Origin of the sequence: Sporocytophaga sp., from assembly GCF_017745095.1 — a bacterium.
Taxonomy (GTDB): Bacteria; Bacteroidota; Bacteroidia; order Cytophagales; family Cytophagaceae; genus Sporocytophaga.
The window spans coordinates 116245-231587 of the sequence record NZ_JAGHZZ010000005.1 but is presented as its reverse complement, the minus strand read 5'-3'; the positions used below and the strand labels follow the sequence as shown (position 1 = coordinate 231587).

Below are 115343 nucleotides of genomic sequence, written 5' to 3'. Positions count from 1 at the left end.
GGAGTCACAACAGGAAGGTATCCTGAACGGATCTGAGCTTTTTTAAGAAAGTTTTCTAATCTATCTCTTAACGTCGCTCCTTTAGGTAACCAAAGCGGAAGTCCTTGCCCTACCTTTTCACTAAATGCGAAAAGCTCCAGTTCTTTTCCTAGTTTTCTATGGTCTCTTCTTTTAGCTTCTTCAAGGAATTCAAGATATTCAGTAAGTTCTTTCTGTTTCGGGAAAGTTATTGCGTAAATCCTGGTTAGCTGCTTATTCTTCTCATCCCCTCTCCAGTATGCACCTGCAACGTTTAACAATTTCACCGCTTTGATAAAACCAGTATTGGGAATATGTGGTCCCCTACAAAGATCAACGAAATTCCCCTGAGAATAAAACGTAATAGACCCATCAGAAAGACCTTCCAGCAAATCCAACTTATATTCATCTCCTTTTTTAGTAAAATACTCTATCGCATCCTTTTTGGAAATATCTTTACGAACATATTCGCTTTTGCCCTTTGAGAGCTCAAGCATTTTATCTTCAATCTTTTTGAAATCATCCTGAGAAAATTCTTTTCCTCCAAAATCCACATCATAATAAAATCCATTTTCAATAGATGGACCTATTCCGAATTTTGTTCCAGGATATAAAGCTTCCAGAGCTTCAGCCATTAAGTGAGCTGAAGAATGCCAGAACGTTGATTTACCTTCCGTATCATTCCAGGTCAACAATTGTAATGTAGCATCGTTCTTTATGGGACGATTTGCATCCCATACTTCGCCGTTTACTTTGGCAGCAAGAACATTTCTTGCAAGGCCTTCACTGATGCTAAGGGCCACATCCATTGAAGTTGCCCCTTCCGGAAACTCTCTAACCGATCCGTCGGGTAATGTAATTTTGATCATTTTTAACTATCTTTTCGCTCTGGGGCGATATTATGAATTGAATCAGTTTTTTTAATTGTTGGCACGTTCTTTTTTATACGGGTTGTATCTTTGGGAACAATCGGTTTCGGTTTCTTAACCTTTGCCGTATCCTTTTTGGTTTCGACTTTGGGTGTTTTAACTCCTGACTTTAGAGTATCATCTGTCAACGGACCTTTCACATTAGGTTTAAGAGCCGAAGAATCCACTTTTGGCGCAACTACAACTGGCGGATACAACTTGTACAATCTCGTTAATGCCTCTTTAGCTTTAATATTTGTAGTATCTTCAGATTTTACATTTTCATAATACGAAACTGCTTTAGCGGCTTGACCTGTTTTCTCCAAAATTTCGGCAATGTACAAATTTGAATTTAAGCTAAACTCAGGTTTATCAGTTAGTGGGGTAAAATAAGTTTGTGCTTCAGTATAACTTCCTGCATTGAATGCGTCTACGCCCAGACGATAAAATGCAGGAAAAAATGCAGAATCCATTTGTATCGCTTTTCTAAATGCCCTGAGAGAGCTCGTTTTAAATCCTTTTGAATCCAAAATTACTCCTTCAAAATAGGTAAAAAAGGGATTATTAGGATTGATCGCTCTGCCCTCCAAAACATAATACATAGCAGAATCTTCCTTATTTCTTGCAAAGTAAATCTTTGCCAGTTCCTGATAAGGTTTTGCATTTTCCGGATCCTGACTCAGAGCTGATCTATAAGCTCTTACTGCTGCGGTAGTATCTCCTTTAGCTGAATCAAAAATCCCCTGAAGTAAAAACACCTCCGAGTGCACCGGAGCCAATTGTTTAGCTTTGGCAAGGTATTGTTGAGCCTTTCCCAGGTCCTTTATTTCCCAATAAAGTCTTGATAATAATAAAAACAATTCCGGATCATCGTTTTTATAGCTTTCTGCACGATGCGCAGTATTCAAAGCCAGGCTTGTCTTTCCCATCTTCTGATAAATACGAGCCAGCAACTCATAATAAAGCTCTTCATTGCTTTCTAAGTAGATGGCTTGATTTATATCTTTCAGTGCATCATTGTATTTATGGACATCAAAAAAAACCTTGGCTCTCTGAAAATAATATTCAGGATTCTCAGGATCATCTTCAATTAAGCCATTAAGATAGGTTAGTTGTGGTTCAAATGAACTGTTATATACAACAGGAGGAATTGTATCCTGCTTTGCATTCATTGAACAACCGGCAAATATTAAACCCGAAAGTATTAAAAATATAAAATTCCTCATATCTGTTTCCGCTCAAAATTAAAAAGGGATTTGGTATTTACAATACAAATTGAACAGATACTTTGACTCCGAATTTCCGCACATCTGGTTGGTTCAGGTAAGTGAGTCTGTGGACGAAGTCAACCCGGAATATCTTGAAAATGTTTTCTATTCCGTATCCAACTTCAACATAAGGAGTTGAAGTCATATAGCTAAACTCCGGAGGTTTCTCTCCATTAGGAGTTTCTTTTGCAATGATTTCCTTGTTTGCCTGACTTATTCCTCCGAAAAGTACATTAGCAGTACCAACAAATCTCCATTTAAGCCTTTTCACTAAGGGAATTCTATTGAAAAGCAACCCTTCAAAGTATTGACGATATTTTATCCCTGCATAGGTATCGTTTATGAACTCAAAATAGTTCATTTGGTTGTAGGCAAAGTTGGTAAAAAATATTGTCTGGTTACCCAAAGGGATGTTTAAAAGCGGATAAGGCACTTTGGAAAATATCCTTCCCGCAAAAATATCATAATACCCTCTACCCAATATTCCGAGCTGAATCATATCATCCACATGCAGGTTTAGCCTGGTATAATTGAACTCTCCTCCTAAAAAGCCTTTAATTCCTTGTGTCACACCAATGGTCAAGACAGGCCATTTTTTAGTTCCCAGGCTTATCCGTTCGTTATCGTTTTGAACGAATACTTCATCTTTGGTAATTCTTGTTTCTAGCGTCAGTTCGGTTGTCTGAATGGTACTCCTGAGAGTTGAATCTCCGTTTTTTAAATTGCTATAATAAGCAAATGGAAAAATCGGATTAATATACCTGGTGCGAAGTTGAATTTTAGGGGTAAAATCTTTTTTAACCTCACTTTGGAATGAAAAAGTATTTTGCTCACTCCAGTAAGGCCCCCTGAGAGTTCCCCATCTGGTAAAGGCAAGGAATAATGCATTCGAAGTAACGTTCTCTGTGGCAACTCCCAGCTGCTCTATGTCTGCCTTTCGTTCTATTGTAGCAACTGTCCAGGGCTTTCTTGAGAATATATAACTGGCGCCCGCGGAATATTTAAATCCATTTAGCCCATAACTATCTTTTGTTCCATAGGCCAAATACCCTTTAAATACCCATTTTTTGCTAAAATCAATATTGGTTCTGAATCCAAGTCTGAATCGATTTCCTTCAATATTGTTATTGGCATAAGCCATTAAATAAGGTCCAACGTCTATTTTACCTACCTTTTTATATCCGTTTATAAAAATATTTACAATTTCAACATAAGTTTTTACTACTGGCACATTGTTTACCGAGTCAATCATATTATAAACATTTTGCTCAGTAGCAGTTAAAGAATCATGTCTGTTTTGCTGCCAGTATTCCTGGCCTTTCTGCTGGGCATCTTCCTCCACTTCCAATAAAGATTCGTAAAACTTAAGCGGTTTTGGCTTGTTTACTTCTATTTTTTTATTTGAAGTATAAAACTTTGCAAGCATTCCTGGTGAAGTTTCGCCTACTTCATCAATATCTATTAAAATACGGGATTTTACTGGCAACCACGGACCGGCTTCTGTCGGAGCCAGCTCCTGCTGAATCTTTATTTTATCAATGTAATTAAGATTGGCATCCCGATTTACTGTTACATCAATTTGTTTTAATGCAAAAGAAGTATCAGCAATCCACATAAACCCATTAAACGCAAGGTCCTGGGCCCTTTTTGGTTTAAACTCAAGCTTATAGCACCATTTACCATCCATAAAAGCACTATCCACCAACCAGTAGTTATAGGAGCTGTACCATCCGTCACTTATTGGTGAAATGAAATCTTTATTCAGAATACTAAGTCGGTTTTTATAAAAATTATATTGTTGAAATGTGGATCCGATCAGCTGAGAGACGAGAGTTCCATCATCAACACCAACACCTTTTACATTAGTGGCAACAATATGTTCTGTAGTTTTATCAGGGTTAGTCCTGTGATAGTACTTAGAGACTGATTCAGACATGAATACCGGAAGTATTGGTTTTCCTTCATCACCTGCTATTATTTTCAAGCTATCAAAAACCTGAACTAGCTTGGACATAATTTTACGCTTTCTGAATTTCTCAGTGATATTATCTATACTTAGTTCTATTTTAGAATAGCTTTCATACTCATAAGCATCAAGCTTTCTATAATCATTTTTATCTTTATTATCAATAACGTTTCGAAGTATTCTAAATGCAGGATTTTCCCCGGCAACGACTGTTACCTCTTCTAGATTTTTTACTTCAGGAGTAATCTGAAAATCTATGACCTGATTTGACAAACTTTTATTTATTGATTTAGATTTTGGGAGATATCCAATAAATAATACAGTAACAGAATCCGCTGCCTGATTGACTTTTAATGAATAAAAACCTTCAAAATCAGTAAGCGTTGCCTGGTTGGATTTACGTTCCACCACATTGGCAAATGGAATTCCTTCTCCGGTTTCAGAGTCAGTCACTTTACCCTTTATGGTGATTTCCTGTGCGTTTGCAATCAGCACACAGAAGATCTGCATTAAAAGAGAAAAAATAATGCTATTAAATAAAAACTTTCTTTTACTATTCACCCTCTAAATATATAAAATATGTTTTTTAATTAAATTTTAATCGGAATTTTTTGTCCCAGATACTTCGGTTCTTTTTTCAGGATATAAAGATCTATAACAGCTTTACATCTCGCAAGATACTCTCTTGTTTTTGTATAAAAAGAGTGCTTCATTTCAACTTTCTCAGCTACGAAACCTACTGAGCTCATTCCATAGTAATTGCTTATAAATAAAGCTCTAAAAATATGAAATTCCTGAGTGATGATGATCACTGAAGTTTGATCAAAAACTTTTTTGGATCTTACAACTGAATCAAAGGTTCTAAACCCTGCATAGTCGAGCTGAATAACGGAGTCAGGTATACCAGCCTTAACCAGTGCTTTTTTCATATCCTGGGGTTCATTGTAATAGGCCAGCGAATTGTCTCCGCTTAGAATAAAAAACTTCACCTTGCCCTCTTGATATAGCTTTCTCGCTGCTTCTATACGATTATGAAAAAAAAGGTTGGGCTTCCCAGTTCTGAAATATTTGCTGGTGCCCAAGACCAATGCGATATTTTTAGCAGGAACCTGGCTTACTTCATAATAAACCTGATGCTCTGTGGAATTCACAACCCAAAGATTACATAAAAAAATAATCAGGACTGACACTAGAAATGAAATCGACCCTATTTTAAAAATCTTTTTTGCCACCTTTCAACCTCTAATTTGAATAATGTTTATTTGCATCTTTTATAAAATTCTTTTTCCAACAAATCAGACTTCCTAACAACTCCTTTAATCCACTTTAAGTAAAGTATCTCCTTTTCTTCCTGAGAAAGCTGCCAAACTTCCGGTGGCAATTCTCGCATTCTTAATGTCAACTGATGTATACAAATTGCAGCACAAACAGAAATGTTCAGACTTTCAGTAAATCCAACCATAGGTATTTTAATAAATCCATCTGCATGCTCTTTAGCAATTTCGCTAATACCATTTTGTTCACTACCAAAAACTAAAGCAGTTTTGGTATCTAATTGGAAGTCCTCCAAAGCAATATCATTGGTATGTGGTGTAGTTGCAATTATTTTATAGCCTTTTTCTTTAAGCTTCCTATAGCATCCCAATGTATTATCAACACCCTTAGTATTGTGCTTAATGATATCAACCCATTGAGCAGAACCTAATGTTACATCTTCACTGACTTTATATTTATTTTTATTTTCAATTACATGTATATCTTGAATGCCAAAACAATCACATGTGCGCACAACTGCACTTGCATTATGCGGTTGAAAAATATCTTCGACAACAACTGTTAAAAACCTTGTCCTTGTTTCAAGGACTTCCTCCATTTTTTCCCTTTTATTGTCGGTAACAAACTGAAGGAGATAATTTATTAAATCCTGTTTCAAAAATCTCGTCTAATTATAATTCTCCGATGCTTATCTAACTAATTAACACTGGTTTAATTCCCAAAACTAACCTTTGCTCTCATGGAAGTGTTCTAATACAAAGGTATCTATTTAATTTTAAATAAATAGGGATATGATGGAATTGAATAAAATTGGAATTGAGGTGGATGTTGCGACAGAAATCGCTGAAAAATTAAATGACCTTTCTGCAAACTACCATATATTTTATCAGAATGTAAGAGGGTTTCACTGGAATATAAAGGGTAAAAATTTCTTTGCTCTGCATCCAAAATTTGAAGAACTATATACTCAATCTTTCGAGGATATTGATAAAATAGCGGAAAGAATCCGAGCTTTAGGATTTATTCCAAAACACGCCTATTCTGATTTTATCAGAACAAGTGATATTAAGGAAATGAAAGATGTTACAGATGAGATTACTTGTGTAAAAGATACTCTTCAAAACCTGAGCATACTGATATTCAAGGAAAAAGAAATCATGAAACTCACTTCTGATGGTCATGATGACGGCACCAATAATATGGTCAATGACTTTATTGAAGACCATGAGAAGCAAGTTTGGATGCTATCTGCATTCCTTAGTCAGTAAAGGTTGCTTAGCTTCCTAACCGGAAACCTATTCGTCCAGCTGGCTGATAGGTTTCCGGAATAAAACATTTCACGTCGTCCATTGTCAGCATTTGAAGAACTTCAACAGTTCTTTGATTCCCGGAAAGAGATGCCATCCTAAGATGCTGATTTCTGATAGCTTCTTTGATAATTTTTCTTACCGATCTGGCATTTCCAAAAAACTTGTCTCGTTTCAAAAATATTGAATTCAAATATTCCTTAAGCCTTGCTGAAGCATCTTCATCTGGAGTCAGATTTTCTTCTGCCAACATATTCAATGCTATTGAGAATAATTCTGAAGGCTCGTAGTCATTAAACTCTAAAACTTTATCAAACCTTGATTTTAGGCCTGGATTGGCTTCCATAAATATTCTCATATTATCTACATAGCCGGCAACAACAACAATAAACTGCCCCCTTTTATCCTCCATCTGTTTAAGAAGAGTTTCAATAGCTTCTTTCCCAAAGTCACTGTTTCCGCCTTCTGAAAGGGCATAAGCTTCATCAATAAATAAAACGCCTCCATGGGCTTTTTCAATTTGCTCCATGGTTTTGATTGCAGTTTGTCCGATATAACCTGCTACAAGCCCCTGCCTATCCGTTTCTACCAAGTGACCTCGTTCGAGTATTCCAAGAGCTTTATATATTTTGGCTATGATCCTTGCTACTGAAGTTTTTCCCGTTCCAGGATTTCCGGTAAAAACCGTATGAAGGGAAAATTTATTTAATACATCCCTTCCTGTTTCTATGTAGAACCTCACCAGCTTTACCATTTCCAGAAGCTCATTTTTAACTTCTTCAAGGCCAGTAAGCTTATTCAATTCGCTTAATGCCTCCTGTAGAAGCACTTCATCTACAGGAATATCGGGAGAAACCAAAGCCGAGTTTTTAAACAATTGTTTTACATCTTCCAATTCTATAGTTTGTAATTGTTCTGCAGTCAACTTTTCTGGGTTTTGAGATTTCATAACCCTTAAGCCCATATTCATTTTAGCTTCTTCTACAAGACCAGTAACCATTCGAGCATTTCCAAAGGCCTTATTTCTGTTTCTATATGCCTCAGTTAATTTTTCCGAAAGGAACTTCTTACCATTTTCCGAAAATTTAACATATCTTTTTTCAGCTGATAGTTCAGCTATTTGAATTAACTCCTGAGGAAGATAATCAGGAAATTCAAAAAGAAGATTAAAACGAGATTTTAATCCTGGATTAGATACCAGAAAATGGTTCATTTCCTTAGGATAACCAGCAACAATAATTGCCAGATCACCAGGGCCATCAGACATTTCTTTTAGTAAAACTTCAATTACCTCTCTTCCAAAATCCTGGCCTGTATCGCCCTCTCTTACTAGGGAATATGCTTCATCTATAAATAAGACACCCCCTCTGGCCTTCTCTATTACTTCTTTTGTTTGAGGAGCTGTTTGTCCTATGTATTTGCCACAAAGTTCAGCTCGTCCGGCCTCAGTAACTTTTCCTTTGGAAAGAAGTCCGAGCTTGAAATAAATCTGTCCCAATAATTTGGCTATAGTCGTTTTCCCAGTACCTGGATTACCAAGAAATACAGAATGAAGACTTATTTTTTGATTTTCCTCAAAACCCTGATCTTTTCTCAGCTGCAAAAATTTGAGGTAAGAAGTATAATCCGTGATCTTCGACTTTATACCTGAAAGACCTATCATTTCATGCAGACTCTTCATCAGTTCTTCAAGCGAAGGTCCTTTTTCTTCCTGAAGTATCAATGGAAGCGGGATGTTACTAAAATTCAAATCAACTAAAGGAATTCCCTCAACAAAATCATCTTTAACTTCAAAAGGAATTACTGCAATAAGCTGATCCATGAAAATTACCTCGAGCGTATATTTATCATGATACCAGGTCCCCTTACTATCTGCGCCCCAACCGGTTGTAAAGGTTATAAAACTATCCTCCGGGTTTATATATTTCAGTTCAGAAGTATTTCCTTTTAATTGGCCGGCATCATTGTAAAAATTAAAAAACAGCTCACAGTACCAGGGAAGAGCCTGTTTGTTAATAATATTAAATTCTACCCAAATAAATCTACATTCATTTGCATCAAACTCAATATAGGATTTTCTCTGCTCAGGGACTATGCCTTCATTTGGCCCCTCGTATAATCGAACAATATCAACTTCAAAATATGGATTGAGATTTTGATCTACCACCCCACCGTTTTCTACATAAAAGCTTTTTATCCCAACAAATTCATCTTCGATGTAAGCTTCCCATTCGTAGTCACCTCTTAACCAAAAAGTTCCTTCTTCTTTATTTCCCCAACCTTCCCTAATGATTACAATATTCTGATCAGAGGTTATTTCCACTTTCCTTTCGATACAACAAAGCTCTCTCCTACCTGTCTCATTCAGGGCAAAGGCTTTTAAAAGGATCTTTGCTTCCCAGTCAGCTTCGTCAAATAGTTTATTGTAAAAAGATAATTCACAATACAAATAGGTAATTTCTTTAGTATCATATACCCTTCTGTACTTTTTTGTATTGCCATCCATTGTTTCAGTGGACGAAAAGATCTTAAGATCCTTAAACTTGTATTTTTTCTCCAGATTACTAATCACTGCTAAAAATATATAAATCTAATTTTCAATCAACTCCCCTTTAATATAACAGATTAAATTCATTCGAAAAAAATTAAACGGATTAGTTCTTTATATGTTCCTATCAAATGGACCAAATTTAACTTATTTATCCACTTTCCAGTAAAATTCGAATTTATTCAAAAAATATGGCAAGGTTATTGCAAAATACTTTAATGCAAATAATTCTCATAGTTTATATAAAAAGAGAGACCGCTTTCGCAAATGGCGGTCTCTCTTGCTTTATATGTGATTGAACTTTGGCTTAGTCCCTCTTTCTGATTAGTACAAGTTCTATTTAAGATCTGAATTATCAGACTTTTTAAAATTTTCTCTTGGGCGCCTTTGTGTTTTTCTCACTGGCTCCTGGGTACTTCTCACAGGCTCTCTGTCCCTTATTCTGTTTTCATAAATAGGCTTTTCTCTAATAGGTTTTTCTCTTTCTATTTCTACAGGTTCGGACCATTCAATATCGTCGTCCTCCTCCCTTCTGTACAAATTTGTTTCAGAAACAGTAACTCTCTTATCTCTTTTGCTTCTCCTCTGATTAAAGTTTATTATATAAGCAGGAATAAGCATAATTACTAATACTATTAAAGACGGCAACACGATCATCATAAAGCTTTCCTCCATTATTTGTCCTACTTCATAACATCTTTTAAAAAACATTAGTTTTTCCGGTCAATTCGCTTTTGGATTATTATCTTATTATTTTTGTTCTTCAGGGTAAAGTCAAAAAGTTAAGTACCTGAAGTACATTTAATAAAAATGAATTACGACATTATAATTATTGGTGGCGGCATCGTTGGACTTGCTACCGCACTGAAAATAAAAGAGTTAAACCAAAATTTAAAAGTAGCCTTGCTGGAAAAGGAAGATGAGCTGGCTAAACATCAGACTGGAAACAATAGTGGAGTTATTCATTCGGGAATTTATTATAAACCGGGAAGCCTAAAGGCAACAAATTGTATCAGAGGGTATAATATGCTTTTAGATTTTTGCAGAACCAATGAAGTTCCATTTGAATTGTGTGGGAAAATCATTGTGGCTACCAGTGAAAATGAGCTACCTGCAATGGATAATGTATTTAAAAGAGGGCTAGAAAATGGACTTCAGGGGCTGAAACTAATAGGCAGTGAAGAAATTAAAGAGTATGAACCGCATTGTACAGGAATAAAAGGAATAGTAGTACCTCAGACTGGAATCATCGACTATACTGCAGTTTGCCTTAAGTATGCAGAACTTTTTAAAAAAGCGGGAGGAGAAATTTTTCTCAATCAAAAAGTTGATGATATCCTTGGTAAAAACTCTGGTGTAGAAGTGGTAACATCTGATAAAACCTTTTCCGGAAAATTAATCATTAACTGTGCTGGTCTTTTCTGTGACCGAATTGCAGCACTTAGTATCAAACCGATAGATGTTAGAATAATACCATTCAGAGGTGAATATTATGAGATCAAAAAGGATAAACAACATCTTGTTAAGAACCTTATTTATCCGGTTCCAGATCCTAATTTTCCTTTCCTTGGTGTACATTTTACAAGGATGATCAATGGAGGTATTGAGGCTGGCCCCAACGCTGTGTTTGCATTTAAAAGAGAAGGGTATAAAAGAACAGATTTCAATTTAACTGATTTTTATGAATCCGTTACCTGGCCGGGCTTCCAGAAAGTGGCTAAAAAATATTGGAAAACAGGACTAGGAGAATATCAAAGGTCTTTTTCCAAAGCAGCATTTACAAAAGCATTGCAAAGGTTATTACCAGAAATACAGGAAAACGATCTTATCCATGGAGGTGCTGGTGTGAGAGCACAAGCTTGCGAAAGAAATGGCGGGCTGATTGATGACTTTATGATTCTGGAAAACAGCAATACAATCAATGTATTGAATGCCCCTTCTCCTGCGGCCACATCATCTCTATCCATAGGTTTGACTGTAGCTGAAATGGCAATTAAAAGATTATAATCAGTGGGGATTAATAACAATCCCTGCCCCAAATCTTCCAGCTTTATTTTGAGACTTTCTTGCTGAGAAAAACTTATCAGCATTTTGATAGGTGCAAATGCCTGCTATTTCTATATTCTCAGGGTTCAAATGTCTTGAGATTAACTGAAATTTATTTGCTTCCCATAAATTAAAAAAAGTCTTTCCCTCAATTTTAGTGACCATAGAAGAAATAGTACCAAAAGCATTTTCTGCCGCATCTATCACTTCCTGACCTACTTCATAAATTTCGGGAGAAATACTTGGTCCAATTCCAACTACGAGATCAGAAGCCTTCGTTCCAAATTCCTTTTCCATATTTCCAATTGTCTTATCCAAAATTTTTGAAACGGTTCCTCTCCAGCCTGCATGAACAGCACCAACAGCTTTATTAAGCTTATCATAAAGCAATATAGGTACACAATCTGCAGACATTACAGCAATACAGACTCCTTGCAGGTTTGTAATAAGTGCATCAGTATTACTTAAGGAATCTCCATTATCCAAGTTTCTAAGCACGGCCACCCTATCCGAATGTGTTTGGTCCGGGAAAACGATGTGATTTTCAGTAACATTCATTGCTAGAGACAGTAACTTTCTATTTTTTATTACGTTTAACTCAGTGTCGTTGACTTTAAAACTGAGGTTTAAACCACCCAATTCGCCGGCGCTACAACCGCCTTTTCTTCCTGAAACAAAATGATTTATTTCGGTGCATTTACTCAGGTTTGAAAATTGCCAAAGTTGTAGTTGATCAAATTGTATGGAAATCATATAGAATTACATTATCTAAATAAAATTATAAAATAAACGGCCAATTGAATAATAGTTTCAATAAGTTTTAAAAATAAATTATAATTTTGAATCATTCAAAACCATTATCATAAACTTACAAAACACTGATAATGAAACAAAACAAGTAAAATCATGAATACTCTCAATTTTAAACATATAGGAAAAACACTAATTTCAGTTTCTTTGGGAATAGCTCTGATTTCAGCTTGTACAGCCGAAAAAAAGACTTCAGCAAAAACACTAAACAGTGAAAATCAGACCTGGCAAAAAGAAAGTAGCAGAGAAACTAAAAAACATCTCAAAAGTGTAAAGGTAAAGAGAAAAGAACTTGAACAATATCAGCCATCTGCCTCTCTTTATAAGAAACCTAAAAGCGGTAAGAGAAAGAAACATTTTTAATTTTTAAATTACTTTTTCCTACTCCTTCTCTTTCGTATCTTTAATTATAAAGATATTCCTCAACCAACATTTACTGACCTAATTATTTCATGAGACGTTCAGGTTCTGCTGATCTCCCATTGCATGGCGGGCACGTCCCATATTGGCTTTCTGAAAGAATGGCAAAACTAGGAGGCGCAATTGTCGAATCCTTAATTTATCATTATGGTACCTCAGAAGTTCTGAAAAGATTAAGTGATCCCTTGTGGTTTCAGGCATTTGGAGCAGTTTTAGGCATGGATTGGCATTCTTCAGGGATCACAACATCAGTGATGGGAGCCTTAAAAAAAGCAGTTAATCCTAAATCCTCAGAGCTCGGGATTTATATTTGCGGAGGTAAAGGAAAACATTCCAGAAACACCCCTGATGAGTTATTAAAAATCTCAGAAAAACAAGGCTTGAATGCCAACGATCTCATAAGATCCAGCAAACTTACAGCAAAAATTGACAACAATGCTATACAGGACGGTTTTCAGCTATATCTACATTCTTTCATTGTAACCAAAACAGGTGAATGGGCTGTAGTTCAGCAAGGGATGAATGAACAAAACAAAATGGCCAGACGATATCATTGGCACAGTTCAAGCATAAAATCATTTGAAGAAGAACCTCACACCAGCATCTTTGGAAAGAATCAAGGATTAATATTAAACCTGACACATAAAGAAGCTGCACCTGCAAGAAATGGTCTGTTGGAACTAACCAAGGAACAACCCGGAATAATGATGAATGAGATCAAGAAGCTTATAATGCCTCTACGTCATGAACTCAATGTGACAGATGTTAATCTCAAAAGACTTGGAAGTGTGCTGGCGCTTGCACATGAAACTGAAGTAAGAAATTTCGAAGAGCTTATTCTTCTTAAAGACCTTGGACCAAGAACAATACAGTCTATGACACTGGTAAGTGAGATTATTCATGGAACTCCTTCTAGATTTAAAGATCCTGCAAGATTTTCTTTTGCCCATGGAGGAAAAGATGGACACCCTTTTCCTGTTTTAACCAAGGTATATGACGAAACTATAGATACATTGAAGTACGCTGTAGAAAAAGCCAAACTAGGAAGTAATGAAAAAGATCAAGCTATAAAAAAACTATCACAACTTTCATTTGAAATAGAAAAAGAATTTATCCCTAATGATAATTTCGATAAAATTATTGAAGAAGAACGAAATAATGCATACAAATATGGCGGTATGACTGTCTTTGGTAAATCTAAAAAATCTGAAGATAAAGGTTCAAATCAGCTAAGCCTTTTTTGATATATCATAATTCAATTAAACTTTATGTGCCTATGAGAGTTACTTATTGAAGTAATTAAAAGAAATACCGATAGGGATTGTAGGAAATAATGGATCACATCATTCACCTTCTCTTTAAAGCTAACCAATCTGAAATCACATGGTGGGCAATGATTTTTCGAGGTATAGTTATTTATTTCCTCGCGATATTCATTATAAGATTCGGGGGCAAAAGAATACTAAGCAGATTTGGAACCTTTGATGTTGTAATCAGCATCATAATTGGAGCTATACTCGCTAAAGCAATTGTCGGAAGCGCAAAGTTTATTCCCACAATCATTACATCTTGCGTCCTCGTCTCCATCCATTTTTTTCTTTCAAAACTAACGCTGTATTATCATCCTTTAGGTCACCAGGTTAAAGGAAATCCTCATTTGCTTTACGAAAATGGTAACTTTATTGATGCAGCACTGAAAAAAAATAATATCACCCATGATGATATAATTGAAGCTGTAAGATTACAAACACAATCAGAAAGTCTTGAAAATGTTGATAGAATTTATCTTGAGAGGAATGGACAGATAAGTTTTGTTTTACATTCATGAAACTATAAAATCAAAAAAGATAAGAGGACGAACTTGTTCTACTTCTACTTATCTTTTTTGATTTTATAGAAATCGGTCAAGCTCCTCTTATTACTCTAAATAAGAAAAAGACAACAGCCAAAACCAATAATATATGTATAAATCCTCCTACTGCATCACCAAAACCTAAGAATCCAACAAGCCAGCCTATTAACAGGATCACAGCTAATATATACAATAAATTTCCCATAATCGCCTCCTTTTCATTAAAAACGAATCTTAAAGTCCCTAAAGTTTCCTTATTTACCATATCATATAACTTTTTTGCAAACTATACAGAATGTAGTTTATCCTTATTGAATATGGGATGATCATCACCCCTTCAGAGGTGAAACTTTTCATAAGTCTCTATTCGTTCTGAAGGTGTACAAATAAACGTTATATCAATGATCGATCCAGATAAAAAAGTAGAGAAAGATAAAGCTGAATATTCTTATGTTTATCAAAGCTCTCAACAACCATTGCACTTTGAAAATGAAGGTGGAGAATATATAGAAGCTGAACCGAACAGAATAGATGCTTCGACTGGTATTATTGAATATAAAGATATCAGATAGTTTAATTCCATATTTCTACATTTAACATTATTGAAGTGTAAACTTCATTAACTAAAATTATATCTTAGTTAATGAAAAATTTAATTCGTAGTTTTTATTATAAATACATTACGAACCTGGGGGAACGAAACAGGTTTATAATATTGTAATAGTTTTTAGCCTTGATTTACTGATAAAATATCTTTATTAAAAAAAATTGTATTGTATTTTTTAAATTTTTAAAACTTCCTGGAATTAAACATGTTTTCATATATTCACTTTTTTAAATGACTAATATGGAAACAATTACACCTGTATTTAAACTGCCATCAAAGAAAACTGAACAGCGAGAAAGTCATATTTCTTTATATACAATCTTTCTAATATTTGGGGTAACAAGTATCATGACTGGCGTTATATGGGACATTTCCTGGCATATGAGTATAGGCAGAGACAGTTTATTTTCTCCACCACACCTTGCGATCTACTTAGGTGGACTTGCTACTGGCATTGGATCTATCATCAAATTATTAAAAATAACATTCAGCAAGAAAGTAGAAATCAGAAACAGCAGTGTATCATTCTGGGGAATGAAAGCCCCTTTAGGAACTTTACTTTGTATTTGGGGAGCCGCTGCTATGCTTACGTCTGCTCCATTTGATGATTGGTGGCATAATACATACGGTCTTGATGTAAAAATTTTAAGTCCGCCACATGCACTTCTATTTGCAGGCATTATCAGTATCCTCACAGGAACAATGCTTACGGTCCTTTCCTTTCAAAATCAAAGAGAGCAAATTCATCCCATGAATAATAATCTACTCAGATGGGGCTTTGCCTACACAGCATCTTTGTTTCTTATTGCAATGTATATATTCATTATAGAGCATTTAGGAAGGACTAAAATGCATAATCCATTGTTTTACCAATTGATTTGTTCTGTTTTGATAATGCCCGTTACAGCGACAATGCGTGGATCAAGATTAAGCTATCCTGCTACAACAATCACTGGATTCTATACTGTAATATTGCTCATCCAGCTATGGATGTTACCCCTGATTCCTGCAGAGCCTAAGCTTGCCCCCATTCTTAATCCAATAAAGCATTATGTCCCGCTTTTATTTCCTTTATTATTAATTATACCAGGTTTTATACTTGATAAACTTTATAAAAGAATCAACAACAAAAATATTTTTGCTCAGGCGGTCTTATGTGGTTCCTCGTTCTTTGCATCTATATTTATAGCGCAATGGTTCTTTTCTTACTTTCTTAATTCGCCAATATCTCACAATTGGATTTTCCAAACACATGCTTTACCCTACTATAAAGATCCAAGTGTACCAAACAGATTTGAATTTACAAGATATGCAGGAACTACAACTCAATACTATTTAGGATTTATGATCGCGCTAACATATGCTATAGTCTTCTCTTACCTGGGTTTAAAATGGGGTAACTGGATGAGGAGGGTTCAAAGATGAAACTTTATATAACTTTATTACTGGTTCTTATAAGTTTACAATCCCGCGCCCATGTTGGAAGTCCGGATATCGTATATCAGGGCAATGCAGGTCCTTATCCTTTGCTTATAACCATACAACCACCGGATGTAGTACCGGGAATAGCTAAAATCTTGATAGATGCAGGAAATGAAAAAATAAATCGAATTAAAATACAACCTGTCTATTATCAATACGGATCATCAGGTGCACCCAAAGGTGATGACATCAAAAAGGTGGCTGGAATGAATCACTTATATGAAGGTAGTCTTTGGCTTATGACCTTCGGTTCTTCAAGCGTGAAAGTATCTGTAGAAGGAAAAAAAGGTATTGGCTCAACAATTGTCCCGGTTCCTGCTATAGCGACTGCAACAAGAACTATGGATCAAACCACCAGTTTGGGACTTCAGATTATGGGCGCTTTTTTAATTTTGTCACTTATTACTATAATAGGAGCTGCGATCAAAGAATCAACAATCCCTCATGGGGCGATACCTACCCCTAAAGGGAAAAGATCAGCTATTATTGTCATGAGCATTACATTTATTTCAATTGTATCATTACTCATATTTGCCAATAACTGGTGGGGTAAAGTAGAAAGTGATTATAGAAATAACATGTTCAAACCCCTTAAGTTAAATGCGCACATTAAAAAAGAAAATGATAAAAGCAACCTTTACCTTGATATTGTGAATCCTGAATGGCAAGAAAGGAAAGTAAATGACCTGATTGCCGATCATGGTAAGTTAATGCATCTTTTTCTGATAGATACAAAAGGTCAACAGTTTGCCCACCTTCATCCTATACCAAAAGATTCATTACATTTTACGAGTTTTCTGCCTTCTTTGAATGAAGGGAATTATCTGGTATTTGCTGAAGTTGTTCATTCTAACGGGATGGCTGAAACCCTTACAGATACGCTACAAGTATTGGAAAAGATAAATTCGGAAATTATAGATACTAATGATTTTGCAGGAGATGTTCCATTAAACTCAGAGGCTTCCATTATTGACAATCTAAAAATAAAGGCCAATATCCAGAACGATATTATTGCAGGCAAACCAGTAAAAATTTCTTTTAAATGTACTGAAGATGGCAATATGCCAGCAAACCTGCAACCATACCTTGGAATGGCGGGACACGCAGTAGTAATGAAAGATGATGCATCTGTCTTTATCCATCTACATCCTATGGGAACTATTTCAATGGCTTCTCAATACGCACTTGCACAAAAGATCGATAAAAATGTGACAATATGTGGAAATTTATCCGATGCTAATATCGCAAGTTTGGATACGACTGGTGTCGTTGATAAACAAACTATAAGTCTTATGAGATCAAAGAATGAATATAATAGTGAAATTATATTCCCATATGTGTTTCCAAAACCAGGAGTCTATTATATTTGGGTTCAGGTGAAACATAAAGGCACCATTAAAAATGGTAAATTCAAAATAAAGGCTGTCTAAAGCAGTAAGAATATTTCTTAACTATTTATCGAAACAAACACAAGCGTCCTATTTAAATCAGAGGCTTGTGTTTTTTTTTGTAAGAAACATAATAAAGGAATAAGAATAAAAAGGTCTATGCAATTTACTACCAAAATATAGTATTGATTTCTAATCCATCCCAATTATTCATTCAAGATTTATTTCTTTAAAAGAGGAATAATTAAAAGAAACTATACCACTTTTATAAATGAGGTGTATAGCTATGATTTTGTGATATTTTAATTCCAAACAATAAAACCACGACCTTCAATTGCATTTTGCCATGTTCACTTAGGATTTTTAATATTTTTATTATCTTTATGCTTCACATACTCAAATCAAACACAGAAAAATGAAAAAAACTCTACTCGTAATGCACATGCTTCTTTTAATAGCAGTGCTTTCCAGAGCTCAGACACCGCTTTCTATGAATGGGAGGTTAAATGTTACTGATGGCAAACTGGTCAATGAATGCGGAACAGCCATACAGCTACGTGGCCTAAGTACTCATGGGGTGATGTTTCACCAGGAATGCTATACTGAATCTTCAGTTAAAGCAATTGCTCAAGATTGGAAGGCTGACCTGCTGAGACTTGCTATTTATACTGAAAATAGTGATGGTGCCACAAAGGGCTTTGCGCAAGCTACTGATAAAGATTTTTATTATCAGTGGATAGACAAAATGGTAAGCCTTACAGAAAAGTATGGAATATATGTAATTATTGACTGGCATATTTTAAAGGATGGAAATCCCGGAACCTATCAATCACAGGCAAAGGCATTTTTCACTTTGATGTCCAGCAAATATAAGGACAAAAAACATGTCATTTATGAAATCTGTAATGAGCCGAATAGTGGGACTTCATGGGATCAGATTAAAAATTATGCTCAGGATATTATTCCTGCAATTAGAAACAATGACCCAAATGCCGTTATTCTTGTAGGAACGCCAGAATGGAGCAGCAGAATAGATCAGGCAAGAAATAGTCCTTTATCAGCAAATTATTCAAAGAATGTAATGTACACTTTGCATTTTTATGCAGGAAGTGGAGCTCATGATCAGTATAAAAACTATTTGAAAGATGCAGTTTCTGCTAAGTTTCCTGTCTTCGTTTCAGAGTGGGGGACTACAGAAGCAAGTGGCGCTGGGAATATAAATTCTGGAAATTCCAGAGACTGGTTATCCTTATTAGAACAAAATAAGATCAGCTGGGCTAACTGGCAGTTTTCAGATAAAACTGAATCATCTTCATTGTTAAAAGAGGGTTCTTGTCTTACAGAATCATGGATTAATTTCAGAACAGATAACTCAGGTAATTCAGGAAAACTTATCTACGATGAACTTAGAAAAACCAAAAATTATACAGCTTGCGGATCTGTAACTATCCCAGTTACTCCTAAACCTGCTGTATGTCCTAATTCAACAGGATCTAATCTTAACATTTATGGATGCCCTATTACCAATACGTTCAACACAAACTATTGCCAGGGATATAATAACAAACAAGCCTATGTAAAAACAGATTTCTCAAGAGATTCTGTTCCATATTTTACTTATTGGAAAAAGCCTTCAGAAGGAAGTAAAGTTTATTCAGCTGTAATTCAGAATGAAAAACTTGTAATCACATCTATAAATGCTGACCCAGACTATTCTACTTTCGGATTTGACTTCGGGAAATTAGATGCTACAAAGCATATACCTATTGATCTTCGCGCCAATGCTGTGCTAAAATTTGATGTTAGCTTCACAAAAACAAATTACTCAGCTAATGACATAGCATTGTATATCGAACTTGTAGATGCTAACGAAAAGAGTATCAATGCCAGTGCTTTAGGATCTTACAATCGTTTTATAGTTCCGGTAGATGGTACAACCAAAACTATCATTGCTGATTTCACAAACGGAGTTAAAAGAACTCCTCCGACAACACCTGGAACGAATAGCAACCCTCAGGAAGATACATATGACAAAACAACTTTTGATTTCTCTAAAGTAACCAAAATCACTATTTGGGTAAATCCAAAAGTAAGCGGAGTATATGCAAGAAATCCGTTTACAGGAACCTGGACCATTGATAACTTCAGCCTTGGATATGATGAAACTAAAGCTGTGACCTGTGAAGAATATGTAGATGTTGATCTTTGTCCGAATGACCCGAACAAAACAAAACCAGGAAAATGCGGTTGTGGCGTACCTGAAACTGGCTGCGATTGTAATGGTGTTGCTGGAGGTACTGCATTTATTGACCTATGTGGTAAATGCGTTGGAGGCAATACCGGTCAAGCAGAATGTGATGGGAATTCTTATTCTGGAACACCATATCCTATTCCAGGAACTATCGAAGCTGAAAACTTTGATAAAGGAGGACAAGGAGTTGCATATAATGATCTAACTACCACGAATGAAGCAGGTGGAAATTACAGACCTAATGAGGCTGTGGACATTGAACTAGCTGGAGGAACTACTAACAACTGGAATATAGGCTATACAGCTACGGGAGAATGGTTAAACTATACTGTAGATGTGAAATATCCTGGAACATATCATGTAAGCTTCAAAGCCGCATCTGAACGTGCTACCGGAAAATGGCATCTGGAACAAAACGGTATAAAAATTCCAAACTCTGATTTCTCTCTAGCTTCAACAGGTGGGTGGCAAACTTACACAACTCTGAAAACTACTCAGCCGATTTCCCTGAAACAAGGAAAACAAGTAATAAGACTTGTTATCGACGGACCTGATGCAAACATTGATAATATGACTTTTGAAGCTTTCGAGGTTATTACTTCAATACCTGTAAAAGCTGAACGCAAAGTAACTGTTTATCCAATGCCTGCAAACGGCTTGATCAATATCAGACAGGAAGCAATGTCCTACAACAAAGTTGTAATGATGGACATGGCAGGAAATGTTGTTAAAACAAAATCTCTTTCTGCCTTAAATGAAGAGCTACCATTGCAAAATGTTTCCCGTGGCATCTACATGCTCGAGCTTACAGGCGCAAATGGTATTGAACATGTTAGAGTTGTAGTCGAATAAACTATATTTTCTTTCCATATTAAAAAGGCTCTCCGAAAATCGGGGGGCTTTTTTAATTTAAGATCCTCCAAACCTTTTTTTTCAACAATTCAGTTTACCAATTTCTTCCCAATTTGTAATGTAGAAGGACCTAAACAGATCTAACAAAATATGAACAGGAAAAACTGCTCCATATGGATTTTAATTAATATTTTATACTTCCAATTTTCAAATGCTCAACCACCTGGCGCTTCAGCCAACTGGAAGCTTGTATTTGAAGATAATTTTGACGGCACAAAGTTGGATCAATCTAAATGGGGGTATAATTATCCTTGGGGGAATACCCATAACCACAGGGCTTATATGACAGACTCAATGGTCACTCTCAAAGATGGAATTCTCAGCTTAAAAGCAATAAATAAAAGACACCCCAACGCACCTGCAGGAACTGATAAATATCCTGATTTTGGTTACCTCAGCTTTGATTATACCAGCGGGGCTATCCATTCAAAAGGAAAATTCGAGACAACTTATGGATATATTGAAGGAAGATTCAAAGCTCCATCTACATCAGGAACATGGCCAGCATTCTGGACATTGAATGCCGATGGAGCTTGGCCTCCGGAAATTGATATTCTGGAAATTCCAGACGATCGCAAAGTCCACCACTACTATTACCACTATGGCCCGGATTGGCAGAATGAGAAATCATTTGGAACTACTCATACCGGACCAGACAAATCACAAGCTTTTCATACTTACGGAGTAGAATGGGGACCAACATATATGAAGTTTTATTTCGATGGACAGCTGCTTAATTCTTATACAAACAGATCAGAGGCTGCACAAGGTAAAAACATGTATATGATTATTAACCTTGCAATAGATGGCTGGGCTCCCACTCCCCTTGCAAATGCTCAATGGCCTGCCTTATTCCAGTGCGATTGGGTAAGAGTATGGAAGGCAAATGAATCTGCAAATTTTGATTTTGAAACAGGCAGCCTTTCTCCATGGGGACCTTGGAATAATGCGACGGTAACCACTGATTGCAAAAGGGCTGGTAATTATGGTGTAAAGCTCTCAGGAAATCCTGTCAGCATTGAAAGGTCAGTTACGCTAGAACCTAATACCAGATATGTATTCGGAGGATATGGAAAAGTAAATACCTCTGGAGAATCAGCAATGTTTGGTGTCAAGAATTATGGCGGAAATCAGATTACCAAAACTATAAGTAGTACTTCGCTTACTAAAGATTCTGTGGTCTTTACTACAGGAAGTTCCAATACCAGTGCAATTGTATTTTGGTATAAACAATCCGGTACAGGAAGCGCTTGTGGAGATGATTTTTTTCTTTACAAATTAAATAATCTTCCTCCGGTTATAACTATCATAGATCCTGAAAACAGCCAGATAATTAATGCTCCCGGATCATTTGTCATTAATGCTAATGCAACAGACCCTGATGGCACTATAACCAAAGTAGAGTTCTATGATGGGTCTTCCCTTTTGGGAACTGATAATGATGTGCCATATAGTTTTTCATTAACCAATGTATCAGCTGGAAACCACACCATTACTGCAAAGGCTTTTGATAATACAGACGCAAGCACAGTTTCCTCTCCCCTTCAAATTAGTGTTAATTCCTTACCAACAATTTCGATTATAGAACCAACAAATAACAGTGTATTCAATGCTCCTGCTTCAATCAATATTAAAACAACAGCAAATGACTCTGATGGCAGTATTGCAAGTATAGAGTTTTATAGTAGAAACAATTTAATAGGCACAATTTCCCAGCCGCCGTATTCAATGCTTTGGACTGAATCTAATGATGGAAAATATGATATTTTTGCCATTGCAAAAGACAACAAAGGCCAAACATCGAAATCTAATACAATATCCGTTTCAATAAGTACTGTGAGCGCCATCCAAGTCTCTGATAATAATAACCAACTGTTCATCTTTCCAAATCCGTTTTCATCTGATTTGAAAATATCAATGGAAAGACCTGAGAAAATTTTAAGTGTAAGATTATTTAATTCAGAAGGAAAAGAAATTTTCTACACCAAAGACATACACGCCAATGAATTGAGCATAGGAAGCGAACTGCTTCCAGGAGTTTATTATTTAAATTTAGTAACAGAAAGCCACTGTTACACAAGAAATATATTCAAAAAGTAAATCTGTTTTAAATGAAAAATTCCCACTTAGTTTTCATTAACTATGAGTGGGAATTTTTTATTTTATATGTATTTAGATTTTATTCAGCTAACGGTTTTGTTCATTTTCAAAATAACCTAGAGCATCATTCCAGTCTTTCAGTCTTACATGATGAGTGACGTGGACATTATGACTTGCTGTAAAAAGTAATGGTTTACCTTTAAAATAATCCAGGTTCTTTATGTGATCATCAATCATATAATCGGTTTTGATAACAGACTTATCTCCACACAACACGATGTTCTTCCAGTTTATAGTGGGAAAATGTTCTGCTAGCCATTCGTATTTTTCACTTAAAGACTGGGGGAATTGCATTGCTGCAGATACTATGAATATTTCATAATTTCCAGAAAGAATTTGTAAGGCTTCTTTTGCTCCCTTCATTACAGGTATAGTGCGAAAAAAGCCTGGAGTAAATAAGTATCTCATGACTGCTGTTTTATCCGGCAAGGCTTCCGTTTCAGGTATTCCGCTCAATGAGTTTCTGTCAACTCTTACTCCATTTTCTTTTTCATACCAATCTATATAATGCGACTCAACGTCAGCAATAACATTGTCCATGTCAATTGCAATGGTTTTCCTGACCTTCATATTGATACTTTCAAAATTAATTTATTATCAAATAGTATTATTTCTTTTCCAGATTAGGCAAAAATGCCGTAATCAATCCAATTAAAGGAAGGAACGAACACAATTGGAAGACATATTCGATACCTGAAATATCTATAAGTTTTCCTAGAATAGCCGAGCCTATTCCTCCCATTGCAAATGCCAGTCCGAAGAACAGGCCAGAGATCATCCCTACCTTACCAGGCATTAATTCTTGTGCATACACAAGAATAGCTGAGAATGCGGAAGACAATATCAATCCGATACAGCTGATCAGTACTGCAGTCCATTGTAGGTTTGCATAAGGTAATAATAACGTAAACGGAGCGACACCAAGTATTGAAATCCAGATTACATATTTACGGCCAATTTTATCTCCAACAGGCCCACCAATCAAAGTGCCAGCAGCAACAGATACAAGGAAGATGAACAAATATACCTGAGCAGTCTGAATCGACACATGAAATTTATTTATCAGATAAAAGGTAAAATAACTGCTCATACTTGCCATGTAGAAGTACTTTGAAAAGATGAGCATAATCAGTATTCCCAAGGAAAATATGACAGTCCATTTTGGCAAAGACCTTACTTCAGCCTCTTTTTTCTGTTTCTTAATTCTGTTAAGGCCATTATTCTTATACCATATTCCTAGGTTAAACAAAACGATAATTGCAACCAAAGCAATAAGAGAAAACCAAATAATCTTGGATTGCCCATAAGGTACTATAATAGAAGCTGCAAGCAAAGGTCCAATCGCACTGCCAGCATTTCCACCCACCTGAAACAGAGACTGAGCGAAGCCCCTCTTACCTCCTGATGCCATATAAGCTAGCCTTGAAGCTTCCGGGTGAAATATGGCAGAACCAACTCCCACAAGACCTACAGAAACCAAGATCATAGGATAAGTGGAAGAAAGAGATAATAAAATAAGACCTATAAGAGTAAATCCCATTCCAATAGCGAGTGAATTGGGTTTAGGATTAAGATCCGTGTAATAGCCTACAAATGGCTGCAATACGGATGATGTAAGCTGAAATGTAAGCGTAATAAGACCCAGTTGAGCAAAACTAAGATGAAGGGAGTTTTTCACAAGAGGATAAATAGAGGGAATCAGAGATTGAATGGTATCATTTAACATGTGGGAAAAACTTATTCCTAACAAAATCACCATAACAGTGCTTTGCATAGCTTCTTTGGAAGCAACTAAATCCTCGGAATTTTTCATAATTCAATTTTGATTAATCAGATCATCTGATGTTTAAGGTTAAAAATTTTTATTTGCACTGATTGGTAATATAAGCTGCCCAGTACCAGGCCTTTTGAGAATCTTTATCAATAATTGACTGAAGAAGAGCTTCATGCATTGACTGAGTTTCGAGGAACGATTCTGTATTTACATAAGATTCCTGAAAAGACTTTTTCATCTCAGTGGTAAATGTCTTGTATAAATCAGCCAGAATATCGTTTTGACTAGCTTCTGCAATACTGATATGAAAGTTAATATCAGTTTCAATACACTTTTCTGTATTGTTAGCAAAAGCCGCTCCCTTTCTTAGATCCAGGAAGTATTTCATTTTTTCAATATCCTTATCAGAACGAAACATTGCTGCTTTTTCAGCAATTTTCAACTCAAGCAACTGACGAACCTCATTCAGGTCGTTTCCATTTTCTCTTTGAAGCCTCTTTGATAAAGGCTCTGCAATAACAGGATGACTTTCTACAAATGTACCTGCCCCCTGTTGCACTCTCACCATTCCTGTATTCGCTAATATCCGTATTGCCTCTCTGATTGTAGACCTGCCTACACCAAAAAGCTGCATCAACTCAGGTTCTGAAGGCAATTTTTGCCCTTCCGTATATTCACCGGAACTGATTTTTTGCTTCAGAAGATTTACAACTTCCTCTGCAAGGTTTTGGCGTTTTATTGGTGTAGGAATACTCATCATATCATCAGATGACTACAAATTTAAAATAATATCTTAAAAAGGAAAATTAATTTAAATTTATTTCGGCTAACAAAGTTTAGCAAACCAAATTATAAAACTGACTATTATTAAAACAGCCAATAATCCCACCCAACCCATTCCAATCCTGACTTAGAATTTCTCTAAATTTATATCTCCTTAAAAACAAAAATCTGAAACATGCTCCGATAATACGAAACAGTCCATAAACAAATTCACTAAAAATTGTCTCACTGATAAGCTCAAAAAACTCCATCTTTCAATCTTGTCATTTATTTTGATACTTCTTCAATTCTGAAGATGGAACCAGAATAGTCCTGCTCTTCCACATTTCAGAATTATAGGCATATTCCTTTTTAAACTTCATGGTAGCAGGTTGTAATATTCGATTGTATGCTGACTCATCAATATCCTCCGCATCCATTACAAGTAGTTCCCATTTGCTTTCGGAGTTAAAAGACAATTCCACATCCAGTTTCATTTCACTTAATTCTTTGTCTATGAAAAATCTTTTTTCCTTTTTAGTAATCGAAAAGCTCCTGTCAATAGATGCAAATTCGTTTTGTTTTACACTGATAAATTTGGGGAAATAAGCAGTTTTACCTTTTTGAAAAATAATATGAGCCTCTTTAAAATTCATAGAGTGCCCTACTCCAAGTAATTTAAAATTTTCACTTTTCTTACCTTTTGCAAAAGCAAAATCCAACTTTAATACCGCAAATGAAGAAGTTGAAATATACATTGTTCCTTCAAATAGCCCTTGTTTTTGGGGGAGAAAATGAATTTTGTACACAGGCTCATCATCGACAATGGTTATGTCATCCATTGTATAATTATACTTTCTAGTATTATTTATAAATTCCCAGTTTTTACTTTCGGCTAGGGTATATTCCTTCAGCAGGTATATAATTTCACTTTTTACAAGGTTGGTATTTACAGTATAGTTGAGAGTGTCGTTTTTATTGGTAGTCCAGGTGGGTTCATCAGTCTCTTCGTTATTAAATTTTTTACTTAAGATCCCTGTTCTGATTTTATAATAGATATCTTCATTTTCTCTGCTTTTCTCAATATCGCTGAAAAAGGTATCCAGTTTGTCTTCAAACTCCTTAAGAAGAGATTTCTGAGACCCGTCTTCAAGAGAAATCGCCTTTTCAGGGATCAATTTATAAGTTGTTCCATTTCCATAAAGGTTTACTATTACATCTTCATATTCTACAATCTCCGAAGGAATCTTTTTAAATAGCTCATTAAAGGTAGCTTTGTCCAAACCAACAAAGTCGGACTTTTTCAAAACCAGTTGATTATCTTTGTTAAAAGGTGTTCTTTCATAACTATGAAAAAATAAATGCTTTTTATCAAAAGATGCGCGATGATTCTTATTAAAATTTTCTTTTACTTTTTTTAATATTTCTTCGACTGATAATTTTTGGGCAATTATCTGAATTTCATTAAGAAGGCCTGAGGCTTGAGGCATCAATACTTCACCGGATTTCATTAATCCCTCCAGCCTGATTTTGATGGTTTCATAGCCTATATATGAAAAAACTATAGTATCACCCAGTGTTAGATCTTCAGTATCAAGTATAAACCGCCCTTCGCTGTTGGTGACAGTACCTCGTGATTTACCCTGTACCTCAATATTTGCATAAAGCAGAGGTTCTTTGGTAACAGCATCCAGAACAATACCGGAAACCGATGCCGGGGATGCTCCAAGGTCCATATTAACCAGAAGAATCAATACAAATAAATAAATGATACTTTTATGCATGGAATTTGTCAACCAAGAATTTTTTCTATTAAGTTCGTTTAAGTTAAAATGTTGTTACTATAAAAATCAATTAGCAATATTTAAATAAAGTAGTTCAATTTAGCCTTGTTTATTTATAACGTTTCAAAGTGCTCAGGAAGCTTTTTTGATACATTTTTACTTTTATTTTTTTAATGATCAAACAATTAGAATTGTTGCAAGTATTAAATTTTGAAAATTATTAACTGAATTACTTCATCATAAATTTATTTAATTTAATCTAAAACATAGTACTGATCCAAGAAGATCTAAAATTTTTTTTAGATTCTTGCGGATTTAGATTCTTTTTTTCAACTTTTTTTTTCTAAATTTCGTAAATAAACAGTTTGACCCATGAATAATAGACTTGTTAAGCTTTCGGCAGCTTGTACAATTTATTTGTCCACTTTCCTGCACACTCAAGGCTTTTCGCAAGCCACGCAAAATGTGAGTGCAAAGCAAAAAAGCGATTCAACACTTTGCTTTGTAAAACCTAATATTAGAATAACAAAATTTTATTCTAAGGATGAATTAAATAAGCTTCAGAAACTTGACCTGATAGAAATATACAAATCCAGACTTGCTTATCTGATTGAAATTTTACCGTTTCTTTCACTTAACCCGGAACCAGGTTCTTCTTTTCGCGAGATGTCAATACCAGAAACAGAAACAAACATTTCTCACCTCGAAAAAGAAATGAAAAACAAGCAGGATTTTACTAAATCTCTGTTTGAAACACTGGACGACGTGGTACCATACTCAGAGAAAACCAACATCATCTGGTCTATTTTATATTTTGATGAAATGATAAAAAAATCAATGAGTCAAAGTAAGTAATAAATAAAAAGCCTGCATCCTAATAAGTGCAGGCTTTTTATTTACTTTTCAAAATCTTTCACTATCAATCTTTAATAAGCCTGTAGACTTCACTTATACCGCCTGCCTGAACCTTCAGCAAATACATACCTGTTTCTATTTGAGGGATGTATAGTCCCATATCTGACTCATTTATTTTTAATTCAGATAAAAAAACAGTTTCACCCAACAAGTTCTCAAGCTCAAATAATACAGGCTCTCCGGAGATTTTATAATTTAATGTAACAGACAATTTATTTACAAACGGATTAGGGTAAATATTCGAAACCAATCTTTGCTTTTGAAGACTTCTGTCTGCAACCACCAAACCTAGCTGATGCAGACCTCCTTCTTCTGTTTCTTCCATTAGCCTATAATATGCTACTCCTTCAATTGGATTTAAATCCCTATAGTTATAATGTTTCAAGGCTTCTCTGTTCATACCAGCCTTAACTTTTGTCAAAGGAATAAATGTATTTAAATTCTCCGAACGCTCAATTACATAATTGCTTACAGACTTTTCACCTGTAACCTGCCATACCAGTTCGTTATAGTTATCAGCTTTTGCAACATAAAAGTTCAATAAATGAACTGGCAATGCAGTGCAAACAGGATCACACATATCAATATAATTATTCAACCCCTTATCTGCAGCAGCATTGAGTTGAAGAGCATTCCACTGAATAGCACATGCACTTCCGGACAGTTCAGGTTTATCTACAATAGAAATATAAGAAGTAGCAAGAAAACTCGTGCCAGTAACATAAATTTTTCCATCAGGCCCACGCTTCATTGAATTCAAATTTACATTAAAAGGTTTTTCAGTATAATAAGTATCCATCATTTTCTCTTGTGATCCTTGTGTAATATCTATTTGTCCAAGAATAGAAGGCACATTGGATATGAAGTAAAGCTTTGAATTGTCAATTGAAAACTCAATACCTGTAATATGCGGAAAGTCGCCAAGAGATATTGCATTTAAACCTGCGCTACTTGTTAATGGAATATGGATAGCATTTGAAAGAACACCAGTGGAAATATCAAAATCCATTAGATCAATATTACCTTTTCCAGCCATACCTGAGGCGATTTTTTTACCACTTGGTGCAATACGAAGACCTGACCATGCAGCTGTGTTAACTTCTCCGAGAGTGGAAATTACTGGCGATTGAAGACCTGTTGCTGTAAGCAGGTAGGAATAATAACTATTGGTATATCTTTTATTTGTAATAATCCAGATTTCCTTTTTGTTTGAATGATACGCAGCTGTAATAGCATATCCATTGTCATTATTAATGTACTGGTTCTTCAATACAACATTTCCTTTACCTCCATCTTTGGTTATATCTACCAATGAGTAACTAAAGTTATCTGTATTATAAGCATCAACGCTAAAAATATAGTACTGATCACAATTACCTGGATCTTGTGTGATTAATACTGAATGTTGCACATAGTCTCCTCCGCTAAGGTTTGTGCCATCCGGCATAAGCTGATGATCTTTATTCCATACACTTTTTCCGTCTGTATAAAATAAGATTTTCCCATTCAGGTCCGAATAAGATGCCATTCCTCTTTCCCGTGAAAATGTTGCCCCATCAGCCAGTAGTAAAGGTGGGGAAGAATTAAATGTAAGTCCTGTGTGCTCTCCAAAATACCAGTTATTACCATTCTTAGAATTAGAGCAAGGAGGATTGTTCAAAAATTTAATTTCAGAAGAATCGGTGCAGATTCCATTAGAGACAATAAGTTGAAAAGAATAACTTTCATCAGCTAAAGGAAACAAAGGAGGTGTGGAATTAATACTAAACTCCTTTCCATCTGCCATCCATCTGTAGGTAGTTGCACTAACAGATGTACTTGTAAAAGAAACCATGTCACCTCCAGCTGAATATATTTTATCCATTGTAAATGCTGCTTTTGCCGGACAAGTTACCGTTATACTTTTAACTACTTCTTTAACACAGCCTGGATAGCTATTGCCAGAGATCAGTTTGATTTTATAAATCCCCTGTTTATTAAAGATCTTATTAAAATGAGTATTTGCAGATTCTGATTTTCCGTTAATGAGCCACTCATAAGTGGTAGCACCTGTTGTTGTATTGGTAAAATGTATTTCTGTTCCCGCAACCACATCCGCATCTGAAATATCAAATGATGCACTGACAACCTGTGGACAAGGCATACATCCGAGTGAATTAATAAGGCTAGCTCTCGGACCTTCCAATGTTTCTCTCATTCTTTTCTTCTGGCCTTCTGTAAATGCATTCTGACAAGTGATATAAGAATAGTCCATATAGTTACTAATCATATCCGGCTGATCTCCAAGTCCTCCTTGAGCAATAGGTCTGAAGGGATTTAGTACCGAAAGATCTACATCATCTGTCAGACAGGTATTGGGAGGCGCAGTGCATGAAGCGACAGAATTGTCTTGAGAATTATCAGGAGGTGTATCGCAGACAAGATCACCACTAGTTTCGCAGTTACCATTATTACAACCATCCTGAAAGGTATGGTAAAGATTAAAATAATGACCGACTTCATGAATGTGTACTTTGGAGTAGTCTTGTGAAGCTCCAAACCATCTGGCTTCCACAGCGACACCATCTTCTTTGTCACCATGTAATGCCGCAAACGTAGCATATCCTGCCACATCAAAAGAGAGTGAGGACGAGATTTCTTTAACAAGCCAAAAGTTCAGGTATTGAGTACCATCCCAATAAGACAAAGCTTTCAGAGCATCGTCATTATCCATGTTTAAATCTGTAAAAGGTGACTGAATGCGGTTAATACCTGTGGTAAAATTTCCATCAGGATCACGTACTGCAAGGCAAAATTCAATTTTTATATCTGCACCATTGGCAGGATCATAATAACCAATATTTCTGAACGCATCATTTAAATCTTTGATACCCTGAATAACCTGACTATCATTAATGTTCTCAGATCCATTGTTATGAATTATATGAACAACGACAGGAACAGTGTAGACAAGCTCTAAGGCACCTCTCTTATGCTTTACAGATCTCATATGTTCCTCTGCAAGCTTTTGTTTATAAATGTATGAAGAATCCTTCTTTTTAAGTTCATTCAAATAGTCAGAAGCGCAGTAATGAGTGCTTTTCAGAGATTGACCATACGAGTATACTTGAATACAGAAAGGCAATAGAAAAAGAGCAATGAATCTGAAAAAATAATTCATGAATAAATAAGCTGTTTAAAATCATTTAGAATATCTGCTGCAAATTACAGATACCCTGAAACGATTTCAACCTTATTTATATAAATATATACTGAAAATTTATTACTATTTCTAAATATTAGTTTTACAATTGCAACATAAAATCCTGTAATCTTTTCGGATTGCCTACAATCCAGACTATATCTTCTTCCTCAAATTGCATAGAAGAATCAGGATTCAAAATTCTCTCTCCATCTCTTTCTAAGCCGACCACAAGTGCTTTAGCCTTTTCTCTCATACCTGAGGATCGTATTGTAATCCCTTTAAGAGGAGAATTTGAGTTGATTGTGACCTTTTGCAGCGTCATAGTTTCCTTTTGAACAGGAGGTCTGTTTTCTTCAGAAAGCTCTATGAATGGCTTTAATTTAGCCAGCTGATCATCTGTACCGATTACCATCACCTCATCTCCCGGATATAACTTTTCATCTCTGCCAGGATTAGCAATTGTATTTCTTCCTCTTTCGATCATGGCAACGTTTACTCCAAACTTTTCTCTAATTCCAAGATCAAAGAGATTCTGCCCTACAAAAGGCGATTCCGGAGAAACTTTTAACTCTACTAAGTGAGCATCCCAAGGAACTATATCTGGTCTGATTTTATCTTTATGTGAAGCTTCTACCTCCTTTTCGTTAAGATTTGTCAAAAAACGTCTCTCTATTTTACTATACATCTTTTGAATCTTTTTAGAAAACAAGCTATTCAAAACCGCAATCATTACAATTACAAGTATTAAAAAAACAGGGTCTGAGATAAACTGAATCACTAATAAAACTGTAAAAAACAAGCCCAGCATAACTCTGAAAAGGTTCAATGCAATTAGAGGACCACGGCTTACATTTTCGTTATGCCATAAGTTTGAAAATGCATTTTCCTGAATTCGTCTTGCAGATAAAGCCCATAAAAATGGGGCGGCAAGCAGCAATCCAAACCCCGCAGCTACAAAATCTACTATGATTATATTGCTAACATGGTTTCTAACAAAAGGCAATATGTATCTGGTAGAGACAAAGAATATAGAGATGATACAAACTGACTGTATAACAATATTATAAATATATGAATGCAAATAAATCTTCCAGTCGCTGGTTGTGGTGATTACCTGGGCAGTGGAACTGTATTTGTTGAGTTTTTTGATCCAGTTTGAAGGAAGCTTTTTTTCGAGGAACGAATACAATCCCGGTGATAAGCGAATAAGATAAGGAGTTGTGAATGTTGTTATTGCAGATACAGCAACAGCTATAGGATAGAGAAAATCACTCGTCACTTTCAGTGTAAGTCCTAGTGTTGCGATGATAAATGAAAATTCACCGATCTGGGCCAGACTCATTCCGGACTGAACAGAATTTTTAAGTGATTGTCCTGAGAGCATTGCTCCTGTGGAAGAACTAATCAATTTTCCAACTATAGTTACGAAAGTTATGAGTAAAACCGGACCGATGTTTTTAATGAGCATTTCAGGATTAATGAGCATTCCCACAGAAACAAAGAAGATTGCTCCAAACAGATCCTTTACTGATTTTACGAGATGTTCAATTTTTTCTCCCTGAGTAGTTTCGGCAAGAATAGATCCCATTATAAACGCTCCAAGAGCCGGAGAAAAGCCTACTTTAGTCGCAAGCAAAACCATGATCAGACAAAGGGCAATAGATACAATGAGCAATGTCTCATCATTCATTAATTTTCTTGTTTTTTTGAGGAATGTAGGGATAAGAAAAATACCCCCTATAAACCATAATATTAGAAAGAATGCCAGCTTTAAAACTGAAACAAGCATTGCTGCTCCTGAAAATATCTTACTCACTGCAAGGGTTGATAATAACACCAGGAGAAGGATCGCTACCAAATCTTCTACAATAAGCACTCCGAATACCAGTATTGCAAACTGCTGTGTTTTTACATCTAGCTCCTCAAATGCCCTGATGATAATTGTTGTAGAGGATACGGACAAAATACCTCCCAGGAATATGCTATCCATGTTTGACCAGCCTAGAAGCTTACCTGTTCCAAAACCAATTCCAACCATGAAAATAACTTCCACAATAGCTGTGATGGAAGCGGCCCCTCCTACTGAAGCAAGTTTTTTAAAGCTGAATTCCAGCCCAAGTGTAAAAAGAAGAAATATAACCCCTATTTCTGCCCAGACCTTGATATTCTCTTCATCCGTAATGTTAGGGAAAAGAGAAATGTGCGGCCCCACAAGCAGACCAGCAATTATATATCCCAGCACCAGCGGCTGTTTAATTCTTTTGAAAATTAAAGTTATGAGGCCGGCAGCTCCCAGTATAAGCCCTAAATCTGATATAAGCGGAGGTAAATGTACCATAACAACAAACTGAAATAAAAATGTAATTTTTAGAAACCCGAAAACAAGGTTCAGGTTTCTAAAAACACATTATAAATAAATTAAACATGTATAATTCCCTGATGTATGGGAATTGGAAGGATATGTAAAGAGAAACTGAATTATCTGAGGTAGTATAACAGTCAGATTATTTTCTTTTTTTACATCTAAACAAGGTATGGCTTACCCCAATGTTGTCAATATCTTCTTCTACATACAAGCCTGCAGCATGAACACATTGAATCAGATTTTTAGAGTGGTACATCTGGCTGTTTCCATTTGCCATGGCAGTAAAATATAAGGAAGTCATCTGAAGGCTGAATGCTGATGCCTCAAATTTTTGTCTATCCCAATATGTCTCCAGAATGTAAATTGCACCATTTTCGTCAATTGCATCTACACATCTTTTCAGAATAGAAACAATCTCTTCTTCCGAAAAACAATCCAGGAATTGACTCATCCAAACTGCATCTGTCCCTTTAGGTAAGCTTTGAGATGCATCCAACAAATTCACATGATGGCCTTTTATTCTTTCTGAATATCCTTCCTTCGCAATATTCTCCTGGGCCATTGCCAGCTGTCCTGGCAAGTCAATAATGGTCATTTGAACGTCTTTGTCATACTTCACGCATTTTAGTGAAAACTTGCCTGTATTTCCTCCGATATCATATATGCGAGCTGGCTTATGCTTAAAAATATATGGCAAAACAGAATCGAATGCTTGATCTGAATAATAGTGATCAAACTCAAACCAACTTGTTTTTGCTTTAGAAGGTAACTTTGAAAGTCCCTCATAGATAGTTGGCCAGTTCCCGAAAACTTTTAACCCTTCAGGTTTTCCGTTTTTAATAGAATCCTTAAGGTCATTTAAGCCCTGATAGCATACATCCTGTATAAAATTGAAATTTACATTTGTAATCTCATCATACAGAATAAAATGCCCTACTTTGGTAATTATATAGGACTCATCTTCTTTCAGATACAAAACGCCAATTCCCAATCCACCTTCCAATAACACTCTTGCTCCATAAACCGATAAATCCAAATCGGCTGCAATATCTTCGAGCTTGGCTCCAGCCTGGCCTTTTTTCGAAACATATTCCAGTATCCCTAGCTCTCTTAAACATCTGACCGCCTGAAATATAACTGGTGCAAATGCTATTTTCTGCGCTTCTGAAATAGCTTCGATAGCTCGTTTTGAATCGGTTTTAAAAAAATTCATTATTCTCCTTTTAATTAAATTAGTACTCTGTTAGGTTCGGCAAATTCCTCTGGTTGAAAAAGTTACCGTTTTATTTAGGGTTAAAGTTAAAGACTATTAATCCAATTTGACTAAAACACTCTTTGCAATATCAATTTAAATAATTAAAAATGAATGAAAATACAATTAGAATCTCATTAGAACATTAATTTAATTCTAGGTTTCGTGTAAAAAGTATCATTAAAAATAACTATAATTTTCATTTTGAATAATTTTTTTGGAGTAAAAAAACTAATTTAGAATACTTTATAAATTCTTAAGGAAATGAAAAAATCGGCATTACTAAGTCTTATACTGTTTATTTTAAGCTCTACTCTTAAAGCTCAGCCTGAAAAGGAATTTAATAAAGTGGAAGCCAGGGATATGATAGCTCTATGCAATAGTTTTTGCTTTCTGGAATTATACGGTACCGACACAACTATAATTCCGAAAGGCTATGTAAAAACATACACTTCCGAAGTATTAGGAATGGATAACATATATCAGATCTATCAAAAAGATAATATCGCCATCATTAATCTCCGCGGATCTACTTCAAAAAAAATAAGCTGGATGGAAAATATTTATTCAGCAATGATTCCTGCCAAAGGAGTAATAAAAATTCAGAATGAAAAATTCAAATATACTTTTGCTAAAAATAATCATACAGCTGTTCATGCCGGCTATGCACTGGGCATAGCCTTTCTGCACGAAGATGTATTGTTGCATATCAAAAAATTAAACAAAGAAGGCGTGTTCAATTTTCTGATCACAGGTCATAGTCAGGGAGGTGCACTTGCCAATATGCTTCTTGCTTATCTTGAAAACCTTCCTCAAAATAAACTTTCTTCCAGAAACACCTTCAAATGCTACTCCTATGCGGCACCAATGATAGGAAACAAGGCCTTTACAGAAGAATACAATGAAAGATTCTGTCAAACCAACATGAGCTTCAACATTATTAATCCTTCTGATTTAGTACCAACGCTTCCTGTGAATTACAAAGAATGCAATTCATTTTCACAAGGATTGAAGTCCTTATTGCTTGAAGAGGCAAGCTTAGGTGAAAAGTTTAAAGATGGTATATTCTTATTATTTGATAAAAACCTAGCAAGTGCTGTAAGAAAACTCAGTACCTCAGTGGTGAAGCAGATATCAAAAGAAGTGGGTGTCGTGACTATGCCTCCATATGTTGATGATATAAATTATCATAAGCTGGGCAACAGAATTGAAATTTTCAAATCAGTATATCCGAAGATACTTAAAGATTCATCCAATCTTCAAAAAAATACACTGCTTTCCATTTTCCCCAAGACTTCTAACGGTAATTCTGAAAATTCGGAACTTTATAAAAAGGAGCCTATGGTTTATCAACACAAGACATACAACTATTACACGTCATTCCTCTTGAAATTCTTGCCAGACGAATACGAGTTACTTGAAAAAAAGTACCTGAAAGAAAATCTATAAAAGACATGCTGAGCACTCTTAAGCGAGTTTTTCAGCATATTCCTTTTCTTTAAACCCAACAGCTACAATCCTTCCATTAACTTCTATTACGGGTCTTTTAATAAGACTTGTATGTTCCCTCATTAATTCTATAGCACTAACTTCGTCTACAATATTGCTTTTAACAGATTCATCAAGTTTCTTCCAGGTGGTACCTTTTTTATTTACCAGAACTTCCCATGAAACCTGACTTGTCCATTCCCGAAGTTTTTCTTTACTTATCCCCTTGGACTTATAATCATGAAATTCAAACTCAAAATTATGCCCTTTAAGCCATTCCGTGCTTTTCTTAACTGTGTCGCAGCTTTTGATACCGTATACAATCATTTTTTTAAATCTCAAGATCAAATTTAAGCCAATAATTTTAATCTATCCAATCTAGATTAAATATACTATTAATACGTTCCCCAATTTCCCTTAACCTTTCGAAAATCCCACCGTAAAAATGTAGCAAAATGTAAATTGGAATTGCGTAAAACGCTCATTATCACTCATCATTAAAGTTCAAAATCATTTTAAGTGGAACAAGAACTGCGGAAGATTGTTAAATCGCTAGAAGGGAAGTATTAGTCATTGTGTATGAATTCAATAGAAAAAAATAATGTCACTATAACAGGAAATCAGGATTCCAAAGAAACTCTTGTTTTCGGTCATGGATTTGGAACTGACCAAACCTATTGGAGATTTGTAATAAAGGCATTTTCAGAAAGATATAAAATAATAACATTTGACAACGTCGGTGCCGGCAAATCTGCCCCTGCGGCTTACAGCAATAATAAGTATTCTCACCTTCAAAGTTATGCTGATGACATTATAGATTTGACAGAAGAGTTAGATATAAAAGATGCCGTCTTTATTGGCCATTCGGTAAGTGGAATTACAGGCATGCTTGCCTCAATAAAAGCAGCTGAAATATTCAGCAAACATATATTCATCAACGCTTCTCCAAGGTACCTGAATGACGATGGATATATAGGAGGATTCGAGCAGTCGGATCTCGACAAATTATACAATACGATGCAGAGCAACTATCATGCATGGGTGAGTGGATTTGCCCCAACATTTATGGGTAACCCAGAAAAGCCAGAGCTTGCGATTGAGTTTGCCAATTCTCTATCTGCTCTAAGGCCAGATATTGCATATACGGTCTGCAAAGTAATCTTTCAATCTGATCATCGGAAAGATTTGGGCAAATTCAATAAAAAGTCACTTATCATTCAATCAATCAAAGATATTGCTGTGCCTATAGAAGTTGCTATGTACTTAAATAAAAATATTAAAGACAGTACCTTATTTAAGATCAATGCAGATGGACACTTTCCTCATATCAGCGCTCCTGATGAGGTAATTAAAGCTTTAAAGACATTTATATAGTTAAAATTTATTATATCATTGGAAGATTTAATTTATTGGAAAGAGCAGGCACTTGATTTCCTTATTCAAATTAAAACAGTTTATGACTTTCAGAATGTAGATGCATTCAGGCGCAATCTATTACTAAGAATGAAGGAACTTACCAAGTGTGATGATATCTATTTTATAATTAAAGAAGACGAAATTTCTGAAAAAATAACCTATTCAAATCAAATAGAACTAGAGGGCACTTTCACAGAAACCTCATTTCTGAAAGACCCTTCAACTGAAAAACAATACTCCTACCATGAGAAAGTAAAAGTAGGAAGATCACATTTTCTCAAGGAAGATACAACAGTTATTTATATCCCCTTATTTGAACTGCATATTAAAGGTTCCATAGTACTTGGTTGGAATTCGCCTCTTCAGCTTTCTGACGGAGTGGATTATTTTTTTAATGTATGTATAACAAGATTAAAAGAAGTCTTGAAACTGAATTACATGATATTTTCTCTTGAAGAATTGCGGATTAAATTTAATGCAGTTTTTCATTCAGTTTCTCAGGCTTTGATATTTGTGGATGAAACAGACAATAATGCATGGATAAACTCAAAGGCTAAAGAAATTTTAGGCATTTATTCTGAATATGAAGTTCTGTCACCTATTGTTATATCTGAATACATGCGAATGTTCAGAGAAAATGCGATCAATGAAAATGAAATAACCGCCATTGCCACAGAACTATTTAAAGATCCTGAAAAAGAGATCAATAATTGGCTTTGGAAATTTAAGAACAGTGTATATAAAGTTTCAAGTAAACCTGTCATAACAGAGCGAAAGAAAGGAAGACTATGGATGTTTGAAGACATCAGTGAAATTTATTTCGCCAATCAAAGACTGGCTGAAAACAATGAAGAGTTTAAAGCGGCTAATGATCACTTATCTGAGCAAAATGCATTGATACTATCTCAAAACGAAGAGATTCAATTCAAGAACAACAGACTGGAAGAAATAAACCAGGAAAAAAATGCACTTATTAATATTGTATCACATGACTTGAAATCTCCATTTCAACAGATTCAAGGAATGGCTCAGGTAATTGAAATGATTTCTCCACTTCAAGGTGATCAAAAGGTATTTATTGATAACATCAAAGTAGTTTCAAAGAAGGGACTTAACCTTGTAAAAGACATACTCGACATCAGTGCGATAGAACAACAGAAAATTAACAAACAGGAAGAAATAATTGACCTTCAGAAATTCCTTGCCATTGAAATAAAAATCTGCCAAACGGTGGCAGATAAAAAAAATATTAAGATTCATCTGAACTATGAATCTCAATACTCCGAGCTATACACAGATCCTGATTTTTTAAGACGTATACTTGATAACCTTATTTCAAATGCAGTTAAGTTTTCTTATAATGAGAAGAATATTTATGTCCATGTGACCAGTAGAACAGACAAGATTATAATATCAATAAAGGATGAAGGCCAGGGAATGACAGAACTTGATAAACAACATCTGTTTGAAAAATTCAAAAAGCTTTCTGCAAGACCCACAGCTGGCGAGAGCTCTTCCGGACTGGGATTATCAATAGTAAAACTTTTGGTAGAACAGCTCAATGGAACTATTACATGCGAAAGCGAGTGGGGACATGGAACTACATTTATTCTTGAATTCAATACTACTGAAGTTGAATAAAGCACAAAATTTCTATTCAAACAAAAAAATTCAATCCTGGATTTACCCTTTCCTTATGATTCAACCTATCTCATTGTAAAACCAATTAAATAAGTTATTGTGTTTAACCTTTCAATTTTGATTTAGATACCTTGCAAAACATCTGATAAATTACATGAGTAGAGATTGCAATAATGCCTCCCCAAAAAGAACATCACTACAACTATAAAATTAAGCATTCCACATCCTCTATGTGTCTATGCAAAAAAGAATAGAGGGAATATCAGTAGATTGCTTAAAATTATACTACCTAATAATATTCCCTTGATTCTCTTAACTTTCCATTTCCAAAAGGGAATAAGATAAAAGTTGAATAAAGTAACGGATAGAATAATTAGAAACGTATTAATTCATAAACGATGAATCTTCTATCCGGTATGTCTAAACATTATGCCAATTTTAACTGCCCCACTCCTATCCTTGCTATATCTTCATCTTCTTCCTGTGAGAGGCCGCTTACAGCAGCAGCACCAATTACTTTACCATTTGATATAACCGGCACACCTCCACCCCATCCGCAGATTTTAGGATCTCCATAAAAAGCAATATCATATCCCTTTACAGGATCTTTAAGAGCTTTACCTATCTCCGATGTACTTTTCTGAGTACGTGCAGCTGTATAGGCTTTATTTATGGCATTTGCGATAGACGGTAACTTGGTATTATCCATTTTTTCAAAAGCCAGTAATTCCCCATGAGCATCGGCAATTGCTACTACTGCATACTTTCCTCTTTTCTCAAGTTCAAATATGATAGCATTTAAAATTTCTTTGGCCTGTTTATTATTGAGTTCCATTTATTATTTTTAAATTTTCCAAGCAATATAATGATTTGCTAAAGACTTATAAAGTATTATGAACATCTATATTTCTAAAATTACCTTAATACTAATGAACAATAATAGCTTTATTTAACTTATGAGATATTTTTACCACATCAAATGTGAATCAAATTTTAATTATAAAAATACTATGGATGAATTTATGAAATTGGCAATCAGCGAAGCCAGAAAAGGACTGAATGAAGGTGGAATCCCTATTGGTTCTGTATTAGTAAAAGACGGAAAGTTGGTAGCACAAGGCCATAACAAACGTGTACAGGAGAACAATCCTATTTTGCATGGCGAGATGGATTGCCTTAACAATGCAGGACGAATAGGCAGTTATAAAAATACAGTAATCTATTCCACTCTTATGCCATGCTATATGTGTGCTGGCACTATTGTACAATTTAAAATACCCAAAGTGATTGTTGGCGAATCCAAGACATTCAGTGGAGCAAGAGAATTTATGGAACAGCATGGAGTAGAAGTTATAGATCTTGACCTCGATGAATGTAAAAAGATGATGGAAAATTTCATTAATGAGAAACCAAAGCTATGGGATGAAGATATCATGGAGCTTTGAATTGTTGATGGATCATATCAGATGGTAACAGAATCATCTGATATGATCCATCACTAATCATTAATAATACATTCTTTAGTATCTCCACAATACTTTTTCTTCTTAAAAATATTTTTTAAAAAATGCTTGACTAAGTTGAACAGAAATCTAACTTTACGCCAGTTAAACAATACATGGTTATGCTTCCACCTCAAGTAGGCCAATCCCTATAAACTATACAATATAAGTATAGTATAAATTGCAAGAGCAATTCAAATCCAAACAAATTCATTTATTGCATTTTTATTAGAACATAAAACCATGGTTCCACCTCCGGTTCTGCTTATGATGCGCTAAATACATGTAGCATAATCATTTAAATAAAGACTTCCTATTAATCATTATCTAATTAACATTATTCATCACCTAAAGTGAATGAACATGAAAACCTATGGTTAATTAAATTAATTCATCACATGTCATATTGATGCGCATTTAAGCGAAAACCTTTAACTATCAAACAACAACAATAGTAAAATAAAATATGTCATCTCCTTAAGAAGTGGCCATGGATGAACTATGTCTCCTGAATGGATGAGGTTCACCCACCATTATCATTATTTAAGTAAAACATTGTTATTCTTTTATTTTAAACTACCAAAACTATGCTGACTACCATACTTATCGTCGCAACAGTAATTACTATCATACTACTAATAGCTTTCTATAAATCTGTGTTACGTCTGGCTGGTATAATATTTATACCTGAAGATAAGATTGGTCTTGTTACTAAAAAATTTGTATTGTTTGGCAGATATAAAGAGTTACCCGAAGGGAGAATTATCGCTATCAATGGAGAAGCAGGCTTTCAGGCAAAAACGCTTGCTCCCGGTATGTATTTTGGAAAATGGTTATGGCAATATGAAATAAAACTTCAAAACCTTACTGTTATTCCTACAGGTATGATAGGCCTGCTATTAGCTAAGGACGGAGCAGAACTGGAAATAGGTCATATCCTTGCCAGAAAGGTCGAATGTGATTCATTTCAGGATGCCGAAGCTTTTATAAGAAATAAAGGCAGAAAAGGTAGACAATCTGCAGTGATTACATCAGGCTCTTACAGAATCAATACCTTCCTTTTTAATATTGAAATAACACCAATGATAACCATTCCAGAAAATACGTTGGGAATAGTTACAACCTTAGATGGTATGGCTATTGAAGATGGCCAGATTGCAGGCAAAATGGTTACGGATCATAATAATTTTCAGGATGCAGATGCGTTTCTTCAACATCAAGGGAATAAAGGCTTGCAGCAACAAGTCATATTAGCCGGATCTTACAATTTTAATCCTTGGTTTGTAAAGGTTGAACAAAGATATATGACAGAGATACCGATCGGAAGTGTAGGTGTAGTAATTTCTTATGTAGGTACTGAAGGAGAAGACCTAAGCGGTGAGGAATTCAAGCATGGTAATATAGTTGCCAAAGGTCATAAAGGCGTATGGGCTGAGCCTCTGGGGCCTGGTAAATACCCTATTAATTCACATGTTATGAGAGTCGAACTTGTACCAACAACAAACCTTGTACTAAACTGGGCTAGTGCTCGTACAGAATCACATCAATTAGATAAACATCTTTCTACTATCACAGTTCGTTCCAAGGATGGCTTTCCTTTTAATCTCGATGTATCGCAGATAATTCATATTCCGACAAATGAAGCTCCAAAAGTAATAGCCAGATTTGGCAATATGAATAATCTCGTAAGCCAGGTACTTGAACCTACGATAGGTAATTACTTCAGAAACTCAGCTCAGGACGCAGATGTCATATCCTTTCTGACTTTAAGAAAAGAAAGACAGGAATCTGCTAAAGAGCATATCGGAAAGGTTTTAGAAGAGTATAATGTTTTCGGTGTAGATACACTTATAGGTGACATTGTACCTCCTGAATCCCTTATGAGAACCTTAACAGATCGTAAGTTAGCTGAAGAACAAAAGATCACCTATGAAACACAGAAACTCGCTCAGGAGACAAGACAGGCTTTGGAAAAAGAGACCGCTATTGCAGAGATTCAGGCTGAAGTAGTAAAAGCTGACCAGGGAGTATTAATAGCAGAAAGAATTGCTGACGCATCTGTTAAAAAAGCAAACGGTGAAGCAGATAGCGTAAGACTTCAGTCCACAGCTGAAGCAGATAGACTAAAGATGATAGCTGCTGCGGAAGCTGAGAAGGTGAAACTGCTTGCCGATGCTGAAGCCGAAAAGATAAAATTGATGGCTATTGCTGAAGCTGAAAAGATAAGTAAAACAGGAAAGGCCGAAGCAGAAAAAGTACTTGCACTAGGAAAATCTTCAGCTGAATCTTATGAACTGGCGGTAGCCGCAATGGGTGGAGATAATTTCACTCAACTAAAAATAACTGAAGCAATAGGGAAACAAAAGATTAAAATCATGCCTGATATATTGATTTCCGGAACTGGCGGAGAAGGTCCCAATGGCCCAATAAGTGGCCTGCTTGGGCTTAAACTAATGAATGAACTTTCAAGAAAAAATGAGGAGGAAAAAGGTAATTGATAAAATTTCAGAGTTTTTTATTGTAACAACATAAAAAATAAAAGTCCCTTCGCAGGGCTTTTATTTTTTTGAATTATTGAATTTGTATCTATCATTAACTTCGTAAGACTTATAAATACAGGTTATGAATTAATCCAAAATCAAACTTTTAGATAAGAGTTCACTTGCTACTTTGTCGGCGGATAATCCTACCATGAACTGACAACCATATTGAGGAAAATCAGAAATTATTTTTTGTTCAAATTTCTTCTTGGTTTCTTCATCGAATGTGCCTGTACCTTTAGTTATATCTAATAAAGTACCGCAGTAATTTAAAAAATATTCTTTTTGTTTTGAGATAAATGAAAAATCTGCTGTACTTCCATGCCCTACAAAGTACTTATTAAATTTTTTAAGGACTGGTGACAACCTTTCAAGATTCGCAAGCCATCGAAGTATACTTCCATCATTCATATAAGTATGGTTATTGGAATAAATAAAGTCACCTAAAAATGCTGCTTTATTCTCATCCTCCAACAACCAAATGGAATTGGCATCACTATCTCCTCCTGAACCAATATCTATGACAAAAAAGTTTACTCCTGCAATACTTACGGTTTCTCCATCATGTACCATTTGATTAGGATAAACCCATTTAGGTATCCATTCGCTTCCAAACATTCCGGACCATTGTTTATGTTTTTCTTCTTCTGTATCTTCCATTAGCTCTTTCACTGATGGTAATGCATAAATTGGAATATTTCCCTTTGGATCGAGGTTGTATGTACCTGCAACATGGTCTGGGTGTCCATGGGTGAGTACAATTCCTGCTATTGGTTTATTTAAGCTTTCAGCCTTTTGTTTTAGAGCGATACTATCGCTCATAGTTAGTGTAGTATCGATTATAATCAATTCTCTAGATGTTTCAACTATAAAAGCATTGACCTTTAACATTGGTTCCAGGGAAGTGTGGGTGTGGATTTTGTTTTTCATATCTGTTTGATTTAAATTAAGTGTAAACGGTACAGCAGCAAACATAAATATTGTATATTAACCTCACAATAACTGTCAAAGTTGACAGCTCTAACTTTTTTCAGGTATGATCATAAATGGACAAAATCTCGCATACGAACTTAATGGTAAAACTTATCATTGTGCTATGGATATAACAATGGATTATATAGGAGGTAAATGGAAAAGTGTAGTACTTTGGTATTTAAAAAATGAAACACTTCGCTTTACAGAGCTAAAGAAACATATTCCGGACATTACTGAAAAGATGCTTAGCATTCAACTTAAAGCTTTGGAAGCAGACAAACTGATTGAGCGAAAGGTATATGGCACTAAGTCTCCATTTAGAGTGGAATATTCTTTAACAGAATTTGGCAAAACCCTTATACCAGCGCTGGAAGCTATCGCTAAATGGGGAAGAATATTAGGAGAAAAAGACGGAACAGTAATTAATATTGACAAACTTTAATTTCTATCTCTATACAAGTTTCATTAGTTATTCTTTACTGTGGGAATTATTTTTCCTTTGATAACAAAATCAAACATTCATATGAGTAACCTATATATGATGAACATGTTCAATTGATAACGTTTGAAAAAACTTCAACATTTTCATTTGACCAGGTAAAATCACCAAGGCTTGTTGTTAATAAATCTAATTTATTATGAAACACAACGAAAACACCTGCATCTACAAAACCAATGTTTCCCACACTATCAACAATCTTGTAAATCTCCTTTCTTTCATAATGATTGGACATAAGATCTAAATCATTGTTTCGGGCAACTTTGTATATATTAATACCACTTAGTTTAGTTGCGATATTCATATTATCTACTGATTTAAAAAATAGGTCTATATTAAAAATATTATTTGAATCAGATTTATTAATTCTACGAATAACAATTTCACTATGACTTGGGGAATAATCAAGCAAAAAATACTTCCCATTTAAATCTGAATATAATAACTCTTCCATTTTTAAAAATTTGATTATACATCAATTACTGAAGGATCTGATCTCTGTCTACTCTACATTGCACAGAACAAAGAATAAAAATAATGATATCCAAATAGACTTTAAAAAATCTAAGCTCAAGAATTCTCAAGCAGTGCACATCCATCTATGAGAAAAAAGTAACCCTAAATTTAGTTTTTAAGAATCAACAAAACAAGCTTTAACAACTAACAATCAACACATTAAATCAACCCAACAAACACTTCTCAAAATCCACCGGTTATTTTTTCGAGGCTTTTTGGTAAGCTTAGAAAAACAAAAAGAACGAACATGAAAAAGGTGCTTTTAATGATTGGATTAGTGGTGGCAGGGTATACAATGAAGGCCCAGGATGTTGTTGATTCTAAAAGTGTACCGAGTAAAGTGTCTTCGGCTTTGACGCAGAAATATCCCGACCTTAAGTCTGGTGATATCAAATGGGAAAAGAAGGACAACAACTACAAAGCTGAGTTCACCAAGGATGGTCAGGACTATGAAGTAAAACTTGACAATACTGGTAATTGGGTTTCAACTGAAGTAGAGCTAACTGAAAAAGATCTGCCTGAAAAAGTAAGAAACGGTCTTAACAAGTCAGAGTATAAATCATGGACTGTTAAAGAAGTAGAAAAGAAAGAAAAACCTCAAGGAAAGACTTTATACAAGATTGAGGTAAAGCAAGGCGAGCAGGAATATGATGTGTACTTTGATCCAGAAGGAACTCTTGTTAAGAAAAATAAAAGTTAATTATAAAATTTCAGGAATCAGACATGATGACCAGTTATCATGTACTGATTCCTTACTTTAACCTAACAGCTTATTATAAATACTACTACTAAACCTTAGTTAATTGTCTGACTTTTTCAGCTTCTTTTGATTCTCCTATGGTTACAGGAATAGCTGCAGATTCTTCATTAGGAAACTTCAAGAAAAGAGACAATACAGAGATGCCACAAACAACTGCTCCGATTATAAATAAACCAAAGCGATATGAGTGTACAGTAAAAAGAGAGTTAGCTAAAACGGCGCCAATATTTCCTCCTGCCCCAACAATACCAGCCACACTACCCAAAGCCTTTTTATTCACAAAGGGCACGATTGAATAAGTGACGCCATTAGACATTTTAACGAACAAAGCAAACAAAATCATAGTAAGGATAGCCAAAGGAAGGAGTGTCATTTCTGAAAATAACATGATACCAATCCCTTCCAGTAAAAGAAAAGCGCCTAACAAAACGACCCTTCCTCTCAGTCCGAATTTTTGACTGACCTTATCAGAATAAATTCCTCCTAGTGCTCTTGCAAAAAGGTTCATCATTCCAAATGATGCAGCTATAATACCTGCTATCATTAATGGAGTGTTAAACTCTTCAGTAAAGTATATTGCAGCAATTCCATCAATGGTTAATTCTATTCCGAAACAAGCTCCGTATACCAAGCCTAATATCCACACTCTATAATCTTTACAGGCCATCCAGAAACTTCCTTTGATATCAGGATTTTTAGCTCTGAATTCCGGGTTCTTTTTTCTTAACTCAAGAACATTTCCTTCAGGAGTATCCTGGGTGTATTTGAAATAGACATAAGCCATTAGCAATAATGCTAGTCCAGGAAAAATCATGGCAATTCTCCATGCTTCAGATGCTGTAAAACCCAGTGAAACAATACCTGCGAAAATTGCAGGCATTGCCATTTGAGTTACACCACCACCGAGGTTTCCCCAGCCTGCAGTAGTTGCGTTAGCAGTGCCGACTATATTCGGCGCAAACATCACAGAAGTATGATACTGAGTAATTACAAAGGAAGCACCGATCAACCCGATAAATAATCTGCCAATCAGAAAGGATTCATAGCTATTAACCAAACCTATCATGATTACGGGCAGCGCCCCTGCGCTAAGTAATATTACGTAGCACAACCTAGGCCCTATTTTATCACACAACCAGCCTATCAGCAAACGAGCAAAAACAGTCATAGACACAGCTGCCATTGAAATGTTGGCAATTTGTGTTTTAGTCAGATTAAGTTCTTTCTTAATCTCAGGCATCAATGGAGCTAAGCCAAACCATGCAAAAAAACATATAAAAAATGTAAGCCAGGAAGCATGAAAAGCCTTCATTGGAACACTTTTAAAGTTCAAAAGCTCAATTTTAGTTGCCTTGGAGATTTGCATATGGTTTTGTCTTTTGTTTCTCAAATATAAGAAACAAAAAATATAAATACGTATTTTTACTTAATTTATTTTTACGTATTTACCGCTTAAAAAATGAAATAATTCTCAGATCAGAATCAAAAAGGTTAAACAATAAAAACAAACAGCTGATTAACAATACATTAAATTACAACAGCCCAAAAACTCAAGAATTTTAGACGTATGTATAAAAAAAGAAAGGCATTTAGCCTTTCCATATGGTCATTGTTAGTTTTTCTTCTCCGGGAATTTCAACTTTGATTTGCCGTTCAAAATCTTCTTTTACCAGGTGAATTACCTGGATGAGGTTTCTCACATTATCTTCCTGACAAAAAGTTTCTTTCATCTTTTTTAGCAGAAATGCCTCTGCCTGATCAATAGAAGCAGCTGTGACTTCCTTTATGCCAATTCGCTTGCTGGACTTAAAAATTTTGACATGATAATTTTCCATAAGTGGCTCAGTTTAAATTATTCAATCAAATAACCAACGAATAAAATTCTAAACTATTGACGGAACAACTTAATTTCACTCAAATTGTTTTTGATCTCACATTTTTTATTCTATCTATCTTATCTATCCAGATAGATAGAATACATTTTCAGCCAAAAAACTAAAAAAAACTACTTTGAGCAAAAATTCTATATTAAAATTCAATCAAGTTTTTCAACAAACTTAAACCTCGGCACCAATTCTCCATCAATTCTAACGGTTTCTTCAAACATTTTTAACGGTCTCACCCAGAAACCATAATCACCATACAGACACTGGTAGTAGACCATATCTTCCATAGTTTCGCTATGTTTGGCCACCCCTATAACCTTATAATAATTGCCTTTATAATGTTTGTATTTTCCAGGTTCTATCATTTCATTATTATTTTATAATTTGCCTTTCAATATCAAAATTTGGTCATTTTCAGGAAAATAATTTCATTATAAAAAAACTTTCTTCAACGAAATCAAATTAACATCAATTGTCAGAAATCCCCCTCAGGATTGTCGTTTTCCCAATCTAAATATTTAAAAGGAAGCTCTGATATTTGTAACATCAATAACCAAAAAACATTTTAAAAATATGAAAATTTTAGGATTCATTTTACTAGGGATTTTAGGTCTAATAGCGCTTTTTCTGATTGTTGCGATCTTCGTACCAAAGGAATATGCAATTGAAAGGGAGATTACAATCAATAAGCCTAAATCGCAGGTATTTGACTATATCAAGCATGTTAAAAACCAGCTTTATTTCAGTGAATATGTACTGATGGACACTGCGATGAATAAAGACTATAGAGGTACTGATGGTAACGTTGGATTTGTATTTGCATGGGATGGTGAAAAATCTGGTAAAGGTGAACAGGAAATCAAAAATATAAAAGAAGGAGAAAAGGTTGATCTGGAACTAAGATTTGTTAAACCAATGGAAAGTACAGCCAATGCATACTTCGCTACGGAATCTGAAGGTCCTAACGCCACAAAGGTAAAATGGGGAATGAATGGGACCAGCAAATATCCAATTAATCTCATGACACTGATAATGTCTGGTAACCTTGAAAAATCAATGGATAAAAGCCTGCATACCCTGAAGACGATTCTGGAAAAGTAAAAGAAGTTACAAATTGTAAAACTCACTATCCAATAATAGGAATGTGAGTTTTTTTTATATTTCAGCAATACCTTCTACATCCCTTTACATTATTAGGCTTCAAGAACATTATCAAAAGTTCAATCCAATCAAAATAAAGAAATCTGCTAAGATTTTTGAAGACTGAAACTTAACACAAATCTTGCTGGTTTAAAAGAAATGAAAATACACACTATCTTCTTCTCACTAGCATTACTGGTAGCGCCTGGTCTTAGCAAATCAAAAGGAAAAAATGATACTCCGAATGCTACTATTGAAAAAATAGAAAAGAAATATGATGCATTAAGCAAGACAGCACCTATTGTTAAAGCTAATGGCAAACCTATGTGTCAAAGTCTAAGGTTTATACAAGAAGAAGACAACATCATACAAGATTATAGTAAATTACGCCAGATAGCAATCATCCGTCATGGTGAGCCGGATATGGTAAAAACAGGGCAATACACATGTTCTGAAGCTAACCAGTTTTTAAAATGCTATGACAGTGTTTGTATAATAGTTCCGGAAAAACCATTTTTCGAACTTGGAGCCAATGAAGATGTAAAAATATTTTCCAGTCCTATCAACAGGGCACTTACAACTGCTCATTACCTTTTCGGAACAGATAAAGAAATTACAGTTTCTCCATATTTCAGAGAATTTGAAAACAGAATTAAAGAGTCCGAATCGAAGAAAAAACATTCGATAAAAAGATGGACTACCACCTCCCGAATTAAATGGATGCTGGGTATCAATCGAGCAAAAGGAATCGAAAGTTTTTCCCAAGCCAAGGATAGAGCACATAAAGGAGCTTCCATACTTAATAATGCAAGTAAAGACAATGCTAAAGTTGTGCTTACCGCTCACGGACTGCTTAATAGATATCTGAAGAAAGATTTGAAAAAGATGGGATGGAAAGTTGTAGAGGATACTGGTAACGACTATTTCGGAACGACCATTCTGGTTAAAGTAGAGGAATAGATCCCTAAAATTGTTGATCCAAAAACAAATGGGATATGTTGAATTCATCAACGTATCCCATTTTTGTTTTTATTATTTTTTAGTTGCCCATTACTTCTGTCCCACTACTTCATACCATACAGCACCTGTTTCATCAGCAAAGGCTTTATAATATGTATTATTAACTTCGTAATAAGTATTTCCTTCTACAAATACTTTCATTGCACCTTCAGGTAGGAAGTCCACCCTAGCACCCATTGGAGGTTGCACAGCAATATATTCATTAGCAGATTGAGTATAAAAAGATCCATAATAGTAATAATATGGAACATTTGAAACATATACTCTCATGCTGTTTACAGGAATACTTCTCACTCTTATACCACATGGAGCTGATGATACCACATAAGAGCCATTCATCGGCTGATAGAAAATCCCGTTGGAGTAACGAAAGTTAATACCTCTATTTGAAATAATTATTGAAGTCGAGGGAGCATAGGCAACACTGCTTCTATAGACAGGCATTGCACCGTATCTGTTAGGGGCATGATAAACATTGGTTACTCTTCTATCTACATAGACAGGACCGTTAGAGTGACCATGATTTCTATTGAAATCAGCATGAGCATATTGATGTCCATGATTATTTCCTCTGTTATGATTATTTTGATTTTGGTGGTTACGATTATCATGACCTCTTCCATGCTGAGCTTGAGCGGCAATGTTTAATCCAAATACCATTAGAAAAAGTCCTGCTGAATAAATGATCGGTTTCATAAGAGTAATTTTTTTAAGTCCTGTCATATAAATAACAAGTTTGGGACCACTTCTTCATATGATATTTTTGAGGATTTAGTCTAACTTTTCATCAAAAAACATACTCCTCAAAATCAATCCATTACTAATAAAGAACCTATAATACTCAAAGCATCTATAGATTTGATTTTTCAGGTTTGGTCATTAATTAATATTAGTTTCTCTATGCTTTCAAATACTTTGTATATGAAAATAAGAAGATAAAGTATAAATCTTAATTATGGCAGGATTAATTGGTACTTAAAACAAAACCCTCCTGAAAACCAAGTTATCAGGAGGGTTATATGATAAGGAGTAAATAATTATTTTACTACTTTAATGGTTTTTACTTTACCTTGAAGATGCACTTCTACAAAATACAGTCCTGGAGCCCAATTTTCTGTAGAAATATTTAATGTATTTACTGCAGGTTTTTCAATAAACTTATATGTATCTCCAAGTACATTCACTATTTTAATTAGTTCCGGGAATATACCTGAAGGCATTTGTATAGAAAGCTCATTTTGAAATGGCACAGGATAACATATAATAGTTCCCTCATTTTCCCTATTGGCTGATGAAATGTTTAAAGGCAGAGGTTCAACGTCTTCAACAATAGCATTTAACTGAGCTATAGAAACCATAAACCAGGCATCATGAGGAAGCCATTGTTCTACCCATCTCCAGTTTTGCCAATCTGAAGTTGCAAATGGAGCCCAATCAATATCAGTTTCACTTTTATCTTTAGCAGTAATACCATTACAAATCCCCCCTACATAATTAGGGCCCTTTCCACCGCTAAGATATGTAGGATAAGTAGTCGTACCAACTCCAGTCATCATGCATACATCAAATGGATTTTTCCCTAAAATCCAGTCAATTTGCGAGATGGCAAACTCATTGTCAAAATCTCCTGAAAAATCATAATTTCCAAGGAATCGATAGGAAGCAAGTAATGCACTTGTCATAGAGGCCAGACGGGCATTTTCTCCCTGCCACCAGTAACCTGTTTCATTAGCATGTGGAAGGAAAAATGATTTAGCTGCAGGTAATGAAGTCCCATCTTTATAAGGACTACCAAATTCTCTTACGTATGAAAAAGGATTATTCACCTCTGTAGAAAGAGATTTATACCAATCTATCCACTTTAAGATAAAGCCAGCAACAGCAGATCTCTGAGAAGGATTTGCCTGAGCATACTCAATTAAAGAAATAACAGGTAACCCCTCATCCGCTGCATGATAAAACGGCCTGGTACCTGCGACATTTGAAGAAAGATAACCTTCCGTTTTTTGCAACGCCATAAGCTTAGTTGCATAAGCTGAAGCGTCGGCAAGATAGGCAGCATTCTGAGTAGCCTGATATAATTCTATAGTAGCAAGGAGGCCACAGTAAAAATCAATTATATTTTCAGTATGATCGTTACAGTACTCTAAATTCTTTGTCGCATAACCACTCGCTCCTGGTGATTTCAAATGATTGTAAAGAACCTCTGCTTTAGCCAGGTATTGAGCCGGTGTATATTCTCCTTCAGAAAGATTCATACGTGACGATCTTGCTAATGCAGCAATTGCCATACCTGCACCTTCACGCATAGCTGACTGATAGTTCGGCGTACGGCAATAGTCACAGGCAGGAGCTTGCCCCCACTCTGTTATTTCCCTTACAGCTGTACCGCTACCCCAATCATCAAATACAGATAAATACAGATACCCTGCAGGGTCAACGTTTCTAACAATATAATCGGCACCAAATGCTGCTTCTGAGTGCAATGCATCATCGAATGAAGCATATGCATCAGGGTTTAATGAGTAAGATTTAAGAAGACTCCAAACAACAAAAGGAATTTGCTGAGGATTGAAGTAATTGGCATAAGAAAGGTGTGACATGTGCTTACCCGGATCACCAGTTGCATCTTTCCAGCCACCATGTACATCAACTATGTCATTTCTGGAACCATTAAAAGATAAAGTCTTGTCTGAAGTTCCGGTATGTCTCATTTTATTAAAAAATGAAACAACTTTGGAAGCAGTCTCTGTAAATAAAAGGTTTTGATCAATTTTAAATGTATAAGAATACAGATTCCCTGCTTTCATTTTAACTTTATAACTTCCTATACTTTCAAAGTCAGAGAAGTTTAACTTCCAGTAGTTACCGGTAGTCCAGCCGGCTACCTGTCCCTCATAAGTCCCCAGCCCTCTGTAAACAATTTTATTGGTATTATCTACCACATAAAAGCTATCAGTGGAAAGTGCTATAAGGTTTGATTGGTAGATCGCTACTTTAGGACCTTCTTGTTCATAACCAATCTGATTAATTAATATTTTCCCGGGCAAATAAGGTAGAGGATCACCGACAGTCACATCATCGAAATATACAGTTCCTGTATAACTAGTCCCTGCATTAAAGAAAAATGTAGCTGTTACAATATGAGCGGCATCAAAGCCTGAAGGAAATTTATCCTTAAAATCAAATGACAAAGTCTGATAAACTCCATTTCCTGTAACTGATTTGGATTGTGAAGATAGTCCTGTCCATTTACCAGAGGCATCCTGAAGGTCCACTCTTAAGCTGAAATTACTTGCGGCTTTTACTTTAAGTGAAACTACTGGATTAGCAACAATAGATATTGGCGTAAATTCAAATTCCAGATTTTCATAACTAGTACTGGAACAGATTATTTTTAATTCCTGATTTGCTGCACTTAAGCCAAAGTGGGAAGGATTAGTCCCGGCCCATCCGGAAGTAGTATTCCCAGAAAAATCAGTTAATATGCCCGTTTGAGCATAAAGATTGATTCCCAGAAAAATAAAAAATAAGAGCGGTAGTATGCGTATTGAATTCATTCTTTCAAAGCTTAACTTTTGCACAAAAATACATTTTTAGAGGAAAAAGTTATATTTTTTATTAATAAAATTCAATAAACTACTTTTAGATGCTTAGTAGTCAGAATGATAAGTTAAAAGTTCACGTAAAAGAGAATTTAAAAGACATAACAAACCTCTTCCTTAATAAGGGTAATCTTCATTAAAAAAGAGGTTAATTAATTTTATTGCGATTTATGTTTTTCCTTATGTTTGCGATGTTTTCCTTCTTTTTCTTTACTAGGCCCTTCATTTACCGGAGCAACTTTGGTGGTATCAGCCTTGACAACTGGTTTGACTTCTGCCTTTTTTAAATATTCAAAAAGCGTAAAGCCTATTTTTCCGTTGTATTTCACCTTACACCAATCACCTTGCAGCTTAGAAAGTAATAAGACACTTTCGTTCTCCGCAATGTACACAACATACTGACCATTTGCAGCCGGAACTTCCCTCAATTTAATTCCGCTGATGTTCGATACTTTGTAAAGGTTATCCTGAGCCTTTAAAGTAAAGTTTATTTGAAGAATAAAAATTCCTACTAAAAGTAATGTTTTGCGCATAATGTGCTCAATTTATATCCATTAATAACTTAATACGGAAAAAAGATAAAAGAGGATATCTGATTTTGACCTCCAAAGACCTTTTTGTTGACCTCTTGATAAAGAAACAATTACACAGGGCAATAGTTTTTAGAGCTCAACCAAATAACCTGAAATGAAAATCTTAAAAAAGACACTGACAGTTTTAACTGTAATTGCTTCGTTGGTTTTAGGAAAAGCCAATGCCCAACCTGTATTAATGAAAGTAATTCCCACAGGAAGTACCAACTTCACAACAACGGAAGGTCGATTATTTTTTACAAGCGGAGACTCTCTCTGGACTTCTAATGGTACCGCAGCTTCAACCTATTTTATAAAAAAGACAGGAGAACCTTTCTTAAATGTTACCAATCTAAGATTGGGGACTTTCATTTTCTTCACTACTCAACAGTCAGATGGTAAAACAGCCTTATGGCGGACAAATGGTACTGCGGTCAATACAACCAAAATTGCAGCTTATCCAACGATAAACCCATTGATCGTATACAATGGAGCCTTATACTTAGGTATAAATGATGGTGTCACTGGTTATGAACTTTGGAGACTAAACTTATCCAATGTACTTAATATAGTAAAAGATATTAACACAGGAGCTGGTGATGGTCTTGCCAATAATATTATCATATCATCAGGCACCTTGTACTTTCCCGCTTTTGGAGGTCCGGGAGGATTTAACATATGGAAAAGTACAGGATCAACAGCTAGTACGGTAATGGCTGTGGATCTTCCATTCACTGCATTTGGTCTTGATCTGACAGATGTAAACGGTACAATCTTCTTTTCAAATGAATACACCATAGGATTTACCAATTATGGAGAACTTTGGAAATCCAATGGCACTACCGCTGGGACAAGTATCATTAAATCATACAGCGATGATTTTGTAACCTTTCAATTCAGCCAACTTATGGAGTATAAGGATAAACTGTATTATTACTTTATAGAAAATACCGGAGTTGACTTTGTATCTCTATGGAGCAGCGATGGGACTACTGCAGGCACTGTTGAAATAAAGCATAATATATTTGTTGATATCGCTTTGAGTCCGATATTTGTTACGAACAACACGCTTGTCATGACTGCCAGCAGCTTATTTCAATTACCATTGAAAAAATCTGATGGAACAGGTCCTGGAACCGTAAATTTTTACACATATTCAGACTTTTTTTATGGATCTGTTCTTGAGTCTACTGATAAGCTCTTTTTCTTTACTGATAATGCAACTGTTGGTGGAGTTGAAACCTTTGATGAGATATATCAAACTGATCTGACAACAGAAAATTCAACATCACTCAGAGAGTTATATGGAACATCATTTGCAGGATCCAGTAATATCAGGAATGCCGAGGGGAATATATATTTCACCACTCGCTTAGCTTTTTCATCTAATCCCGAGGAAAGAAAGATGAGACTTTGGTTTTACAATCCTACCAAACCGTCAACCAACGTTCCATACTTTACACTTGTAAACGCTACCACCAATCAAGACATAGCCTGGCTACACAATAATGATTATATATTCAAGCCTGATACTTTGCAGATCAATGTTCGTTGGAATCCTACAACAACACCTGGAAGCGTAGTATTTCATTTAAATTCGATACCATACAGAACAGAAAATACAGCTCCATTCTCTCTTGCAGGTGACACTGATGGCGATTATAATCCATGGCCTGTAACAACAGGCAACTATAATATCAGCGCAACTCCTTATTCTCAACCAAGTGGAACAGGTACTCCAGGACCGGTCAGCAATGTATTTGTATATGTAATTTCTACGCCACCTTTAAGAAGTGCAGACGCAGGTTATGATATCAATAACACTTCAAGTACGGAGGCGGCTGGCTTTGAAGCTTATCCTAACCCATCTTCAGATAATTTTTCTTTCTCTGTATTGAATAATGAGAACGGAATTGCCAAGGCAGAAATTTATAAAGCAGATGGAACGCTCGTTGAAAAATTACTAGAAGCAAATGTTGCGGAAGGCGAAACTATTCAGTTTACCTGGAATGGTTCGCAATATCTTCAAGGCGTTTATATTTGCAAGTACACATCAGGTAAAAAGCAGTTCATCAAAAAAATTGTACTTACAAAATAAACTGTGTAAAACAGCAAAGCTTCCAGTAATAGGAAGCTTTGCTATTATTTATTTAATTATAAAAATTTAGTTCTATCGTTTTCCCTCTTCTCATCCAGTTTTTTAAGAAGTGAATCTTCCTTTGGATTGCCTGATTTTATATTCCCATCATTTTGCAAATAGTCCAGGTATATATCTAAAGCTTTAAGCTGTTCTACGGATAATGCTTCTATTTTTCTGAACAACATTTCCTTTAACCTTTCCTTTTCTTCCATTATAGTTTGTGGTTATTAATTCAGTTTATCCTTATTAACATCTTTCGATTTATCATGTTCTTTTGCATAAACCTCAATTGTTTTCTTAACAGGCTTAGGCTCATAAAAATGCTTTTCCAAAATCTTCTTTTCCAATGGCCCTCTGGTAATAGTATCAGTAAGATACTTCTCTATCATAAGACTGGCAATCGGAGCAGCCCAAGCACCTCCCCACCCAGCATTTTCAACAAAAACAGCAATGGCAATCTTCGGATTTTCTTTTGGAGCAAAAGCGATAAAGACTGAGTGATCTTCTCCGTGTGGGTTCTGGGCCGTACCAGTTTTTCCGCAAATCGTGATTCCAGGGATCTTAGATGCAGCTGCCGTACCTTCATTTACTACCTTTTCCATACCATCTGCGACTATATCAAAGTATTTTGAATCAATCCCTGAATAATGCTTCTCTTTATACTTTTCAGCAAGCTCATGATCTTTCCCTATTCCTTTCACAAAGTGCGGAGCAATGTAATATCCTTTATTGGCAAGGCATGCTGCAAAATTTGCCATTTGCAAAGGAACCATACCAATTTCTCCCTGACCTATTCCAAGGGAATAAATAGTAGAAAATTTCCAGTGATGATGGCCATATATCTTATCATAAAAAGCATTACTCGGGATAGATCCTGCTTTTTCATTAGGAATATCTACACCTAGCTTTTGTCCGAATCCAAAATTTCTAACTAAGTGATACCACTCTTCAAACCCAACTTCAGTATCTTTAAATTTATCAGCAAACTTATCCTGATTGATGATCTTTCTGAAGACCTGATAATAATATGGGTTGCAGGAATGCTGAATTGAGGCCCTTAAATCAAGAGGTGAAGCATGATTATGACAATTGACCATATCTTTATTACAAGGAAATAATGTATGTTCGTTGATCACCCCTAATTGTAAGCCGATCAATGCCTGAGCGAGTTTAAATATAGATCCCGGAGGATACTTTGCCATCAGTGGTCTGTTGAACAAAGGCTTTAATGTATCCTTTTGCAAAGCGAATGCATTTTTTGCAAATTTTCTTCCTGCTAGCATATTCGGATCATACGTTGGTGCAGAAACAAATGCAAGAATTTCACCAGAGGAAGGCTCAATGGCAACTATACCTCCTTTTTTATAAGCAATAAGTTTCTCAGCATAAGCTTGAAGATCGCCATCGATAGAAGTATAAAGATCTTTACCAGGGACGGGTATTGTATCATATTTACCATCCAACAAAGATCCTTTCTCTGCCCCCTTCACATCTACCATCAAATACTTAACACCTCTCCTACCTCTTAATTCCTCTTCATAGAAAGATTCAAGACCACTGATACCTAAATAGTCACCTTTAGAATAATAGTTTTCCTTCTGATCATCCAGTTGTTTCTTACTGATTTCCCCTATATAGCCCAGGGCACTAGCCATTACATGCTGTTCGTAGTTTCTGATAATCCTGGTTTGGGTATATAATCCTTTATAATCCACAAGCACATCCTGAATCCTCCCCAGATCGTTGAACGACAGCTGTTTAATCAAGGCCGTAGGACGTGACCATGCTTTATCTTTTCTGATTTCTTTAATGACTTTATAGAGTTCATCTTTAGTCATGTGTAGCTTTTGACAGAACTCTGTGGTGTCCTTAATTTTAGTTTCCTTAAGAACAATCATAAGGTCGAATACTGTAGTATTTGTAACAAGAGGTTTTCCATCTCTCGCATATATTACACCTCTAGGGGCATAATCTATCATCCTTCTTGTGGCGTTACGCTGAGCCATTTCTTTGTATTCAGAGCTGGCTACCTGAAGTAAAAAAAGGCGTATGATAAATATTGCCGCTACAACTATAAAGATTCCTTGTACTACGAATTTTCTTTCCATATTCCTAATGATCCTATTGAAAGGACTATTAAGGCGTTTTAGTTCCATTATGATGCAAGTATTTCAATTATAGAAAGAGAAAAAATTATTAAGAGAGGGAACTTTTTCTCTAGAGCTAATGACAAAAAAAAGGCATTGATTTTATTCAATGCCTTTTTATACAGATGAATCACTAAAATTATTTTTTCAGAAGATCTTTAATAGCAACGAGAATCGGAGTCCATCCTTCGCCGTTATTATAAGATTCTTTAAATCGCTTCTCTCCCTCAGCAACTTTGTCATATCCATCCTGAGTGACAGTCAATACTGTTTTGCCATCATTATCTGAAAGTTCATATGTTACATTTAAGTAATTATCAGGAATATCGGGATAAGATGCATTAGGATCTATAACTGTATACTTTAAACGTTTTCCTAAATTGATTTCCAGAATAGTTCCTTTTACAAAAATCATATCCTTCCCTTCATAGTGGCCTTTCCATAACAATGGACTTCCTGTTTTCCAATCTGATACTGTTTCGCACCCAAACATATATTTCTTAGTCTGCTCAGGATTGGTAAGCATATCCCAGACTTGATCCTTTTCTGCTTTAATCTCGATAGTATTTTTTATAATTTTTTCCATTCAATTTATATTAAGAAGGATAAATCTAATTATTATTCATTCTTTCAAATGCTTGCTTCAATTCTTCCGGTCCTGCTTTTATCATGTTTTCACTGAAACCGAACGTTAAAGCTTTTTTACCTTCTTCTATTTGTTTGAATATTGAATCAATGAAATCAGAAACAGGAGGAGCATAATCATGAAGTCCCTTGCCGCCAAGGTCTGTATTAAGAGCAGGAGGAATTATTTCTAATACATCGATATTTTTACTTTGCAAAAGTTTTCTTAATGATAAGGTAAAAGAATGAAAGAATGCTTTGGTTGCCGAATAAACAGGAGTTTTAACCAATGGAGTAAATGATAATCCGGAAGTCACATTCATTACAGTCTCAAGTGATTTTAGATTAATAAACAATGATGTAAGATGGATGGGAGCTTTAATATTTATTTCAATCTCTTCCATCGCTTTAGAATAGAAATCATCGTCTGTCACTGCCATCCAATTTTGTATTCCAGCATTGTTAACGAGAACATTAAGATCAGGATGTTCTTTCTGTATCCAATTATATAAGGCAACCCTTTCACTTTCTACTGCAAGGTCACAAGCCTTTATAATTAATCCCGGAAATTTACTTTGTACTTCCCTCAGCACAGATTCCCTTCTGCCACAAATGATTAAAGTATTATTATTTTTTATAAATCTTTCTGTTAGGCCTAATCCAATGCCTGATGCGCCTCCTGTAACCAGTATTTTTTTCCCTGATATTTTCATTTGAATTCCTTTTATGTGTGGTGAATTATTGCTTATAAATTTATTATTATTACCTGAAGTCTATTTAAAAGATGAACTTTAAATAATTCCCCTCATTACTCTTCGCCCAATCAATAACCCACACAAATTATTTGCGTTCGTTTCTCCTACTTCAGTTTTAGTCTGCTCAAACCAAAAGGGTAATCATAGGAAAACAAATACATGTCCTTGTAAAGGAACTTTTTTCGTACGTTCCCATAATCCTTTTGAAGGTATTTCCAGGACTTCCGATTATCAAATGAAACAAAGTAATAGTCTACTAAGGTTTCTGGACCACGACAGACAACTACAGTTGAAAATTCATTTTCATAAATCTCTTTAATCGAATATTGAACATTGTACAATTCAATAATCGGATTGCTGATCTGATAGCGATTGAAGGCAAAATATCTTTGTTTAAAAAATTGGTATTCATGATCACTTTTAATGTAATCATTTGTTTTCCCTCTATCAACAGACAATACAATTGTCGAGTCTTCCATCACGCAAATTAAGGTATCACTGTTTAAATAAACATATGTTATTCTACCTCTAAGATTTGATTGAAGAGATACTTTTTCCCAATTGTGTCCGCCGTTTTTTGTAACGTACAGAAGTGGTATTGACTCCATTCCATCATAACCTCTGTGAGCATTTCCCTTGACTAAAATATATCCTCCTACAACTCCGTTATCTGGATTTTGAAAATAGATCGGGTCGATTGATTTTGGTTCATCATCAATACCCACACCTTTTATTCTTTCCCATTTGGATGTGTCGCAGCCAGTTAAGAAAGCAATACAAAAAACATATAATAGTACTCTCATTTATAAAATTATCAGTCACATTTAAATCTTACTGTGATCTTATATACGTTATCGGTATGTATATATTCATTTATTCATACTAAAATATTCATTAGAAGGTACATTCAAGAAATCCATATTCTCCATCAAATTTACAAAAAAGAAAATTCTCTATAATCTCCAATTATAACCTAAAAGCTCCGCAATGTGAGCTTTTGCCTCATAAACGTCAGTAAAAAGCTTTGTCATGTGAACTTTTCCCCAACAAAAGACAGCAAAAAGCTCCGTAATGTGAGCTTTTACCACAAATGTCAGGTAAAACTTCCACTCATAGCTAGCACTGAATTATCACTAAAAAGCTCTATTACATGACATATTAAGTTTATTCCCTCCGTATTTATGAAAAATAATTCATTGGCCTTTTGACTTTAGCCAGTTTTCAGAAAATGCAATTTCAAGATTGAATGGGTAGCTAAATTAAAATGAAACCATAATTACGAATTACTTCACTTCATTCTTTTTCTTATAAGACAAAAAAGTCATAATAATTCCAAGCTCTTCTTCTGTGACTATTGTGTCAGTTAAGCTTTCTGAATGCCTGGCATTGGTAATACGAAGCTCATATCCCTTTAACTGCTCGGGGGTAAAATCCGGAATCAAAACTTTTCCTTTCACTTTTGTATTGTGACAACCGGCACAATTCATATCATAAAGTATTTTTCCTTTTTCGCAACGGGAAAGGTATTCCTGCTTTACATGAGGTAGCATTGCCGCTGGCAAGTCATAGGTTACCTTATTTTGATTTACGCACCGAACAAAACAAACAGTCAAAAATATTCCAATTACAACCAAATAAAATTTCATAATGATAATTATTAATATTCTCCTCCTACTTTTCTATTATTCAATACACTTACTTTTGATTGAGGCAAAGCTTCCGGAGCTTTCTCAAATTGAATCTTTTCATCCAATGAAAAGATGAATGCTATAAGCTTATTCTTTTCTGCATCAGATAAATGAAGCGAGTCTGATGAAAGCGTTTGATTTGGCACATCTAATCCTCTGCCGCTTCCCCCTCCTGAATCATAGAAATCTATAACTTCTCTTAAACTTTTAAATGCTCCATTATGCATATATGGACCTGTATGGGCCGCATTTCTCACTGTACCCGTTCTAAATGCATTATTCGTTTCATTAGCCGAGTGGACTTCGAATCTGCCTTTATCCGTACTGAGATTCTTAAGGCTGGATGCATCAGGAACTCCTAGAACTTCAAATTCAGAATTGGTATATGGTGGTTTAACTCCGTTGAACAATGGAACAAAATGACATGTTGCACATTGGGCTTTACTCATAAACAAATTAAAGCCTTGTTTGGCAGAAGCCGAAAGTACTTCATCCGCATTCATTGATTCATCGAATGGAGAATAGTATCTGCTAAACTTGCTGTAATAAAAAGTAACAGCTGAAACAATATGGTCAAAAGTAATTTCTTTTTCTTGAGGTGTATATTTTAAAAGGTCTCCAAAGGCTTTTTTATATTCCTTGCAACTCATTACCTTTTGCAAAACCTCTTTCTCATTACTTCCAAGCTCATGAGGGTTTTCAATAACTCCTTTGGTCTGGTTCTGAAGAGAAATATGTTTACCATCCAACATGATTAAATGGTTATACTCCACATTAATAAGTGAAGGAGAATTTCTTCTCAAAGAAGTTTGCCTGTCAAATTGAAGAGATGTGGTTAGTATGGTATCCGTAAAGTATTCAGTTGGTTTATGACACGATGCACAGCTTCTCATGTTATTGCCAGACAAAATAGGATCGTAAAACAAAAGTTTTCCTACTCTGTCAATTTCCGCTAATGCTTCTGCTTCTTTTACTCTCAAAAAAACTCCTTTAGGATTCTGGCCTATGTAAAGGGATTTACTAAAAATAGAATTGCAATTTTTATTCAGAGAATAATCTATATAACTTCTAGAAGTCACTTTATAATTTCTAATAAAGCCCTGATTCATTGCAAATAAAGGATTTACATATACTTTCAAAAAAGTAAAATGATCAAACTCGCTATAATTGGATGGTTGCCCCTTTGAGAATTCAATCATGCGGTCAAAAAGAGAAAGGTAGTTTTCATCAAGAGCTGTTTCCGGAAAGCTTTCTTTAAATGATTTGTTAATTTCTTTTACTTCTCTTAACATCGCCCTTAGCTCCGGTATTACAAGAGAAGTATCTGGGCATTCAAATCCTGTTGTATAAATCGTGGAAAGATTTAATAGAAAAAGTCTGTTGCATAAAAAAAAATGGTGATAAGATTTTAATCCATCAGTGATAGAATCAGCAGAGAAAACAGAAGAAGAAATGTGTGATTGCTGGATTAAGCTTAACAAAGAATCCTTTTCTATCATCGGTTCCTCTAAATAGAGAGCGGCTAGAGTTAATCCTGCTCCTACTCTTTGATAGGGCTTTTCAAATTTTTCAAATACCTCTGTTTCCCATTCTACAGGAAGAGGTCCATTAATCTTTTTATAGGAGATTGGCTCAAGATAACGAAGCCAGAAATCCATCTTCTTCAAATATATTCGGCAAGAATTAATCTTTTCTTTTACTTTATTTAGACTGGTTGGTGAATTAAGATTTGAATTTTGAATTAAGTCTAATAGTTCTAACTGCTCCCTTTTGAACTCAAATAGCCTGTGATGATATCCTGAATTATAACTTGATTCATTCAATAAGCAGGTTTTAAAGGAGATGCTGATAAAAGCAATAAAGGATATGGAAAGAAGGATGAGATAATTTTTATTCATTATTTACTTAAATTTTATTCATACAAAATAAAAAATGGAGATCCGTTACCGGATCTCCATCATCTAGATTGTATTAATGAGCCACAACGGCTTTTACTGTTTTTGTACCACTTGCAGACGAAAGCTTAACAACATAAATTCCATTTTGTAAAGATGCTGTAGAAAGAGCTACTTCAGTCTTTCCTGCTGCTAATTCTTTCTCAATTACGGGAGCTACCAGAGTTCCTTTTGAATTTAAAATAGAGATGGTTACATGCTCTGCTTTTTCCATGGTAATTGAAACCGTAGCAAGATCACCCGCAGGGTTAGGGAATATCTGCATTCCATTAGAAGAAATAGAACCAGAAGGGATTAGACCTGCTGGGATTTCTTCAGGAGATGAAATACCAGTCAAAGAAACTTCTACAGTTGACTCATCAAAATCATTATTCACAATCGTCATAGCTGCGTTGTGAGCACCGTCTGTAACTGGAGCAAATTTAACTACCAGGCTCTTAGATTCTCCCGCAGCAATGCTGATTGGGAAGATCAATGATTCATCCAATACATATTCAGTTCCTGAAAAATTGATTGCTTTAATTGTCAAAGCACCAGGGCCTGCATTTGAAATAACAATATCTTTAGTAGTTGTATACCCTGTAGTAAGTGTCCCAAAGTCTTTACTTGAATTGAAAGAGATTTCAGGATTTGCATTGTAAGAATCAGGATTAAACAAAGCTAATAACTGACCTCCTTCCACTACTTCACCAGCTATACCATAGTGAGCCTGATCACTAGTCAGGAACATTCCTGGACCTAGTATTTCCTGCATATCTAAGATACCAGATGCTTCTTCATCCTGAGTAAGGAAATTGGCTCCTCCATTTAGGAAACGAGTACGGTCATGTTCTGCTACTGTAGTTAATTCATCTGTTGCAATATTATATTGCAAAACTCTTCCGATATGAGCATCTCCTCCAACATCTTCCACTAAAAGAACATGTCCGAAATGATCTATTGTCAAGTTATCCAACATCTTTTGACCTTCCGTGCCATCTAGAACTGCTTCAACAGTACCACCTGCTTCAGGATTGTTTATGTCTGAGAAACGTAATCTCCACAAACGGCTAGGGCTTGTGATAGCATTTGTTGTATTGAAATAGAAATCATTAAGATTAGATGGATCCCAAGCTCCGTCTTCCGGACGTAAAAAGTTAGTAACTCCAAGATTATTGCTGTTTGTATTAATAGTAGCTCCAGTCTGGTTCTTTACATCACCAAGATCTACTAAAGTAAATGTTGTCCCTGCTGCTGCGAAATTTGCATTAGCTTCATTCAACATTCCTGTTACAGAAACACCATAAAGTTTTCCGTTAATTAATCCTGCCTTTTCAACATCAGATCCTGAATTTGTTTTAGTTCCGATATAAACATATACCTGACCTGGAGTTGAATCATCCATACCAATTACTACTGTTTTATCGCTTGCAACTGGTCTTGCAACTAAATTCTCCCATGAAGCTTTACCTAAGGCTGGAAGCTCATATGAAGTTCCTGCAGCTGGTCCTGAAGCAATGTGCCCCATTACACGACCTTCATTACCACTTTCTTCACCATTCATAAAAATACGTGCTTGTGTTCCCAAACCTGTTTTTGCATTGTAATAAGCAGAAACAGCAGGAAGATCAGCTGAACAGAAGCGACCGAAGGCAGTTAATGCAGAAGGGTTAGCACTATTGTATGTAGTATATTCTGTTCCATTCCACAAATTTACATTCTGTATCAAATCACTGCCACTTATAACAGTTAAGTCTGATTTATTAATTACCCATTTAGAAACAAAAGAACCTGTTGATCCGTGAGCTCTTGCAACACCTGCTGTTGCTACAAACTCATGATTCATCAACAATGTAAATGTTCCATCGTTGTTATCAAAAGCACCAAGTCCGTCAGGAGTTCCGCACATTTTATAATTACCTATTACATCTTTTGCAGTCAAAATAGAAGTTAACTTTACACCAGCAGTAATAGGAGCTAAATATGAACTAGTAGATGTACTCATACCTGTTGTACCTTCTGCTAATGCAGATGCAAACGGAACATAGTTAGAAAGTTTATTAGCACCTTTCAAGCCAAAAACAAACATATGACTAAGATTACTCGTTGCTATTGCAACACCATCCGCATTTGGAGATGATTGTCCATAATCGTTATCATTGCAAAGTGCAATAGTACTGTCATTGATAATTGCCAAACCTTCAGCTTTATCCAAAGCAGCTGGCCATCCGTTTGCTACTAAGTCTAAGAACATAGTTCTTCCCACAGGTACAATGCCATTAGCACTTAAACCAGCATCATCTACCAATGCCTCCAGTGTTTTATCACCATATAGTCCTGACGTTACCGGTGTAGCTCCGCTGATATCTATCTTATAAACTTTTTTGCTGTCAGTAGTTCCTCTAATACCTACTTCAATAAGTAAAAACTCATTGTTATTGATAGCAGCCATATCACCGATTTTCCAATCTTTCAATCTCACCTGATTAGCTCCTGACCCGATAACACCTTCGTTTACGTAAGCAAACATTCTTGTAGCGTTAGTTGCCGGATCAATTTCTAATATTCTGTGAATTCTTGAAGCTTCACCTACAGCTGTCGTAGGATACAATATCGGGCTTTGTATAATTGCATATATCTTTCCATTTGGCGTAATAGAAATTCCTTCAAAACCACGATTGTTCTTACGATACTTAAATACAGTGTCTATTGCTACATCTTCAGGCTGAGCACCAGAAAGGTTTGCATAAGGAGTAAATCTCTTAACTACAACTCCATTTTTGTTTAACTTCCAGATAGTAGGTCCTCCTTCTTCACAAATCCAGAAGTTACCATCTTTATCTACTACAATACCTTCAGAGTCAATACCCCAGATATCTTTAGCAGCAGTTTTTGCTGCAAAGTTAGCGCAGGTAAGAACAGTGTCTGTAGAATTCTGCTCAGCATCCGTACTGCCATAACCTGCAGGATTAAGCAAACCTGTTGCAGAAGTTCCGTTAGGACGCTTCATAGTAATTGACTGTAAGATTTGAATGGAATCACCATTCACTCTTATTCTATGAATTTTAGGAGCATAGTTAGGAAATGCATACAACTTATCATAAGTAGGATGACATTCAGCAGGATTTGCATTGGCGCAATCCACATTTACTCCTCTGTCTGAAATAGTCCAGAATTCTTTTCCATTAGTATTTGCGATCGGATATAAACTGGAAAATCCGGCCTCGCGAAAATTAATACCCTGAAAAGTTCCGATAGAAGCGGATTTGTTATTCACATAATCCTGCAACAAGGAAACCTGTGCCTTGCTAATCAATGGTGTCAGCAAGCCTACAGCAATACTTAATAAAGCAGTATTTAATCGTAGTCTCATTATTTTATTTAGTTTAATGGCATAAAACTACTTGCCTTAGGTTAACTTATTGTCCTAGGTTTGTTAAGAGTTGATTAAGAAAAAGGGCGGTATTGTTAAGAATAAATAAAGATAGCCGGAACAAATGTACTAATCTTTCAACACAAGTAACTCTTATAAAGAGCCTTAAGCATTGGATTATACAAGGACTGACAAGTCAGCTTTAAGTAATCACATTATTATAAATAATAAAAAAGGCTGTCTCAAAAATGATGACAGCCTTTGGGAAAAATTATCGGGATTGATTGCATCGCTTATTAATTATTGATTAGCAGTTAAAAGGAGTTTAACATCTTTGTAAAGAACCCCGACAATATTATAAGCATGAGTATTAATATGGGAAAGCCTAAATATAGGCTGGTTTGATAAATTAAATTGGATAAATGACTAGGCTTTTGGGGTTCAGGTTTGTTTATATATCGATCCAGATTTCCATCTACTATCATCATCTCAAATCTCCAACTCCATGGATAGTAACCATTAATTTTATAGAAAAGTCGGTTTAGAGCATCAAACATTAGAATGAATAAAAGTGACATCGAAGAAATTATAACAATCATTCCTTTAGGCAATCCAATCGGATTTATCCAAAAAATACCAATTATTGATAAACAAACCGAAGTTCGAAACGCAATCTTATAGAAGACTGATTTTCTTAAGAATCCTGAAAGCATAAAAACCAGCAACCAAACTATCATAGATAGTCCTAAAAAAATGTTCATCCAATATTCACTCATAAATATTTCTCAGATTAAGTTAATTTCGATTTTATAATACTTTTCTATAGTCAACCATGTGGCTTAGGTCAGAGAGATATAAGGCAGCTCTTATATGTCGGGATGAAAGACCTTATACCACATGATTAATATGAATTCAAAGTATCCTCTTAAAAGTCACTATTAAATTTATATACAACTTGTGCTGTGTCCTCTTCAGGCTCTTTCTTCGAAATTGAGCGTTGCCACAACTCGATCTTCTGATCTTTTATAATTCTTCTTAACCCATTCTATCTTATTCAACAAAGCAGTGTCATGCAGTTCTTTGATTTCATAAAGATCACCAGCCCAAGAATTAACTTCCTCCCACGAGCTGTATTCAGAAACCTCTAGCCATGTATAAGGATTGTACCATGCAGGACAGTCATTATCCATTATTAGCCCGGGCATATCATTTCTTTCCCAGATATACTCAATAAGGTCTCCTTTTTGCAAAGTTTTAGGTTTGACATCTTCGTTAAGAGTCTTGAAATTCAGCTTTCTATTTGTATTTGTTATAATTCTTATTTTGAGTTTTTCAATCTTATCATAAAAATTCAGATAAAAAGCGTCTGTATACTTAGTTTTATAAATAGGGTTTCTACCTTTAATCGTATAAGAATATTCGATATAATCACCCTCTCTGATATCTTCCAATATCAAATAGGCAAGGTTAGTCCCATCGAACATAAATCGTTCTTTATTTTTCTCTCTCTGGATAACCTGTATCTTCTCTTTATCAAGCTTGTTAATACGATCTCCATTTCTTATAACCGGGACGTTATGAATAATCAAGGTTTCATAAGATGGATCAAAATTCACATCGATTTCCGAGCCATTTTGGACACCTGCTTCCGAAGTTATTTTTCGTATGAAATGGAAATATAAGGCCTCCTTTTCTACATGACTTTGCAGATCCTTTAAGACAAATCTATGTCCATCAGATACGTTTTCAGGATGAAGGTTAAAATTATTATAAGGAGTTGGAGTAACCCATTCAGGTATAGGAGCTATACTATAATTTGCTTTGCTATAGCCAAATTCTGGAATTAAAATCAACAAAAGACAACTATAAAATACAGTATAAATATTCTTCCAAAAATGAGACATATTAGCTTTTAAAATTTTAAAGAATGATCTAAGAATTAAATTACGACAAAAAAATTAATACAGCTAATCTTCATTTTACCTTGATAAATCAAGAGCATTATTTTTTAAAAATCCCCTAATTCTTAGTCGATTTGCAGAAACGGAAAATTCACACTAAGCCTTTATCTTATAAATTAGGATAATTTAAATGAATAAAGATACACCATCACAGAATTCCTCTGTGTGAATCTATCGATCTCACATCGTTCAATAAAGTAGAGATTTGATATATTCCTGATTCCTTCAAAAGTGGTAGGTAGAAAGATTTGGCACTACATTAAGTTAAAAATTTTTTGCCAATTATGGACTTATGTAGATGAAGCTAAAGCAAGATTCATGAACGATAAAATGAAATGAACCACGTTTTACTTTAATCTTTGCACAAATTTCTAATTGGAACTTGTATAGAAAGTTGTTCCCCAAAATTCAGAGATCTTTCAAAAGCTTCATTTAATGGAATATCTGCCAATAATGAAGTGCCCCCATATTTTTTAATTTTTTGACTGTCTAAATTTAAAGTAAATAAATACTTCATTTTTGCATTTAACAGATCTAATATTTCCTTGTCATTCCTTTCAAAGTCTAAATCAAAACTACCATAAGGAATTTCTCCACCTAGTACATAATCAATAAATTCAGGATTTCTGGAATAGTAAGGAACCGAGACTTTGTCCAAATTTATTTCATTCACACCTTTTATACTATCAATTATTATTGGTACAATGGAAACATATTCATCATCATTATGACTTGTGACTATAGCTAGATAACTTTTACTGCGATTGCTTTCGTAAAGATAGCAATCGCCAAATTCATAATTGGCTATATTTTTTTTTACTGTTCTCAGATTTCCTGTCTGCTCTTTCAAATCATAGTAAGCCTTGTTTTTGTTACATGCGAAAAACATAGTACAATATACTAATAGTAGAATTTGATGGATTTGCATTTTATCTAATGAGTGTACCTTCTAAATTATTCATTTGAGGATTAACAATCAAAAAATCAGAACTCCGAAATATGACTCAAAAACTTTAACACTTGAACATCAACAAGAATGATCTTTAATAAAAAACTACATGATCTCTCCACAATATTTCTTTTCCTTGATCTTCCTGACAAAACAAAAAAACAATACACTGATTGTCTGATATATACCATCAACTTTTAAAATATATCTTCGACCTGCCTTTTGATTGTTCAAAATATTTCATTTACTTTGAAGCGCAAAGTACTTTTTAAAATAAAAAAATGAAAACGAGCAAAAAATGGACACAACATTTCAACATAAATGCTATACAGCAGCGTGTTGACTGGAATTTAAAACCCGAAATTTCAGAAACAGAGATAGCATCAATTTTATATTCATTGCAGGCCTGGCAATTAGGTGAGACCTCTGATGGAGCCCATCTACTGCATGCCTCAACACTATATGCAAATAAAATCGGTGATCCCGATTATATAGATGCTATTAAGCTTTTTATAAAAGAAGAGCAAAAACATGGAGGTAATTTAGGCCGATATCTGGATGCTATAGATCAGCCTCGGATCAAAAAAGACTGGGGTGATAGTCTGTTCAGAAAAATCCGTTATTATAATACCAATATGGAAATCTGGACACTGGCTGTTATTACAGTCGAAAGTTCTGCACAGGTATTTTATCAATGTCTTAAAAATGCTACCGGCTGTGCACTTTTAAAACAAATCTGTACAGACATTTTGATCGATGAAGCTTACCATATCGATTTTCAGACTGAGAGAATGTCCATCATCTTTAATGCTAAGTCATCGTTTTCTAAATTCATCAGCCGTATCATATATCCTGTTTTTTTCTTTGCAACATCTCTGGTAGTGTGGTCTGCACATAAAAAATTATTCAAAGCCGGGGGAACGGATTTCAAAAAATATATGGACAAAATGAAATACAAATATTTTAAGACTTTGCACCGCATTACTTTTAAAGAGAAAAATAAGATGGTCTTATCTCAACAGGTCAGCTTGTAGATGATTGAATGATACCAGTTCTTGTATGGAATTTTCCCCTAACGCTATAGTGAAAAGTAATTATGGATCAATAAATGTATATCCTGATCCTTCCAATGTTATATTCACAATAGCTGGTCTGGGATTAAATACAGCCTTTCGAGTTTATGATATACATGGAAGATTGATCAAAGAAGTTTCAAAACAAATCATAATCCAACAGTTTATCTAAGTGAAGAACAAATTGGTCTTTTATCTTATTAAGGTAACTCAAACCAATTATGATGAATTGATGCTGAAAATAACCAAACAATAAAATTTCAGAAGAAAGAAGAAAGACTGTCGTCCATAAGGATGACAGCCTTTCTTTATTAACTATGTAAAAGCCCCTGCATGAATCCATGCCCCATACAGAATTACAAATAATCAATAGCTAAAAATTATTTAACAACAGCAAGTCGTTTGGTTACAAGTGTTTCTTTATCTTTTAAAGAGCATATTCATTAAAAAAGCCTTCAACTACAAAATTGAAGGCTTTTCTATTTCGTTCTATCTTCTCTGAACTAACTATGAGGATACATATTATTTTATAATAAGTTTTTCTGTAGTAGAATTATTGTCAGAAATTATTCTTATAAAATAAACTCCACTGACTATACCAGTTAAATCCAACTCCTCATTAATTCCGTTAGCCTGATTAAAGATTTTTCTACTGTAAACTTCTTCACCATTAACATTTATAATTTTCAGGATCACCTCGGAAAATACTAAAGGTTGCAAAGAGATGGATACTGATTTACTTGTAGGGTTTGGATAAATTGACACCTTATTTTCAACCATATTTTTTAGGTCTGTGGGAAGAGGCGTTTCAAAGTATACCTGATTTCCATAAGAAGTACCTGCTATATTCGTTGCAAAAGCTCTCACGAAGTATAAAGTTCTTCCATTCAGATTAGAAAGAAGACTTACAAACTTAGTTTCTTCTCCATTTACCACAACTTTATTGTTTTTAATAGTAGGATTACCAGATGTATTCCAGCATATTCCTTTCTCAATAATTTGAGATCCTCCATCATCTATAATCTTTCCACCAGAAACAGCACTTTGAGATGTAATTTGTGTTATTGAATCTGTAGTAAGTATTGGATATGCAATTACACTAAGAGATGGGCCGGGAACTACAGTATCAAAAAGTGAAACTGATGTTTCATTAGTAATTACTGGGGAGTTGAAATCAAAATAAATATATGACTTATTGGTAACTTTAGTTTTGTCTGGCAAACCAGCTTTAGGTGAAATCTTAAACTTTACAAAACCGTTGCTTCCTACACTGTCTTTTTTGGCATGCGGCAAAAGGATGTTTGAAAAGTTCCACTCTAAAACTTGTTTATCAGTACCACTGACTACAAGTTTATATTCATGACTGGAAATACCTTTCTTGAAGGTCATAAAGTCAAGGTGTTGGGAAAGCGTATCTATAACTTTAACAAAAAAGGCTGTATCTGTTCCTAAGTTTTGAAAGTGAATTGTATACTCAAGTTCTTCATTTTTACTTACATAGTTTTCTTTTCCTATTCCACTAGGAACAACAACCTTTTCATTTGGATCAAAACTATTGACAATAGCACTGCAGTCCATTTCATAACTATTGCTCGCATCTTCCAGAGACAATTGGTTAACGTATGCTGGTCTCGCTTCTTCTTCCATTTCACATCCTTCCATAATAAAAAGAGGATTTCCAGGTACCGGATGATTGAGAGATTGCATCACCTTAACTCTTGTACTTTTGCCTTCAGAATTAAATTTTAATTTGACAGTCTCTTCTGTTCTTAACTTTACTTTTTTTCTATAAACCAGTTTGCTGTCCAGATAAATATAAACATCGCTGCTATCTTGCATATTTCCTGTGCCTGTATTTGAGATAGCAGTTTCTATAAGTCCTGCCCCTAAACATTTTCCTGAAATTTCAACTGTTGATTTGTCCCAATTACCTGACCCGCAACTTGCTGGTGGTAGTATCCTGGCTTTCACACATTGCATGCTCCCATCGTGTTTTTCCATGGGCTGAGTCATAACATCAGTTAATTTAATTTTCCCACAATCACCGGGCCTTAAGCTTCCGATTTTAAATACATAAAAGCTGTCTTTTACCATATACCATGGGAAAGTGGTATATAAAGGTCTATAAAAATTGGGATAAATAACTTCTATATAAACCTCGTCGGCAATCGCTGAACCTTCATTACAATAGCTAATATAAGTATAGCTTTGCATAGCCATTCTTCTTGTGCTTGTCGCAATGTCAACAGTGAGAATAGGACAATTAAGAAGGCTATCGGAAAAATTAATATTCTCAATATATGATTGCCCCTTTTTTAAGCTAACAGAATATTCATTTGTGCAATTTGTATTTTTGTAATGGTCATCAAGGGCTGGTAGTTGATGAGTAATTTTATACGTACCTGTATCAAGTTGGAATTCAAATTCACCCTTGTCATTTGAAATGGCATATTGCGGACCTGGCTCTGCTTTAATTATAAAAGATCTTAATCCTGGCTCATAGGCTTCTGGTATACAATTAACCGTTTCTTCTGTATAGACTTTACCTTTAACAAGACTTTGATCTTTTCTCAAGACAAATGGATCTATGGCTTGACAAATGAATACATCTAAGGAGCCTCTTGAATTAATATCAGAATATTTTCCAGCGGTAAGTTTTGTTGAATATGTATTACCAACTACAGTTATAATACCTTTACTATTGATTGTAATTGACTTTCCAATGTCTGCTGTATCCCCTTTTATATAATCTACCCATAATGGAGTTCCGTCAGGTCCTATTTTAGCGATAAAGGCATCATTATTTAATTTAGCGGAATTATTATCAAAATTGCCGAGTATAAATCTTCCAAAATTAATACCTGTAACATAACAGTTTCCTATTGGATCTGTATAAAGTCCCGCTGCTTGACTAAAACTACTGGCATTGTCAACGGGAGTTCTAACCCACATAAGTGTTCCTGTTGAATCATATTTTGCTATAAATAAAGACCAAGAATTGTGCTTAGGGTAAATGCTAAAGTTACCAAATTCGACTTCTTGCCATCCAACCAGGCCAGCTATATAACAATTCCCTGCTTCATCTAAGCCTCCTCCAAAACTTTCGTCGTTGTAGCCGCTTCTGGCATTCCTAGCCCATTTTATATTTGCAGAGGTGTCAAGCAGTGCAACAAAGACATCTTTACTATATATACCGGATTGTTGCACACCATATTTATAAATCAAAGTGTCTTTTCCTATAACTATAGTCGTACCATAACCTCCGGAAATTAAGATCCGATTTTTCCTGATACACATTGAGTTTATATAGAAGCTGGGCTCTTCCCAAATTTTAATAGCTACTTTTTTGGTCCAAACTAAAGTACCATCAGAATTATACTTGTCTAAATTTTCGTTAGCTATGTATATGTATCCCTGATCATCAGTGGCAACAGTATTTGATCTTGTAAAAGTAAAACTTAACCATAAAGGGGCTCCTTGTGGAGAAATCTTAGCAAGAAACGCTCTTGCATAAGGACCTGGAATTGTAACTTTTCCAAAATCAACGGAAGTAGAATTTAAATAACCAGTGATATAGATGTTGTTGTCACGATCAACTGTTACGGCACTACAATAGTTATCGTCGCCAGCTCCAACCCTAAGTGCCCACAAGACTTCTTGTTTAGAATTAAATTTTACAATAAAAATATTAGTAGTACCCTGACTTGTAAGGGTTTTAGAGCCAAATGTTATGGTGTTTTGAAAAGTTCCACAAATGATTGTATTATCATCTGTATCTGTGACTACGCCTGTAGCACCGTCATTAAACTTATCACTACCAAATGTCTTCAAACCAATAAAAGCCTGTGAATAAGAACAAGTTAATGAAAACAAAAAGAAAAAAAGTGTAAAGAATAACTTCATAAAATTGTATAGTATAGAAATAAATATACAAAAAAAATTATACAAAATTATTATGCACTTTCGTTTTCTGTTCTTGTGTAGAATAATGTAAGAATCATCTTGACTGTACCTCTTAGTGCGTCTAACAGTAGGGGAACAATGTTATATCATTTTCTGATTTCATTTGACTTCTGTCACCAAAATAAAAGCCACTGCATGAATACAATATCCATACAGTGGCTTTATCATTCAGTAGCTAAAAATTATTTAACAACAGCAAGTCGTTTGGTTACAAGTGTTTCTCCTATCTTCAGAGATACAGAATAATAACCAGCCTTTACATTGCTTATGTCAAAAGAAATTGATTTTCCTGTTAATGAATAAGGTACAGCAATTTCACTTCCCAATTCATTTAAAACCTTAATATTAACTCCAGCCATATCTACATCTGATGACAATTCAACATAGTCGGTCGCGGGATTTGGTATCAAATCTGTTCCTGACAATTCATCCATATAAGCAACTTTAGATGAACTCGGGCAAACTGGAGCTGAAGATCCGTCACTGAAGTAAAGTGTAAATAATCCTGATATTTCAGACATCACAAAATTTCCATTATGACGTCCGACATAATAAGTACCGTCAAGTCTTGGAATACCAGAACCCGAGATGGTTACTTTAGGAGCCGGAGTATTGAATGTAGCTGTGCTGTATAATTTCAGATCAAGATAATAAGATGGAACTCCGTTATGGGTTTCTATGACAAAATTGTATAAGCCATTGTTAACAGCATCCCAGTTCACAGCAAAATATTTCATATTGCTAAGGTTCGGACCTCCACTGCCTACAACATCAACTCTGTTATACTGAGAATAATATATTGTAGGTAAAGAAGTAGATAGCGGTGTTCCGAATCTACAAGCAGTTGATGTATTAGAACCAAGGTCGAAGGTCATTGTCGATCCTATAGCACTGATATTAGTGATATTCAATCCAGAAGGACTTCCATCCCACCAGTTGGAATTTGGGAATGAGTTGGCATTAAAGGTTGAATTGCCGCTTGCATCAAACAAATCAGATGCATCACCGCCATTTACATAGTTCTCAAGATCAAAAATGCCATCAGCCTGCTCAATCGAAATCTGATAATGACTTTCAGGTGTCATCTGGGGTCTGCTATTTCTTCCAGCTAAATCTACGTGCCAGATTACCAGTCCTTCATCACGAAGATCTGCATGTCTACCTGTCTTTGTGCGTGCTTCTATTACAAAAAGCTCATCACTGTTATTTTGATTTGTATAAACATAGGAAGTAAGAGCATTTGCATTCACTGCAATGCTTCCTGTCTGACCATTAAGTGATACAGGAGTTTCCCAGCCAACACTTGTTCTAAGGTATGCATTCGGATATACAGGATTGGTGGCACTTCCCTGATAAGCCATCAGACAGTAGTCGCCTAATCCGTAAGAGTGGTAATCAGTATCATATAAGTCTGGCCAATGAAAAAGCATGTGACCGTTTTCATGACAAAGGGTTGCAATTGTCGGAGAAGTATCTATATTGGTAATCTGATAAACCCCTGTATAAACGCCATCTGCAGAGAAGTCAACTCCACCCTTATGAGGCCATATACCAGTACCCCATGGAGCATAGCCAGTGTACATGAAATTGACAGCAAGGATTTCTCCTTCGTAAGTTGTAAGCGTTGAAAAGTCTAACTGAGTATCAGCCCACTCGAGTACCTCATGAAGCAATTCCTGTACATTATGGTTATTTTCATCCATATAATAGCTCTTGGGCTTTGTAGATCTATAATAGCCAAGAACCTGATTGGTGTAGGTAAGTTTACCACCTGAAACTTCATAAAAATAATCTCTTATTGAGCCATTATTGCCGAACCCATTAAAGCCATTCTGATTAAAGAGATTAGCCATTGTTGCAGCAGGAATTGTAGCCGGCTCATCTGGAAAATCTATAAGCAGAGCTAAGCCCTTTACATTTCCTGATAACTGAATGAAATCTCCAGACGGTACGCCTGATGTCCTTAAAGAAGCGCTTTTCCCCCCATATCTGGCAGCACTTTCAGCTCTTTTCTTTCTGATTGCCTGAATATTGAGTTCAAGCCCTTTTTCAATTGGTAGCTTTGAAGCTTTAGCTCCTGCATTTTTTTTGACTTCTGCAATATCAGTCCCAGTAAACCTTATACCAGTACTGACCAGTTTCTGGTGATCCTCAGAAAGTAAAGCATAATAGAACCAGCCATCAGCTTCTTTAGTAAGGGTGTATCCATCCTCACTCTCGATGCGTTGATAATATTCATCTCCCCAGACTTTTACTTTTATTAATGAACCATCTGGTTGTTTAAATACAAACTGATCACCTCTGTAAGGAGCAGCCTGAGCATAATGAACTAAAGTTCCGATCAGAAGTATGGTAATTGCACTGCGGATACAGTTAAAATACTTTTTCATAAATTTATTTTTTTGGTTTGATAGATTGATTTAACTCATATTCATGAATGAGATATTCATTTTATTGACAAAGCAGTAACCTCACAAGACCCACGTGGGCATTGCCTGCATTGATTTATCTAACATTTATGATTGTTCTATTAACCGGTTATAAAACAGATAAACATGAAGATGTTCGGAATAGCTGCTTTATCTGACACTAAAATATGAGATAGGAACATTATGATTGGTAACCAATGTTACATTACAAAAAAAATCAGAAGAATTAAAAAGGAGCAACAGGTGAGCAAGAGTAAAAGCTTTTAGGATAATTTATTCTTCTTGTGCAAGGCTGTTACTCCTTTCTTCTCTTAACATTGAGGATGTTTCTTCTTTCTATGATTCAAATGGAGAAGCCTTATATAAACCTAAGATGTATCCTTTATTAAGGTATTAGCTGAATATAATCTCTTTTACCAATCTTTATCTTGACAGGAAGGACATCAAGATTAACCAAGTCATATACATCCATTATCTTAATACCATTTATAGTTACACTACCAGATTCAATAAGCCTTTTCAGATTTGATTTACTCTCTAATGGTTTAATTCCTTTACATAAATCAATCAATTGAATCTGTTGACCAGAACATTGACTGACGATTGTTGAAATAGGGATACTGACAAACATCTTTTCATCAAAACTCTTTTTTTGAAACTGATTCTCAAAAAACTCTATAGCAAGATGAGCCTCTTCCAAACCATGGTATTGAGTCACTACATTAAACCCTATTCTTTTTTTAAGGATCATAGGATTCATTCCATCATTCAACTGCTTTATGCTATCCATCTTCTCTTCATCAGTAAAATCAGTAACCAACTTCAAGTACTCCTCCATTAAAGTATCTGGGATAGACATAATCTTACCAAACATATCATTAGGATGATCAGTCAGCCCGATAATATTATTTTGGGATTTGCTCATTTTATCAGAGCCATCGGTCCCTTTAAGCAAAGGCATGCAGAGGACAGCCTGTCCTTGTTTCCCCTCATTTTCCCTGAAGCTGGCGCCCTACAGAGCAATTAAACAATTGATCTGTCCCTCCCACCTCTATATCAGCCATTATTTCTACCGAATCATAACCTTGTAAAATCGGATATACAAGTTCATGTAATGAAATAGGAATCCCCTTTTCAAACCTGCTGTTAAAGTCATTCCTGTGCATCATCTGAGCAACTGTAACCTGAGATAACAATTGAACAGCACCGGATAGATTCATTCTGTCAAGCCACTCTGAATTGTATCTTATAGTGCATTTACTTATATCCAGAATCTTTGAAAGCTGAGCAACGTATGTCTTTGCGTTTTCTTTAACCTGCTCTTCATTTAATGGCGGACGGGATTTATTTTTCCCAGTAGGATCGCCGATACGGGCTGTGAAATCCCCTATGATAATCACGACCAGATGCCCAAGCTCCTGAAACTGCCTGAGTTTTTTTAATACAATTGCATGACCTAAATGAAGGTCTGGCGCAGTAGGATCAAATCCCAATTTTACAACAAGCTTTCTGTTTTGTAATTCAGCTTGCTTTAATTTTTCATCAAGCCCGTTTTCAGGAAAAATGATCTCTACATTTTCTTTTAATAGATTATTCATACTAGATAGATTATTTATGAATAGGATATAAAACAAAAAAGCCTCCGACGTGTCGGGGGCTTTTTGATTATAATAATGATTATTTATTATCAGCTAAAACAATAGCAATCCCCGGCTCTGACTATCAGATTATAGTAAGCGTAGGTATAATAGGATTGCATTAAATTCTTCATGTTATGTCTTAAGGATAGTCTAAATTAATTCATTTTTTTCAGTTAAGCAAACTGAAGAAATGAAAGTTTAAAGAATGGATAATCATTTAATTCTACTTATAATGGGATTGCCTCTTCATAACTTCCTCCAATGCCTATGTAAGTCACTCTTTTATTATTTCCGTTAAGAGTCGCTTCATAAAATCTAACCCCGGCGAAAGCAATATCATCCATAAACTCAGGGTAGGTTGTTCTTCCTTCCTGAGTGTCTTTAAGTGCATTCAGAACAAGCTGTCGATTAAAGCTTTCAGATATTTCACGAGGGATAGATACTGCACCATGTAAAATATTTTCTCCTCCTACAAATCGATATAATATGATACCTGAAGATACTTCTACACTATATGATTGTACACCAATCCCAATTAAGTTTTTAACAAGATCCGGATAGCTCTTTGAGCTTTTATATAGTTCATTGATCTTATTATGCAAATCAGCCATATATTAAGTTTTCACCGAAATTAATGATTTTACCTTTTGATTTCCAAATTCATGGAACCTCATTTATTGTAACATAAGTCACACAAATAAGAAATTATATCCTTGGTTTATATCTTTTTTTAGATCGATTCTTTATTTATTTTTAAGTCGATTTAATTTAATTCATGGTACAAGGTTTTTTCAATCGGTTAATCATATGGATCATCCTACCGGTAATTATATTTTCCCTTTATTATACATGGAGAAGACCTCACCAGACCATTTCCATTATTCCTTACGCAGCTGACACCGCAAACTTTTTTATCTATTCTTACTCTGATTCTCTGAAATCTCCAGAAAAAGCGTCGACGGTTTACGATATTAAAGTAAATGATACCCTCATCACATTTAGTTATAAACTTGGAGAGGGGTATCAGTTTCCATATGCCGGAGTTACTTTATTCGCCAAAGACAGTTCCTTCTTTGATCTTACTTATTATGATTATCTGGAGATGGACATTCAGGCCACAAATGGTAAAAGGCCACAGGTAATTCTGGGACTACATGCTACAGATTTTACCAACCCAGAAAAGACACTTACTTATAGATATCTTGTAAAAGATGTTGATCTGAAAAAAGATCAGAGCAAATACACTATTCCTCTGGATAAGTTTATAACTCCAACATGGTGGTATGCAGAAAACAATGTTTCCGAAAAGGATTTTAAATCACTGGAGTTTGATAAGACAAAAATCATTAATATTCAGAATTGTCAGCTATTAGGTAAAAATATTCCAGATACTATATCAATAAGAGAATTGAAGTTTACCAAAAATGTAGCCTTATTTTATCAAACTGCTGGAGTTGTTTTAATCTGTTATTATCTGATAATAGGAATCATTTCATATACCAGGAAAAAACCAAAAGACCAAGTTCAAAAAGTTGAAATTCAATATACACCAGTTCAGATAACCAGTCAGTCGGATCAGGATCTTCAAAAGGTAATAAATTTCATTTCAAGCAATTATCAGGATTCTGAACTTTCTCTTAAGAAAATACAATTAGCAACAGGACTCTCCGAAAACAAAATATCTTCTCTTATTAAAGATGCATTCAGTCTTTCTTTTAAACAATACTTAAATAATTTACGCCTTACTGAAGCAAAAAGATTGCTGATGGATTTAACACTACCGGTATCTGATATTGCCTATAAAGTAGGCTATGGAAATATTTCTCACTTCAACAGGGTATTCAAAGAATCATTAGGTATTTCACCAAATGACTATCGCAAGAAAAATAAGGTGTAATTCCAAAATCAAACAACCGCCTACTTTTCAATAAATTACAATATTTACAAAGAAAGTCTTATTTTTTGCAAAGTCAATAAATCCCCTCCTTACTTACACAAAAAAGTATCTGCAAATCAATAAATTAAATCTTTTACAAAGAAAATTGTAAATTTTGCAAACCAGCTACAAACATCTAATAATCTACCACTTACCAAAAAGCAAAAAAGAAATCATTTTTTACAAATTCAGTTTCACAATTGCCAGATAGTTTTGCATTAAATCAATATCAAACCATATGAAAACACATGCTAAACTCTTATCAGTACTTTTATTGTTCATGCTGGGATTTTCGAATCCATCATCCGCTCAGCAATCTATTGTAAGAAAATATGGACAACTTTCAGTTAATGGAAATTACATCATGGGAGAATTCGGAGACACTGTTCAACTTAGGGGCATGTCTATGTTCTGGAGCCAATGGATGGGGCAATATTATAATGAACAAACTTTGACCTGGCTTCGTGACGATTGGAAATGTACAATTGTCAGATTGGCGATGGGAGTTGATGAAGATGGCGGTTATAAGGAAAACCCTAATGAATTATATAAGATTATAGACATGGTGGATGTTGCCATAAAACTGGGTATGTATGTGATCATTGATTATCATAGTCACCATGCTCATAAAAACCCTGAACTTGCAAAGAAATTCTTTTCCACCATGGCAAGAAAATATGGTAAATACCCAAATGTCATTTATGAAATTTATAATGAGCCATTGCAAGACGCCTATTGGAAATCATCTATCAAGCCTTATGCAGAACAGGTTGTAAAAGCAATTCGTGAGCATGACCCTGACAATATTATAGTCGTAGGAACAAGACAATGGTCTCAGATGGTTAGCGAAGCCGCTGAAGATCCAATTCAAGATAAAAATATTGCTTATACGCTACACTTTTATGCGGTTTCTCATGGACAATATTTAAGAGATGAAGCTGAAAAGGCCATGAAAAAAGGAGTTGCATTATTTGTTACCGAATTTGGAACATGCGACTATTCCGGAAACGGAAAATTTGGAGCAGAAGAAACTAATGAATGGTTTACCTTTCTTGACAAATATAAAATCAGTTGGTGCAACTGGTCTGTAGCCAATAAAAAAGAGACTGCTTCCATATTACTTCCGGTTTCAGATATATCGCACTGGTCTGATACCGACCTTACACCATCAGGACAGTTTATCAGAAAAGAATTGATTCTTAAGAACACTCCTATTCTGAAACGGAAGAAGTAAATGGCTCTTACCCTTTTCCTGAAAGAGAAAGGAATAGTCAAAAAAATTATGTTTTTAAACTGATCCAGAAAACAACATAACCACAAAAGTCCCTCTCCTGTAGGACATAGCCGTCAACTTAGTAACTACATGAAGAGATAAGCAACAGTTTGAGCAAGAGCAAGAGATCTTTTAATAAATAAAGAAAGGGTTTCTTGCTCTTGCTCAAACTGTTGCTCGTTTTTTCTTTCAAAGAGAACTTGTGAGGCTGAGGATAAATCTCAAATTTTATAATTGTTTCTTTCTTAAGTTGGCCGCTATTTCCTTCAGGAGAGGAATTTAGGGTGAAATCCTTTAATACAGGTTTTTCCTTAAAGCCTAAAGGAAAGACCATTACTTTTAATTTTGCATCTTCCCCTTTTTAGCTTCCACTTTTTGTTTGCCTTCATGAAATTAAATTTTAACTTTTCATGTACTCTTCAAAAATATTATTGACCTTCATCCGTCAATAGAATTACAAGCACATAGTTTTTCCTGATGAGCATATTAAAAAAAGCAATGATTATTTTATTATCAATTTTACTGTTATTAACTCTTGCTGCAGTCATCATATTTCAGCAAAAATCTTTTGGTAAAAATCCATCCGGTGCACGTTTGGAAAAGATTAAACAATCTCCCAATTATAAAAACGGTAGTTTTCAAAATGTTTCAGAAACTCCTACAATGGCTGAGAATGGCTCATACTGGCAGCTGCTGAAGGAGTATTTTTCAAAAAAACCAAATACTGAACCTTCAACTAAAATCCCTTCTGTTAAAACTGATCTCAAAGCAAAACCATCTCAAGAACCTTCAATTGTTTGGTTTGGCCATTCTTCATATTTTATTCAGATAGATGGATTAAATATTTTAGTAGATCCTGTTTTCAGCGAACGTACCTCTCCTGTGCAATATGCAGGTTCAAAGAACTATCTGGGCACACGTATTTATTCTGTAGAAGACTTTCCCAAAATTGATGTACTCATCATTAGTCATGATCATTATGATCACCTGGATTTCGAAACCATAACTAAACTAGTGCCCAAAGTAGAAAGGGTAATAACTCCACTGGGAGTTGGTGAGCATCTTGAATTCTGGGGTATACCTCAAAATAAGATTTCAGAATTCGATTGGTGGGAAGAAACGAATATTAAGGACAGTATAAGATTGGTCATTACACCAGCAAGGCATTTTTCTGGTCGCGGCATATTGAACAGAAACCAGACCCTCTGGGCTTCTTTCGCCTTGATTACCCCTTCTCACAGATTGTTTCTTGGAGGAGATTCAGGCTATGATACCCACTTTAAAGAAATCGGGAATAAATATGGCCCCTTCGATATCGCTCTTTTGGAATCGGGACAATACAATGAAATGTGGCCATACATCCACATGCTGCCAGAACAAACGGTACAAGCGAATATTGATCTGAAGAGTAAAGTCTTGCTTCCTGTGCATTGGGGGAAATTTACTCTAGCGCTACATGCATGGAATGAGCCAGTACAAAGGGTTCTGAAATATGCACAACAAACAGGAATGAAAGTCACCACTCCGATGATCGGAGAAAAAGTAATATTAAATAAAAATTACCCAGACAGTCATTGGTGGACATTAAAACAACCTGTGAATTCGGAAACAGAGATTTTAAATTAAAGAAGGGATTCTGATTAAATCCAGAATCCCTATTTTTTTACCTATCTTTTAATTCTTTACATTTGATTAATTTTTTTAAGATGATATTGTACCATCCGAAAAAATCATAAAATACTGATCAATAACAATTTCCCTTTAATCCGGTTTGAATAAGCCAAACAAAAATTTGGCAAAATCCTTTATTTTCTGAAGATTACGAGGTAATTTGTTGTGATAAACCCATCATTTCTTGAAGTGAATACTAAAGCATATAAACTTTTATTGCTATTTGTATTTTGCCTGGCATTAACCCTAAAAGGCCAGGATGACCAGCAGGCTCTATTGCTTGCCCCTGCAAAATCAGGAGGTGTGTGGGGGTTTATTAATCCTTCCGGAAGTTGGGTGATAGCTCCTCAATATGGAGAAGCCAATAATTTTCATGACAATGTTGCTGAGGTAGTTCAATATACCAATGACGATATCAAGAATGGGTTTATTGATAAAAATAACAATTGGGTAATCCAACTACCCGAATTTAACTTTTCACACTTTTCTGAAGGTAGATTGGCTTTTCTTGAAAATGGATTATATGGATTTATGGATTCCGTTGGAAAAAAAGTGATACCTGCCCAGTTTCGCTTTTGTAGTAACTTTGAAAATGGAAAGGCTATGGTTGTCTTTAAAAGCGGAAAAGCTGGTTATATCAACCGAGAAAAAAAACTTCTGATCTCTCCCCGCTGGGATACTGCATTTAACTTTCAGGGAAACTTCGCAATTACAGGAAAAAGAACTCCAGATGGTAAGTTCCTTTATGGTGTTATTGATAACACTGGAAATACCCTTGTACCTTATCAATACAGCTGGATAACAAACTTCAGTGAAGAAAAAGCTTTTGCCAATCAAGGAGGGGTTTATGAAAACGGTAGAATTAACGGAGGGACCTGGATGATCATAAACATGAAAGACCAGGCTGTATTGCCACTTAAAGACACCACACTGATCGTTGAAATCGACAATTATGATGAAGCTTATTCGAATTTACTTAAATTCAGAAATGATGTAGCCTGGTTTCCTGGAAGGGTAAATGGTGAAATATTATATGGGTTAATCAATACCTCTGGCAAATGGGTGGTGCGACCTACTTATAAAGTAGTGAACAAAATAAATGAAGGCCTTACAGCTATTTTTATTAATGGAAGAATGGGATTTATAGACCTTAAAGGGAAAGAAATCATTCCATGCAAATTTGAATCTACTGGAGCCTTCCATAATAATCTGGCTTGGTTCAAAGAAGGTAAAAAATATGGCTTCATTAATAAAAACGGAGAAGTTGTAATCCCAGCAAAGTTTGAAGATGTCCGTGATTTTATGTTAGTAAAATAAGCCTTACTTACCCTCTTCTTTAATTTGTTTTATCCTTTTTCGTATTAAAGATTTTACTTCATTCAACCTTAATATTTTTTCATCAAGCAAAGCTATCCGACTTTCAAATAATTCTATTCTTTCATCAACTGTAAGTGTTTTATTGGCCCAGGCGTCTATTAGCTCTTTTATTTCCTGTAAAGAAAACCCCAGATACTTGGCTCGTTTTATAATTTCCAGTCGCTCAATAATCTCTGCTGAATACTCTTTATAGTTATTATCCCTCCTTTGCTTTTTATTAAGTTTTATCAAACCAATCTTTTCATAATACCTGATAGTATCTCTTGAAAGGCCAGTTTTCAATGAAATTTCTCCTATAAGCATAATCCATTCATTTTTTTTCAAACATAAAAAATTTTCCTTGACCATGGAGTAGACTCCAATGTTATCTTTGCTTTCACATCCGGATGATATGCGCAACTTATAGTGTAATTTACCTATAACATTGATTATTATGAATGAAAATAAAATTAAATGGAATAGTTCCTTATATGATGATAAGCATCAATTTGTATCCAATTTTGGGGAAGATCTTGTAACCTTATTGGCTCCCAGAAAGGATGAGCATATTCTTGACCTTGGGTGTGGAACAGGACAGCTGGCAGCAGCAATAGCAGCTTCAGGAGCCCTGGTTGAAGGAATTGACCACTCTGAAGATATGATTAATACTGCAAAAGAGACATATCCTGAAATTTCTTTTCTTGTAGAAGACGCAGAAAGTATGAACTATAAAATGAAGTATGATGCGATCTTTTCAAATGCAGTATTTCACTGGATTACAGACCCTGCAAAGGCTGCCAATAACGTCTATAATGCATTAAAACAGGGAGGTCGTTTTGTAGCTGAGTTTGGAGGAAAAGGCAATGTGGACCATATGTTAAATGCATTGGATAAAGCATTTATTGCCAACGGCTATACTGAAAATTCAAACATACGATTCTGGTATTTTCCATCTATCGGTGAATTTACTTCACTTCTTGAAAAGTCAGGCTTCAGAGTTATCTATGCTATTCATTTTGACAGACCGACAGAGTTGACAGACAAAGAAAATGGAGTGAAAGACTGGTTCAGAATGTTTGGTGAAAAATTCTTTAAAGGACTTTCAGGGCATGAGATTGAAGATGTTCTTGAGAAAACGCAGAATTCTTTAAAAGATAAAATTTTCCGCGACGGGAAATGGTTGGCAGATTATGTGAGAATAAGAATTGTTGCGATCAAATCATAAACAAAAGCTCCCGAGTCTACAATAAAGACTCGGGAGTTAATTTTAATATTTATCAGTCTCATTACTCCTTGAAGCCCAACCCCTCTTTTTTTAAAGCATCCCGAAGTTTAGGCATTGCAGAAGGACCAATTCCATGTAACTGTAATATTTCCCTTTCACTATATTGACTTAGCTGTTGAAGTGATGTGATACCTTTTCCTTCAATTGCACGTCTGGCCGGAGCTGAAATTAAAGATAGAAAACCAGCATCAGGTTTACGTTTTTCTTCACATACAGGACAAACAGGGCAGTCACTGCTCTTATAATATTGATGACCTTCCTTGCAGATTCTCAGACTTTTCTCAGAAGTGGGCATATTTATAAAGGCATTAATCCAGGGCAAGGCAAAGTGTTTTAAACAGATTACCCTCTGTAATAAAACAACCTCTTTGTGTCATTTCAAATAATTCTATTTCTCTTTTTTTCTGATATTTCTTTTCTGAAGTATACACTTTAAGTCCATCAGGTGGACTGACCATTGCCCTTTTAATATAATCCTGAGAAGTAAAATCGGCTTCTGAATCCCCTTCCGCCTTCATTCCGACCAATACCAATTTATCACTCAAACATTGAAAAGTGATTAGTTCTTTCTTTTCTCTATACTCAAGAAACTGTACATTCCTCATTATCGTTTCGAAAACCATATCACTAAAAAGCTCAATAAGCCTCTCTGCTTTAGCTGGTTCTGCACATTTCATTCGTTCCCAATCTTCTGCAGCAATACCATTTACAACAAGGTAATTAACAAACTCATTTTCCATTTCCTGCAGCTCTTCAAGGCTCAGAAGTCTGTATTCTGACATTATTTTCTATTTATTTTATTGAAGTAACATATTATCAGTCTGAATACAATCGTCTCATGATTGATAAAATCTCTGACCAATTTACCTATAAATTTTCAGTCATCTTTAGCCAATGATCATTCGAAACCTTTAATAATCTATTATCGAAAATAAACTATCATCATTTAATAACCTTGCTAAAAATTTCACTTTCAGGGTCTACAGCAGAGGCATAGAACCCGGTTAAATTGCCCTTTTCATCAATGACATATTTGCAAAAATTCCAAACCGGTGACTGACTATTCCAGCCATTTTTCCCAGGGTCAGTTAACCATGAAAACACTTCATTTTTATCCTGCTGAAGGACAGAGCTTTTTTTAAACAGTGGAAAAGAAACCCCGAAATTTATCCTGCAAAAACTATCGATTTCTTGATCGGATCCAGGCTCTTGACCACCAAAATCATTTGCTGGAAATCCAAGAATAACCAAATTATTTTTTTCTTTCTCGTAGACCCTCTCAAGAGCATCATACTGAGACGTATAGCCACAATTTGATGCTACATTTACAACGATCGTCTTCTTTCCTTCATATTGATTTAGAGAAACCTCCTGCCCCTTGTTGTTAATTGCTTTTAGTGAATAAAATGAAATTGGTGCACTTACATTACCCTCATTATTAAGCACTTTTGCTTTGTCTTTATCCTTTTTTGTTAATTTCATAATTAATGGATAAAGCAATTTTGTGATTTTTTGCCTGAAAGTCATATAGTTATATACATTTTAGGTGATATTTATAAAAATGGTTTTAGGATTTATCCTTCACAATTTTTATCCAATTTTATACTAATAATTTAATATTCGTAGATTTTTTTAAAAAAAGTTAAGAGATAAATATTGCGATGTTTGTGCCTAACACCTATTTCCAAATCTCAAACAAAATGCGAAATTCTTTCAAATTTTCAACTTTTTAATAAATTAAACACCTGATAAAGTTGCGCCTCAAACACATATCTAATATTTTGATTATCAATTATTTACATCTAAAAAGCATTGTTTTTATGAAATTAAATATTCAAATTAGTATTGTAAACAGACAAAAGATACCTCTATGAATTTCATAATTAATGCATTTAAAGCTGAAGAATCCAGAGACAGAATATTAGGTGTTTTATTAACAGAATTGTCGAAAATTTCTAATTATAAGAAATTTAACAATGATGTGATAGAGGGTATAATTCTGAATAAGAAAATTAAAACATTAGCAATAGAACATCCCCGCATGCATACAAGCATGAATAGATTAAGAATGAAGAATAAGAAAAATAACTTTGCCATTATAGAAGTATTCTTTGATCATTTTTTAGCTAAAAATTGGGAAAGTTTTTCTAATGAGCCATATGACATTTTTGCAGCCAAAATACATAATGTGTTGATAAAGAATCTCGCAACGCTGCCTAATAGCACAATTGCGAAATTCCCGGAGATTCTATCTAAATCATGGTTAGACAATTATAAAACCATTGAAGGTGTTCATACTATTATCAGAAAACTTACGCATACTTCCAGAGTGGGAGTAAATTCTGAAGAAAGCATATTTGACCTGATGGAAAATTACAGCAGCTTTCAGAATGACTTTATGTTTTTTATGAAAGATATGGAGAAAGAAACACCTATTAATTTTGAAATCACTGATTTACAGCAAAAAATCTATGCTTAAATGCATATAAATAAATTTTAAACACCTGATTATTTACTTAATCTTTTACTGATTTTATAAATAACAGCATCAATTGTTTCGTAGACAATTGGCACAAAAATCAATGTTAAGAACATTGAACTGGTTAGGCCACCGATAAGAACCCAGGCCAATCCATTTTTGGCTTCTGAGGCTGCTCCGGAGGCCAGCGCAATTGGCATCATTCCGAGAATCATCGTTAAGGTAGTCATAAAAATTGGCCTTATCCTTTCTCGCCCAGCTTCGATCAAAGCATCAAAGGTATTGGCTCCTTTTTCTTTCATATGATTGGTAAAATCGACCAGAAGAATGGCATTTTTGGCAACAAGTCCCATCATCATAATCATTCCCAGGATTGAAAAAATATTTAAGGTTTCCTTAGTCAGTGCCAAAGCAACCAATGCCCCGATAATAGCCAAAGGAATTGAAAACAGCACCACAAACGGATAGGTATATGAATTATAAAGGGCCACCATTATCAGGTAAACGAATACTATACCAATCATAAATGCAACTAAAAGACTAGTAAAAGCCTCTGCCTGTTGTTCAAGCTGGCCCTCATAAGAAAGAGTGATTCCTGATGGTTTTTTCAGTCCTTTTACTTTCTCTTGGATTTCATCCCCTACTGTACCCACCGGTCGGCCAACCACATTTGATTTCACCGTGACAGATGGAATACGATTATTTCTCTCCAGTTTAGATGGCCCACGACTTTGCTGAACAACAGCAAACTGACTCAATGTTATAAGTTGTCCGCTGGTATTTTGTACATTCAATCGCTTAACATCATCAACATTTCTTCGATCAAACTGATCTAGTACAATCTTGATATCATATTCTTCATCAGCTTCTCTATATTTAATATCTGTATTCCCTGTAAATGCCGTCATAAGCGTACCTCCTACATCTGCCACAGACAATCCCAGTTTGGCCATTTTATCCCTGTTCAGTCTCACTTCCAATTCAGGATTTCCTTCATTCACTGATAAATCAGGATCACTAATCCCCGGTATTTTTTTGATAGTCGCTAATATTTCATTTGCATAAGACATTACGTTTTTAAGATCAGTCCCTCTGACGATAATTTGAATCGGCAAATCGTCTGCAGCACCAGTAAGACCTGTTGGAGTCGACGTCACTTTAATTCCGGGAATTTGAGAAATTTCATTTTTAATTTCATTTGCAAATTCATCAACTGTGATAGTTCTCTCTTTTTTATCTGTCATTATGACCGTAAGTTGGGAGATGTTGTTAGCAGGCTGATTGGAACCGAGAGTAGAAGATTGCCCTACTGTAGAAAACACCTTTACTACAACCGGTTTTTTCAAAATTATTTTTTCAACCTGACTTGTAACCTGGTTTGTATGGTATAAAGTACTTGTCTGATCAAGTTCAAGAGTAACCACAAATTCTCCTCTATCACCTTCTGCAATAAATGTACTTCCTATCAAGCCTAGTGGCACCAAAGAAAAAGAAGCTATAAGCATTAATACTATGATGGAAGTCACAATGAGTCTGTGACGCAAAGACCACTTAAGAAGTATTGTATAATTTTCTTTTAGCTCTTCAAATTTCCTTTCAAACCAGTTATTAAACCTTCCAAATAAAGTTTCATTGGAAAATTTAAGTATTCTGGAAAATCGGGAAGCCAGCATAGGAGTTACCGTAAAACTCACGAATAAGCTCATCAGCGTAGACACCATTACTACAATTGAAAACTCACGAAGAATATTTCCTATCAGGCCTCCTACCAGTGAAAGAGGACCAAACACTACAACATCCACTAGAGTGATTGACAATGCGGTAAATCCTATTTCATTTCTTCCTTCAAGAGCAGCTGTTCTTTGGTCACTTCCCATTTCAAGATGTCTGTATATATTTTCCAACACCACAATAGAATCGTCCACAAGTATACCAATCACCAATGACAGCGCCATCAATGTCATCAGGTTAAGAGAAAAATTAAAAATATACATTGCAATAAAAGTAGAAACAATTGACAGCGGAATTGCCACCATAACTATTGCAGCATTCCTTATACTGTGAAGAAATACCAACATTACAAGCGCTACCAGAATAATTGCAAACATCAGATCCTCAAGCACTGAATGTGCTGCGGCAAGCGTAAACGTAGAGGTATCTGATGATACTATAAAATTAAGCCCTATATCTTTATACTCTTCCTGCAGATCCTGAAGCATTTTTTTCACCTCTTCGGAAACTTGAACAGTATTTGCATCTGTTTGCTTTTGAATCAGAACGCCTATGGAACTTTTATAATTTATCCTGCTTAATGTTTCTACTTCCTCTGTAGCGTCTGTCACCTCTGCTACATCAGACAATCTGACAAGCCCACCGTCTTTACCTTTTAATACAACCATATTAGCCAGCTGAGCCAATGATTTGACCTCACCTTCCACCCTCAGGTCAAACTGATCCGTCTTACCTTTAACTTCACCAGCTGGTACCTCCTGATTGCCGCTCCTAATGACATTTACAATTTGAGAAAGTGAAATACCATAAGCTTCCAGCCTTTGCCTTTTCACATTTACCATTATCTTCCTCTTTTTCCCTCCTACTAGCGTTATTTGTCCCATACCTGAAATCTTTGACAGCTCGGGACGTATACGATCATCCATGAGTTGATAGAATTCCATAGGTGACAGTTTTGAAGATGCACTGAACTGTAATATAGGAAGGTCATCAAAAGAGAATTTATTCAATGATGGCGTTTCCGCATCGTCCGGCAGTGTTGACAAAACAGAGTTAATCTTTCTTTGAGCGTCTTGAAGAGCAATATCTACATTGGCATCATTCGTAAGCTGAATGGTAATAAAAGATACACCCTCCTGAGATATTGAAGCTATCTTATCCAGATTCTCAAGTGTGGCAACAGCATCTTCCAATGGTTTAGTTACAGAGGTTTCCATTACTCCAGGAGAAGCTCCGGGATATATGGTAACTACAGAAATAACCGGCATTTCAAACTTTGGAAAGAGGTTATAATTCAACCGTTGATAACATATAATACCTACAATGGAAAGCACTGTAAATATCACAACTATCAGGGTTGGCCTCTTAATCGCTATTTCTGTAATCGACATATTATTGTCCTATTATCTGAACAGGTGTTTTGTCTTTTAAATTTATCAATCCCGTTTTCACAATCTGATCCCCGTCTTTCAAGCCTTTGGTTACTTCCACTTTCTCGGGAAAAGATTGTCCGATTTGTATTGACCGTAGCCTGGCAGTATCTTTTTCTATAATATAAACCTGAGGATCGTCAACACTTCCTACAAGAGATTCCCTTGGGATCACCAAAGGGTTACCTTGTGTTAATATTCCAAAACCAACATTCACAAATGTTCCGGCTTTAAGGGAATTTTCCTTGGGATTATGAAATCTGATCTCCACATTATAATTGTGCGCATCATCTCCTGTCGGGCTTATGAAAGTAATGATCCCCTCGAAAACAGTATCTGGATAAATATTGGTAGTAATTTTAACCTTATCATTAAGCTTTAACTTATAAGCATCTTTTTCTGCCACTGACAGGTCTATCTTTAATGAAGAAACATCTACAATTCTCGCAATCTGATTGCCTGCCATAACAGTAGCTCCTGGTTCAACAAATCTTTCTGTAATCATCCCTTTGAACGGCGCACGGATGTTGGCATTCGACAACTTCTTTTTATCCTGTTGAAGGTTGAAGTCTGCCGTCTTCAATGCAATCTTTGCTTCTTCTAGCTGTTGCTTTGTCACAGCGTTTCCTTTAAACAGCTTAGTATATCTTTCTACATCCTTTCTTGCCTTTTCCAAAGCAAGTTCTGATTTTCTAACTGCTGCTGTTTGCTCTTTACTTTCTATCTGAGCTAAAAGATCCCCTTTGTCTTTTACATCCCCCTTTTCGATAGGAAGATTTATGAGCTTACCTTGAATTTCAGAAATCACTACAGCTGTTTTATTTGGTATTATAGTACCCAACAGTTGCAGCTCATCAGAAATATTTTGTCTGATTACTTTGTAGACATTTACACTTACTTTTGGTGAAGTTGTTGACGTCTCTTTAGATTTGTCAATTTCTTTTTTATTGCTGCAAAGCCTCAATACAACTAACACAAAGATTATTGCTAATACAATAATTAATATGTAGCTTCTCTTCTTTGTCATCTTCTTTGATATTAACTATTTACCAATCCATTTAATAACTTCAGTAATTTTCCCTTGAGACTTTGCAAGTTCTAATCTTGCCAGATAAGCATTAAACAGTGATGTTATGTAATTTACCTGAGCGACTTTTAAGGAGTTAGTCGCATTGAGAAAATCAGAGTAAGCCCCTACACCTTCCTTATAGGACAATATTTCACTATCATATACAAGCTGAGCAAGCTTTATATTCTCACCTGCAAGCCTTATATTATCAACAGATGTATTAAAATCATCTATTGCATTGGACAATTCTATATTGATCTGTTGCTCCAGTCTGGAAATTCCTATTTCTGTTTTTTTCAATTCAAGCTTATACTGCTGTACTTGAGAACTTCTCTTAAAGCCACTGAAAATTGGCACTGTGAGCCTTAGCCCCACGACCTGACTGTTAAACCATTCTGTTTTCCACAGATTAAATTCTTCCGAAAATGACTGATATTGATATTTACCAAAAGCAGTGAGCTGTGGCTGATATTCGGAAGTATATTGTTTCACCTGAAGAGCTCCTAATTCTCTTTGAGTTTGCATCAGTTTATAGTCAGCTCTTCTCCAGTAATTAGGCTTATCAGGTAATTCTTCTAATTGAAATAAAGTGGTAGTATCAGCATTGACACTTGCAATTTCGATCTGTTCACTTACGGGCATTCCTATCTGAAATTTCAATTGATTGAGAGAGGCTTTGACTGATCTCTCAAGCGTCTTTAATTCCGTTAGCTGATTGTTATAATCAACGAAGACTCTATCTCTGTCGGCCTGTGTAGCTACATCGTTTTTAAACTGAAGATCGACAATTTTAAAAAGATTCTGACTTTTCTCCAGGTTGGATTTTTGAACCTCTACCTTTTGAACTGAGACAAGGTAATTAAAATACGACTTGCTTACATTGTATATGGTATTTTCAATAACCTGCTGTGATGATTGACAATAATAAACTCTGCTGACCTTGGAAGCTTTCAAGCCTACCCAGTAAGTTCCCATATATATAATCTGATCTAACTGAGCATATGCGGAGCTTGAATACTGCACACCAAAACGAACAGGTACAATAGCATCCGGAGGAGCCGTTCTGTCAAAAAATATTGCAGGCAATGCAACCAAAGGTATCTTAATATTATCATCAAAGGTGCCATATGCATTGATTTGAGGATAACCTGAAGAGGCAACCTCTCTAACATTTTGAAGCGCTATTTCTTCATCAATGTGAGCAGAAAGAACATCTGTATGATGCACCAGTGCATAATCTATGCATTGAGAAAGATCCATACTGGTTTGACCACATGCTGAAACTACAGAAAACAAAAAGGAAGCGATGCATATCAAATAATTTAACATACTGATCCTTAAACTTCTCTTTAAAGAAAGAATCAGTTGAAATGAAAAAGTCTTTATATTTATTGTATCTGTCTTACCTATGCACATCACTAAAAACTGTAGGGAACTTTTATCTATTTATTAATCATTGATCTACCTTTTAGACTTATTCCATTTTTATTATTTCAAATAAAAGTTAGAACGTTTAATTCCCGATTGAATACTAATACATTTCCCCCCCTGATTGTTTATAGAATTTATGATTGCCTCCTTGAATTCTACTTTAAATACAAGCTTTAGCTAAAATTTACCCTAAATTATCCCAATAAAGTGCTGAAAAATTACTATCTTCATATGTTGATAATGAGCTATGAGAGTCTAATGAAGTGTTTTAAATTACTATTCTTCTTTTTCTTATTTTCTTTTACTAGACCTGGCTTTGCCAGCAGCGTTTTTTATCTAAAAGAGAACGCTACTCGAATGAGAGAGGACAGTATTTTCAATTATTTTAAATTTTATAAAGACCAAACTAATAAGCTCACTGCTAATCAATTGAATCTGAAAGATTTTCAAGCCTACAGTTCCTATAAATTCAGCGAATTTGACAAAAACTCAACCTATTGGTTCAGATTAGAAGTCGCTAATAAATTAGAAGATCGCAAAGAATGGTTTTTTGAAATCCTGGATCCGCATATACAAGCGCTTGATGTTTTTATAATTTCAGGAAATGACACAACTCATTTTTCAAAAACTGGCTATCTGAATGAATTTTCATCAAGAATTTCAAAACATAAAAATTTCATATTTCCTATAAAATTTTATAAGGATGAAAAAGCAACCATACTTTTTTCTATACAAAACAACTATTACACAGGACCAGACATTTGTATAAGAACCCCGCAAAAATTTTTGGATTATGCCTTAAGTGAATACTACTATCTGGGCATTTTTTATGGCATCCTCCTGATCATGTCCGTTTACAATATTTTCATATATTTTTCAACTAAGGAAATTGTATACCTGTATTATGTAGCATATGTAGTTTGCTATTCCTTAAATTCCTTCTCTGAGGATGGGCTTGGCTTTCAGTACGTGTGGCCCAATCTTCCCCAATTTAACGAGCTTATTCAATACGCTCCGATATTTCTGATAACTGCGTTTGTATTTTATTCGAAAAACTTCCTTTCGCTTAATCAATATGCGCCAAAACTGAGAAGGGGAATAGATCTTAGTTTAATTGTTTATTGTGTGATGTTCTGCCTCAACAATTTTATTCTTCAGATTTCATGGATAAGATACTTTTACTTGCTTCCGTTTCTATTAATATTTATAGCAGGAATAACAGCAGCTAAAAGAGGTAACAAGTCTGCTAAATACTTTTTGCTAGCATTCTCATTATTCCTTGTATCATTTTCCATTTTTATATTAAGGATAAACGGATTTGTTGCTTCAAACATCTTTACTGTTTATAGCCTTAATTTTGGCTTTCTTCTGGAAGTAGTGCTATTCTCTTCGGCACTGGGTCAAAGGCTGAAAATTGAAAAGGAAGAGAAGACTCGCATTGACAAAATGCTCATAACGCAATTGCAGGAAAATGAAAAATTAAAAGATTCAATAAACCAGGAACTGGAGCTTAAGGTCAGAGAAAGAACTGAAGAAGTCAACCGCAAAAATCGAGAATTGGCTATCGCCCTATCCAATCTTGAGGAAAAGAGTAAAGAGATTGAAGAGCTTAATAAACTTCTTGAAATTGATAACAAGGCTTTAAATCAAAACATCAAAGATATTACCAAGGCTCGTCTGATGCTTAAAGACGTTACGCTTGAAGAGTTTCAGAAGATATATCCTGATGAAGAAAGCTGTTTTAAATATCTATCTGAAATTAAATGGACCAAAGGATATAGTTGTAAGAAATGTAGTAACAAAAATTCATCCGCGGGCAAAACTCCATACTCTAAAAGATGCACCAAATGCGGCTATGACGAGTCTGTTACCACCTATACGATCTTTCATAATTCAAAGCTTCCCATTACTCAAACATTTTATCTGTCTTATCTGGTATTAGCTAACAAGAATATTTCATCACATGAATTATCAGAAAAACTAGATTTAAGACAAAAGACATGTTGGGCATTTAAGAAGAAAATTGTCGATTCTATGAACAGTTCCGGAACAGGTAAATTGAATTCAAAAGATTGGGGAAAGATATTCTATAACAGCAATACAGCCAAAGAACAATCCCGTCCAGCATAATCTTTCCATTACACTTCTTTACTTAATAAAGGATAATATCTTTCCTTTATAACATTGAAGTGGTGAGTCTCATGTCCAACAATTACAAAGCCTAATCCTAGCACTGATATTTCTCTGTTAAAACAAATACCTTTATTGAGGTACATATCTTTTGAGAACGATTTAAAAAGCAGTAAAGAAGATTGTCTCACTACAATTAATTCATCAATCATATCTTCTATTTTCCTGTTTGTTGTATCTGCATTGCTTGCAAGTAACACCTCATTATAGCCTGGCAATACAGTTTCATCTTTTCTTGAAAACCTTAAAGCCCTATAGGACTGTATTCTTTCATTATCTATGATATGCTGAATAATTTGTTTAACACTCCACTTTCCGGGAGCATATACAAGGTCACCAATTCCCTTAAGCAAGCCCACATCAAGCGTTTTAAGATTTTGAATTGATAAATTCATCGCTGTCAGAAGATCAGGTTCTTCAACCAGATCTATATATCTGTCAAAGAAATCAGGCATTGGATTTATTTCTGATTTATTCATTTTGCAAGTATTAAAAATTAAAGATTATTATCATTGTTGAATTTAGTAAATTAAATTTAGCATTGTCAATTTTGGCAGAATAGGAATGAAGATTGTCCGAACTTAATTATAAAATTAAACTCAAATGATTTTCGATCAACTAGAAGTATTCATTCAACGATGAGAACTTGTCATAATAAATTAGTATCAGCAGGGGTATTTTGCTAAATCACAAAGCAAATCAATAGAATGAAAATCAGATCATCTTTTTTTAATAAATTAATGGAGATTAGTTTATTAAAAATTCTCTTGCTGACAACTTTCATTTTAGCTCTTCCTGTTTTTTTATTGCTAATCTTCATATTAGACCAAGTTTATTTCAACCAAACAGAAGTACTCTTCTGGGCATTATTTCTGCTCTCAATGTTACCCTGCGGTATACTTGGAGGATTTTTAGGATATACTTTATTCCTCAAAGCAAAAAAAGTAAAAAGTGAATTAGGAGAGTCTGCTGGTATATTTGTAATTCTTTGCAGTGTTATCTATTCCATAGGTGGTGTTTTGGGGCTTATGTTAATTTATATTGTTACAAGTTAAAGATTACAATCTCAAAGATGCAATTTACCTCTCACATTCAATTGTTTAAACACATTTTTTTTGATTTAAAAAACACCTTTTAGTAAAAACATTTAAAATAAATAAGTTAACTTTCCTTTACAATTACAATAAAATAATTTTAGGGGGTTGAATATGTACTGAAATATTATCTCCCCAATAACATTACTATTCAATACCTTCCAAAATTCACAAGAGGTATTTATACAAAGTAGTTCTTAGACTTTTAATTATTATTAAGTTAAACTTTTTTTTACTCACAATGGATAATTATAATCAAGGAGTGAGCCATATAGGGATTGTTCAGTCCGATGGAAGCAGCGTATCTATTGAGGACCAGATTTACCCTATTCACTACGAATATCTATGTTATACTTTTAAAACTGGTAGCAGAATCAAGGGAGATCTGAGACTTGCAGCAAACATCATAACAGGCAGTGTGGCACTTGTCCCTGAGCATGGACAAGTTATTGTAAAAGAAATCATTAAAGGGATAGCCTATTTTGAAAGCAATGATTTGTTTTGTGAAGTAAGATTACTTTGTCCTTTATCCGGACCAACACCTGTCTTTGTACCACAGATACTGCTCATTCAATAAACTTGCACCTTTATTTTACTCATAATATAATCCCCGCCAATACTAACCAACGCTTTCTGATTTTTTAAAATAAGGCTGATTGAAATATTGCTTTCTAAACCACAATTCAAAGGCAGGATCAAGGAATTCATATGTATTATTTATTTCGTGCACAATATCTGCATTCAGAAGAATAACTTTATTTTTACTTACATTCCTTGGAGTTCCTAACTGATACATGTTCATTACTTGCGCTGAAGTAAGTTGAGTCTCTCCTTTTGCTATAGCTTTAAGTAGATTCAGCTGAGTCGCGCTTACAGATTCAACCTCTTTCTGATAAAAGGGCGTATTCGCCTGAATAAGCTCCAATAAAGCATTCTCAATATTAACTCTTGTAGCTATAGGAACAGCACTATTCCAGGTATAGTGGGCCAATTGCTGCACATACCATGAATGATTTTTCATAAGCACAGATATAAACCTTGCATCTTCTTTACTAATTATTTTATTGGTCTCAGTAAACTTAGTAGTTATAAAATCAACCCAACGACTTTCTTCAATTTTAGGAAGAAGCATGATATCGCCAAATCTGTAAAATGGCTTAGAGGGGTTATTAAAAATATCAGACATCATATGCCTCTTGCTTCCAAAAAGGCAGTAAGCTACATTCTTCTGTCTTTGCCATACAGCCCGGAGTTTCTTCTCAAAATTCTCATAATCATTGTATCCTGAGATATTTTGAAACTCATCAAGACAAATAATCCATTTGATGCCCTTTTTTTGCCCGATAGTTTCAGGAAGATTTAAAATCTCCTCACCGTGTTTACGAAGATCTTTCCAGTCAAAACTGAGGCTGAAATCGTTTTCAGGATCAAGTCCCATAGTTATTTTGGGAATAAGCTTTTTAAATAATTCTTTTCCGTAACTAATCCATTCCTGCCACTTTCCCGAAGAAGCTTTTATCACCTCTCTGGCATATGTTTCGAGAAATTCCTCCTGGCTTCCAAGGGTAAATAGATCTATTACTACTGCCCTGTATTCTTTTGGATAGTCTTTCCTGATTTCAGATACCACTTTTTCTACAAGTGATGATTTCCCCCATCTGCGGGGAGATATAATGGTGGTATTAATACCATTCAAAAGATTGTCTTTTAACCGCTTTACTTCATTTTCACGATTGGTAAATGCAGTAGAAGACACAGTATTACCGTATGCAAAGGGAGATATAATCATAGGACTCAAAGGTATTATACTCTATGGTATTATACCTAAAGGTACAAAAATAATAAACTGACTACTAATCCGATGTATTTTATTTGGCAAGAAATAGTATGGATTTTCAATCAAAAGGATACTTGAAAGAACATAAATCCTCCTCCTAAAATCATTAAAGTGATAACCGACAAAAGAAGGACTCCTAATGAAAAAGAAATATTTACCAAAGTCCCTTTGTTTCTCACTTTATTGATATACAATGAAGTATGCTTCAGACTGTAGAATAATGCCAGATAGACTGGAATACCAATAAAGAAAAAATAGACAGCAAGAACTGTCCACAAAATTTCATAAGTAAAACCTCCATGTAAAAGTATCATAACTATAGCAAAAAATTAATTCAATTGATCTCCCACCATTTTCATAATCTGAAAATGCATAAAATTATCCATTGACACATTACGTTTAGTATTTTCATTAAAATTAAGTGGTTTGATAATATAACCAGTAACGCCGAATTCATCTCCCCTGCTTCTATCTCTATCTTCATTGGATGTGGTCATAATGAAAATCTTAACATCATTAAATGTACTATCTTTCCTTAATTCTGCAAGGAATTCACCCCCATTCATTTTAGGCATATTGAGATCCAGTACAATGATATCCGGTATTGAAATTCTTTGCTTACCTCTCAAAAGCTCAAGAGCTTCTATTCCGTTAAAGGCCGTGTATAAAATGATCGGCAGGTTGATTTTTTTTAAAGCACGCTCAAAACTAATGACATCCAATTCATCATCCTCTATTAATAAAATTGAAATTTCTTTCATAAGAATTATTTGTTTGTTTATACTGGCATCACCACTTTAATGGCTGGCCACTTAAAAATAAAGGAAGCTCCTTCTCCTTCATTGGAGACTACTCTGATGCTTCCTTTGTTGTCTTCTATAATTTTTTTCACAATTGATAATCCAATGCCTGTACTTTCTACTTCGTGCTTCTCACGCAGAGTCTGAAACAGCCCAAATATTTTATTGTGATATTCAGGAGATATACCTACGCCGTTATCTTCGACAGTAAATTCAAATCCATCAGGCACCTCTTTTGAAGTAATCGTAATCAGACCTGATTTGTTGCCTTTATATTTTACCGCATTACTTATCAGATTGGAAAACACCTGTTGAATTCTTAATCGCTCTGTAAAAATCACAGGCAGGTTATTGGATAATCTCACTTCAAAATCTTCAGGGACAGTAGAATCTATAATATCGGCTAGCAGTTCATTCATATTAACTTCCTCCAAAGGCTGGCTGGTTCTTCCTATTTTAGAATATTCCAGCAAACCATTTATGAGACTTTCCATTCGCTCAACCCTTCCCTTCAGCTTATCCAGATACTTATGCATCTCAGGGGACAATTCATTTCCATAATCTTCCTCCATCCAATGTGCAAGATTATATATCCCTCTTAATGGTACTTTTAAATCATGGGAAACGACATAGGCATAGTTGTCTAATTCTGAAAAGCTCTTTTTTAACTTCTCTGACATAACATTTAAAGAATCCGACAATTGTGACAGTTCATCTTTTTCGATATCTACAATCGTCTCAAATCTACCTTTGGAGATATTATCTGCAAGCACAACCATAGATTTGATCCTTTTTATGATAATATGTGTGATATAAAAAGCACTTAATACTCCTACAGAAATTGTTATGATCGCCAAAAGCATTGTAACCTGCTTGGCAATTGCTATAGATTCACTCAATTTCGCCCTCCGGCCCTTTCTAACTCGATACTCTGTTTTATCAAACTCTTTGAATTTATTAGAAATTTCATCGGTCATTTTTTTTCCGAATTCTTTTCTCAATTTCTGTTCAAAAAGCATTTCATATTCACTTGAAATTATTTTAGGATCTATTTGCTTGAACTTGGCTTCAATAAGGGCATTGGCATATTTCAGCCATTGATTGTGTAGTATCTGAATATCATTGAACCTGGCTACCTGGGCAGGAGAATCAGAGATGAGTTTACGCTGCTCATCCACAAGACCCGACATCTCTTTTATACTTGAATAATATGGATCCAAAAATGACTTATTCTCAGTAAGTAAGTATCCTCTGAAATTAGACTGCATCTCAAGAATGCTCTTATGAATTTTAGCAGAATTACGAATAATAGCTTCAGATTTGGTAAGGTACTCCGTGTCCCTATTCACATCTGATGAAAGTTTAAGGTTGACACCAAAACTGATAAAAGAAAAAATGATGATCAGAGAAAAACTTGCTATTATTTTACCGGATAACCTAAGTTTCATAAACAATATATAACAGGGAAATATTGTAAATGTTTTAAAACAAAAAAGGCACCTACAAGTTATGTAGATGCCTTTGAAGAGCCCCCAGTCGGAATCGAACCAACGACCTACTGATTACAAGTCAGTTGCTCTACCAGCTGAGCTATGGAGGCTTTACTTTGTTTTTGCTTTTTCGTTTGCCTTAAAAGCGAGTGCAAAAGTATAGGACTTTTCGAAATATCCAAAACATTTCGAAAAAATTATTTTTCATTTTCTGCATCTTTTATCATTTTAAGCTGACCTTTTAGTTCATCTATCTCATTTTGAGCAGATTCAATTTTTGAATAAAATTCTTTTTTTAGCTTGTCAGCTGCAGCAGATTTTGCAAAAAATTCAAGATTGGTATTCAAGCGATCAATCTCCTGTTTAAGGACTGAAATCTTGCGATGAATTTCTTTTTCTTTTTGATAAAGTTTTTTTCCACCTTCTGGATTTGTTTTCAAAGCATTTATCTGAAGACTTAATTTTAACTTGTCAACTTCAGACTTATCTCCTTCAAGATGTCCCAAGAAATTATCAACTGCTCTCTGATATCTTGCATTGATATCTTTCATTTCCGTTTTAGGAACAAAACCTATTTTTTTCCATTCATCCTGAATAACCTTCAAATCATCCGGATTTGAATTATTATCGGAGTTGAGGCCTTCCAATTTTTGAATAAGGGCATTTTTCTTATCCAGATTATCCTTAAACTCTTTTTCATGTTCAGCCTGCAATTCTCTTTTCTTATTAAAGAAATGGTCGCAAGCAGCTTTAAAACGTTTAAAAATTGGTTCTTTTTCTTTAATAGGAACAGGCCCGATTGCTTCCCATTCTTTCTGAAGATTTTTCAATTCAGTAGCTGTTCCGCTAAAATCAGTCTGATCCTTCAATACTTCTGCGCGCTCACACAAAGAAATTTTCTTCTTAAGGTTTTCTTCTTTTTCTACCTCAAGGTGTTTGAAAAAAACTTCTTTGTTATGAAAAAAGGATTTACAAGCACTCCAGAATTTTTTTGAGATCTCTTTTCCTTTGTCTTGAGGAACCCCACCTGCTTGTTTCCATTTCTCTTGTAGTTCCAACAATTCTGCAGTCTTTTGTTTCCATTCTTCAATTCGAGTAGTCTGGAATTGAGTAAATCCAGCAATGGCTTCAGCTAATTTTATTTTAACTTCAAGATTTTGTTCTTGACGTTCTCTAAGCTCTTTATAATACTCGCCGCGTTTTTCATAGATTTTATCGGAAGCTACTTTAAATCTATTCCAAAGAACTTCCTGATCTTCCTTAGGAACGGGTCCAATATTTCTGAACTCTTCGTGTAAAACTTTAAGCTCTCTGATCAGGGCATTTACTGTTTGGCCTGATTCAGCAAGACTTTCAGCTTTCTCACATATTTCGATTTTAGCTTCTAGATTTTTCTTTCTGTCTAGCTCCTTCAGTTCAAAATATATACTCCTGTTATTGTAAAAGCGTTCAACCAGTGCATTATAGTTAGCCCATATCTCTTGAGTCTGAGCCGCAGGTACGGAACCAATTTTTCTCCACTCTTCCTGAATCTCCTTTAAAGAAGTAATGCTTGTTTGAGTTTCTTCAGCAGAGATCAGAGTTCTGAGCTTATCAAGCAGCTCATTCTTCTTAGTCAGATTTTTTTCTTTATCCTTTTCTAGATTAAGAAAATGTTCAGACAATTTGTGACGAAGCTGATCATATTGCTTATCAAACTTCAAGCTCACATTATCTCTTCTATAATCAAAATCAGTTTCTTCACCACCATTGGCAAGGAATTTACTCAATGCTTCGTTCTTTTCCACTTCCAGCAAATGATCATAATGATACTTAATCTGCTTCAGCATTGCTGATGCTTTACTTAGATTTTCATCGAGCTTCATGCTTTCAAGCATCTTTAGCAAATCTTCTTTTGAAAGTTGTGATAGATCACTAATGTGCTCATGGGCATGTTCTTCATCATGAACATCCATTTCGTCTATCATAGATTTTACAGGAGTTGCCATCTCTCCAACCTTTCCACCTTCCTTTATCTTGTCATTTCCCAAAAGTTCTTTTTCCTTGCTCATGGTATTACCTTTTAAAAATTTTTAATTCAATCTTGGATCAATAGGATAATTAGATAGCATCTTGTATTTACCACCCATACTCTTCAATATTTCCCGCCAAAGATTAGCAGGCTCAATTTCAAATATATCCTCAGTTTCAACATGGCTTACAATCCATGAATTAGCTTTAAACTCATTCTCCAGCTGTCCTCCCTCCCATCCTGAATACCCCAGAAAAAATCTGAAATCTTCCGCGTTAGCAAGGTTGTTATTAAACAAGTCCAGCACTTGTTCAAAATTTCCACCCCAGTATAAATTATCTCCTAACTTCACTGCCCCTTCAATATTATAATTGTTTCTGAAAATAAAATGTAGCGAATCTTGTGCTACAGGCCCACCAATATACAAAAGCTCTTCCGAATTTACACTTTCCAAAACAGAATTGAGCGTAATAATCGTAGGCTTGTTAAGTACAAGCCCAAGAGCCCCTGATTCTCCATATTCACACATGATGATTACAGTTCGTTCAAAGTTATCATCACCCAGGTATGGCTCCGATATTATAACATTGCCTATCTTCAACATTCGTTAATCAAAATTCTTTTTATCTGAAAATGTTTGATATCAGCTATTTAATAAATATCCTTCAATTTATCATACTATAACAATTATACAAGTACTAAGGGTACATTGCAAGTTTTTCATATTTAGTTAAAAGATATTATTAGTAAATTCATATTTAATGGCTAACTTCAATTCTGAATTAAAAAACATGCCTTACCAGCATTTGTTTTGCAACCAATTTCATATGAGCAAGAAGGAGCAAAATTTATCAGACATTAGAAACGATTATAAACTTAAAATACTATCCGAGTCTGATCTCAAAGAAAATCCAATAGACCAATTTCACGAATGGTTGGATCTGGCTGTAAAAAGTAATTTGTATGAGCCTACAGCAATGACATTATCTACTTGCGACAGTCATTGCAGACCTTCTTCAAGGATCGTTCTCTTAAAAGGATTGGACGAAGGTTTGGTATTTTTCACTAATTATGATAGTAAAAAAGGCTTGTCAATAGCAGAAAATCCATTTGCAGCTGCATTGTTCTTTTGGCCTGAATTAGAGCGCCAGGTAAGGATTGAAGGAAAGGTTGTAAAAGTAAGTGCTGAAGAATCTGACAAGTATTTTTATTCCAGGCCGAAAGCGTCACAGATAGGAGCTATTGTATCTCCACAAAGTAAAATTATTTCTTCCAGAAATGATTTGGATCTGATGTTTGAAAAGGCCCTGATTGCCCATGAAACCAAAGAGGTAACAAGACCTGATAATTGGGGAGGTTACAGGATCATTCCCGAATATTTTGAGCTTTGGCAAGGACGATCAGGAAGGTTGCATGATAGATTATTTTATCAAAGAGAAAACAATACATGGACTAAAGGCAGACTGGCTCCTTGATAAGACTGTTACAGCAAATCAAACATGTTGGTTATTCCAATATTTCTTTCAGATGTAAATCCTTCTCCGTACTTTACACCAATAGAATGACCGAACTCCAAGGCTCTGGCTTCAATGAACAATAAGAATTCGGGGGAAGAAATATAAGTACCAGGTTCTTCGCTACCAGGATTGAAAAACTGACTTTGAAAAGCTTTGATCGTTTTTATTTTTTGCTCCCAATAAGGAGTTACATCTACTATCAGATCTGGCTTAATGTACCTATCTTGAATATAATGGTATACATTCCGAGCTCTCCACGCCTTCTGTCCTGTTTCAATTTTTATAAGGCCTGAAAGGAAACTTGCTCTGGACACCAAATCTGAAGCCCTTCCATGATCGGGGTGCCTGTCGTGTAAGGCATTGGTAATTATGATCTCTGGTTGATATTTTCTTATTGCTTTAACAATAGCAATTAAATGTTCTTTATCTTCAGTAAAAAATCCATCTTCAAACGCTAGGTTTTCCCTCGCAGCAAGCCCGAGAATATTTGAAGCAGCTTCTGCTTCTTTATCCCTGATTTCGGGAGTTCCCCTGGTACCAAGCTGTCCACGTGTGAGATCTACCAGACCTACTTTTTTCCCCATTTCAATATGCCTCAGTATTGTCCCCGAACAGGCTAACTCCGCATCATCAGGGTGTGCTGAAAGCACAAGCATATCTAACTTCATAGATCTTGTAAGCAATTATTATTTTATCTAATTCTAAGTTTGCGGCCAACCTTAAGAGTCGTTCTGGATGAAATACCATTCAGTTTACAGATAGTACTAACAGACACCCTATATTTCCGACTAATTGTACCTAAAGACTCCCCTGATCTCACTCTATGATAGAATACCTTTCGGGCTTCTCTTAAATATTCAAAATGTGAAGGATTAAGTTCAAATATCTTTGATTTCAGAGTATTCATTGGAAAATCATAAAGTTCTTCAGGGTTAATAGCATTACCTTCGTACCTCACTTCAAAATGCAAGTGAGGTCCCGAACTTCTCCCAGTATTTCCACCATCACCCAATAATTCTCCGGCTTTCACTAATTGCCCAACAGTAACATGAGATTTTGTAAGATGGCCATAAAGAGTTTCCAGACCGTTGTAATGTCTTACCATTACATAATTTCCATAACCTCCCGCATTGTACTGATTTATCCTGACGATTCCATCAAAGCAAGCTACAACAGGGTCACCAATTTCAAGTTTTAAATCTGTGCCATAATGCCACCTAGAATGACGCATACCGAAATCAGAAGTGATATGACAACCAGTCAAAGGCATTGACCAGTTGAAACCACCAAGAGAGTCATATAAATTAATATTTAAAGTATCTGAAAATTTGGCTCCATCACGTTTGTACGGATTCACACTTCTGGAATCCCAAATAGAATAATATTCCGCAATAGTTACCCATATTGAATCTACTTTCAACTGTTCAGCTACCTCGACAATGCTAGTTTCACCTTCATCAATATCAGTGGTATCTTCGCTAATGAGTTCAGGTTCCCTTTGCGGGTCAAAGAATATGGCATTTTCATCAGTATTTGTGGTATCGGCAAACTCTTCATCGAAGAGTATTTTGCCTGCTTCTGGTACTGAATACTCAATGGATGGGGTTTTTACATTTAAGAAATCCTTATTCTTTTTCTCCTGAGAAAAACCTTTCAAGGAAAAAAAGAATAGGATTATCAAAAGTGAATAGCACTTTTTATTCTGCATTATTTAACTGTTTCCTCTTCAGCTTCTTTAGCGGCAAGATATCTTTCAGCATCAAGAGCTGCCATACAACCTGAACCGGCTGCTGTTACAGCTTGTCTGTATATATGATCCTGCGCATCGCCACAAGCAAAGACACCTTCAATATTCGTTTTACTGCTTCCTGGTAATGTATTAATATATCCGTTGTCGTCAAGATCTAACCAACCTTTGAATATGTCTGTATTAGGCTTATGACCTATGGCAACGAAAAATCCTTGAACAGTGATATCTGTTAATTCTCCTGTCTGGACATTCTTCACTCTCATTCCTTCAACTTCTTCTTCACCTAATATTTCACTCGTTTCAGAGTTCCACAATACCTCAATATTAGGAGTGTTAAGTACCCTTTTTTGCATGATCTGTGAAGCACGCATAGTATCCCTTCTTACAAGTAGGTATACTTTTCTACAAAGTTTAGAAAGATATACAGCCTCTTCACATGCAGTATCACCGGCCCCCACAACAGCAACGTCTTTACCTCTGAAAAAGAATCCATCACACACTGCACAAGCAGAAACTCCTCTTCCGTTTAATCTGGCTTCAGATTCTAATCCAAGCCATTTTGCTGAAGCTCCTGTAGAAACTATAACAACATCTGCATGGATTAAATGTGTTTCGTCTATAATTACTTTATGTACAGGACCAGTAAAATCCACCGAAGTAGCCATTCCAAATCTGATATCAGTACCAAATCTTGATGCTTGTTTCTGGAAATCTTCCATCATCTTCGGACCAAGTACCCCTTCAGGATATCCTGGATAATTTTCCACTTCATTAGTAATCATTAACTGCCCTCCGGGCTGAGCTCCCTGGTACAACACAGGTTTTAATCCAGCTCTTGCTGAATATATTGCCGCAGTGTAGCCTGCAGGACCGGAGCCAATGATGAGACACCCTACTTTTTCTTCTGCCATAACAAAAACGTGAAATTTTAAGGCTGTGAATTTCGTGAAAAATCCCTATTAATCCAAAACCAGATCTACTTGTATAAAGTTCCTTCACCTTAATAAAATAACATAATAATTACATTTCAAAATGACATTGTAGTCAAGTCATTTCAATTTATGTTTAACAAGTTTATAAATTCCCTAGTTGTTTTTATATGAAGTACAGATAAGTATAGAATGCCAAAATATTATAAGATGAAATCGACCAGAAATATTTTAATCCTCTTATTGCTACTTTTTGTATCTTTTTTTTCATACTCATGTAAAAAAAGAACAGTCGTAAACACTAAGGAAAATCATGATAACGGGAGAACAAAGATTGTGAAGCGGGAAACAATTATCAGAAGACCCACTGCAAACAATGATATAATCGGCAACCGATTAAAATACAGGGAATATTATGAAAATGGAAAAAGGCGATCCTATGAAAAATCAAGAAGTTACTCTAAAATCTGGCCTATAAAAGAAGAAAAACCGGACAAAAAAGTTTTAATAAAAAGGTACAATGAAAGAGGCAAACTAGTATATAAATTCACTAAAACCAAAAAAGGTGAAGAAGTACATAGGTATGATGATAAAGGGCGACTTACCTACATACAATTAATCAATAAGGGGAAAGTGCGAAAAGTAATAGATGTGAATAAGCAAAAAGTAGTAAAAAGGAATTAAAAAAAGCCCTTAAAGGGCTTTTTAAATATTAACCTAAGTAAGGCTTAAGAGCTTTGCTTCTTGAAGTATGCCTTAATCTTCTGATTGCTTTTTCTTTAATCTGACGAACCCTCTCTCTTGTAAGGTTGAATTTTTCTCCAATCTCTTCCAAGGTCATAGAATGTTCTCCATTAAGACCAAAATAAAGGGTAATTACATCTGCTTCGCGCTGTGTCAGCGTTGAAAGTGCTCTTTGAACCTCTTTTCTCAAAGAGTCATTCATTAATTCCGAATCTGGGGTAACTTCACTGTCATTTTCCAGAACATCCAGAAGGCTGTTCTCTTCTCCCTGAACAAAAGGTGCATCCATAGAAACATGACGACCAGAAATTTTCAGAGTATCAACAACTTCAGAAGTACTTACTTCCAATACTTCAGCAAGTTCGTCAGGAGAAGGCTCTCTCTCATATTTTTGCTCAAGATCAGAAAAGGTTTTGGATATTTTATTTAAAGAACCGACTCTGTTTAAAGGAAGTCTTACAATTCTTGATTGCTCTGCCAAAGCCTGAAGAATTGATTGACGAATCCACCATACAGCATAGGAAATAAACTTAAAACCTCTCGTTTCATCAAATCTTTGAGCAGCTTTAATGAGGCCGAGATTTCCTTCATTGATCAAATCACCAAGTGAAAGCCCCTGATTTTGATACTGTTTCGCAACAGAAACAACGAATCTAAGGTTTGCCTTTGTAAGCTTTTCCAAAGCTAACTGATCACCTTCTCTGATTCTCTTCGCCAGTTCCACTTCTTCATCAGGGGTAAGTAGATCCACCTTTCCAATCTCCTGAAGATATTTGTCAAGTGACTGGCTTTCCCTGTTGGTAATCTGTTTGCTTATCTTAAGCTGTCTCATTAAATTGGGTTATTTATGCTTGTATAGATGACAAAATTAAGCGAAAATCAAGTGCAAAATTTAATCAGTGAAACGATTTTTTTTTTGCTTTAGTTATAAAATTCTGCCCTTATTAGATGAACTTTATTTGCTTTGTTCTGATTCTTTTTTCTCCGGCTTCGGTATCAATACTTTGCGTGATAATCTGAATTTACCAGTTTTTTTGTCAACTTCCACAAGTTTAACCTTAACTTCTTCTCCAACTTCCAAAACTCCCTCCATATTCTCCAATCTCTCCCATTTAATTTCAGAAATATGAAGTAAACCGTCTTTTCCTGGCATAAACTCAACAAAAGCTCCAAATGGCATGATAGACTTAACTTTACCTTGATAAACCTCTCCTACTTCAGGAATAGCAACGATTCCTTTCACCCACTTCACAGCCTTATCCATTACTTCTTTATCTTTGGCAAAAACATTAACCAAACCTCCGTCTTCTACTTCTTCAATAATCAACGTAGCACCAGTAACTTTTTGTATTTCCTGAACTACTTTTCCTCCTGGACCTATTACGGCACCGATCATATCTTTTGGAATTTTAATTGATACAGATCTTGGAGTATGAGGTTTTAGATCAGGTTTTGGCGCATCAAGAGTTTTCTTTATTTCATTAAGAATATGAAGTCTTCCGTTTTTAGCCTGCTCCAGAGCTTTTTCAAGTATTTCATAGGACAAACCCTCCACTTTCATATCCATCTGACATGCCGTAATTCCCTGCTCGGTTCCAGTCACTTTAAAGTCCATATCGCCAAGATGATCTTCGTCACCAAGAATATCAGAAAGAACAGCCCATCTTCCTGTTTTGTAGTCAGAGATTAATCCCATGGCAATACCTGATACCGGTGCTTTAATTTGAACTCCAGCATCCATAAGGGCCAAAGTACCAGCACACACAGTCGCCATAGATGAAGAACCATTAGATTCCAATATATCAGAAACAATACGGATGGTGTAAGGATTTTCAGATTCAGGAGGTAATACTTTTTTCAAGGCTCTAAGTGCCAAATTTCCATGCCCTACTTCCCTTCTTCCCGGTCCTCTGTTTGGTTTAACTTCACCTGTAGAAAATCCAGGGAAATTATAATGAAGCATAAACTTGTTTGTACCTGAAACCATTGCACTGTCGATCATTTGTTCGTCCAGTTTGGTTCCTAAGGTAGCAGTAGTGAGGGATTGAGTTTCTCCTCTTGTAAATATAGCAGAACCATGAGCTGAAGGAAGGTAATCTACTTCACTCCAGATTGGTCTAATTTCATCAAGCTTTCTGTTATCTAACCTTACTCTCTCATCTAAAACCATGTTTCTGACAGCCTCTTTCTCAATATCATGGTAATATTTACTGATCAATTTTAAATCTTCAGTATGATCTTCGGGTAAAGCCTCAACAAATGCTTTCTTAATAGCTTTGAAAGATTCCCCTCTTACAGCTTTGTTAGCATTTCCCTGTTTAGCAACAGCATATACCTTATCATAAAGCTCTTTGTGCATTCTTTCTTTAAGTTCTGCACTATTTACTTCATGACAATATTCTCTCTTTTGAGTTTTACCAGCTTCAGCCTCTAGCTCTTTAAGAATAGTACAATGTACTTTGATTGCATCATGAGCGACTTTTAAAGCTTCCAGCATAACAGATTCTGAGACTTCATTCATTTCACCTTCCACCATAACAATATTGTCATAGGAAGCGCCCACAATTAGATCCAGATCTGCTCCTACCATCTGAGCAGGAGTAGGATTGATCAAAAATTTTCCGTCTTTTCTTATAACTCTAACTTCAGAAATTGGTCCATTGAAGGGAATATCTGAAACTGCAATTGCAGCAGAGGCTGCAAGAGCTGCAAGGCAATCTGGTTGTGCGTCTTTGTCAGCAGAAATCAGGGTTATATTAACCTGAGTATCTGCGTGGTAATCATCTGGAAACAAAGGTCTCATAGCTCTATCCACTAGCCTGGAGACCAAAACTTCCATATCACTTAGTTTTCCTTCTCTCTTTAAAAAACCACCTGGAATTTTTCCGGCTGAAGCAAATTTCTCCTGATAATCAACCGATAATGGCATAAAATCTACACCTTCTTTTACCTCTATAGCAGAAACTACAGTAGCAAGAAGCATCGTATTTCCCAATCTCACTACCACAGAACCATCTGCCTGTTTTGCCAATTTCCCTGTTTCTATGGAAATAACTCTTCCGTCTTCTAAAGGAATATTTTTCCTAATTACGTTTAACGACATCTTTAATTTTGTAAAACTCTTGTGAATTAAAAATCAGATTTGCGGACATCAAAAATAGCGGAGCAAATAATAAAAAGAGGGAATTCGACCGAATCCCCTCAATTTTTTATTTTCTCAAATTGTGTTCAGCGATAATTGCCCTGTAACGATCAATATCTACATTTTGTAAATAATCCAAGATTCTTCTTCTTTTACCAACAAGTTTCAAAAGTCCTAATCTTGTAGAGAAGTCTTTTGGATGAGTTTTCAAGTGCTCTGTCAAATAATTGATTCTATGAGTGAAAAGAGCAATTTGAGATTCAGATGAACCAGTATCCTTAGCAGATTTTTCTCTGCTGTTTTGTTTAAAGATCTCCTGTTTTTTTTCTGTGCTTAAATACATGCCTTTTTATTTGTCTACTTATATTCCGATTTAATAAACCGCAAAGATATAAAACTACATTTTAATATACAAATATTTATTGAATATTAAATTCAATCTATTTCTTCTTAAAAATCTTTTTAAACCCTGAAATTAAGGGAGTATACAGATCAGTTTCAAGCAATCTGGAATCTTTTCTTGCTTTATACCAAAAGAAAAGCCCTACTGGAAATAACATACAATTGGCCCACCACATACCTAACGGCACCTCGATAAGACTTTCTTTTGCCCACTTCTCTCCCATTATCGATAAGACGTAGAAAAGGATGAAGAATATAATTGAAATCAGCACCGGAATTCCGAATCCTCCTTTTTTAATGATAGCTCCAAGCGGTGCCCCTATGAGGAACATGATAATACATGCCACGGATTGTGTATATTTCCTGTACTTTTCGATTTCAAATATGTTAGAATCTTTTGTTAAATGATACAGCCTCTCTACATGGGTTGAAGTAAATGCTTTGATACTTCTAGCCTGATTAACAGCCCGATTAAGTATCTGTTGTTTATTTGCCTTCACCAAAGAATCTTTTACATTAATTGCTTGGGCTTTTGATACATTCCGTGCAACACTGTCTTGCCTGGTGTGAAAACTATAGTAAGGCTTAACATTGCCCTCGAGGCTTTTTTCTATATTCTTTTTTTCATTTCGAAGTGAATCAGAGGTCCTTTGGAGTTCAGACACATTCAACATCAGCTTATTAGTAGCAAATAATTCCTCTTTTGTCCTGTTAAGCTCAAAGGATTCCAGACTAAATACCATTTTACTCTTCTTGAATTCATTCCTTAAGAAAGTATAACCTTGCGGACGTTCATTATCCTGGGTTTCAGAAAAGTTTTTGCCATTAAATAATTCAAGAATCAGATACTTGTCATTATAAGCCATGTACATTTTACCTGAATCTGCAATGATTAGGTCAGTATTACCTTTTCCCTGACTATGATCATAAATCATAAGGTTTTTGAGTGTCCGACCATCAGGATACTTTTTGCTTACTTTTATACTATAACCTGGTAAGCCATTGTAGAAAGCACCTTCTTTAAAATCCAATGCAGGCTTTTTCTGACGGATATCATAAAGGAGACTATATGCTTTTAAATTCGCCTTTGGTACAATATTATTATTAAAAAAGAAAGCAACTACTGATAATAGAATAACTATAAAACCAATTGGCAAAAGTGCTCTAGTAAGCGAAATACCTGCACTTTTTATAGCTGTGAGTTCAAAATGCTCTCCCAGATTTCCGAATGTCATTAAAGAAGAGAGCAATATGGCTAAAGGCAATGCTACCGGCACCATATTTAAACTGAAATAAAATATTAGCTCGGCAAAAACACTAAACCCAAGATCTTTACCAACAAAATCCTCAAGGTATTTAAGAAGATACTGTGTAAGTAATATAAAAACTACAACTACAAATGTTAAAAAAAAGGGGCCTAAAAAAGCCGTAAGTATTAATTTATCCAGCTTCTTCATTAAGAAACTATTTTTTTTAAGTATTATTAATTAAAGATTATCAAAAATCGGGGCAAAACTACTATTTATATATTTTCCTCACGACTTTTTTTTCATTATTATTTAAAAAAAAGGCTAAATAAATTCCTCCCTTAAGTTTTTCGATAAAACAACTTAAATTAAACTCTAGTTCTTCACGATAACAAAAATTCCGAATAATCAATTGTCCGTCTATAGAATATAGCTCAAATTCGCCTAAACTATTTTCCAATCGTCCCTCTTCTTTTTTCAGATATTTCATACCCACAAATTTTTTTTCAAAATAAAGTCTGTAGTAAACAGAATTTAGGCTATTATAATCTCTGATCCGAATCTCATTTCCTTCTATAGAAAAATTATTATCCTCTACCTTAATCTGTTCAAAATTATAGCCATCTAAAGACTTTTCAATTTTTAAAGAAGACAGAGAAATTACGCCTGTTGATTGAATTGCAATGATGATCGCATCTGTTCCAGACTCTTCCACTTCGAAATTTGTAATATTTAAAGGTAAAACCGAGAAACTGCATTCAGATGCTTGCGTTATTCTTGAAGAAGAAAAATCCCAATATGACGGATTAGCGATATTTTCCAGTAATTTTTGTTTATCCTGTACAATATAAGAGCAGTTGAATGAAGCATTTGTATTTCCTTTCAGACTAAGAGCTGTTTTCCCAATTTCAAGACCGGGAGGTAATGCAGAAGTATTTGTTGTTGTGGCATCTTCCTGCCATTTATCTTCAATATTATTTAATCCAAAAAGAAAGGTGGGATTTGTAAAACTACCTTGAAACGCGAGAATCTGATCTGC

Annotated in this window: 96 protein-coding genes, 1 tRNA gene and 1 pseudogene (1 of these 98 running past the window's edge); 34 read left to right on the top strand and 64 right to left on the bottom strand. The window is 35.1% G+C overall.

Features of this window, described 5'->3' with window-relative positions:
* The 5 genes from thrS to J7604_RS09810 form a co-directional block, all read right to left on the bottom strand.
* Positions 1–887, bottom strand: partial view of a threonine--tRNA ligase gene (gene thrS, locus J7604_RS09830; RefSeq protein WP_293894862.1) — the beginning only. The gene continues 1054 nt to the left of window position 1, outside the view; the window shows 887 of its 1941 coding nt (coding positions 1–887); its start codon is at positions 885–887; the stop codon falls past the left edge of the window.
* 2 nt (positions 888–889) lie between these two features.
* Complete coding sequence (locus J7604_RS09825; RefSeq protein ID WP_293894859.1) at positions 890–2152, bottom strand: tetratricopeptide repeat protein; 1263 nt, start codon at positions 2150–2152, stop codon at positions 890–892.
* A gap of 37 nt (positions 2153–2189) precedes the next feature.
* On the bottom strand, positions 2190–4721 hold the full coding sequence (locus J7604_RS09820; protein WP_293894856.1) for a DUF5686 and carboxypeptidase-like regulatory domain-containing protein: 2532 nt from the start codon (positions 4719–4721) through the stop codon (positions 2190–2192).
* A 29-nt stretch (positions 4722–4750) separates the two neighbouring features.
* Complete coding sequence (locus tag J7604_RS09815; RefSeq protein ID WP_293894852.1) at positions 4751–5311, bottom strand: ElyC/SanA/YdcF family protein; 561 nt, start codon at positions 5309–5311, stop codon at positions 4751–4753.
* Between the two features lie 107 nt (positions 5312–5418).
* The gene (locus tag J7604_RS09810) at positions 5419–6033 is read right to left on the bottom strand and encodes an RNA methyltransferase (RefSeq protein ID WP_293894848.1); all 615 of its coding nucleotides are present in this window, start codon (positions 6031–6033) and stop codon (positions 5419–5421) included.
* A gap of 193 nt (positions 6034–6226) precedes the next feature.
* Here J7604_RS09810 and J7604_RS09805 point away from each other — a divergent pair, with 193 nt between their 5' ends.
* Positions 6227–6703, top strand: coding sequence for a DNA starvation/stationary phase protection protein (locus J7604_RS09805; protein ID WP_293894845.1), 477 nt, complete (start codon positions 6227–6229; stop codon positions 6701–6703).
* Between the two features lie 7 nt (positions 6704–6710).
* Here J7604_RS09805 and J7604_RS09800 read toward each other — a convergent pair whose 3' ends face one another.
* Complete coding sequence (locus J7604_RS09800; RefSeq protein ID WP_293894842.1) at positions 6711–9314, bottom strand: AAA family ATPase; 2604 nt, start codon at positions 9312–9314, stop codon at positions 6711–6713.
* 312 nt (positions 9315–9626) lie between these two features.
* Positions 9627–10001 (bottom strand): hypothetical protein, encoded by a 375-nt coding sequence (locus J7604_RS09795; protein WP_293894839.1) that lies wholly within the window; start codon positions 9999–10001, stop codon positions 9627–9629.
* A gap of 99 nt (positions 10002–10100) precedes the next feature.
* On the opposite strand from J7604_RS09795, the gene lhgO reads away from it, so the two are divergent.
* Positions 10101–11297: an L-2-hydroxyglutarate oxidase gene (gene lhgO, locus J7604_RS09790; RefSeq protein WP_293894836.1), complete on the top strand. Its 1197-nt coding sequence runs from the start codon at positions 10101–10103 to the stop codon at positions 11295–11297.
* On the opposite strand, the gene pgeF is transcribed toward lhgO, so the two are convergent.
* Entirely contained in the window at positions 11298–12089 is a 792-nt protein-coding gene (gene pgeF / locus J7604_RS09785) for a peptidoglycan editing factor PgeF (RefSeq protein ID WP_293894833.1), read from the bottom strand.
* 153 nt (positions 12090–12242) lie between these two features.
* Between pgeF and J7604_RS09780 the strand changes: the two genes are divergently transcribed.
* The 3 genes from J7604_RS09780 (at position 12243) to J7604_RS09770 (ending at position 14394) form a co-directional block, all read left to right on the top strand.
* Complete coding sequence (locus J7604_RS09780; RefSeq protein WP_293894831.1) at positions 12243–12509, top strand: hypothetical protein; 267 nt, start codon at positions 12243–12245, stop codon at positions 12507–12509.
* 89 nt (positions 12510–12598) lie between these two features.
* A complete protein-coding gene (locus J7604_RS09775; RefSeq protein ID WP_293894829.1) occupies positions 12599–13810 on the top strand; it encodes a DUF763 domain-containing protein in 1212 nt (403 codons plus the stop codon).
* A gap of 89 nt (positions 13811–13899) precedes the next feature.
* A complete protein-coding gene (locus J7604_RS09770) occupies positions 13900–14394 on the top strand; it encodes a DUF421 domain-containing protein (RefSeq protein WP_293894826.1) in 495 nt (164 codons plus the stop codon).
* Between the two features lie 76 nt (positions 14395–14470).
* Here the strand turns inward: J7604_RS09770 and J7604_RS09765 are convergent, their stop codons facing one another.
* A complete protein-coding gene (locus J7604_RS09765; protein WP_156026851.1) occupies positions 14471–14623 on the bottom strand; it encodes a lmo0937 family membrane protein in 153 nt (50 codons plus the stop codon).
* A 196-nt stretch (positions 14624–14819) separates the two neighbouring features.
* Between J7604_RS09765 and J7604_RS09760 the strand changes: the two genes are divergently transcribed.
* The 5 genes from J7604_RS09760 to J7604_RS09740 all read left to right on the top strand — a co-directional run bounded on the left by J7604_RS09760 (position 14820) and on the right by J7604_RS09740 (position 23158).
* Entirely contained in the window at positions 14820–14990 is a 171-nt protein-coding gene (locus J7604_RS09760; protein ID WP_293894823.1) for a hypothetical protein, read from the top strand.
* A gap of 275 nt (positions 14991–15265) precedes the next feature.
* Positions 15266–16450, top strand: coding sequence for a hypothetical protein (locus J7604_RS09755; protein ID WP_293894820.1), 1185 nt, complete (start codon positions 15266–15268; stop codon positions 16448–16450).
* Entirely contained in the window at positions 16447–17937 is a 1491-nt protein-coding gene (locus J7604_RS09750; RefSeq protein ID WP_293894817.1) for a hypothetical protein, read from the top strand. The genes J7604_RS09755 and J7604_RS09750 overlap by 4 nt, the downstream gene beginning before the upstream one ends.
* A 373-nt stretch (positions 17938–18310) precedes the next feature.
* Positions 18311–20998 (top strand): cellulase family glycosylhydrolase, encoded by a 2688-nt coding sequence (locus J7604_RS09745; RefSeq protein WP_293894814.1) that lies wholly within the window; start codon positions 18311–18313, stop codon positions 20996–20998.
* A gap of 150 nt (positions 20999–21148) precedes the next feature.
* Positions 21149–23158, top strand: coding sequence for an Ig-like domain-containing protein (locus tag J7604_RS09740; RefSeq protein WP_293894811.1), 2010 nt, complete (start codon positions 21149–21151; stop codon positions 23156–23158).
* A gap of 87 nt (positions 23159–23245) precedes the next feature.
* On the opposite strand, the gene J7604_RS09735 is transcribed toward J7604_RS09740, so the two are convergent.
* The 4 genes from J7604_RS09735 to J7604_RS09720 all read right to left on the bottom strand — a co-directional run bounded on the left by J7604_RS09735 (position 23246) and on the right by J7604_RS09720 (position 27538).
* Positions 23246–23788, bottom strand: coding sequence for a 5'(3')-deoxyribonucleotidase (locus J7604_RS09735; RefSeq protein WP_293894807.1), 543 nt, complete (start codon positions 23786–23788; stop codon positions 23246–23248).
* Between the two features lie 37 nt (positions 23789–23825).
* Positions 23826–25031: an MFS transporter gene (locus J7604_RS09730; protein ID WP_293894804.1), complete on the bottom strand. Its 1206-nt coding sequence runs from the start codon at positions 25029–25031 to the stop codon at positions 23826–23828.
* Between the two features lie 49 nt (positions 25032–25080).
* On the bottom strand, positions 25081–25752 hold the full coding sequence (locus J7604_RS09725; protein ID WP_293894801.1) for a FadR/GntR family transcriptional regulator: 672 nt from the start codon (positions 25750–25752) through the stop codon (positions 25081–25083).
* A gap of 286 nt (positions 25753–26038) precedes the next feature.
* Positions 26039–27538 (bottom strand): carboxypeptidase-like regulatory domain-containing protein, encoded by a 1500-nt coding sequence (locus tag J7604_RS09720; protein ID WP_293894798.1) that lies wholly within the window; start codon positions 27536–27538, stop codon positions 26039–26041.
* A gap of 372 nt (positions 27539–27910) precedes the next feature.
* Between J7604_RS09720 and J7604_RS09715 the strand changes: the two genes are divergently transcribed.
* The gene (locus J7604_RS09715; RefSeq protein ID WP_293894795.1) at positions 27911–28393 is read left to right on the top strand and encodes a hypothetical protein; all 483 of its coding nucleotides are present in this window, start codon (positions 27911–27913) and stop codon (positions 28391–28393) included.
* A 64-nt stretch (positions 28394–28457) separates the two neighbouring features.
* Here J7604_RS09715 and J7604_RS09710 read toward each other — a convergent pair whose 3' ends face one another.
* The 3 genes from J7604_RS09710 to J7604_RS09700 form a co-directional block, all read right to left on the bottom strand.
* The gene (locus J7604_RS09710; protein WP_293894792.1) at positions 28458–31613 is read right to left on the bottom strand and encodes a zinc-dependent metalloprotease; all 3156 of its coding nucleotides are present in this window, start codon (positions 31611–31613) and stop codon (positions 28458–28460) included.
* Positions 31614–31737: 124 nt separating this feature from the next.
* Positions 31738–33975: a cation:proton antiporter gene (locus tag J7604_RS09705; RefSeq protein WP_293894789.1), complete on the bottom strand. Its 2238-nt coding sequence runs from the start codon at positions 33973–33975 to the stop codon at positions 31738–31740.
* A gap of 166 nt (positions 33976–34141) precedes the next feature.
* On the bottom strand, positions 34142–35215 hold the full coding sequence (locus J7604_RS09700) for a methyltransferase (protein ID WP_293894786.1): 1074 nt from the start codon (positions 35213–35215) through the stop codon (positions 34142–34144).
* 303 nt (positions 35216–35518) lie between these two features.
* Between J7604_RS09700 and J7604_RS09695 the strand changes: the two genes are divergently transcribed.
* Entirely contained in the window at positions 35519–36703 is a 1185-nt protein-coding gene (locus tag J7604_RS09695) for a hypothetical protein (RefSeq protein WP_293894783.1), read from the top strand.
* Positions 36704–36721: 18 nt separating this feature from the next.
* On the opposite strand, the gene J7604_RS09690 is transcribed toward J7604_RS09695, so the two are convergent.
* Positions 36722–37069 (bottom strand): arsenate reductase, encoded by a 348-nt coding sequence (locus J7604_RS09690; protein ID WP_293894780.1) that lies wholly within the window; start codon positions 37067–37069, stop codon positions 36722–36724.
* Positions 37070–37321: 252 nt separating this feature from the next.
* On the opposite strand from J7604_RS09690, the gene J7604_RS09685 reads away from it, so the two are divergent.
* Together J7604_RS09685 and J7604_RS09680 are read left to right on the top strand one after the other, a co-directional pair.
* Positions 37322–38116 carry an alpha/beta hydrolase gene (locus tag J7604_RS09685; RefSeq protein WP_293894777.1) on the top strand — a complete coding sequence of 265 codons (795 nt, stop codon included), beginning with the start codon at positions 37322–37324 and terminating at the stop codon, positions 38114–38116.
* An 18-nt stretch (positions 38117–38134) separates the two neighbouring features.
* The gene (locus J7604_RS09680; protein WP_293894774.1) at positions 38135–39799 is read left to right on the top strand and encodes a HAMP domain-containing sensor histidine kinase; all 1665 of its coding nucleotides are present in this window, start codon (positions 38135–38137) and stop codon (positions 39797–39799) included.
* Positions 39800–40226: 427 nt separating this feature from the next.
* Here J7604_RS09680 and J7604_RS09675 read toward each other — a convergent pair whose 3' ends face one another.
* Entirely contained in the window at positions 40227–40634 is a 408-nt protein-coding gene (locus J7604_RS09675; protein WP_293894771.1) for a heme-binding protein, read from the bottom strand.
* Between the two features lie 175 nt (positions 40635–40809).
* Here J7604_RS09675 and J7604_RS09670 point away from each other — a divergent pair, with 175 nt between their 5' ends.
* A complete protein-coding gene (locus J7604_RS09670; RefSeq protein WP_293895142.1) occupies positions 40810–41244 on the top strand; it encodes a nucleoside deaminase in 435 nt (144 codons plus the stop codon).
* 644 nt (positions 41245–41888) lie between these two features.
* Positions 41889–43799 carry an SPFH domain-containing protein gene (locus tag J7604_RS09665; protein WP_293894768.1) on the top strand — a complete coding sequence of 637 codons (1911 nt, stop codon included), beginning with the start codon at positions 41889–41891 and terminating at the stop codon, positions 43797–43799.
* A gap of 129 nt (positions 43800–43928) precedes the next feature.
* Here J7604_RS09665 and J7604_RS09660 read toward each other — a convergent pair whose 3' ends face one another.
* Positions 43929–44771: an MBL fold metallo-hydrolase gene (locus tag J7604_RS09660; RefSeq protein WP_293894765.1), complete on the bottom strand. Its 843-nt coding sequence runs from the start codon at positions 44769–44771 to the stop codon at positions 43929–43931.
* Positions 44772–44877: 106 nt separating this feature from the next.
* On the opposite strand from J7604_RS09660, the gene J7604_RS09655 reads away from it, so the two are divergent.
* Positions 44878–45258 (top strand): helix-turn-helix domain-containing protein, encoded by a 381-nt coding sequence (locus J7604_RS09655; RefSeq protein ID WP_293894762.1) that lies wholly within the window; start codon positions 44878–44880, stop codon positions 45256–45258.
* Between the two features lie 109 nt (positions 45259–45367).
* Here J7604_RS09655 and J7604_RS09650 read toward each other — a convergent pair whose 3' ends face one another.
* A complete protein-coding gene (locus J7604_RS09650; RefSeq protein WP_293894759.1) occupies positions 45368–45769 on the bottom strand; it encodes a hypothetical protein in 402 nt (133 codons plus the stop codon).
* Between the two features lie 309 nt (positions 45770–46078).
* Here J7604_RS09650 and J7604_RS09645 point away from each other — a divergent pair, with 309 nt between their 5' ends.
* Positions 46079–46531: a PepSY-like domain-containing protein gene (locus J7604_RS09645; RefSeq protein WP_293894756.1), complete on the top strand. Its 453-nt coding sequence runs from the start codon at positions 46079–46081 to the stop codon at positions 46529–46531.
* Positions 46532–46619: 88 nt separating this feature from the next.
* Here J7604_RS09645 and J7604_RS09640 read toward each other — a convergent pair whose 3' ends face one another.
* The 3 genes from J7604_RS09640 to J7604_RS09630 all read right to left on the bottom strand — a co-directional run bounded on the left by J7604_RS09640 (position 46620) and on the right by J7604_RS09630 (position 48842).
* Complete coding sequence (locus J7604_RS09640; RefSeq protein ID WP_293894753.1) at positions 46620–47957, bottom strand: MFS transporter; 1338 nt, start codon at positions 47955–47957, stop codon at positions 46620–46622.
* Between the two features lie 223 nt (positions 47958–48180).
* Positions 48181–48426, bottom strand: a complete 246-nt coding sequence (locus J7604_RS09635) for a hypothetical protein (protein ID WP_293894750.1) — start codon at positions 48424–48426, stop codon at positions 48181–48183.
* Positions 48427–48626: 200 nt separating this feature from the next.
* Positions 48627–48842, bottom strand: coding sequence for a DUF1653 domain-containing protein (locus J7604_RS09630; RefSeq protein WP_293894747.1), 216 nt, complete (start codon positions 48840–48842; stop codon positions 48627–48629).
* Between the two features lie 208 nt (positions 48843–49050).
* Between J7604_RS09630 and J7604_RS09625 the strand changes: the two genes are divergently transcribed.
* Positions 49051–49578, top strand: coding sequence for an SRPBCC family protein (locus J7604_RS09625; protein ID WP_293894744.1), 528 nt, complete (start codon positions 49051–49053; stop codon positions 49576–49578).
* 198 nt (positions 49579–49776) lie between these two features.
* On the top strand, positions 49777–50577 hold the full coding sequence (locus tag J7604_RS09620; protein ID WP_293894741.1) for a histidine phosphatase family protein: 801 nt from the start codon (positions 49777–49779) through the stop codon (positions 50575–50577).
* Between the two features lie 90 nt (positions 50578–50667).
* Here J7604_RS09620 and J7604_RS09615 read toward each other — a convergent pair whose 3' ends face one another.
* The 3 genes from J7604_RS09615 to J7604_RS09605 form a co-directional block, all read right to left on the bottom strand.
* Complete coding sequence (locus J7604_RS09615; protein WP_293894738.1) at positions 50668–51333, bottom strand: DUF6515 family protein; 666 nt, start codon at positions 51331–51333, stop codon at positions 50668–50670.
* 341 nt (positions 51334–51674) lie between these two features.
* Entirely contained in the window at positions 51675–54197 is a 2523-nt protein-coding gene (locus J7604_RS09610; RefSeq protein ID WP_293894735.1) for a glycoside hydrolase family 9 protein, read from the bottom strand.
* A 203-nt stretch (positions 54198–54400) separates the two neighbouring features.
* Entirely contained in the window at positions 54401–54775 is a 375-nt protein-coding gene (locus J7604_RS09605; protein ID WP_293894732.1) for a hypothetical protein, read from the bottom strand.
* 154 nt (positions 54776–54929) lie between these two features.
* Here J7604_RS09605 and J7604_RS09600 point away from each other — a divergent pair, with 154 nt between their 5' ends.
* Positions 54930–56912, top strand: coding sequence for a T9SS type A sorting domain-containing protein (locus J7604_RS09600; protein ID WP_293894729.1), 1983 nt, complete (start codon positions 54930–54932; stop codon positions 56910–56912).
* Positions 56913–56968: 56 nt separating this feature from the next.
* Here J7604_RS09600 and J7604_RS09595 read toward each other — a convergent pair whose 3' ends face one another.
* The 10 genes from J7604_RS09595 to J7604_RS09550 form a co-directional block, all read right to left on the bottom strand.
* Positions 56969–57166, bottom strand: a complete 198-nt coding sequence (locus J7604_RS09595) for a hypothetical protein (RefSeq protein ID WP_293894726.1) — start codon at positions 57164–57166, stop codon at positions 56969–56971.
* A gap of 15 nt (positions 57167–57181) precedes the next feature.
* Entirely contained in the window at positions 57182–59062 is a 1881-nt protein-coding gene (gene mrdA, locus J7604_RS09590; protein WP_293894723.1) for a penicillin-binding protein 2, read from the bottom strand.
* A gap of 178 nt (positions 59063–59240) precedes the next feature.
* Complete coding sequence (locus J7604_RS09585; protein WP_293894720.1) at positions 59241–59687, bottom strand: SRPBCC domain-containing protein; 447 nt, start codon at positions 59685–59687, stop codon at positions 59241–59243.
* A gap of 25 nt (positions 59688–59712) precedes the next feature.
* Positions 59713–60438 (bottom strand): SDR family oxidoreductase, encoded by a 726-nt coding sequence (locus J7604_RS09580; RefSeq protein ID WP_293894717.1) that lies wholly within the window; start codon positions 60436–60438, stop codon positions 59713–59715.
* 146 nt (positions 60439–60584) lie between these two features.
* Complete coding sequence (locus tag J7604_RS09575) at positions 60585–61283, bottom strand: hypothetical protein (protein WP_293894714.1); 699 nt, start codon at positions 61281–61283, stop codon at positions 60585–60587.
* A 480-nt stretch (positions 61284–61763) separates the two neighbouring features.
* Positions 61764–62126, bottom strand: a complete 363-nt coding sequence (locus J7604_RS09570; protein WP_293894711.1) for a cytochrome c — start codon at positions 62124–62126, stop codon at positions 61764–61766.
* Between the two features lie 11 nt (positions 62127–62137).
* On the bottom strand, positions 62138–64066 hold the full coding sequence (locus J7604_RS09565) for a cytochrome c peroxidase (RefSeq protein WP_293894708.1): 1929 nt from the start codon (positions 64064–64066) through the stop codon (positions 62138–62140).
* 73 nt (positions 64067–64139) lie between these two features.
* A complete protein-coding gene (locus J7604_RS09560; protein ID WP_293894705.1) occupies positions 64140–67475 on the bottom strand; it encodes an esterase-like activity of phytase family protein in 3336 nt (1111 codons plus the stop codon).
* Between the two features lie 971 nt (positions 67476–68446).
* The gene (locus tag J7604_RS09555) at positions 68447–69379 is read right to left on the bottom strand and encodes a DUF3857 domain-containing protein (RefSeq protein WP_293894702.1); all 933 of its coding nucleotides are present in this window, start codon (positions 69377–69379) and stop codon (positions 68447–68449) included.
* Positions 69380–69788: 409 nt separating this feature from the next.
* Positions 69789–70286 carry a hypothetical protein gene (locus J7604_RS09550; RefSeq protein ID WP_293894700.1) on the bottom strand — a complete coding sequence of 166 codons (498 nt, stop codon included), beginning with the start codon at positions 70284–70286 and terminating at the stop codon, positions 69789–69791.
* A gap of 380 nt (positions 70287–70666) precedes the next feature.
* Here J7604_RS09550 and J7604_RS09545 point away from each other — a divergent pair, with 380 nt between their 5' ends.
* Positions 70667–71419: a ferritin-like domain-containing protein gene (locus tag J7604_RS09545; RefSeq protein WP_293894697.1), complete on the top strand. Its 753-nt coding sequence runs from the start codon at positions 70667–70669 to the stop codon at positions 71417–71419.
* Between the two features lie 25 nt (positions 71420–71444).
* Positions 71445–71630: a hypothetical protein gene (locus J7604_RS09540; RefSeq protein ID WP_293894694.1), complete on the top strand. Its 186-nt coding sequence runs from the start codon at positions 71445–71447 to the stop codon at positions 71628–71630.
* Between the two features lie 350 nt (positions 71631–71980).
* On the opposite strand, the gene J7604_RS09535 is transcribed toward J7604_RS09540, so the two are convergent.
* The 5 genes and pseudogenes from J7604_RS09535 to J7604_RS09520 form a co-directional block, all read right to left on the bottom strand.
* Complete coding sequence (locus J7604_RS09535; protein WP_293894691.1) at positions 71981–75361, bottom strand: T9SS type A sorting domain-containing protein; 3381 nt, start codon at positions 75359–75361, stop codon at positions 71981–71983.
* A gap of 242 nt (positions 75362–75603) precedes the next feature.
* Entirely contained in the window at positions 75604–77811 is a 2208-nt protein-coding gene (locus tag J7604_RS09530; RefSeq protein WP_293894688.1) for a M6 family metalloprotease domain-containing protein, read from the bottom strand.
* Between the two features lie 424 nt (positions 77812–78235).
* Positions 78236–78820: pseudogene (locus tag J7604_RS27050) on the bottom strand (hypothetical protein); the annotation flags it as partial.
* Positions 78821–78839: 19 nt separating this feature from the next.
* The gene (tyrS, locus tag J7604_RS27045) at positions 78840–79448 is read right to left on the bottom strand and encodes a tyrosine--tRNA ligase (protein WP_367113561.1); all 609 of its coding nucleotides are present in this window, start codon (positions 79446–79448) and stop codon (positions 78840–78842) included.
* A gap of 269 nt (positions 79449–79717) precedes the next feature.
* Positions 79718–80101 (bottom strand): DUF1398 family protein, encoded by a 384-nt coding sequence (locus J7604_RS09520; protein WP_293894685.1) that lies wholly within the window; start codon positions 80099–80101, stop codon positions 79718–79720.
* A 164-nt stretch (positions 80102–80265) separates the two neighbouring features.
* Between J7604_RS09520 and J7604_RS09515 the strand changes: the two genes are divergently transcribed.
* The 4 genes from J7604_RS09515 (at position 80266) to J7604_RS09500 (ending at position 85687) form a co-directional block, all read left to right on the top strand.
* Positions 80266–81387 carry an AraC family transcriptional regulator gene (locus tag J7604_RS09515; RefSeq protein WP_293894682.1) on the top strand — a complete coding sequence of 374 codons (1122 nt, stop codon included), beginning with the start codon at positions 80266–80268 and terminating at the stop codon, positions 81385–81387.
* Positions 81388–81664: 277 nt separating this feature from the next.
* Positions 81665–82660, top strand: coding sequence for a glycoside hydrolase family 5 protein (locus J7604_RS09510; RefSeq protein ID WP_293894677.1), 996 nt, complete (start codon positions 81665–81667; stop codon positions 82658–82660).
* Between the two features lie 537 nt (positions 82661–83197).
* Positions 83198–84325 carry an MBL fold metallo-hydrolase gene (locus tag J7604_RS09505; RefSeq protein ID WP_293894674.1) on the top strand — a complete coding sequence of 376 codons (1128 nt, stop codon included), beginning with the start codon at positions 83198–83200 and terminating at the stop codon, positions 84323–84325.
* Positions 84326–84535: 210 nt separating this feature from the next.
* Positions 84536–85687, top strand: a complete 1152-nt coding sequence (locus tag J7604_RS09500; protein WP_293894671.1) for a WG repeat-containing protein — start codon at positions 84536–84538, stop codon at positions 85685–85687.
* Between the two features lie 3 nt (positions 85688–85690).
* Here the strand turns inward: J7604_RS09500 and J7604_RS09495 are convergent, their stop codons facing one another.
* On the bottom strand, positions 85691–86050 hold the full coding sequence (locus tag J7604_RS09495; RefSeq protein WP_293894669.1) for a MerR family transcriptional regulator: 360 nt from the start codon (positions 86048–86050) through the stop codon (positions 85691–85693).
* Positions 86051–86180: 130 nt separating this feature from the next.
* Here J7604_RS09495 and J7604_RS09490 point away from each other — a divergent pair, with 130 nt between their 5' ends.
* Positions 86181–86951: a trans-aconitate 2-methyltransferase gene (locus tag J7604_RS09490; RefSeq protein ID WP_293894667.1), complete on the top strand. Its 771-nt coding sequence runs from the start codon at positions 86181–86183 to the stop codon at positions 86949–86951.
* A gap of 61 nt (positions 86952–87012) precedes the next feature.
* Here the strand turns inward: J7604_RS09490 and J7604_RS09485 are convergent, their stop codons facing one another.
* From J7604_RS09485 to J7604_RS09475, 3 genes are all read right to left on the bottom strand, one after another.
* Entirely contained in the window at positions 87013–87306 is a 294-nt protein-coding gene (locus J7604_RS09485) for an RNA polymerase alpha subunit C-terminal domain-containing protein (protein WP_293894665.1), read from the bottom strand.
* A 13-nt stretch (positions 87307–87319) separates the two neighbouring features.
* Positions 87320–87793 carry a DUF6495 family protein gene (locus J7604_RS09480; RefSeq protein WP_293894663.1) on the bottom strand — a complete coding sequence of 158 codons (474 nt, stop codon included), beginning with the start codon at positions 87791–87793 and terminating at the stop codon, positions 87320–87322.
* A gap of 160 nt (positions 87794–87953) precedes the next feature.
* On the bottom strand, positions 87954–88493 hold the full coding sequence (locus J7604_RS09475; protein WP_293894659.1) for a glutathione peroxidase: 540 nt from the start codon (positions 88491–88493) through the stop codon (positions 87954–87956).
* 388 nt (positions 88494–88881) lie between these two features.
* Here J7604_RS09475 and J7604_RS09470 point away from each other — a divergent pair, with 388 nt between their 5' ends.
* Positions 88882–89490, top strand: a complete 609-nt coding sequence (locus J7604_RS09470) for an acyl carrier protein phosphodiesterase (RefSeq protein WP_293894656.1) — start codon at positions 88882–88884, stop codon at positions 89488–89490.
* Between the two features lie 29 nt (positions 89491–89519).
* Here J7604_RS09470 and J7604_RS09465 read toward each other — a convergent pair whose 3' ends face one another.
* Genes J7604_RS09465 through J7604_RS09455 form a run of 3 tightly spaced genes read right to left on the bottom strand, consistent with a single transcriptional unit; the run spans position 89520 to position 95049 of the window.
* A complete protein-coding gene (locus J7604_RS09465; protein ID WP_293894653.1) occupies positions 89520–92612 on the bottom strand; it encodes an efflux RND transporter permease subunit in 3093 nt (1030 codons plus the stop codon).
* Position 92613: 1 nt separating this feature from the next.
* Positions 92614–93678: an efflux RND transporter periplasmic adaptor subunit gene (locus J7604_RS09460; RefSeq protein ID WP_293894650.1), complete on the bottom strand. Its 1065-nt coding sequence runs from the start codon at positions 93676–93678 to the stop codon at positions 92614–92616.
* 15 nt (positions 93679–93693) lie between these two features.
* Complete coding sequence (locus J7604_RS09455) at positions 93694–95049, bottom strand: TolC family protein (RefSeq protein WP_293894647.1); 1356 nt, start codon at positions 95047–95049, stop codon at positions 93694–93696.
* Between the two features lie 459 nt (positions 95050–95508).
* On the opposite strand from J7604_RS09455, the gene J7604_RS09450 reads away from it, so the two are divergent.
* Positions 95509–97281 (top strand): 7TM diverse intracellular signaling domain-containing protein, encoded by a 1773-nt coding sequence (locus J7604_RS09450; RefSeq protein ID WP_293894644.1) that lies wholly within the window; start codon positions 95509–95511, stop codon positions 97279–97281.
* An 8-nt stretch (positions 97282–97289) separates the two neighbouring features.
* On the opposite strand, the gene J7604_RS09445 is transcribed toward J7604_RS09450, so the two are convergent.
* Positions 97290–97820 (bottom strand): DinB family protein, encoded by a 531-nt coding sequence (locus J7604_RS09445; protein ID WP_293894641.1) that lies wholly within the window; start codon positions 97818–97820, stop codon positions 97290–97292.
* A gap of 261 nt (positions 97821–98081) precedes the next feature.
* Here J7604_RS09445 and J7604_RS09440 point away from each other — a divergent pair, with 261 nt between their 5' ends.
* Positions 98082–98396, top strand: coding sequence for a hypothetical protein (locus J7604_RS09440; RefSeq protein ID WP_293894638.1), 315 nt, complete (start codon positions 98082–98084; stop codon positions 98394–98396).
* A gap of 280 nt (positions 98397–98676) precedes the next feature.
* Positions 98677–99012, top strand: coding sequence for a hypothetical protein (locus tag J7604_RS09435; RefSeq protein WP_293894634.1), 336 nt, complete (start codon positions 98677–98679; stop codon positions 99010–99012).
* Between the two features lie 42 nt (positions 99013–99054).
* Here J7604_RS09435 and J7604_RS09430 read toward each other — a convergent pair whose 3' ends face one another.
* The 7 genes from J7604_RS09430 to J7604_RS09400 form a co-directional block, all read right to left on the bottom strand.
* A complete protein-coding gene (locus tag J7604_RS09430; RefSeq protein ID WP_293894631.1) occupies positions 99055–100224 on the bottom strand; it encodes an ATP-binding protein in 1170 nt (389 codons plus the stop codon).
* 110 nt (positions 100225–100334) lie between these two features.
* Positions 100335–100586: a hypothetical protein gene (locus J7604_RS09425; protein WP_293894629.1), complete on the bottom strand. Its 252-nt coding sequence runs from the start codon at positions 100584–100586 to the stop codon at positions 100335–100337.
* Between the two features lie 15 nt (positions 100587–100601).
* A complete protein-coding gene (locus J7604_RS09420) occupies positions 100602–101033 on the bottom strand; it encodes a response regulator (protein ID WP_293894626.1) in 432 nt (143 codons plus the stop codon).
* A gap of 17 nt (positions 101034–101050) precedes the next feature.
* Positions 101051–102520 (bottom strand): ATP-binding protein, encoded by a 1470-nt coding sequence (locus tag J7604_RS09415; protein ID WP_293894622.1) that lies wholly within the window; start codon positions 102518–102520, stop codon positions 101051–101053.
* 79 nt (positions 102521–102599) lie between these two features.
* Positions 102600–102672, bottom strand: a tRNA-Thr gene (locus J7604_RS09410).
* Positions 102673–102759: 87 nt separating this feature from the next.
* Positions 102760–104613 (bottom strand): DUF349 domain-containing protein, encoded by a 1854-nt coding sequence (locus J7604_RS09405; protein ID WP_293894620.1) that lies wholly within the window; start codon positions 104611–104613, stop codon positions 102760–102762.
* A 21-nt stretch (positions 104614–104634) separates the two neighbouring features.
* Positions 104635–105177: a YqgE/AlgH family protein gene (locus tag J7604_RS09400; protein ID WP_028978563.1), complete on the bottom strand. Its 543-nt coding sequence runs from the start codon at positions 105175–105177 to the stop codon at positions 104635–104637.
* Between the two features lie 223 nt (positions 105178–105400).
* Here J7604_RS09400 and pdxH point away from each other — a divergent pair, with 223 nt between their 5' ends.
* Positions 105401–106048, top strand: a complete 648-nt coding sequence (pdxH, locus tag J7604_RS09395) for a pyridoxamine 5'-phosphate oxidase (protein ID WP_293894616.1) — start codon at positions 105401–105403, stop codon at positions 106046–106048.
* A gap of 8 nt (positions 106049–106056) precedes the next feature.
* Here pdxH and bshB1 read toward each other — a convergent pair whose 3' ends face one another.
* Genes bshB1 through trxB form a run of 3 tightly spaced genes read right to left on the bottom strand, consistent with a single transcriptional unit; the run spans position 106057 to position 108751 of the window.
* On the bottom strand, positions 106057–106758 hold the full coding sequence (gene bshB1 / locus J7604_RS09390) for a bacillithiol biosynthesis deacetylase BshB1 (protein ID WP_293894613.1): 702 nt from the start codon (positions 106756–106758) through the stop codon (positions 106057–106059).
* Between the two features lie 23 nt (positions 106759–106781).
* Entirely contained in the window at positions 106782–107798 is a 1017-nt protein-coding gene (locus J7604_RS09385) for a M23 family metallopeptidase (RefSeq protein WP_293894609.1), read from the bottom strand.
* Positions 107798–108751 carry a thioredoxin-disulfide reductase gene (gene trxB, locus J7604_RS09380; RefSeq protein WP_293894606.1) on the bottom strand — a complete coding sequence of 318 codons (954 nt, stop codon included), beginning with the start codon at positions 108749–108751 and terminating at the stop codon, positions 107798–107800. The genes J7604_RS09385 and trxB overlap by 1 nt, the downstream gene beginning before the upstream one ends.
* 228 nt (positions 108752–108979) lie before the next feature.
* Between trxB and J7604_RS09375 the strand changes: the two genes are divergently transcribed.
* Positions 108980–109453 (top strand): hypothetical protein, encoded by a 474-nt coding sequence (locus J7604_RS09375; RefSeq protein ID WP_293894603.1) that lies wholly within the window; start codon positions 108980–108982, stop codon positions 109451–109453.
* A gap of 28 nt (positions 109454–109481) precedes the next feature.
* Here J7604_RS09375 and J7604_RS09370 read toward each other — a convergent pair whose 3' ends face one another.
* The 5 genes from J7604_RS09370 to J7604_RS09350 form a co-directional block, all read right to left on the bottom strand.
* The gene (locus J7604_RS09370) at positions 109482–110345 is read right to left on the bottom strand and encodes an RNA polymerase sigma factor RpoD/SigA (protein ID WP_028978569.1); all 864 of its coding nucleotides are present in this window, start codon (positions 110343–110345) and stop codon (positions 109482–109484) included.
* A 123-nt stretch (positions 110346–110468) separates the two neighbouring features.
* Positions 110469–112616, bottom strand: a complete 2148-nt coding sequence (pnp, locus tag J7604_RS09365; RefSeq protein WP_293894593.1) for a polyribonucleotide nucleotidyltransferase — start codon at positions 112614–112616, stop codon at positions 110469–110471.
* 106 nt (positions 112617–112722) lie between these two features.
* Positions 112723–112998: a 30S ribosomal protein S15 gene (rpsO, locus tag J7604_RS09360; protein ID WP_293894590.1), complete on the bottom strand. Its 276-nt coding sequence runs from the start codon at positions 112996–112998 to the stop codon at positions 112723–112725.
* Between the two features lie 97 nt (positions 112999–113095).
* Positions 113096–114514, bottom strand: a complete 1419-nt coding sequence (locus J7604_RS09355; protein ID WP_293894587.1) for an LptF/LptG family permease — start codon at positions 114512–114514, stop codon at positions 113096–113098.
* 61 nt (positions 114515–114575) lie between these two features.
* A partial coding sequence (locus J7604_RS09350) for a hypothetical protein (protein ID WP_293894584.1) occupies positions 114576–115343 on the bottom strand: 768 nt, incomplete at its 5' end.

What these genes read in the sequence shown, in the direction of transcription:
- J7604_RS09825 (WP_293894859.1), bottom strand. Translation starts at nt 2,152, where the DNA reads ATGAGGAATTTTATATTTTTAATACTTTCGGGTTTAATATTTGCCGGT.
- J7604_RS09810 (WP_293894848.1), bottom strand. Translation starts at nt 6,033, where the DNA reads ATGGAGGAAGTCCTTGAAACAAGGACAAGGTTTTTAACAGTTGTTGTC.
- J7604_RS09805 (WP_293894845.1), top strand. Translation starts at nt 6,227, where the DNA reads ATGATGGAATTGAATAAAATTGGAATTGAGGTGGATGTTGCGACAGAA.
- J7604_RS09795 (WP_293894839.1), bottom strand. Translation starts at nt 10,001, where the DNA reads ATGTTTTTTAAAAGATGTTATGAAGTAGGACAAATAATGGAGGAAAGC.
- lhgO (WP_293894836.1), top strand. Translation starts at nt 10,101, where the DNA reads ATGAATTACGACATTATAATTATTGGTGGCGGCATCGTTGGACTTGCT.
- pgeF (WP_293894833.1), bottom strand. Translation starts at nt 12,089, where the DNA reads ATGATTTCCATACAATTTGATCAACTACAACTTTGGCAATTTTCAAAC.
- J7604_RS09780 (WP_293894831.1), top strand. Translation starts at nt 12,243, where the DNA reads ATGAATACTCTCAATTTTAAACATATAGGAAAAACACTAATTTCAGTT.
- J7604_RS09775 (WP_293894829.1), top strand. Translation starts at nt 12,599, where the DNA reads ATGAGACGTTCAGGTTCTGCTGATCTCCCATTGCATGGCGGGCACGTC.
- J7604_RS09770 (WP_293894826.1), top strand. Translation starts at nt 13,900, where the DNA reads ATGGATCACATCATTCACCTTCTCTTTAAAGCTAACCAATCTGAAATC.
- J7604_RS09765 (WP_156026851.1), bottom strand. Translation starts at nt 14,623, where the DNA reads ATGGGAAATTTATTGTATATATTAGCTGTGATCCTGTTAATAGGCTGG.
- J7604_RS09760 (WP_293894823.1), top strand. Translation starts at nt 14,820, where the DNA reads ATGATCGATCCAGATAAAAAAGTAGAGAAAGATAAAGCTGAATATTCT.
- J7604_RS09755 (WP_293894820.1), top strand. Translation starts at nt 15,266, where the DNA reads ATGGAAACAATTACACCTGTATTTAAACTGCCATCAAAGAAAACTGAA.
- J7604_RS09750 (WP_293894817.1), top strand. Translation starts at nt 16,447, where the DNA reads ATGAAACTTTATATAACTTTATTACTGGTTCTTATAAGTTTACAATCC.
- J7604_RS09745 (WP_293894814.1), top strand. Translation starts at nt 18,311, where the DNA reads ATGAAAAAAACTCTACTCGTAATGCACATGCTTCTTTTAATAGCAGTG.
- J7604_RS09740 (WP_293894811.1), top strand. Translation starts at nt 21,149, where the DNA reads ATGAACAGGAAAAACTGCTCCATATGGATTTTAATTAATATTTTATAC.
- J7604_RS09735 (WP_293894807.1), bottom strand. Translation starts at nt 23,788, where the DNA reads ATGAAGGTCAGGAAAACCATTGCAATTGACATGGACAATGTTATTGCT.
- J7604_RS09730 (WP_293894804.1), bottom strand. Translation starts at nt 25,031, where the DNA reads ATGAAAAATTCCGAGGATTTAGTTGCTTCCAAAGAAGCTATGCAAAGC.
- J7604_RS09725 (WP_293894801.1), bottom strand. Translation starts at nt 25,752, where the DNA reads ATGATGAGTATTCCTACACCAATAAAACGCCAAAACCTTGCAGAGGAA.
- J7604_RS09720 (WP_293894798.1), bottom strand. Translation starts at nt 27,538, where the DNA reads ATGCATAAAAGTATCATTTATTTATTTGTATTGATTCTTCTGGTTAAT.
- J7604_RS09715 (WP_293894795.1), top strand. Translation starts at nt 27,911, where the DNA reads ATGAATAATAGACTTGTTAAGCTTTCGGCAGCTTGTACAATTTATTTG.
- J7604_RS09710 (WP_293894792.1), bottom strand. Translation starts at nt 31,613, where the DNA reads ATGAATTATTTTTTCAGATTCATTGCTCTTTTTCTATTGCCTTTCTGT.
- J7604_RS09705 (WP_293894789.1), bottom strand. Translation starts at nt 33,975, where the DNA reads ATGGTACATTTACCTCCGCTTATATCAGATTTAGGGCTTATACTGGGA.
- J7604_RS09700 (WP_293894786.1), bottom strand. Translation starts at nt 35,215, where the DNA reads ATGAATTTTTTTAAAACCGATTCAAAACGAGCTATCGAAGCTATTTCA.
- J7604_RS09695 (WP_293894783.1), top strand. Translation starts at nt 35,519, where the DNA reads ATGAAAAAATCGGCATTACTAAGTCTTATACTGTTTATTTTAAGCTCT.
- J7604_RS09690 (WP_293894780.1), bottom strand. Translation starts at nt 37,069, where the DNA reads ATGATTGTATACGGTATCAAAAGCTGCGACACAGTTAAGAAAAGCACG.
- J7604_RS09685 (WP_293894777.1), top strand. Translation starts at nt 37,322, where the DNA reads ATGAATTCAATAGAAAAAAATAATGTCACTATAACAGGAAATCAGGAT.
- J7604_RS09675 (WP_293894771.1), bottom strand. Translation starts at nt 40,634, where the DNA reads ATGGAACTCAATAATAAACAGGCCAAAGAAATTTTAAATGCTATCATA.
- J7604_RS09670 (WP_293895142.1), top strand. Translation starts at nt 40,810, where the DNA reads ATGGATGAATTTATGAAATTGGCAATCAGCGAAGCCAGAAAAGGACTG.
- J7604_RS09665 (WP_293894768.1), top strand. Translation starts at nt 41,889, where the DNA reads ATGCTGACTACCATACTTATCGTCGCAACAGTAATTACTATCATACTA.
- J7604_RS09660 (WP_293894765.1), bottom strand. Translation starts at nt 44,771, where the DNA reads ATGAAAAACAAAATCCACACCCACACTTCCCTGGAACCAATGTTAAAG.
- J7604_RS09655 (WP_293894762.1), top strand. Translation starts at nt 44,878, where the DNA reads ATGATCATAAATGGACAAAATCTCGCATACGAACTTAATGGTAAAACT.
- J7604_RS09650 (WP_293894759.1), bottom strand. Translation starts at nt 45,769, where the DNA reads ATGGAAGAGTTATTATATTCAGATTTAAATGGGAAGTATTTTTTGCTT.
- J7604_RS09645 (WP_293894756.1), top strand. Translation starts at nt 46,079, where the DNA reads ATGAAAAAGGTGCTTTTAATGATTGGATTAGTGGTGGCAGGGTATACA.
- J7604_RS09640 (WP_293894753.1), bottom strand. Translation starts at nt 47,957, where the DNA reads ATGCAAATCTCCAAGGCAACTAAAATTGAGCTTTTGAACTTTAAAAGT.
- J7604_RS09635 (WP_293894750.1), bottom strand. Translation starts at nt 48,426, where the DNA reads ATGGAAAATTATCATGTCAAAATTTTTAAGTCCAGCAAGCGAATTGGC.
- J7604_RS09630 (WP_293894747.1), bottom strand. Translation starts at nt 48,842, where the DNA reads ATGATAGAACCTGGAAAATACAAACATTATAAAGGCAATTATTATAAG.
- J7604_RS09625 (WP_293894744.1), top strand. Translation starts at nt 49,051, where the DNA reads ATGAAAATTTTAGGATTCATTTTACTAGGGATTTTAGGTCTAATAGCG.
- J7604_RS09620 (WP_293894741.1), top strand. Translation starts at nt 49,777, where the DNA reads ATGAAAATACACACTATCTTCTTCTCACTAGCATTACTGGTAGCGCCT.
- J7604_RS09615 (WP_293894738.1), bottom strand. Translation starts at nt 51,333, where the DNA reads ATGAAACCGATCATTTATTCAGCAGGACTTTTTCTAATGGTATTTGGA.
- J7604_RS09610 (WP_293894735.1), bottom strand. Translation starts at nt 54,197, where the DNA reads ATGAATTCAATACGCATACTACCGCTCTTATTTTTTATTTTTCTGGGA.
- J7604_RS09605 (WP_293894732.1), bottom strand. Translation starts at nt 54,775, where the DNA reads ATGCGCAAAACATTACTTTTAGTAGGAATTTTTATTCTTCAAATAAAC.
- J7604_RS09600 (WP_293894729.1), top strand. Translation starts at nt 54,930, where the DNA reads ATGAAAATCTTAAAAAAGACACTGACAGTTTTAACTGTAATTGCTTCG.
- J7604_RS09595 (WP_293894726.1), bottom strand. Translation starts at nt 57,166, where the DNA reads ATGGAAGAAAAGGAAAGGTTAAAGGAAATGTTGTTCAGAAAAATAGAA.
- mrdA (WP_293894723.1), bottom strand. Translation starts at nt 59,062, where the DNA reads ATGGAAAGAAAATTCGTAGTACAAGGAATCTTTATAGTTGTAGCGGCA.
- J7604_RS09585 (WP_293894720.1), bottom strand. Translation starts at nt 59,687, where the DNA reads ATGGAAAAAATTATAAAAAATACTATCGAGATTAAAGCAGAAAAGGAT.
- J7604_RS09580 (WP_293894717.1), bottom strand. Translation starts at nt 60,438, where the DNA reads ATGAAAATATCAGGGAAAAAAATACTGGTTACAGGAGGCGCATCAGGC.
- J7604_RS09575 (WP_293894714.1), bottom strand. Translation starts at nt 61,283, where the DNA reads ATGAGAGTACTATTATATGTTTTTTGTATTGCTTTCTTAACTGGCTGC.
- J7604_RS09570 (WP_293894711.1), bottom strand. Translation starts at nt 62,126, where the DNA reads ATGAAATTTTATTTGGTTGTAATTGGAATATTTTTGACTGTTTGTTTT.
- J7604_RS09565 (WP_293894708.1), bottom strand. Translation starts at nt 64,066, where the DNA reads ATGAATAAAAATTATCTCATCCTTCTTTCCATATCCTTTATTGCTTTT.
- J7604_RS09560 (WP_293894705.1), bottom strand. Translation starts at nt 67,475, where the DNA reads ATGAGACTACGATTAAATACTGCTTTATTAAGTATTGCTGTAGGCTTG.
- J7604_RS09555 (WP_293894702.1), bottom strand. Translation starts at nt 69,379, where the DNA reads ATGTCTCATTTTTGGAAGAATATTTATACTGTATTTTATAGTTGTCTT.
- J7604_RS09545 (WP_293894697.1), top strand. Translation starts at nt 70,667, where the DNA reads ATGAAAACGAGCAAAAAATGGACACAACATTTCAACATAAATGCTATA.
- J7604_RS09540 (WP_293894694.1), top strand. Translation starts at nt 71,445, where the DNA reads ATGGAATTTTCCCCTAACGCTATAGTGAAAAGTAATTATGGATCAATA.
- J7604_RS09535 (WP_293894691.1), bottom strand. Translation starts at nt 75,361, where the DNA reads ATGAAGTTATTCTTTACACTTTTTTTCTTTTTGTTTTCATTAACTTGT.
- J7604_RS09530 (WP_293894688.1), bottom strand. Translation starts at nt 77,811, where the DNA reads ATGAAAAAGTATTTTAACTGTATCCGCAGTGCAATTACCATACTTCTG.
- tyrS (WP_367113561.1), bottom strand. Translation starts at nt 79,448, where the DNA reads ATGAATAATCTATTAAAAGAAAATGTAGAGATCATTTTTCCTGAAAAC.
- J7604_RS09520 (WP_293894685.1), bottom strand. Translation starts at nt 80,101, where the DNA reads ATGGCTGATTTGCATAATAAGATCAATGAACTATATAAAAGCTCAAAG.
- J7604_RS09515 (WP_293894682.1), top strand. Translation starts at nt 80,266, where the DNA reads ATGGTACAAGGTTTTTTCAATCGGTTAATCATATGGATCATCCTACCG.
- J7604_RS09510 (WP_293894677.1), top strand. Translation starts at nt 81,665, where the DNA reads ATGAAAACACATGCTAAACTCTTATCAGTACTTTTATTGTTCATGCTG.
- J7604_RS09505 (WP_293894674.1), top strand. Translation starts at nt 83,198, where the DNA reads ATGATTATTTTATTATCAATTTTACTGTTATTAACTCTTGCTGCAGTC.
- J7604_RS09495 (WP_293894669.1), bottom strand. Translation starts at nt 86,050, where the DNA reads ATGCTTATAGGAGAAATTTCATTGAAAACTGGCCTTTCAAGAGATACT.
- J7604_RS09490 (WP_293894667.1), top strand. Translation starts at nt 86,181, where the DNA reads ATGAATGAAAATAAAATTAAATGGAATAGTTCCTTATATGATGATAAG.
- J7604_RS09485 (WP_293894665.1), bottom strand. Translation starts at nt 87,306, where the DNA reads ATGCCCACTTCTGAGAAAAGTCTGAGAATCTGCAAGGAAGGTCATCAA.
- J7604_RS09480 (WP_293894663.1), bottom strand. Translation starts at nt 87,793, where the DNA reads ATGTCAGAATACAGACTTCTGAGCCTTGAAGAGCTGCAGGAAATGGAA.
- J7604_RS09475 (WP_293894659.1), bottom strand. Translation starts at nt 88,493, where the DNA reads ATGAAATTAACAAAAAAGGATAAAGACAAAGCAAAAGTGCTTAATAAT.
- J7604_RS09470 (WP_293894656.1), top strand. Translation starts at nt 88,882, where the DNA reads ATGAATTTCATAATTAATGCATTTAAAGCTGAAGAATCCAGAGACAGA.
- J7604_RS09465 (WP_293894653.1), bottom strand. Translation starts at nt 92,612, where the DNA reads ATGTCGATTACAGAAATAGCGATTAAGAGGCCAACCCTGATAGTTGTG.
- J7604_RS09460 (WP_293894650.1), bottom strand. Translation starts at nt 93,678, where the DNA reads ATGACAAAGAAGAGAAGCTACATATTAATTATTGTATTAGCAATAATC.
- J7604_RS09455 (WP_293894647.1), bottom strand. Translation starts at nt 95,049, where the DNA reads ATGTTAAATTATTTGATATGCATCGCTTCCTTTTTGTTTTCTGTAGTT.
- J7604_RS09450 (WP_293894644.1), top strand. Translation starts at nt 95,509, where the DNA reads ATGAGAGAGGACAGTATTTTCAATTATTTTAAATTTTATAAAGACCAA.
- J7604_RS09445 (WP_293894641.1), bottom strand. Translation starts at nt 97,820, where the DNA reads ATGAATAAATCAGAAATAAATCCAATGCCTGATTTCTTTGACAGATAT.
- J7604_RS09440 (WP_293894638.1), top strand. Translation starts at nt 98,082, where the DNA reads ATGGAGATTAGTTTATTAAAAATTCTCTTGCTGACAACTTTCATTTTA.
- J7604_RS09435 (WP_293894634.1), top strand. Translation starts at nt 98,677, where the DNA reads ATGGATAATTATAATCAAGGAGTGAGCCATATAGGGATTGTTCAGTCC.
- J7604_RS09430 (WP_293894631.1), bottom strand. Translation starts at nt 100,224, where the DNA reads ATGATTATATCTCCCTTTGCATACGGTAATACTGTGTCTTCTACTGCA.
- J7604_RS09425 (WP_293894629.1), bottom strand. Translation starts at nt 100,586, where the DNA reads ATGATACTTTTACATGGAGGTTTTACTTATGAAATTTTGTGGACAGTT.
- J7604_RS09420 (WP_293894626.1), bottom strand. Translation starts at nt 101,033, where the DNA reads ATGAAAGAAATTTCAATTTTATTAATAGAGGATGATGAATTGGATGTC.
- J7604_RS09415 (WP_293894622.1), bottom strand. Translation starts at nt 102,520, where the DNA reads ATGAAACTTAGGTTATCCGGTAAAATAATAGCAAGTTTTTCTCTGATC.
- J7604_RS09405 (WP_293894620.1), bottom strand. Translation starts at nt 104,613, where the DNA reads ATGAGCAAGGAAAAAGAACTTTTGGGAAATGACAAGATAAAGGAAGGT.
- J7604_RS09400 (WP_028978563.1), bottom strand. Translation starts at nt 105,177, where the DNA reads ATGTTGAAGATAGGCAATGTTATAATATCGGAGCCATACCTGGGTGAT.
- pdxH (WP_293894616.1), top strand. Translation starts at nt 105,401, where the DNA reads ATGAGCAAGAAGGAGCAAAATTTATCAGACATTAGAAACGATTATAAA.
- bshB1 (WP_293894613.1), bottom strand. Translation starts at nt 106,758, where the DNA reads ATGAAGTTAGATATGCTTGTGCTTTCAGCACACCCTGATGATGCGGAG.
- J7604_RS09385 (WP_293894609.1), bottom strand. Translation starts at nt 107,798, where the DNA reads ATGCAGAATAAAAAGTGCTATTCACTTTTGATAATCCTATTCTTTTTT.
- trxB (WP_293894606.1), bottom strand. Translation starts at nt 108,751, where the DNA reads ATGGCAGAAGAAAAAGTAGGGTGTCTCATCATTGGCTCCGGTCCTGCA.
- J7604_RS09375 (WP_293894603.1), top strand. Translation starts at nt 108,980, where the DNA reads ATGAAATCGACCAGAAATATTTTAATCCTCTTATTGCTACTTTTTGTA.
- J7604_RS09370 (WP_028978569.1), bottom strand. Translation starts at nt 110,345, where the DNA reads ATGAGACAGCTTAAGATAAGCAAACAGATTACCAACAGGGAAAGCCAG.
- pnp (WP_293894593.1), bottom strand. Translation starts at nt 112,616, where the DNA reads ATGTCGTTAAACGTAATTAGGAAAAATATTCCTTTAGAAGACGGAAGA.
- rpsO (WP_293894590.1), bottom strand. Translation starts at nt 112,998, where the DNA reads ATGTATTTAAGCACAGAAAAAAAACAGGAGATCTTTAAACAAAACAGC.
- J7604_RS09355 (WP_293894587.1), bottom strand. Translation starts at nt 114,514, where the DNA reads ATGAAGAAGCTGGATAAATTAATACTTACGGCTTTTTTAGGCCCCTTT.